The following is a 109,764-nucleotide window of genomic DNA, read 5'->3' as shown; positions in this document are numbered from 1 at the left end:
GATATATTCGCCACTCCTGACTCTTTATCTACATTTCAGAAACATATCCCTCTTGAGTGGATTTCTAATGTGCTCGAGCAGACCGATAAAGCAAGTATTCGCAAACGTAAGTTACCTGCTGAGCTTGTCGTCTGGCTTATCATTGCAATGGGTCTTTTTCGCGACCGCTCTATTAGTGACGTTGTTGAGAAGTTAGATTTAACACTCACTGATACCCTGGGCGATACGGTTGCTCCAAGTGCTATTCCTCAAGCGAGACAGCGCCTGAGTAGCGACCCCCTCCAAGCCTTATTTCACCTATGTGCAGCCCGTTGGACACAAGAAGAAGATGCTGATGATACGTGGTATGGACTCCGGTTATTTTCTGTTGATGGAACGCAATTTCGTGCACCTGATACACCTGCTCTTGCTGAGCACTTTCACTATATTAAGCACAGTAAAAACCGTCATACAGAATATCCTATTGTACGCCTATGCGCCTTAAGCTCCTTGCGTAGCCGGTTGATACACCACGTTGCCTTCGGGCCCAGTTATCAAGGTGAGGTGAACTACGCAAAGCAGTTATTTGGTCATGTAAGTGATAACAGTCTAACTATTTTTGACCGATGTTATCTCAGCGCTGAGCTACTGATTAATTGGCGTAAGCAACACCCACAGTCGCACTGGATGGTCCCGATTAAAAGCAACACGCAATACACCGTCATTGAATCTTACTCTGAGCATGACTTCAAAGTAGAGATGAGTGTATCTGCGCATGCCAGAAAACAAGACCCTTCGCTTCCTGAGTGCTGGCAGGCCAGACTGGTTCTTTATCCTGAGCCAATGGGGCCTGGAAAAATAAAAGGTCTGCTGTGCTCTTTGGATGATAAACAGGCTTTTGGTGCACAGGCCATTCTTGATGTCTATTTCGAGCGCTGGGAAATTGAAAATAGCTATGGAGAAATAAAACACCAGATGCTTGAGGATAGTATTCTTTTGCGTAGTCAGACTGTGGATGGAGTCAATCAAGAGCTATGGGGTATATTGCTAGCCTACAATTTAATTCGAGTAGAGATAAGTCGAATAGCCAAAGAGGCTAAAGTCTCCCCGCTGAGAATTAGTTTTGTCATGGCTTTGCGGGATATACAGGATGAAATACTCTGGTGTGCCATCGCTTCGCCAGGTTCAATTCCAAAGAAATTAAGGGCAATGCGAGAACGAGTGAAACGTTATATTCTTCCAGAAAAAAGAAAACGGCCCAAAAGTAGGACCGTTCGAATTTCAAAAACTCGGTACACCATTAAGTCAAAGCATGCTTAACTGAATGGTGTTAGCTAATAGCGGCTTTATTTTTGTGGCTTAGTTTTAGCTGCTTAGTTTTTATAAAAATTATTGAATTTTTTGTATGTGTTAAGGTCTATCAGCATGCAAATATACCTATACAGTGGAATAACCATGCAAAACATGCCATCAATTAAACGTTGTACTCGAGAAGAGTTAGCGCCAGAGCAAGATTTGGGGCGTTTAGTCTCTTTTTTACGTTCGAGATTAGCCATTCATGTTGATGCCAAGTTACTTCCTATGGACTTAACTTCTGCGCAATATATTGTGGTTGTACTACTTGCGAGAGAGTCGGTTAATACGCTTGCAGGACTTTGCGAGTATATGGTTTATGATCGTGGCGCTATGAGCCGCTTACTAAACCGACTTGAAGAAAAAGGACTCATTATTAAAACGCAATGTGAGCTTGATAAGCGCTCAACTATTTTGTGTTTAAGTGAAAAAGGTAAAGCTCTTTGTCCTGAAATTATGCCTGTAGTGAACGAAGTCTATGCGCAAGCATTAAGTGGTTTTTCAGAGCCAGAAAAAAACCAAATAATCGACTTACTATTCAAAGCTATAAATAATCTTGATTCACTGCCAGACTCGCCCCAAAAGTAGATTATCAATAAAATAGCGATACTGTTTCAATAGAAAGTTAGCGTGCTAATTAGTTGATCTGATTGTGCGCAGAATCTAACTTTGATAATATAGTTGCCTAGGCAATTAAAGTTATCATCTTGTTAGGTTTGTTATGATTGAAAATAATTTGTTAGTACAATTACAGCAGCAATATCCAGAACATACTTTTATGCAACATCACTTAAGTGTTGTCCATAAGGGACGTTTTGCTAACGCGATTGTGTATCGATATAAAGATAATGAATTTGATTTAATTGTTAAAGATTTTAGCCAAAGCCCGTGGTTTATCCGCAAAACATTTGCACGAATGTCGGTAAATCAAGAGTACAAGGGGTTGAGCCGTTTAGCTGAGCTTGATGCAGTTGCTAACCGCTTTTGTAGATTGTCGCCGATAGCGGTTGCTTATAACTATATTGAAGGCACGCCACTGCGCGCTTTAATTCATGAAGACAAAACACTACCTGTTAACTTTTTTAGTGAGCTTGAGCGTCAAGTAGCAAAAATGCATCGCAAAGGCATCGTGCATTTAGACTTGCGTAATATGGGTAATATTTTATGCGGCGCAGACGGTAAACCTTATTTTATTGATTTTCAGTCCACTATTAGCTTTTCTCGTTTTCCACGTTGGTTGCAACGCTTTATGCGAGGATCTGACATGTCAGGCGTATATAAAGCATGGAATAAATTGGGTGAGCAACCTCTGCCACAAAAAAACAAGACTATTTAGAGCGCTTTAATCACGTGCGTAAACGCTGGATTTTTAAAGGTTACCCAATACAGCGAGGCTATGCGTGGGGCGCTGCACTTATTACTCAATTTGTAGATTCTGACTTAGTACGAAATATTACTGATAGACTTTAATTTAAAGCATAAACCGTAATTTAAAAACACCTAATTCATTGTGTGATTTTGCCCATATTAGCCTAGCTAATATGGGATTTTTTTTATTATAAGTAATCCCTTTGGTTTGCTTACTTGTTGTTTAATCCCTCAAAAACAATTCCTTTTACTGTTTTTTTAATTTTTTAAAATAAATATTAGTACTGCATTTAGTTTGCCCATACAATGCGCAAAAATAGCTTGCGCATGCTTAATAAGTTCACGTTTTTTCTGCAATTTTTTATTGTTCAAGTAGACTATAAATAATGTGCGCTTTTAAATTTTAAGGTTTTAAGATGATTGAGTATCCGGTAGACCAACTTCCACAGCTCATAAATGATTTATTGCAATGCGATACAACAGAACGCAAAAATAAATTATTAGCAGATGCGCAGTTAACGCTTTCAACAGAGCACCTGTCATTACTTTTTGAGGCGATACCAAAAGAACAACGACTTGAAATTTGGCAGTTGCTTGATGAAGACACGCAACACGAAATTTTTGTTAATTTAAGTGAAGATAGTTGTTTGTGGTTGCTGCAAACGCTAGAAGACACTGAGGCTTTTAAACTTCTTGATGAAGTTAATGTAGAAGAGCTACTGGAACTTGAAGAAGTTATACCAGAGCGATTTGTTGAGTATGCAAAAAAGCAACTCGATGAAGCGCAAACCAAACAATATGATTTAGCGCAGCAATACCCGCCAGAACAATTAGGTCACTGGTTAGGTTTTGACTTTTTAAAAGTATCGGAGAAGCTAACAGCCGGTGGTGCTAAAAAATTGCTACACAAAGGTTTACCGCAATACAGTGAAGTTATTTATTTAGTAAGCCGCAAGGGTAGTTTAATAGGTGAGGTTGCGGTAAATGATTTAATAAAAGCCAGCGACACCGATAACTTAATGACATTGGCAAATCATGACTTTTCATTGCTCCATGCTGATGATGATTTATATGAAGCGGCAGAGGTGGTGATCCACAGTGAAAAAATGGCACTGCCAGTGGTTAATGCTGATAACAAATTACTTGGGCGATTAACCATTGCCTCTGCTTATGAATTACGACAAGAAATTGCTGATGAAGCAGCCGCTAAAGCCGGTGGTTTACGTGAAGACGAAGACCTGTTCGCAAGTGTGCGAAAAAGTGCTAAAAACCGTGGTATATGGTTAGGTATTAACTTAGCTACTGCCTTTTTAGCGTCCTGGTTCATCGGTTTATTTGGCGCAACTATAGAACAGGTTGTAGCACTCGCTGTATTAATGCCAGTGGTTGCTTCTATGGGCGGGATCGCAGGTAGTCAAACATTAACCGTTATTGTGCGAGGTTTAGCGCTTGGACAGGTTACAGATTCAAACCGTAATGCGTTGCTTAAAAAAGAGCTGCGTGTTGGCGCTGTAAATGGCTTGGTATGGGCGTTTGTAATCGGCCTGCTTACCTTTTTATGGTTTAACGACTTAATGCTTAGTATTACGATTACGGTAGCCATATTATTGAATTTAGTGGCCGCGTCACTAGCTGGTGTTGTTATTCCGTCTATTTTAGACAAAATGAAAATTGATCCTGCGTTATCTGGCTCGGTAATTTTAACTACCGTTACCGATATTGTTGGGTTTGTTACCTTTTTAGGTTTAGGCAGTTTATTGCTTTTATAAGCCTTATACCAATTCGCTTAATTAAGTGAATTGGTATTACTAACAGGAAAATACAATGACCTTTGAAGTCATGATTTGGTGTGCAATTGCTTTGTGTATTTCACAATCGGCAATATTTTCGGGCTTAAACTTAGCGTTTTTTTCACTAAGTAGGCTTCAGCTCGAAATGGAAAGTGCAAAAGGGAACGAGGCGGCCATAAAAGTGATGGCCCTTCGAAACGACTCTAACTTTTTATTATCGACTATTTTGTGGGGCAACGTAGGTATTAACGTACTACTTACACTACTTTCTGATTCGGTATTAATGGGTGCAAGTTCGTTTTTATTCTCAACTATCGCAATTACTATTATTGGTGAAATAACACCGCAGGCTTATTTTTCGCGTAATGCGCTAAAAATGGCGAGCCTACTTTCGCCGCTAATTAAGTTTTATCAGATTCTGTTTTATGTAGTTGCTAAGCCAACGGCTTTAATTCTCGATGCATGGTTAGGTAAAGAGGGGATTACGTACTTTGCTGAAAGTGAGCTCAGAGGTATTATTCGCAAACACATAGAAGCAGAAGAGGCTGATGTTCAGCACGTTGAGGGAATAGGCGCGCTTAACTTTTTTAGCTTAGATGAAATAAGCGTAACCAAAGAGGGTGAGGTAATTGATCCAGACTCTATTATTGCTTTGCCTACTAAGCTTGATTTGCCTATTTTCCCAGACCTTACATTAACGACTAATAATGAGTTTTTACGAAAATTACATAAGTCAGGTTATAACTGGGTGATCATTACCAATGAAGACGGTTGGCCTTTATTAGTGGTAGATGCTGACGGCTTTTTACGTTCGGCCTTGTTTGAACCAGAGACGTTCGACCCTTATCATTATTGTCACAGACCTATTATTGTTGCTGATGAAGCGATGCGCCTGAGTGAAGTTATTTTAAAAATACGGGCTAGTCATTCTTTAGATAAATCGTTTGATGGGGCCATTGATCACGACGTGGTGTTAGTGTGGAGTGATGTGAAGCGCATTATTACCGGCGCTGATATATTTGGTCGGTTACTCAAAGGTATGAGTGCACCAAAACTCGAACTGCATGAAAATACAGAGAATAAAAAGCCGCTATAAAGCGGCTTTTTGTATTCTATAGAAAGGAAGGTTATGCCCAACCTTCATAGCGCTTACGACGCGACAACACTATCGTTAATATAATACCTAAAAACAGGCCTAAAAACGCAATAGCACCACCGTAAGTAAGTAGCTGACGTTTCTCTTTTGAGCTAGCAGCTTCTTTTTGGGTGCGCTCTTGCTCTAGCGTTGTTTTAAGCTTAGTAATTTGGGCCGATAACTGCAGGTTTTGATCAGTTAAAGTTTGGTTTTGCTCTTGTAGCTGCGGAAGTTCTATTTGAGCTTGGCGCAGGTTTTCTTGCATAGTACTCATTTCGCTACTTAGTGTTTTGTACTGTTGGTGTAAGCCTGCCGTTTTGGTAACAAACTTAGTTTCTATCCAACCTTCGCGGTCTTTATCATCTTTAATTTTTATAAAGCCGTTTTCTTCAGCAGATAACAAGGTTAACTTTGTTCCAGCATCTACAGAGCCGAGTAGTCGATAATTCTTACTCGCACCAGAGCGCATAAAAGTATATAAATTATCGATAATATAAGCGGTGTTTGCATTAGTTGAATTTGCAGGTTTTGCTTCTTCTGCATAACTCATAAATGTGGTGGCTGTTAAAAGTAGCCCTAATAAACAATGTTTTAGCATTTATCTACCTTGTTGATCTAACTGCGTCCGTTATGAACGTGATTTTCATTTCACATAAGTAGTTAGATAGTATGGATTAAATAGCTCAATAGCAAGACTGATATTGTAACCCAGTAGCAGTTACCTAGCCCACTAGGTTACAAATCTCGCCCCGCGATTAAATTGCCTCTAGATAGAACGAATTTTAATCCACAAAGGTCAACAGGCACTAAAATAAGGCTAAAAAATTTGCATTGTTAGTGTGCTTTGTTTATTTTGAGCACTTATTTATTTTAAAGGTAATCCGCAAACCGAATGGATACTGAGATAGAACTGAAATTTTTGGTATCAGATGCCGTTATTCCACTGATCCCCTCGTTAATTACTCAATTTGCAAAAACGGTGAAGAATAAACCGTCACGCAGCTTACAAAATGCATACTACGACACGCCAAGCCGAGAGCTTAGAGCGCTTGACATAGGCTTTAGAACTCGCTGTTCTGACAGCGAATGCGAGCAAACTATAAAGCTTGCAGGTGAAGTTGTAGGTGGTTTACACCAACGTCCAGAGTACAATTTACCAATTGAATCAAGTCGCCCTAATTTAATGGCGTTTGATGCTGATATTTGGCCTCATGGCATGCAAATAAGCGCAATCTCAAAAAACTTGTATCCAATATTTAGCACTAACTTTATTCGTCGTACTTGGTTAATTGAAACCGAAAGTGGCGCTAAAATTGAAGTTGTACTCGATAAAGGTGAAATTGCGGCTTCGGGTAAAATTGAAATTATTAGCGAGCTTGAAATTGAGCTTGTTGAGGGCAGTCGTAATGAGTTGTTTGCGTTTGCAGATGTACTGGTTAGCCAGAACTGTATCCGTTTAGGATTATACTCTAAGGCCGCGCGTGGTTATCGCCTTGCAGATGAAAAACCTTTAACACCAAGCAAATCTATTGGTTTTGTTCAATTACCAAAGTCGACTACCCAAGAGCGTGCTTTAGTTGAAGCCATGAACTTTGGCATTCGCTTTGTGCAAAAGCATGAGCAATGCTATTTCGATAAGCCAAGTTTAAAAACGCTTAAACGCGTAACTGACGGCATTAGCTTAATACGCCATACTTTTTGGCTGTACGACGATATAGTATCCAAAGAAAGTACAGAACATTTACGTACAGAGCTTAAATGGTTATTAAGCGAATTAGCGTGGGTAGAAAACGCGATTCAATTAAAAACGTACACGTCTAAACGCCATGCTTTTTATAAAAAAATTAATGCTGCTCCAGCACTTACTCAAGTCATTGGTGATTTAAAAGAGTTACAGCCAAGCATTGACGATATAAATGCACTGTTTCATAGCGCGCGTTATAATCGTTTATTACTGTCGTTAACTACGTGGTTAATTGATAAACAGTGGCGTAAAGATTGGGGGCAAATAGAGCTTCAAGCGGCTGAGCAAAACGTGTCGTCCATTGCGAGTAGGCTTTTTAATAAAGACTGGAAAAATCTGCACGAATTACTCCCTAAAGAACAAACACTCGATGTCGCTTCGTATTTAAACCTGCGCACTCAACTTGAAAATAGCCTACTGAGCGGTAACTGTTTAGGATCGTTATTTGATAAAGAAGAACGCCTAGAGTTTAGATTGCCTTGGCTTGATATTTCTCATGGTATTTATGAATTAAGTACGCTTGAGTATTTAAAGCAATTATGTGCAGGGCAAGAAGACGAACAGCTTGCTAAAATCCAGTCATGGCTTGAACAAAAGTCTGAATATTTGGTCAGTGCCATGGAGCAAAGTCGCCTTGCTTCACTTGACATAGAACCTTACTGGCAAAAATAAATGATGCGCTTTTGTAATAAAATTCAATTGCAAAAGTGTTTATTCGTTATTTTTTTATTAGTTAGTTTTAACACTTACGCTGAGCCCATGTGGCATTTGTATAAAAACAAAAATGGCGTAAGTGTGTATTATCAAAGCCACAGTGATAATACCTTTGAAGTAAAAGCGCAGATGAGCGTGACAGGCGTATCCACCAATGAGTTTTTAGAATTACTTAGTGATACCGATGCCGCACCCCAATGGCTCGAAAATATATCTCAGGTAAAGGTTATTAAGCACATAAGCCCATCAGAAAATTTAGTGTACAGTTATTTTAATTCTCCTTGGCCTGTTAGAGATAGAGATAGCATTACTTATTCTTGTTATTCACAGTTAACTGCAAATAAAAGCCAATTGCTTATTAATGCTCGCCCTAATAAGCTGCCCAGAAATAATGGCGTTATAAGAATTACTACTTTAAATGCACGCTGGCTACTGAGTGAGGACAAAGGCCGCCTTGATATTGAGTACCAAGTATATGCTTTGCCTGATGGGGCAATACCTACTTGGCTAAGCAATAAGGTCGGATTGAAAAGTACTTACACCACATTTATGAACTTGCATCATATGCTCACAGATAAAAAATACACTCCAAAACTACCTGTAATCAAAGCAGGTCAATGCTAAATATCGAATATATAATAATTTAATGGTGTGTTGAGTAGTCTTTAACTACGCTTAAGCAATAATGACACGCTATTATTTGGAGAATTGATGAAGTATTTAGTGGCTATATTATGTTTGATACACAGCTCATTCTTATTAGCTCAAGAATATACCTTTGGTGTAGTGCCGCAATACGAGCCGCAAAAGCTAAATACTATTTGGCAACCTTTGTTAAAGCAAGTAAGTAAGCAAACGGGAGTAACAATAAAGCTAATTACAGTTGAGTCTATTCCTGTATTTGAAAAAGCCTTTGCTAATGGCGAGTACGACTTTGCATACATGAACCCATGGCATAGTGTTGTAGCATACGAAAAACAGGGATATTTACCATTAATAAAAGATGCAGGGCGAAAGCTGCAAGGTATTTTGCTCGTAAACAAAGACAGTGATATTGATAATTTAAGTCAACTAGAGGGCGCCGAAATAGCATTCCCTGCACCTAACGCATTAGGTGCGTCATTATTAATGAGAGCTGATTTAGCATTGTTATACGGGCTAACAATAAAGCCTGTATATGTCCAAACTCATCCATCGGTATATTTAAATGTTGCACTGCACTCAACAATGGCGGGCGGTGGTGTAATGGGCACATTTAAACAACAACCAGAAAGCTTACAAAATAAACTCAAAATTCTTTATAAAACGCGTGAAATTAGTCGCCACCCAATTGTCGCCCACCCAAGGGTTGATGCTGCAATACAGTTAAAAGTGCAACAAGCTATTTTAGATATAGGGCAAAGCCCAGAGCATAAACATTTGCTTGCAGGTATCCCAATTATTAAACCTAATATTGCAACTTTAGCTGAGTATCAGCAGTTAACTCAGTGGGGCTTACGCTCTTTTTATGTTGAAAATTAGAGGGTTTCGTAGCCTAAGGGCGCAAAGCTTTATTGTGGTATTGCTTTGTGGCTTGCTTATGGCCTGTCTTTTTATGTTTTACGCCTTACCTGAGCAAGCGCGTTGGGTAAACGATGGCCTTTCAAAGGCTGCTCAGCGTTCTTTAGCGCAGTTGTCGACTTCTATAACGACTCCGTTGTTAACTAGGCAATATGCAGAGCTATATGAAGAAATAGACAGTCAACTTCAAACTCGCCCTAATTGGAAAAGTATTAAAATTGTTGATGTTGATTCAAAAAACCAATTGTATCCGCTTGAGAATTGGGTTGGAGCAAATGAAAACGGCGACATGCTGTTATCTCAACAGGTGGAGTTTTTAGACAAACCGCTGGCTAATATTAGCTTGGTTGTTAATTTTACGAATGAAATTAACGAATCTTCAAAACTTCATTACACCTTAATATATATACAATTTATTATTTTAGTTATCGTTTTTATAGGTTTAGCTTGGCTGGTGGATTACAGGGTTACATCGCCTTTGAGGACGCTAAAACTTGGGTTTTCACGTTTAGCCAAAGGCGACTTTGATTGCCATATAGACAAACAACAACAAAATGAAGTGGGCAGTGTAATAAATGCATTTAATAATATGGTTGATGAGGTTGCGAATAACCATCAAAAATTAAATGCATTACGAATTCAAGCTGAGTCTGCAAGTAAAGCAAAGTCAGATTTTATGGCCAGTATGAGCCACGAATTAAGAACTCCATTAAATGCAATTTTAGGCTTAGCCCAGCTGTATGGATATGATGAGAATGCTAATAAAGTACAAAAAGAAAACGCGAAAAGCATTTATCAAGCTGGAGAGCATTTACTATTACTCATAGACGATGTGCTTGATTTAACGGCTATTGAGTCGGGTAATATGCAGTTTAGTTTTTCTTATGTGCCTATTAAAAGCATATTAGAAGAGTCAGTAGAGCTTGTCACTGAGCTTATTAAAGGGCAATCAATAACACTGCAAACTCACGGTTTTGAGTCCTTAGAAGGATTGAGTATTTATATTGATCAGCGCCGCTTTAAACAAGTGATGCTTAACTTGCTTTCAAATGCGATTAAATACAACAAACCAAATGGCAGCATTAATATTAATTGTCGGGTGTTAAGTAATAAACAATGCGAAATAGATGTAATAGATACCGGATGTGGATTTTCTCCAGATGACATTTCTCGCCTATTTAAACCTTTTGACCGCTTAGGCGCTGAAACCAGTAAAGTAAATGGAACCGGTATTGGTTTAGTGATAACTAAGCAGCTGGTAGAGCGTATGCAAGGGTCTTTGAGCGCACAAAGCGAGCAGCACAAAGGTTCTTGTTTTACGCTAAACTTTAACAGTTTTGATCAAACTGACTTGCCAGCACAAGTGCAAGCCCCTCAAATAACACAGCAAAGCTTAAATGCGGTAACGCTTCCTACGCTTGAGGTTTTAGTGGCAGAAGATCAAGTTACAAATCAGCAAGTGTTAAAACAGCAATTAACTATGCTTGGAGTGTGCTCTACTTTTGTAAGTAACGGTGAGCAAGCTTGGGAGGCCATACAAAATAAACGCTTTGATTTTTTACTAACCGACATTCAAATGCCCTTACTCGATGGGTTAGGGTTAGCCAAAAAAATACGCGAAAACACTCATTTTGATGAACTGATTATAATTGCAATTACGGCCAACATTACCAAAAACAACATAGATAATTGTTATGCTTGTGGAATGAATGGCTTTTTAACAAAGCCCATTGAGCTTGTTAAATTAAAGTCGTTATTGATGGAGCATTCTCAAACTATGGTCAATACACGTTCAGAAAAATCAGATGGTGAAAATATAGCTTCAGATAGTTTTGATCAATTAGATATTACGCTACTAAAAGCAATGCTTGGTGATGATCCTAGCGTACATTGCATGGTATTTAATGCGTTTTTACAAACAGCAGGGGAGCAAATTAAATTAGCTAACGCGTATGCTAAGAGTAAAAACTATGTTGATTTAGCTTTTCAGGCTCATGCATTAAAGTCGTCTTCAAAGTCTGTGGGGGCTATTGAGTTGGCAAATATATGCCAGCAGATAGAAACACAGGCAGAAAACGAAACAGTCAAAAATGAATATATACAGCAGCTGGAAGAGCGCTTTAACGATGTAGTCACACAACTTAAAAGCTATTGTTTACGATATGAAAAACGCACATAAAAAATGGCTCTTAAAGAGCCATTTTTTGTTTTAGGTATATTAGTATTTAGCCGCTTGCCCTTTTTTGGGTAAAGCGTGCTGTATAAAGTCACGTAAATCGTTATTAGAGCTTTCTAAATCAGCGTGGCGAAGGTACATCATGTGTCCGCTTCTGTAGCCTTTAAAGCTCAAACGGTCTTTCATTTTACCGCTTGGGTCTAATTGCCATAACGTATATTTAGCGTCAAAGTAATTGGTTGCGCCATCAAAGTATCCTGATTGGATCATCACGTTTAAGTAAGGGTTTTGCGCCATTGCTAAACGTAGATTTTCGCCTGTATTATTACCGGTTCTATCCCATGGATGGACATTACCAAATAAGTTATATTTTACATCAGTTTTATAGTTTAACTCTTCACGTAAGTAGTGATTAATTGCAGGAGTGAAAGAGTGTAACCAAGAGGTAAGTTCAGCCCAGTAGTCTGGGGACTCACCTGCGTCGCGTTTATCCATTCCTAAATAACGAGAATCTAAGCGACCTATAGTTTGACCACGTTCACGTAGTAGCTCTTTCCAGAAAAACTGAGTTGGAATATCTAAGTTATTTTGTTCAACAAATTTTTCTGATAAGCCAGCGTAGTGCGCCATTTTTGTAATTATGCGTCGCTTTTCATCAGCATTAATAAAGCCACCTTTAGCAAGCGCAGGGATTAACTCATTTACAGTAAACTCTTCAACTTCAGGTAATAACTCATCAAGATCTTTAGCTTGTAAATCGGCGTTAAGTGCTTTGTGATACCAAGCAGTCGCTGCAAAGTAAGGTAGGCGGTTAGCGGCTTTAATCGGGCCGTCGCGCTTAATACCAATATCAGTAGGTGATACGAGAACAACACCGTTTATGTACATCCATTGACTATTTTGAAGCTCATGAGCAAGACCTGATACACGTGTTGTACCGTAGCTTTCACCAATTAAAAATTTAGGCGATCGCCAGCGCTCAGCTCTATTTACAAAAGTATTTAACCACTCAGCAAGGTATTTAATATCGGCATTAACACCAAAAAATATCTCTTTTTGTTTTGCTTTAGAAGGAAGTTCGCCTTTTTCGTTTTCAAGTACGCGAGAGTAGCCTGTATTTACAGGGTTTACGTAAACAATATCGGCAATATCAAGTACAGAATATGGGTTGTCTTTTACGCCATAAGGTTGAATTGGATAGCCTTCGTCATCAATTTTTAATACGCGAGGGCCAGTATAAGCAAGGTGCATCCATACAGAAGCCGAACCTGGCCCGCCATTAAATGAAATAAGTAATGGGCGAGTTGTCCTGTCGTCAACTTTGTCGCGTGTATAGTAGGTGTATTGCAATGTCGCAACCGCGTCGCCTTTATCATCCCATACAGGTTGTGTGCCTGTGGCAACGGTGTAATTAAAGCGTTGACCGTTGATTTTAGCTTTATGTTGAGTAACAACTTTGCTGTCTACATCAATACGACGTTGGTTATCGGCAAGCGTGCTTGTACTGATTATTAATGCAATAACAGTTATCGGTAAACTGATAATACGACTAAGCTTCATTAGGTGTCCTTATTATTGTTGATACACCATTAAAGACATTAATGAGTTAAATAACAAAAGTATTGAGACTAGTGGCCGATAATACTAGTTAAGTAAGGTATTAATGCGCTTAGAGACGCACGCTAACCACTTTTATAGTTATTTGGGATTTGGTTTCTTTATTTAGTTAATCACAGAATTCAGGTATATTGCGGGCCTACTTGTATTGATTTTATATACAGGCTATCACCAAAAAAATCTAATGGATTACGCTTTCAAGCACATAAGTGCACTCTACACCGGATGTTTATGACTAATGCTATTGCAGTAATAGCGTTGTATTTGTCGTTTTGTTACAAAATTAATTAAAGGTAAAGAGAAGCTTTATGCAAAGAGTATTAGTGGTTGAAGACAGTAAAGTAGTGCAGCAGGTGCTTCGCCACTTAACTGCACAATACCTTGATGTAGCAATTGATTTTGCTTGGTCTTTAGCAGAATGCGCTACGTTCGTAGAAAAGCACGATTATACGCTTGCGTTAGTTGATTTAACTTTGCCAGATGCTCCGCACGGTGAAGTTGCAAAATATACGTTATCTAAAAAAATTCCTACGGTTGTTTTAACCTCAAAAATAGATGAGTACAAGCGCCAACAAATGCTTGAATTGGGCGTAGTTGATTATGTTATTAAAGATAATCGCGATTCTTACCATTATGCCGTTAAGCTCGTTGCGCAATTACTCAGAAATCAAGGCTGTAAAGCACTAATAGCAGATGACTCATTACTTAGCCGCTCGTTAATGAAGCAAATGCTAGAAAAGCAATTGTTTGATGTAACAGATGCCCATGATGGACAACAAGCACTCGAAATATTAAAAGCTAACCCTGATATAAAGCTACTTATGACCGATTATGCTATGCCCTCTATGGATGGCTTTGAACTAGTCAAAGCGGTACGTAATTTTAGAGGACGAGACGACTTAGCAATTATTGGCTTGTCGGGCGCGGGAAAGCATGGCCTATCAGCACGATTTATTAAATATGGCGCCAATGACTTTTTAACAAAGCCATTTATGAATGAAGAGTTTCATTGTCGAGTACTTCAAACAATGGAGCAACTGTCGTTAATTTCAGATATTAAAGAAAGCGCACATAGGGATCACTTAACAGGGCTTCATAACCGACGCTACTTTTATCAATATGCAGAAAAGCTCCTTAAAAGTAAAAACCAGAAAAATACTTTGGCATTGCTTGATATCGATTTTTTCAAAAACATTAACGATACATTAGGCCATGAAGGCGGCGATCAGGCTTTAAAGCAGGTTGGTTCATTAATACGATCTACGTTTTCAAAGTTTACGGTTGCACGGGTTGGCGGGGAAGAGTTTGCCATAATATTACCTGAAATAGAGCTAGAACGCGGTCGTGAATACTTTGAAGCATTTAGGAAAAAGATGGCTAGTTACGATTTTTCTATTAGCGATAAATCAATTAAAATTACCACCAGTATAGGCTTGGCTGACTTTCAAGACACTAGTCTAACGCAGGCTATGCGTGTTGCTGACAAAGCATTATACGAAGCTAAAAACCAAGGCAGAAACTGCGTGGTATAACCCTTCTTAAACAAAACTAGGTACGTGATAAATATATAGAGATATAGCACGCACCAATGTAGCTGACTTGTTAAATTAACGCACCTAATTGGTGCGTTTTTTTTGATCTTGAGTTTGTATTTTTTACTAAGTGGCTGTTTTTAATTGATATAAAATAGTGGCACAAAGGTTGGATTGTTTAACCCAATAGGATAACAATAAAGAGTCCGAGGGGGCCGCTATGAAAATGATTAGTGCAATCATAAAACCATTTAAATTAGACGACGTGCGTGAAGCACTCGCTGATTTAGGAATTGAGGGGATGACAGTAGTTGATGTTAAAGGTTTTGGACGTCAACGAGGTCATACTGAGTTATATCGTGGTGCAGAATACCAAGTAGATTTTATTCCTAAGATCAAACTTGAAATTGCAACTCGTACTGAAAATTGTCAACGCGTTGTTGAAGCAATCACTAAAATTGCATCAACAGGTAAAATTGGTGACGGTAAAATTTTCGTGTACGACTTGGATCAAATTGTTCGTATCCGTACTGGCGAACTAGACGAAGAAGCAATTTAAGGGGGTCTCATGGAAAATACAATAATAGAACTAAAGTTTTCACTCGATACCTTCTATTTTTTAATATCAGGTATATTAGTAATGTGGATGGCAGCAGGTTTTGCCATGTTAGAGGCGGGCTTAGTTCGCTCTAAAAACACAGCTGAAATTTTAACTAAAAATGTCGCGCTATATTCAATTGCATGTACGATGTTTTTATTAGTTGGCTACAACATTATGTATGTAGACAATGCCGAAGGTGGTTTTATTCCTTCAATAGGCGCTTTAATTGGTACACAAGCTGCCGATGCTGACCATTCTTTAGAATCTGACTTTTTCTTCCAAGTAGTATTTGTTGCAACCGCTATGTCGATTGTATCGGGTGCTGTTGCTGAGCGTATGAAACTGTGGGCTTTCCTAGGTTTTGCTGTAGTACTAACTGGTTTTATTTACCCTATTGAAGGTTACTGGACATGGGGTGGTGGTTTCTTATCTGAAATGGGCTTTGTTGATTTTGCAGGTTCTGCAATTGTGCATGGCGCAGGTGCAGCGGCTGCACTAGCTGGTGTATTAATCTTAGGTGCTCGTAAAGGTAAATATGGTAAGAACGGTGAAATATACCCAATTCCAGGTTCAAACTTACCACTTGCTACACTAGGTACATTTATTTTATGGATGGGTTGGTTTGGCTTTAACGGTGGTTCTCAATTACTACTTTCGGATAAAGAAAACGCAACTGCAGTAGGCCAAATATTACTTAACACCAATGCAGCAGCTGCAATGGGTGCTATTGCAGCACTGTTTGTATGTAAAGTACTTTGGGGTAAATCAGATTTAACCATGGTTTTAAATGGTGCATTAGCTGGCTTAGTTGTTATAACAGCAGACCCTCTATCTCCATCACCATTAATGGCATGTCTACTTGGTCTACTTGGTGGTGCACTTGTTATATTTAGTATCATAGCACTTGATAAAGTTAAGATTGACGATCCAGTGGGTGCTATCTCTGTTCATGGTACGTGTGGCGCATTAGGTATTATGTTAGTACCGCTAACCAATGGTGACGCAAGCTTTGTTAATCAGTTAACGGGTCTAGTATGTATTCTTGCCTTTGTATTTGTAGCATCATTTATTGTTTGGACTGTGCTTAACAAAACAATGGGTATACGAGTAACCGAAGAAGAAGAACTAAACGGTATGGATCAACACGATTGTGGTATTGAAGCCTACCCAGAGTTTGTTTCTGTTCGAAATAGCTAATAGTTTATTTAAATAATAGTGTGTTTACACAAAGCCCTACTTCGGTAGGGCTTTTTTTGTTTCAGGGGGGGTTAACTTTTCGGATGTTACGATATACCCAATATGCTAAGCTCACACTCGTGAATAACCCTTGGAATAAATTACACTTAAATGGCCGACAATAAAAAAACACCTACCAGTAAACCTGCAGTTAAACGTGCAAGTAAATCGTCAAGCAAGACAAAAAAAAGCACCTCAAAGGGCAGTAAAAAAACAGTGCAAACCACTGTTAAACGCTCTTTTATGAGAAAAACATGGTCAGTGTTTTGGAAACTAAGCTTGGCTGTTTTTATTGCAATGGCAATGTATTTCATTTATTTAGATTCAAAAACAACGCGTATATTTGAAGGTAATAAATGGCAACTTCCAGCGCAAGTGTATGCTCGTTCTATGGAGTTTTATCCGGGGCAATTTTTATCAAGCCAGGAAGTAGTGTTTGAGCTAGAGCGTTTAAATTATTCATCGGTTAATAGATTAAGCCGCACAGGACAGTTTGTTAAAACAGCAGATAGCATCAAGATTTATCGTCGTGATTTTGAATTTTATGATGGCCTTGAAGAATCACATATTATTGAACTTCGCTTTGCAGGGCAAAAAGTTGCGACCATTAAAGATAAGTTTGGTAGGCGTTTAAATTCTGCTCGTCTAGAGCCTGTGCAAATAGCGCGTATTGGTAATGACTCTAAACAAGATAGAGAATTTGTACCACTAGATAAGTTTCCAGCAATGCTAAAAGATACGCTATTGGTGGTTGAAGACCGTGATTTTTACGAACATCATGGTGTATCAGTGTTTTCTATTTTACGCGCGCTTTATTCTAATATTAAAGCAGGGCGCACCGTTCAAGGTGGTAGTACGCTTACTCAGCAATTAGCTAAAAATATTTACCTAACGCGTGAGCGCTCTTTAGTACGAAAAATAAATGAGGCATTTATTGCCCTTATTTTAGATTATCGTTATTCAAAAGATCAGATATTAGAAGCTTACTTAAATGAAGTATACCTAGGGCAGTCATACAACCAAGGTGTGCACGGTATGGGGCTTGCTGCTGACTTTTACTTTTCAAAGCCGGTAGATGAGCTTGAGTACGATCAAATTGCTTTGCTGGTGGCAATGGTTAAAGGTCCATCTTATTACAACCCACGTCGCTATAAAGAGCGCACAATGGAGCGCCGAGACTTAGTGCTTCGCCTTATGGTTGAAAACAAGCTACTTAGCACAAAAGAGTACCGTGCATCGCTTAATCGCCCAATTGATATTGCGCCAATGAAAGCGAGTTTACAAAAATCATATCCAGGTTATTTAGAGTTAGTAAACAGAGAACTAAATGAATTATTGCCAGATCAGCAAACACTTGATGCAGGCGTAAGAGTATTTACTTATTTTGACTTACAAAAGCAAACAGCAATGGAAGAGTCTATTGAAAAGAGCTTACCGTACCTGGAGAATCGTCCTAGAACCGAAAAACTAGAAGCAGCCATGATCTCTGTTAATGTAGAAAAGGGCGGTGTATCTGCACTTGTTGCAGGGCGCGATGTTCGTTATTCAGGGTTTAACCGTGTTTTAGATACAAAACGTAATATTGGCTCGCTGGTAAAACCTGCTGTGTATTTAACCGCATTGCAATTACCACATTATAATTTAGCTACTTTGCTTGATGACTCGCCAGTACAGGTTACAAATGAGCAGGGAAAAGTGTGGCAACCAGAAAATTTTGATCATCAATACCGTGGTGCAATACCTCTTTATAAAGCATTTAGTAACAGTATTAATATTCCAGCGGTTAATTTAGGCCTCGATGTAGGTGTTGATAAAGTCGCGAATACACTAAAAGGATTAGGCGCTAAAGGGGCGATAAACGAATACCCATCGTTGCTTTTAGGGGCTGTTGAAATGTCGAGTTTTGAAGTTGCTCAGCTTTATACGACAATTGCTGCAGATGGCGAATATAAAAAGCTTACTGCAATTTCGGCATTAACTGACTCGGTTGGTAAAGTACTTTATAAGCATAAAGTAAATGCAGAGCCTCGTTTTGATAAATCTGCAATGTATATGACTAAATACGCGATGAAACGCGTAACGAAAGACGGCACTGCTAAACGCTTAAATTTACACTTCCCATCAATCCAACTAGCAGGTAAAACAGGGACTAGTAACGATTTACGTGATAGTTGGTTTGCAGGCTTTGATCAAAATACAGTGACTGTTGCGTGGCTTGGTCGAGACGACAACAAAAGCACGGGTTTAACGGGCAGCGTAGGTGCATTAGAAGCATATATTCGCTACTTAAAGCCACTTAATCCACAAGCAATAGCCGATACGCGTCCGCCATCAATACGCTGGGCATTTGTAAATGAGAAAACGGGTAAGCAGGCACCACCAGGATGTGGCAAGGTGATTCAGCTACCACTTAGAGCGAGTGAGTTTGAGCCAAGACCACAATGTATTCGTTAATCTAAGACTACTTTAAACAACGAAGCCGCTTATTTAGCGGCTTTTTTGTGAGTTGTAGTTAACGCTTAAGATTTAAAAAACTGCATTGATTTGGTTAAATCATTAGATAAGCGACTTAGCTGCTGTGCATCTTGCAGCGTTGATTGAGCTGATGTTAGCGTTTGATCTGCTAAATTACTCACCTCTTGCGAATCATTCAATGCTTGTGTTGTCGCATTTGACTGCTGTTTAACACGCTCTGCAATAACTTCACCTTGATGTTTAATGTCGCCCATACTTTGCTCTGCGCTTTGCAATACTTCATTGGTTTGATTGGCTGCTTTTACCGATTGCTCCATTTTTTCAACACTTGAACGCATTTTTTGCTGAGTGTCGTCAGATGCTTGTTGTAAGGAGCTAATAATTTGGTGAATTTCTTGTGTTTGTGTTTGTGTACGCTGAGCAAGAGTTCTTACTTCATCAGCTACAACGGCAAAGCCTCGACCATGCTCGCCAGCTCGTGCAGCTTCAATAGCGGCATTTAGTGCAAGCAAGTTTGTTTGATCGGCTATCTCACTAATACCTTTACTTACTTTGCTAATTTCTTGGCTATCTTGTGCTAGCTTATCGAGCGCTTGTTGGCTCTCTGCAAATTCAATTTGTAGATCTTGCATATATTTAGCAAGCTCCATTGTATTGTCTGAACCTTGTTTTACATGCGCAGCAGCATCTTGCGCGGTAAGCGTTGCTTGATGCGCTGACTCTTCAACTGCAAGTGCGTTTTGAGCCATTTCGCTGAGTGCATTATAAATGGCATTTACTCGGATTTGCTGTTTTGAAACATCATTGCTTGTTTGGCTACTCGCATGTGATAGCGATTTAGTTGCGCCGCATAGCTCTTCTGTACTTGCTTTAACATCAATTAATAAATGTGAAAATGCATTAAGTAATGCGTTGTAGCGCGATGCAATAATTCCCATTTCATCATTAGTGCTCGAATCGATAGTTGCATTTAAGTCGCCATTCGCGGCTCTATTCGCTGCATCAGCAAAGCGATTAATGGTATCAACAACTGCAAAATAAAAACCAATCATCAAATAAAATGCAAATAACAAACTAATTAATGAAGCAGCTAAAACAAGATTTCGAGTCCACTGTTGAGTTTGCAGTTTTGCTTCAATAAGGCTCTCAAGCGTTGGAATACTCTTACTAACAAGTTGATTAATACTGCTGTGAACATTGTTTGTTAGTTTAGTAAATTCTGATTGAGTTAATAAAATATCGTCTGGCTCAAGTAGTTTTTCATCTATCGCTTTTTTAAATGCACCAACAGCACTGTGTAAATTATCTAACGAGGGCATGAGCGCTTTATTTACTGATTTATCTGCATTGGTGGCTACATTGAGTATTTTATCGAGTTGTTTTTCGTATAAAGGAAGTGACTTACTAAAATTTGAAAGTGCTATAAACGTATCTGGCGTAAAACGATTACTTGCCAAAACAGTGTTTGCGCTTTGCGCTGTCGAGTTTATTTGCATTATAAGTGCAGGAATTGGCGTGACTAAAGAGCGGTTTACATAAGCACTAGCTAACTGGCTATCTAATGCTAAGTTAGACTGAATAGAAACAAGTTCAAGTACATCATTTGCTTGATCGTCTTTTATATCAAAACCGAGTGAGCGAGCTATTTTTATATTTTTATTTGCTTCCCCCTGCATTTGATTTGAGAGTATTGACCTGTAGCCTTTTAAACCTTGTTGCTGCATTTTTGAAACAGCGATACTTTCACTTAATAATGAGACTAAAAAAAACAAACTAAGTGCAAGAGGAACGAGTAAAATTCCAAACATTAAGCTGATTTTAGTTTTGTATTTTAAATTTGCCATTAGCTGGATAGCGGGAAAAGAAAATTGGCGTAATCCTGACATAAGGCTCTCTTGTATTTTTGTAATTAGGGTAAAGGTGAATAGACCTTGTTATGCTTAATTATCATTCATTTATAGTACTTTACAAATAAAAAAAGCCCTTTCGGGCTTTTTTCAATCTTTAGTCTTAATTACACACTGTAAAAACAAGCGCTTATAAAATATAAAAAGTAATTTTAACTTAAAGTTTAGCAAACGAGCGTTCTGCTGCCGCTATTGTTTCTTTTACTTCTTGCTCAGTATGCGCAGCACATACAAAACCAGCTTCAAATGCTGATGGAGCAAGGTACACACCTTCTTCAAGCATAAGGTGGAAAAAACGTTTGAAGCGCTCTAGGTCGCATTCAGTAGCTTGTTTGTATGTCGTTACTTTTTCAGCATCAGTAAAAAAGAATCCATACATGCCGCCAGCATAATTAGTTGTTAATGCAATGCCTGCTTTTTTAGCGCCAGCTTCAAAGCCTTCACAAATTGCTTTAGACGTTGCTTCTAACTTATCGTGTAGACCTGGCTCACATAATAGCTCAAGTGATTTTAAACCTGCAGCCATCGCAATAGGGTTACCAGAAAGAGTACCCGCTTGGTAAACAGGGCCCACAGGCGCAATGTAATCCATTATTTCGGTTTTACCACCAAACGCGCCAACGGGCATGCCGCCGCCAATGACTTTACCTAAACACGTAAGGTCTGGTTTAATGTTGTAATAAGCTTGAGCGCCGCCAAGTGCAACACGAAAACCCGTCATTACTTCATCAAAAATAAGTACTGATTTATATTCGTCACACACATCACGCAAACCTTCTAAAAAGCCTGGCACTGGTGGAATGCAGTTCATGTTACCGGCTACTGGCTCTACAATAATACAGGCAATTTCGTCAGCGTATTTTGCAAAAATAGCTTTTACTTCATCTAGGTTATTAAACGATACAGTAAGTGTATGCTTAGCAAAGTCCTCAGGAATACCAGGAGAATTAGGTACGCCCATTGTTAGTGCACCAGAGCCTGCCTTAACTAATAACGAGTCAGCATGGCCGTGGTAACAACCTTCAAATTTTAATATTTTATCGCGGCCGGTAAAGCCACGTGCTAAACGAATTGCACTCATCGTTGCTTCAGTGCCTGAGCTAACCATGCGTACTTTTTCGATTGATGGTACCAGCTCTTTTACTTTTTCAGCCATTAATATTTCGGCTTCAGTTGGCGCGCCATAGCTAAGGCCATTTTCTACGGCTTCGTGCACGGCTTGTTTAATTGCAGGGTGGTTATGGCCCATGATCATAGGCCCCCAAGAGCCAACATAATCAATATAACGGTTACCGTCGGCATCAAATGTAAACGCGCCTTCTGCTTTTGTAATAAATAGCGGCGTACCGCCTACACCATTAAAAGCACGAACAGGCGAGTTTACGCCACCTGGAATAGAGGCTTGAGCGCGTTCAAATAAGTCTTGGCTAATTGTCATGAAAAATCCTATAAATTGTCACTTAAAGAGGGTTTAGCTGTCGCGTTTGCGGCTAAACCAAGGTACGTCCACTTCATACTTATCGACTTTATTTTCTACGCCGAGTGTTAAAGCAAACAGTGCCATACGAATTAATACGCCATTTTGTACCTGGCGGAATATTGCTAAATTATCGTTACTGTTTAAGTCGTTATCAAGCTCGTTGGCTTCTAAGCGACTATCACGTGGTAACGGATGCATTAACACAGAGTTAGGTTTGCAATGAGCGCTGTAAATAGATTGGCTAATTCTAAAACCGCCACGGTATTTATTTGCTTCTTCTTGTGAAGGAAAACGCTCTTCTTGAATACGTGTTTGGTAAACAATATCGGCTGCTAAATTACCTTCCATCTTGTTTACTAGCTCAATTTTGTGTCCTGCATTTTCTACGGCATCTAAAATGCTCGTTGGCATTTGTAGGCCATCAGGCGCGACCATCGAAAACTTTACGTTTTTATAATGGCACAATAGCTTTGATAGAGAATGCACTGTGCGACCATATTTTAAATCACCCACAAGCGCTATATGCATGCCATCAATATTTTGATCAAAACGGTGTAATTCACGCTCAATGGTTAATAAGTCAAGTAATGCTTGAGTCGGGTGCTCATTTGGACCGTCGCCGCCATTAATAACCGGCACAGTACAGCCATCAGCAAATTCACTTACTGAGCCTGCGTCAGGGTGGCGCATAGCAACAGCATCGGCGTAAGCTGAAATAACGCGCGCGGTATCGTAAAGTGATTCACCTTTTGCAAGCGCTGAGCTTTGCATACCTGTAGTTTCACGTACACCACCGCCTAGTAAGTTAAAGGCTGTACCAAAGCTAACTCGCGTGCGAGTACTTGGTTCAAAAAACAAATTAGCTAAAATAGCGCCTTTAAGCACCGTTGTTTGCTTTTGTTTTTTAGCATAAGGCTCCATTTTTTTAGCTACTGCAAAAATACGTTCAATGCAGTCTCTGTCTAGCTGATTTACAGACAGTATATGTTCGCCTTGGAAACTTAACATGGGGTAATTCCTAATCAATCAAATGGGCGCGATAATCCATAAATGGAGCACGCAATCGCGCGTGTTATAGCAAGTATTGTAAATTGCAGCGCAGTTTAACATGCGCTACAAAGCTTGTACCAACCGGCATAAATATTTGAGCAATTTAACGCACTAAATTTCACTATAACGTCGTTAAAAATTTTTAATTTAGAACAACTAGATACAAAAGTTTTTGCCTAGTTCTAGCGTAATTTTCTTAGCGTTAAATAGACCCCATATATAAGCCGATTGGTATTATAAATTAGGTTTTATTACCGCAAGTGCCACTATGATGAGCAGCGCAATAACAGGGAGCTCATTAAAAATACGGTAAAAGCGGTCTGTTTTAGTGTTTCGGTCATGTTTAAAGTCACTTAATAACTTAAAACAGTAGCCGTGGTATAGGTATAAAATAATTACCAGTACAAGTTTGTAATGTAGCCACATACTGTATTTAAACCAATCACGACCATATTCAACAATGGTTAACACACCAAATACAGCCGTTAAAACAGCAAATGGGGTTACGAAATAAAGTAGCCTGCGCTCCATAACTTTAAGCATAGAGTTACATGATCTTTCTTCGCTCATTGCGTGATATACAAATAATCGAGGCAAGTAAAAAATACCGGCAAACCACGCAATCATAAAAAATATGTGGAGTGTTTTATAAATCAATAATGCGCTCATAATAGTCCTTATTGCTTAAAGTAAGCTGTTACGAATGGTTAAAATATGATGAATTTGATCCCAGCGTAATAGCCCCATAATTTGTTGATTATCTAAAAGGTTATAAACGTAAAGCGCGCCACTTCTTTTATCTTTTAGTATATCGAATGCATCGGCTAGGGTGGCTTGGCTGCTGATGCCCTGCAAGCTAATGTAATTTATATTTATTGCTTCATCAGACATTAGCGTTAAATCGTATTCAGCGAGGCGATAGCCATTTTCTTCGTCAAAAACAATCAAGGGTGTTTGGCTATCCATGGTATCAAGCGTATTTTTTATTTGCTCTTTATCGTCTGAGTAAAGCAATTTAAAGTCTTCATCCATATCATCCATTATTCCCACTTTTTGTAATGCTTCGGTAGCGGGAGATACATGGTACGGCAATCCCTGAAAATCTAATTGCTGCAAAAATATGGAGCGATTTCCAAAAAATTGTAATGCAGTTACATATGCAGTGGTTATAACTATCATCGCAGGAACGATTATTTCAGGTGATGATGTAAGCTCCATTACTGTTGTTAATGCAGCAAGTGGTGCATGCAGTGTAGCCGCTAATAATCCAGCCATACCTAAAACCCCATACGTACCCGCAATATGAGTACCCGGGCTAATATATTGAGCAAAAAAGGCCATTAATGTACCAATTAATACGCCAAGTCCAATTACCGGACCAATTAAACCGCCCGGAATACCCAAACCAATAGCAAACAATGTGGCAAGTAGTTTAGCTATTAAAATGGTAGTAAGCAGCTTTACGTTATCAGGCGATTCAACCGCGATAGTAATCGCACTCATACCAGAACCCATAGCATGAGGCACCGCGTAAGCTATCAAGCTGGCAATACAGCCTGCGATTAGTAAACGAGGAAACATACTTAAAGGTTTAAATGTTTTAATAATTAGCATTAAGTTTTGATTAAAGCTAAATGCTATAGCGCCCAGCGCCATACCGCATAATATTAAATAAGGGTAATGCCAACCACTTAATGGCGCTATTGTAATGAGTGCAAGTTCAGAGCCTTCACCAAAAACAAACTGCGTAGCGAGTGCACCAGTAACAGCAGCAAGCATGATTGGCACAAATATGTGTACTTTGTATTCTCGAAGTACCACTTCCATTACAAAAATAACGGCTGCAAGTGGGGTATTAAACGAAGCGGCTATACCTGCTGCAACGCCGCAACCACTTAAAGTACGCATGGCGTTATGCGGTAAATGTAGTTTATCCGCTAAAATACTCGCACCTGTTGCGCCCATATGTACGGAAGGCCCTTCTCGGCCAACCGAAAAACCGCTAATGAGTGCAAGTGCGCCACCAACAAATTGATTAACCGTATTGTATAAAGGCATTTGCCCGTAATGGCGTTTAATACGATGAATAACAAAAGGAATGCCTAAACGGTAATGTTTAAAGCCAGTAAATGCAGCAAAGCACGCAATTAAAAATGCGGCTATTAATGGCATTAAAACGCGTTCAAGAGTGGGTAGGGTAGTAAAGTCGTCAGGTGTTTCCAAAAATAAGCTTTGAAAAAACAAAATAGTTAAGCGAAATAAAATAATAAAAAATGCAGCAATTAATCCGGCAACTACGCCTAATAAGCATAATTGTACAGATGTTTTAGGTTTTGCCAGTCGACGCCTGAGTTGCTCAAGCCACATGCATTATTTCCTCGCCGCATTTTTCAGCAGCATTTTAGCAAAAGAGTTTAGTTAAGTCCTTGTGATTTTGAATTTTTCGTAACTTATATTAACAATTTGCAGTAAAGATTAAGACCTATTTTTTATAACTAAAATTTTTAATGAATTTATAGTTTACAAGGGTCGCTTTTAGTTTGCTTAAGTATTATTTTAGTGAGCTAATGTTTAGCCACTTTTTTACTAATTTATAGGTATAACTTAGAGTAAAGAGTTGTTTTACTATACTTGATTAAAACACTCGGGTATTAGATAATCACGCCATTGCGATATTGAGGGTTTTAAAATGTCTGAAGAATTACCAATTAAGTTCAGCGATGCAGCTGCTGTTCGCGTTAAACAGTTAATCGACGAAGAAGAAAATCCAGATTTAAAACTGCGTGTTTATGTAACAGGTGGTGGTTGTTCTGGTTTTCAATATGGTTTTACTTTTGATGAAAAAGCGAATCCTGGCGATTTAGAAATTGTAAAAAATGGTGTAACACTCGTTATCGATCCAATGAGCATTCAATATTTGGTTGACGGTGAAGTTGATTACACTGAGGGATTAGAAGGCGCACGCTTTTTTGTATCTAATCCTAATGCAACAACAACCTGTGGTTGTGGTGCAAGCTTTAGCGTTTAACAGCCAAACGCTAAATAGAATGAAGCCGCTTTTGCGGCTTTTTTAATGCCTACAAATCGGTTGGGGCATATTCGGTTATTTGCATTATCAATACAAAAAAGCCAAGTACAAAAGCAGAAAACGCTAAAATGTATATGAAGCCTTTTTTGCCTTGCTTAATTGGTACGCCGTTGTGGCGCAAAAAAAAGTACCAACCCAAGCACAACACAATCGGTAATAAAAAAAGAAGTCTGAACATTATTCGGCCTTTTTGGTGCTAATTATTGCTTAATCATAAACATGTGACGATAAATTGGAACAAAATTGTTATAAAAATTCATTTAAATATTTTATAACTAGAAATTAATTTATTAATACTTTTTGAGTACTTAGGTCAATATTCAGCGTTTATAAATATTCACTCGTGTTCATATTTGTACCGAGTATGTAATTAGTTATTTAACCAAAGTGTTAATAGTATATAATGTATCCAAGAATGAGACGGGCAAAATTTCATTCTCAATAAAAACAAATCTTTACCACATTATTAGCGTAGTTTTTTAGCTATATTGGTGGAGTGAGTAGCAACACATGCTTTGTTAAGCAATAGCTTGCTATTGAAAATATGGTATGACTGCTTACTTGCCTACAGCTATTGATAGAGACTACTGCTTTAATAGGTACGTCAAATCATCTAGTAGGAGATGTAAAATGATGGGCAAAACAGTTTCTTCTGAAGAAAATGCAAAGCTAACAAAGTGGCTTAAAAGTAAGCGCCACGAAAAGGGTCATACAATGCGAAGCCTAGCACAAGTGCTGGGAACGCCTCATTCGTTTATCGGCAAGATTGAAAATCAAGAACGCCGTTTAGATGTGATTGAGTTTGTTCGTTATTGTACAGCTCTAGAAGTTGATCCACATGAAGCACTTAGCTTGCTAAAAGTAGATTAACTCAAACATTGCTTAGTACACTTTAAGGGGCACTTGATAGTGCTAAGCAATATGTTAATGCAGGGATGCATTAAATATTTTTATGATAATTTTTCTCAAGCTCATATAGTTTATGCCTAATCAGGTATAAAAATATCAGCGAAGGTATAACCATCAAGGCTGTTAAAACAAAGAACAGCGACCAATTTCCCATTAACCAATCATCAATTACTACACCACTGTAGCTCGAAAGTAACGTTCGTCCTAAATTCCCTAATGACGCCAGTAATGCATAGTGTGTTGCACTAAATGCTCTATCGCATAACATCGATATAAAAGCGACCATAGCCACTAACGACCATGCTTGCGTAAACCCATCAATAACAATAGCAAAGGCATATAGCCTTAAATCAGGGCCAACTAAAGCGATCCACGAAAAGGCTAAGTTTGAAGCAGCCATTGCAATGCCACTTATAAATAAACCTCTAACAATGCCATATTTTTGATTAAATAAACTACCAACAAAGGTAAATATGATTGTAAGTACCGCCGTACCTACCTTTGAGAATGTTGCTATGTCGCTATTACTAAAACCAATTTCTTTATAAAACACAATCGACATACGCCCTAAAAACGCTTCGCCTATCTTAAATAAGAAAATAAACGCAAGTAATGCCAATGCTGTTTTAACGCCGTTTTTAGTAAAAAAAGCTCTAAAGGGGTCAATAACGGTTACTGCAAGCCAGGCAACCGTTTTGGTAAGTGGCGTTTGTTTTGCTGATGAGAGCTTTTCAAGGTACACACGTTCAAGTTCGGCATGTACTGCTTCGCGGTTAGATTCAGGCTCTTTTGCAAACAGTGCTCCACTCATTAGCAGCAGCATTACAGCAGCTAAAAAGTAATAAATTTGTGGCCAGTCGAGCGAGGGGATATCAGCCATATAAAATGGAATTGCACCTAAAAGCGCATAACCTGTCCACCAACCAGACGTTGCCATAGCGGCTGCCGCTGTTGCTTTGTGAGATTCGTTTGCTTTAAGTGTGTCTATTCTGAATGCATCAATAGCAATGTCTTGCGTTGCAGAAGCAATGGCAATTAACAAACAAATTGCAGCAACAATTGCTAAATTAGCTTTTAAATCAAGCCCTGCTAATAATAAGGTGCCAATAAAAATAAAGCTTTGGCAAAATAGTATCCAACTGCGGCGTTGGCCTAGCCATTTATATAAAACAGGGAGTTTTGTACGGTCAATGAGTGGCGACCATAAAAAGTTGATACTGTAGGCGCCAAATACAATGCCAAATAGGCCAATCATACTGCGGCTTAGCCCTTCATCCTTTAGCCAAGCCGACATAACAGAGCCAATTAGTACCCACGGAAAACCGCTACTCATACCAAATATAAAAATATGGATTAAGCGTTTGTCTTTAAAGTAAGAAAAATATTCGCTAATAGAGAGTGATTTGCTCATAGGGCCTTCATTGGCTTAGATGCAGAGCAGCTAAGCTGCTCTTAAAAAATTACAGTGGGACTTGCTCAAGCATTTTTATGTTTAAAATAACCACTGGTTTTACAGGTACAAAATCGTAACCAATCTTTTCATTAAAGCCCGTTTCTACAGCCATAATTTTGTCTAGTGTTTCGTAGCCTTCCATCACATTACCAAAAACAGCAAAACCCCAATCTTTACCTGGGTTTAAGTGATCGTTATTATCCATATTAAAAAAGAACTGACGAGTACCAGAGTGAGGCTCACGGTCCTGATACGCCATAGCAATGCTATACATATCGTTTTTCATACCGTTACCGCTTTCATTAAAAATAGGGTCATTTTCGTGTAGGCCGTCGTAATCTTTATCGTAGCCACCACCTTGAATAACAAAGTCGCGGTCGTTTTCTACATCGCGCTCAATACGATGAAAAACACTGCCTTGATAGCTTTTATCTGACACGTAAGTTAAAAAGTTATTGACCGTAATAGGTGCTCTTGAACGGTCCAGTTCAACAACAATACTGCCCATTGTCGTTACGATTTCGACGCGTGGAAAAATATTATCCTTTTGCACAAAGCGGCCTTCTTGGGCTGCTAAGCTACTTACACTAAAGAATAGGCCTAAGCAGATTAAAAAAAGTCGTTTCATAGTTAACCTTCTAAAAATTCTATTAATTCAGGGTCAGATACAATGCGGGTAATAATTTGCTCAGTCAACTTATTGAGCTGACCTTCTATTTTTGCTCGCTCGTGACTAAACGGACCTTCTAAATTAGCACTACCTCTATACACTTTACTAAAGTTACTTGAGGCGCGAATAACTCGCACGCCAAGTTCTATATGGGCTTCACTGGTATGGCTCACTAATTTTTCGGTTACTACCGCTTGTAGTGCATGAATATCTACTTCAAAGCGTACACTTGCCAAGTTAGAAATGCTGGCACCATTGCGGCTAAGGGCGCTGTCTAAAACACTTTTAACTGATTCAGTAAGACCTTGGCTTGCAAAGGTTTTAGTTTTGTCTGATTCAATAAGTTTAAGTGTTGATGAGTCGCCACGTAAATCAATTACACTGGTGCTTAAGCTACTATTTATAGTGCTTATTTGACCACTTTTATAAACAGGATTGAGTATTACTTGGCTAGGCTGATTCGCACAGCCACCAAGTATTAGTAATACACAACACCCAATTATAATGTTTGTTAATTTCATTTATAGCATTCCACTATTTTTAGTTGCACTTAGAACGACAAACTTTTTGTTTGAGCCTAACAACTTACAGTTTCCGAACATACGGTTTAATTTATCGTGATAATCTAAATGACGATTACCAATAATACGCAGCTCGCCGCCTTCTTTTAAAGTATCTTTTGCTTGTTTAAACATTTGCCAAGCAATGTGATCGGTAACAGCTTGAGCTTGGTGAAATGGAGGATTACATAGCACCATATCCACACTGTCTCTTTCAAAGCCTGTTAAACAATCGTTTTCGATGAACTCACAGTTATCAAACTTATCGCCTAGGTTAATTTCTACATTTAACCGGGCTGACTCTACTGCCATGTAAGACTCATCAACAAAGGTAATTGATGCATTAGGGCAACGAGCAAGCGTCATTAATCCAACAACGCCGTTACCACAGCCTAAATCAATAATGCTTTTAGCTTTAGGTGTTTCTGGTAAGTAGTTAAAAAAGAAGCGCGCACCAATATCTAACGAATCACGCGAAAACACATTTGCATGATTTGTTATATTAAACTCAGTACCTTCAAGCTCCCATGTTATAGGGAAGTCTGCTGCTTTATATCCGCCTTTAGCTGTGCTTAATATAAGGCGAGACTTTTTAACTGCTAGGCTTGTTGTTGTTTCACCAATAAATTGCTCAAATGATTTTATTGTTGAATTATGAATTTCTTTTGTTTTACCTGCGGCAATTACTGGTGTACCAGGTGCAAGTACTTCACTAAGTTCACTTAATTGGAACTGTAAAAAACCTACATTACGAGGGATTTTAATAAGTACTAAATCTACATCCTCTGGTAATGCCGACAAACTATCTACTTGCGTAAACTCTGCTGTAGGCAGCTTGTTTTCTTGTAAGTTATAAGCCGCAGCTTGGTGGCTAATATAAGAATCATTAACTGAACAAACCGTTAACTTATTAAAATAACAAGCAAGTGCACCAAAGCTATCGTTTAAAATAAGCAATGATCGACAATCTGGGTGATGTTCGTTAACATAATTGATAAGGTACTCATCTGCCGAATCCCACGCTTGTAAGCTGCGGTTTTTTTGATCCAATGGAAAGCGTTCAAGAGTAAAGGTTTTATCGCCTAGCTGGGCTTGCGTCGTCATAATGGTTCGTTGATCAGTAATCTAATGTAGGTAAATTCTAACATGCAACGGCAAAACGCCAACCCCCAACAGTTACCAAATGGCTTTTCTTATCAAAGTAGGGCACTTAGTGCACAAAAAAGCCTCGATCTATTTTATTATTTGCAAAAAAACCTACGTTGGCAGCAACCCGATGTAACCGTTTATGGCAAAACGGGGCCTATTCCACGACTGCAATGTTTCATGAGTGATTTAAATATTGAATACGGCTATTCAAGTAGTAAGCAAATAGTAGAACCATGGGATGAATTGTTACTTAATATGCGAAAGCGTTTAGAAGCACATTTAAACCAGCCTCTAAACTCATTGCTCGTTAATTATTACCGAGATGGTAATGATACGATGGGATGGCACAGTGATGATGAAATAGAGCTTGGTGATAAACCAACAATTGTGTGTGTCTCTCTAGGAGCTGATCGGGTTTTAAAGTTAAAGCACAAGGCGAGCAATAAAGTAACCGACTTAAAATTACAAAGTGGCAGCTGTTTAATAATGAATGGACATAGCCAACGAGATTATCAACATGCAATACCTAAGCAAACCACGCTTGCGCATCCGCGAATAAGTTTAACTTACCGATTTATAAAGCACATTAAGCAAAAGCAATTTAGTTAGCCAATCGCTGCGTTAAATTGTTATAGTAAGTGTATAAATTAGCTAATTAAAACGGTCTTTTTATGTCAATGCAGCAACAGATCCAAGAAAAAATAAGCAACGCCATTGCGTGTAAACATTTAAACGTGATTAACGAAAGCCATATGCACAGTGCGGGCACTGAATCACACTTTAAAGTAGTAGTGGTTAGCGAAGATTTTGCGGGTAAGCGTTTATTACAACGTCATCGCGAAATTAATGAAATTTTGAAAGATGAGTTAGCAAATCATATTCATGCACTCGCTATTCATACATATACACCCGATGAGTATGCAGAGCAGGGCGGCGAAGCGCCTGATTCACCTAATTGTATGGGTGGCTCTAAAATTAGCTAAGTAATGTTTTAGAGTATTTGATGAGTGTTTAACTGATCAGATCAGTGTTTTTAGTATTAGCCTTTAAACTAGCGCTAATTTTTATTGTAAAAGATATAGGATGATCAATGGTCATTAAGCCTAAAATTCGTGGATTTATCTGCACAAACGCACACCCAGCTGGTTGTGCAGAGCATGTTCAAGAACAAATTAACTATGTAAAACAACAAGGCGCATTAAAAAGTGCACCAAAAAATGTATTAGTTATTGGCGCATCAACAGGCTACGGCTTGGCATCGCGCATTACTGCTGCGTTTGGTGGTGGTGCTAAAACATTAGGTATTTTCTTTGAAAAAGAAGGTACAGATCGTAAAACAGGTTCTGCTGGTTGGTACAATACCGCTGCTTTTCAAGAAGCTGTAGACGAAGCTGGCCTTTGGTCTAAAAATATTAATGGCGATGCGTTTTCTAACGAAATCAAGCAAAAAGCAATCGACACCATTAAAGCAGATTTGGGTAAAGTAGATTGTATTATTTACAGCCTAGCGTCTCCTCGTCGTACTGATCCAAATACAGGCGAAGTGTTCTCATCTACACTTAAGCCAATAGGTCATGCAGTAACCACTAAAAATTTAAATACATCAAAGCGTGAAATTGATGAAATTACTGTTGAAGCTGCAAATCAAGACGATATCGACAACACTATTAAAGTAATGGGTGGTGAAGATTGGGAAATGTGGATTGACGCATTAAAAGAAGCGGATGTATTAGCCGATAACTTTAAAACTACAGCGTATACTTATATTGGTAAAGAGCTAACATGGCCAATATACGGACACGCTACTATTGGTAAAGCTAAAGAAGATTTAGACCGTGCAACGGCTGCTATTAAAGAATCGACAAAAGATTTAAATGGTGAGGCGTATGTTTCATCACTTAATGCAGTAGTGACACAAGCAAGTTCTGCTATTCCTATTATGCCGTTATATATTTCTGCTTTATTTAAAGTTATGAAAGCAGATGGCACGTATGAAGGCACCATTGAGCAAATTCACGCATTATTTAGTGAAAACCTATATGGTGAATCGCCTCGCTTTGACGACGGTGGGCATTTATTCCAAAACTATAAAGAGCTAGAAGATGATGTGCAAGCACGCGTTCAAGCTGTATGGGATAGTGTTGATACAAGCAGCATTGATGAGCTAACAGACTATGTTGGTTACCATAATGAGTTTTTACGCTTATTTGGTTTTGGTATAGACGGTGTTGACTACGATCAAGACATAGATTCAGTTAAGCCAATTGCTAATATGATTGACTAACAGAATTTAGTTATAAAAAGCCGCAATAGCGGCTTTTTTTGTATTATGCGATTTGTTTAATTTGCGATGAAATCAGGAACGATAATTGCTTAGGCTACCACTTTGGTCTACCTTGATTTTTATTTAAATCACTTAACAAAACTAAATAAGTGTTTCTGTCGTATAATTTTCATAAATACACTCGCATAGTCATCTAAAATGATGTTAAAATCTCGACAATATGTGATGAGTTTTACTACGTTGCTTGTTTGATATTTCTAGCAAGCTGCTCTTTTGTACCTTGATATAACTTGGAATAACTCAAATGGCGACGTGGTTGATACGATTTTTCAGTTTCTTTCCTTTAATGTAATGCAAGTGCGTATGATCAATATAAAAAAAGGTCTGGATTTACCCTTAGAGGGCGCGCCACAGCAAGTTATACATGACGGTTCTGCTGTCAAACGTGTAGCTGTGCTTGGCGAAGAGTTTATCGGTATGCGTCCAACCATGCATGTTCGTGTGGATGACCAAGTCAAAAAAGGCCAGGTACTTTTTGAAGATAAAAAGAACCCAGGCGTCCTATTTACTGCTCCAGCTTCTGGCACAGTAAAAGAAATAAATCGTGGTGCTAAACGTGTGCTGCAATCTGTTGTTATTGAAGTAGCAGGCAGTGAGCAAATCACCTTTGACTCTTTCAAAGCAGACGAGCTTGCGAGCTTAGAGCGTGAAAAAGCCAAAGAAGTACTTATCCAGTCTGGTCAATGGACAGCACTACGTGCTCGCCCATTCAGTAAAGTAGCGGCTGTGGATGCAAATCCTAGTTCTATTTTCGTGACCGCAACTGACACAAACCCATTAGCTGCAGATCCTGCAGTAATAATTGCAGAAAATGCGCAAGCATTTGAAGCGGGTCTTGCTGTTATTTCGCGTTTGACCGATGGCAAAGTATTTGTGTGTAAAAAAGCAGGTAGCCAAGTTCCTAGCTCATCTATAGCTCAAGTAGAAGTACATGAGTTTGGTGGTGTGCATCCGGCTGGCCTCGTTGGCACTCATATCCATCATCTTGATGCAGTTTCTGTTAGCAAACAAGTTTGGCATATTGGTTACCAAGACGTTATTGCGTATGGTCACTTATTCCTTACTGGTGAAATTTACACAAATCGTGTTATCTCGCTTGCAGGTCCTCGCGTTAAAAATCCACGTTTAGTGAAAACACAATTAGGTGCTTCATTGGATGATTTAGTGGCTGGTGAACTAGAAGACGGAGATAACCGCGTTATTTCTGGTTCTGTTCTATCAGGTTCTATTTCAAACGGTGTTCATGCATTCTTAGGTCGTTACCACGTTCAAGTATCTGTTTTACTTGAAGGTCGCGAAAAAGAATTGTTTGGCTGGATTGCACCAGGTAGTGATAAATTCTCTGTAACGCGTACATTCCTTTCTCACCTTGCGCCGAGTCGTTTATTTAAAATGACAACGTCAACAGGTGGTTCAAAACGTGCCATGGTACCAATTGGTAGCTACGAGCGCGTAATGCCGCTAGATATTTTGCCTACTCTATTGTTACGTGACTTAATTGCACGCGATTTAGACAGTGCAATTTCATTGGGCGCGCTTGAACTTGATGAAGAAGATTTAGCGTTATGTACCTTCGTTTGTCCAGGCAAATACGAGTATGGTTCTATCCTACGCGATTGCTTAACTACGATCGAGAAGGAAGGCTAGAGAGATGGGTTTAAAAAAATATCTAGAAGATATCGAGCCGAATTTTGAAGCCGGTGGTAAATATGAGAAGTTTTATGCACTGTATGAAGCAGCTGCAACTATTTTTTATACACCAGGCTACGTAAATAAAGGCGCGACACACGTACGCGATAATATCGACCTAAAACGCATGATGATTTTAGTGTGGATGGCGACGTTCCCAGCTATGTTTTTTGGTATGTTCAATATCGGTCATCAGGCCGCAGGTGCTTTAGCACAAGGTTTTGAACTAGCAAACACGTGGCAAGTTGGTTTGTTCCAGTTATTCGGTGGTGAATTAACCGCTGATGCAGGCTGGGGCGCTAAGATGTTCTATGGAGCATGTTTCTTCCTACCTATCTACGCGGTAACATTTGCAGTAGGTGGCTTTTGGGAAGTAATATTTGCTTCTGTGCGTAAGCATGAAATTAACGAAGGTTTCTTCGTTACTTCAGTATTATTCGCACTTATTTTGCCTGCAACGATTCCTTTATGGCAAGTTGCGTTAGGTATTACGTTTGGTGTAGTAATCGCTAAAGAAATCTTTGGTGGTACTGGCCGTAACTTCTTAAACCCTGCTTTAGCCGGTCGTGCGTTCTTATTTTTCGCATACCCAGCTCAAATCTCGGGTGACACAGTATGGACAGCAGTAGATTCTTTCTCTGGTGCAACTATGCTAGGCCAAGCTTTCATCGGGCAACTAGACTTTGCAAACATGGAGTTATGGTGGAATGCGTTTTACGGTTTCATTCAAGGTTCTGTAGGTGAAACATCTACACTTGCATTGTTAGTAGGTGGTTTGTTCTTAATTTACGTTCGTATCGCTTCTTGGCGCATCGTACTAGGTGTATTCCTAGGTATGGTAGCAACTGCATTTTTACTAAATGCTGTTGGCTCAGAAACTAACCCTGTATTTGCAATGCCTTGGTATTGGCATTTAGTACTAGGTGGCTTTGCGTTTGGTATGTTCTTTATGGCTACTGACCCTGTATCAGCTGCATTTACTGACAAAGGTAAATTGGCATATGGTCTATTAATTGGCTTTATGGTGGTTATGATACGTGTTGTGAATCCTGCTTTCCCAGAAGGTATGATGCTAGCAATCTTATTTGCTAACTTATTCGCTCCACTGTTCGATCACTTTGTAGTGCAGGCTAATATTAAGCGGAGGTTGGCACGTAATGTCTAGTAATAACGAATCAATCGGTAAAACGTTATCAGTTGTTGTAGCACTATGTTTAGTGTGTGCAATCATTGTATCGTTTGCTTCTGTACAGCTTCGTCCTTTACAGCAAGCTAATAAAAACAAAGATATTCAAAGCAATATCTTGGCTGCTGCGGGTATCGATAAAGTTGAAAATGTTTTAGAAACATTTGATGCAAAAATCGAAGCGCGCGTTGTAAACATGACTACAGGTGAGTTTGTAGATACAGACCCAACAATTTTTGATTTTGAAAAAAGCAAATATGATGCAGCGCTAAGTGTTTCTCTTCAAGAGAAAGGCGTTAAAGATATTGCTGGTATTCAACGTGTGACTAAAGAGTCGCCGGTGTATATCTCTAAAAAAGAAGATGGCTCAGTTGATGCAATTATTCTTCCTATCCAAGGCTACGGCTTATGGGGCTTAATGTACGGTTTTATCTCGCTTGAAAGCGACGCTGAAACAGTTAAGAGCATTATCTTTTACAAGCATAATGAAACCCCAGGTCTAGGTGGCGAAATCCAAAATCCACAGTGGACTGCTACATGGGAAGGTAAAGAACTTCCAATTCAAATTGTTAAAGGTACTGCGGGCAATGATGAGCATAAGATCGATGGTCTTTCAGGTGCTACATTAACGTCTAACGGTGTTGATCATGCAGTTGACTTTTGGACTGGCGAAAATGGCTTTGGCCCTTTCCTTGCGAAAGTACGTAAAGGAGCATTGAAATAATGGCTGATACTAAAGAAATGAAGGCGGTCCTATTTGGTCCGGTTTTAGCTAACAACCCAATCGCACTACAAGTACTTGGTATTTGTTCTGCGCTAGCGGTAACGTCTAGCTTAAAAAATGCGTTAATCATGTCAATCGCATTGACATTAGTAACTGCATTTTCGAGCTTCTTTATCTCGCTTATTCGTAACCAGATCCCATCATCTGTTCGTATCATCGTACAAATGACAATTATTGCATCGTTGGTAATCGTTGTTGACCAAGTATTACAGGCATTCTCTTACGCTACGGCAAAAGAGCTTTCTGTATTCGTTGGTCTAATTATTACTAACTGTATTGTAATGGGTCGTGCTGAAGCATATGCGATGAAGTCGCCACCAATTATGTCTTTCCTTGACGGTATTGGTAATGGCTTAGGTTACTCTGTAGTACTACTTACTGTTGGTTTCATTCGTGAGCTATTCGGTAAGGGTTCACTATTCGGTGTTGATATTATCCCATTAGTACAAGATGGCGGTTGGTATCAGCCTATGGGTCTATTGATCTTACCACCGAGTGCATTCTTCATCATTGGTTTATTCATATGGGTACTTCGTACTTATAAGAAAGACCAAGTAGAAGCTAAAGCGTAAGGGGCAAATAGTGGAACATTATATTAGTTTATTTGTAAAAGCCGTTTTTATTGAGAACTTAGCGTTGTCATTCTTCTTAGGCATGTGTACTTTTTTAGCAGTATCTAAAAAAGTAACTACATCAATTGGCCTAGGTATAGCGGTTATAGTTGTATTGGGTATTTCTGTACCTGTTAACAACTTGGTTTACCATGCGGTACTTGCACCAGGTTCACTTACTTGGTTAGGTTATCCAGATGCGGATCTTAGCTTTTTACGTTTCTTAACTTTCATTGGTGTTATTGCAGCACTTGTGCAAATTCTTGAAATGGCATTGGATAAGTTTTTCCCTGCACTATACAACGCATTAGGTATCTTCTTGCCACTTATCACAGTTAACTGTGCAATATTTGGTGCGGTATCTTTCATGGTTGAGCGTAACTATGACTTCGGCGAGTCTGTTGTCTATGGTATAGGCGCTGGTGTTGGTTGGGCGCTTGCAATTACATTACTTGCAGGTATCCGTGAGAAACTGAAATATTCAGACGTACCAGATGGCTTACGTGGTTTAGGTATTACCTTCATCACTGTTGGTTTAATGGGACTTGGCTTTATGTCATTCTCTGGTATTTCACTGTAAAGGGTAGCGAGGATAAATCATGGATTATCAGATTTTCTTAGGCGTTGGTGTTTTTATCGCTATCGTTGTACTACTAGTTTTAGTGATCATTGGTGCTAAATCTCAGTTAGTTGCAAGCGGTGACATCATCATCGGTATTAATGGCGATAAAGACAAAGCCATTACTACATCAGCAGGTAATAAGCTTTTAAGTGCATTATCTGAGTCAGGTATATTTGTATCATCTGCTTGTGGTGGCGGTGGCTCTTGTGGTCAATGTCGTGTACACATTAAAGAAGGTGGTGGTGATATCCTGCCAACTGAGCTTGATCACATTTCTAAAGGTGAAGCCCGTGAAGGCTGTCGTTTAGCGTGTCAGGTAAATGTTAAAAACGACATGGAAATTGAGCTTGAAGAGTCAATTTTCGGTGTTAAAAAATGGGACTGTGAAGTTATCTCTAACGATAACAAAGCAACCTTCATTAAAGAACTTAAACTGCAAATCCCTGGTGATGAGTCAGTGCCTTTCCGTGCGGGTGGTTACATCCAAATCGAAGCGCCACCTCACCATGTTAAATATGCAGATTTCGATGTTCCTGAAGAATATCGCGGCGACTGGAATCATTTTGGTTTCTTCGACCTGGAGTCAAAAGTAGACGAAGAAACAATTCGTGCATACTCAATGGCTAACTACCCAGAAGAAGAAGGCATCATTATGCTTAACGTGCGTATTGCTGCTCCGCCTCCAAGAAACCTAAGCTTGCCATGTGGTAAAATGTCTTCGTACATTTGGTCACTTACAAAAGGCGACAAGGTAACTATTTCAGGTCCATTTGGTGAGTTCTTTGCTAAAGACACAGATGCAGAAATGATCTTTGTTGGCGGTGGTGCTGGTATGGCGCCAATGCGTTCACATATCTTTGACCAACTTAAACGTTTGAACTCTAAACGTAAGATGAGCTTTTGGTATGGTGCACGTTCTGAACGTGAAATGTTCTACGTAGAAGATTTTGACGGCTTAGCCGCTGAAAATCCTAATTTCGTATGGCATACAGCACTTTCAGATCCACAACCTGAAGATAACTGGGAAGGCTACACTGGCTTTATCCATAACGTGTTATTTGAGAACTATCTTAAAGATCACGAAGCGCCGGAAGATTGTGAGTACTACATGTGTGGTCCTCCAATGATGAACGCGGCAGTTATTACTATGCTTAAAGATTTAGGTGTTGAAGACGAAAATATCTTACTAGATGACTTCGGTGGCTAACACTAATACCAAAACAGTTTAGTTTTGGTTAAAATACCAGCCTCGTAGCACTTGTGTTACGAGGCTTTTTTTATTCTTTAATTTTATCAATCTATTAAGTAGAGCTGTTATGAATCGAGTAAGTACTTCACAAGGCATAATGGCCTTTTTACTAATCACACTGACCTTATTACTGTCTGGGTGTGGCGAAAAACCAGAGTCGAGGGAAACCTTTTTAGAAGGTAAGACTATGGGCACCACTTATCATATTAAATATTACGATGAGCAGGGCCAGCTATCAGCTTCACAATTACAGCTGCAAATAGACGCTGTTTTAAAAGATGTGAATCAGTCTATGTCTACTTACATAGAAGACTCTGAAATAAATATATTTAACAGATTACCAGCAAATCAAGTTATGCCAATTAGCGAAGATTTTAGGGCTGTTATCAGCGAGTCTATTCGCTTAGGCGAATCAACTAAAACACTCGATGTCACTATGGGGCCTTTAATTGATTTATGGGGCTTTGGTCCTGATAAAAAACCAACCAATCGCCCAAGTGATGAAGAGCTTGCAACTATGGTCGAAAAAATAGGTATTGATAAACTTATTTTAGATGAGCAAGGACTGTCTAAAACAGTTAATGGGTTAGAGCTTTCGTTTTCGGCAACGGCTAAAGGCTATGGTATTGATAAAGTAGCGCAGTTATTAGAAAGCCACAGTATTACCAATTACATGGTTGAGATTGGTGGAGAGCTGCGTATAGCAGGTGAAAAGCCAAATAATCAGGATTGGAAAATTGCGATTGAGCAACCAGATGCAGCGCCAGGTGAGCGTAAAGTACATCGTGTTTTATCGCCAGGTACAAATGGTATTGCTACGTCGGGTGATTACCGTATTTTTTATAAAATGGATGGCGAGATCTATACTCATTTAATTGATCCCGTGACCGGCATGCCTATTAAGCACGACTTAGTGTCGGTAACTGTGCTTCATCCAAGCGCTATGACGGCAGATGGTTTAGCGACTGCACTTACTGTGATGGGTATGGAAAAAGCGCAAGCATACGCTCAGCAGCACGATTTACCGGTATACTTAATAGGTAAATCAAATAAGGGTTTAGTTACTTATTCAAGCCCTGCATTTAAACCTTATTTGTAGTATGGTGCTGGCTTGTTTATTTTCGCGTTATTTGGGTATATAATAGCAGTCGCTCAAAAATTTTTGAGTTTAATTAATTGCTGATCAATAGGGGCTAAGCAATGTCACTTTTTCTTCTTACTTTTGGCTTACTAATTTTGATAGTTTCGGCTATGGCCGTTGGTATGATCGTGCAAAAAAAATCTATGGCGAGTAGCTGTGGTGGTTTAGGTTCGGTTGGTATTGATAAAGCCTGTGATTGCGATGATCCATGTGATAAACGCAAAAACCGTTTAGCAAAAGAGCAAGCCTGGAAAGAAAACCAAATTATTTAAGCCCGCCTTAAATATTAAAAAGCGCTTTATAGCGCTTTTTTTGTGTCTGTAAAACTGCTTAACTCGATAGCTTCTAAAGTAATCCAATCTTAATGTATTAGACAAACGTCTATAGTTTAGTTTTTTTCACCTATTAGGTTTATTTTTCTCGTTTGTCAAATTGGAGCTAACACTCTAAAGTTTAACCATAGACACAGAGCAAGGCTCTCGTCATAAGCTTGAGGCAAGTTAGCCTCGCTTAAAAGAATCTTTATATTGTGTGTGAAGATGTTGTCAGTGTGAAAGGCGGCTCAATTTCGGTGGTGACTGAATTTGAGCTGTTTTTATTTCCTTGCAATTGCCACGCAGTGTAAACCAAGAATCTTTATATTGTGTGTGAAGATGTTGTCAGTGTAAAAGGCAACTCAAATTCGGTGGATTCACTTCTACAGAAAAGAGTTTGAGTTGTTTTTATTTCCTTTCAATGCCACGTAATGTAAACCAAGAATCTTTATATTGTGTGTGAAGATGTTGTCAGTGTGAAAGGCGGCTCAATTTCGGTGGTGACTGAATTTGAGCTGTTTTTATTTGTGCCACACAATTATTATTCCTTCCAAAAAACCTATAGTTTTATTAAATATTCTGCTTTAAATCATTTTTAATTCAAGCCAACTCATTGTTATTTAAGTTGTTATTTTTTATTAACAAAATAGCTTCGAAAGCTTAACTCAAATTAATTGATTTTTAGTTGAACAGAAAATTCTCTTTGTTATACTCACGTTCGAACTTTCAGTAAGTTTTGAAAGTTTGATTGATACGGATCAATTTTCGCTAGGTAAATATGTGCTAGCTGGATTTGATTGTATTTAGCACCTGGTTTTAGGGCTTACAACAGCAATGTTTTTTAAATTTTTCCATTGCAAACTGTATTCCTCTAATTTTGTTATAGTCATTTTAGTAGGTTAATGTTTTTGAACACACTTTCTTTGCATCATACAAATACGGATCTTGCCTCTGGCGAGCCGCAGACGTGTGAGCGCTTGAATAAAGCAGGCAAGGGCGTGTGTGTAGCTATAACTTTATTAGTGTTTAATACTGTAATGTTGCTAAGTGGTGCACTAGAGGATGCCTTCAAGCTTGAAGCGCTATTAAGTGATGGGTTTATTGTAGAGCCGCTGTTACTTACTATTGTGCAATTTTTAGCTCATCCGATCATATCAAGTCAGTTACTTATTGGCCTTTGCTGGCTATTGTTCCATATTTTTCCAGCGCGTCGTGCTGGAATTATCCTCCGTAAAGCAGCCTTTGCTTTTAGCGAGGCTAAAGTTCTTCAGCCAGTGCAAGTTGCACACGGTTGTCGTGCTCCACCTAGCTTTACAGGTTGTCTGTAAGGCTGCATTTTGTTGCTGGTTTTAATTATTTGTTCTTGCTGTAAATAATTAAGGTTAGCTAAAACAAAGTAGCTCAGTGTTTTTTAAACACATTTCAGCCAACCACCACTCACCCAAGTTAACTTTTATTACGTTATATAAATGCGTTTAGAAAGCTGGGTTTGTTGCTAGGTCATTATTGGCATGAGCTTTAGGTTTTGAATAGCCCCCTTATTTTTTATAATTTAATTCCAGTTAACTTGGGTTTTTACCGAAAAATCGTTGCTTTGTTTTTTATTTAAAGCAGCAAATTAGAACTTTTAGGTTTGTAGGATACTCCCTTGTTAATTCGTAACCTTTGTAATATTGCTTTAGCTAGTACAGTGCTGGCGTTGTCAGGCTGTAAAGGCGGGATACTCGATCCAAAAGGGCAGATAGGCATAGATGAGAAAAATTTAATCATCATCGCAACCGTGCTTATGTTGCTTGTAGTCGTTCCCGTTATTGTGATGACTTTGTATTTCGCATGGAAATATAGAAACACGCAAACTCATGAAATTTACGCTCCAAAATGGGCTCATTCAAATAAAATTGAAGCCGCAGTTTGGGCTGTCCCTATTGTTATTGTGATTATTTTAGGTGTTATTACCTGGGTGTCTACCCAAGAGCTAGACCCTTACAAACCAATTGAAGGTAAAGGTAAGCATCTTACTGTTGAAGTGGTTTCATTAAACTGGAAGTGGCTATTTATTTATCCTGAGCAAGGTATTGCTACGGTTAATGAATTAGTGTTTCCGGCTAATGTACCTGTTGAATATAAAATCACTTCAGAGAGCACAATGAATTCATTTTTTATTCCGCAATTGGGTAGTCAAATATACTCAATGGCCGGTATGGAAACCAAGCTTCACTTAATTGCTAATGAGCCAGGTACATTTAAAGGCTTTTCGGCAAATTACAGTGGTGCAGGCTTTACTGGTATGAAGTTTAATGCCATTGCTACACCTACTCAAGCTGGTTTTGATAAGTGGGTGAGTGATGTAAAAGCGAATTCAAGCGCTAATAATCTTACTCATGCAAATTATGTTGAACTTGCAAAAGCAAGCGAAAATAACCCAGTTGCTTATTACGGTAAAGTTGATGACGGCTTATTTCATACCATCGTTATGAAATACATGCAGGCACATGGCGATATGAACAAAAAGCAACATGCAATGGGCGAACATGGGCAAATGAGTAAGAAGCATCAAGCAATGGATGAACACTCAATGCCATCATCTCACAGCCAGGGCGAGGAATAATAATGTCGTTATTAGGTAAACTAACAATAGACGCAATTCCGTTTCATGAGCCAATTCTTGTGTTCACGATGTCGGTTATTGCGATAGCTGGGCTTATTATTGCCGGGCTTATTACAAAGTATAAAAAATGGGGCGTGCTTTGGCGCGACTGGATCACGTCTGTTGATCATAAACGCTTAGGCGTAATGTATATTCTTTTAGCACTAATAATGCTGTTCCGTGGTTTTTCTGATGCCATTATGATGCGTGCTCAGTTAGCGCTTGCTACCAGTGGTGCGCCCGGTTATTTACCACCTGAACACTACGACCAAATATTTACTGCCCACGGCGTAATTATGATCATATTTATGGCTATGCCATTTATGATTGGTTTAATGAACATTGTTTTACCACTGCAAATTGGTGCTCGCGATGTTGCATTCCCATTTTTAAATAACTTAAGCTTTTGGTTTACAGCCAGCGGTGCCATTTTAATTAATATGTCGCTAGTGTTTGGTGAGTTTGCTAAAACAGGTTGGGTGGCCTATCCACCGCTTTCGGAGTTGACCTTTAGCCCTGGGGTGGGGGTAGATTATTATATTTGGGCCTTGCAAATATCCGGGCTCGGTACACTTCTAACAGCAGTAAACTTTTTAGCAACCGTGTTTAAAATGCGTGCACCAGGTATGACCCTAATGAAAATGCCAATTTTCACATGGACATGTACGTGGGCAAACATTTTAATTGCAGCATCATTCCCAATTTTAACTGCTGTACTTGCAATGCTAACGCTTGACCGTTATCTCGATTTCCACTTCTTTACCAATGAATTGGGCGGTAACGCCATGATGTACATCAACCTGTTTTGGGCATGGGGTCATCCTGAGGTATACATATTAGTATTACCAGCGTTTGGTATTTTCTCTGAAATTATTTCTACCTTTGCCGGTAAACGTTTATTTGGTTACAAATCGATGGTTTACGCCAGCGGTGCAATCTCAATTTTAGGCTTTATTGTTTGGTTACATCACTTCTTTACGATGGGGTCGAGTGCTAACGTTAACGCGTTCTTTGGGGTAATGACCATGGTTATTGCTGTACCAACTGGGGTTAAGTTGTTTAACTGGTTATTTACCATTTACCGAGGTCGCTTACGTATTAGCGTACCGGTACTTTGGACACTTGGCTTTATGGTTACCTTTACCGTAGGCGGTATGACCGGTGTATTACTTGCTATTCCTGGTGCCGATTACGTACTGCATAACAGCTTATTCTTAATTGCACATTTTCATAACACCATTATTGGTGGTGCTGTATTTGGCTACCTTGCTGGTTTTGTATTTTGGTTCCCTAAAGCAATGGGCTTTAAACTTAACGAAAAATGGGGCAAAGCATCATTCTGGTGTTGGATTATCGGTTTCTTCGTTGCATTTATGCCGTTGTACGTACTTGGTTTCTTAGGTATGACACGTCGTTTAAACCACACTAACAACCCAGATTGGAACATTTGGTTATACATTGCCGCAGGCGGTGCTGTAATTATTATGTTTGGTATTGTTAGCCAAGTAATTCAATTATATGTGAGCTTTAGAGACCGTGAAGCGCTTGACGATACAACAGGCGATCCATGGAACGGCCATACACTTGAGTGGGCTACAAGTTCACCTCCGCAAATTTATAACTTTGCAACAATTCCACACATCGATGATATTGATGCATGGACCGACATGAAAGAAAAAGGCCAAGCATACCAAGATAAAGCAAACTATAGCCCTATTCATATGCCTAAAAACACATCAGCTGGCGTGTTAATGGCAGCAAGCTTAACAGTATTCTGTTTTGCAATGATTTGGCATATTTGGTGGTTAGCTGTTGTTGGGCTAGTCGGCGCAATTGCCATCTTTATCAAACGTTGTTACACCAGCGATGTTGATTACTATATTCAACCTGATGAAATTGCACGCACTGAAGCTGCGTATAATTCAAGTGGCATTAAGGAGCTAAAAGCGTGAGTACACTTTCTGCAAATTTAGAATCAGTATCGCACGATGATCATGCCCACGTGCATGATCATCACGATACATCGGGTGACACCATATTCGGTTTTTGGTTATACCTAATGACCGATTGCCTATTGTTTGCCTCGTTTTTTGCCACTTACGCTGTGCTCTTTATGAACACAGCCGGTGGTGTATCGGGTAAAGATATTTTTGAACTCGACTTTGTAGCAGTAGAAACTGCTGCACTACTTATTAGTAGTATTACCTTTGGCTTTGCCATGATTGCCGCTCAAGGGCAAAAAAAGGCACTAACACTTACTTGGTTATTTGTTACGTTTTGTTTAGGTGCTGTGTTTATTGGTATGGAAGTATACGAATTTCATCACCTAATTGTGCACGGTAATGGCCCACAACAAAGTGCCTTTTTAACATCGTTTTTCTCATTAGTTGGCTTACATGGATTACATGTAACGGCTGGACTAATTTGGATGACCATAATGATGATTGAAGTTGCTAAACGTGGTCTAGGCAAAGCAACCGTAACGCGTTTAAGCTGCTTAAGCCTATTTTGGCACTTCTTAGACATTGTTTGGATTTGTGTATTTACCGTTGTTTATTTGATGGGAGCAATGTAATGAGCCACAGCGAAACGCATGCGTTAAAACAAGCGCAAAGTGATCATCATGATGAATCTCATGGAAGTGTTAAAACTTACTTAATTGGCTTTGTGCTATCGGTAATTTTAACTGCTATACCGTTTTATATGGTTATGGAAGGTGACTTCTCAAAAGCAACAACGCTTTGGAGCATTGTTACTTTTGCAATCGTACAAATTTGGGTGCATTTAAAGTACTTTTTACACCTTAATTTTACCACCGAAAATGGCCGTGCAAGTACTTTCTCATTCCTATTCAGTGCTCTGATCATCGTAATGGTTGTTGGGTTATCTGTTTGGATCATTTATGAATCTAACGCAATGATGATGTACTAGGAGTTGAAGATGTTTCGTCGTTATTTATCAGTGACAAAGCCGGGTATTATTATGGGCAATTTGATCAGCGTAGCGGGTGGGTTTTTACTTGCCTCGCGCGGTGATATAGATCCATGGTTAATGATTGCCACATTAATTGGTTTGTCGCTAGTGGTTGCATCAGGTTGTGCTATCAACAATGTTATAGATAGAGACATAGACGTAGCCATGGCACGTACTCGTACGCGGGTAACAGTAACAGGCGAAATGTCGGCCTTTGCTGCACTTAGCCACGGTGTTTTATTGGGCGTTATTGGCTTTGGTTTACTTATCGCCTATACCACTCAAGCCGCGGTATTTTTTGCAGCCTTTGGCTACGTAATTTATGTAGGGGTTTATAGCCTCTACATGAAACGTAACTCAGTATATGGCACTTTTGTTGGCAGCCTTTCTGGCGCTGTACCGCCAGTAGTAGGTTACTGCGCCGTAACAGGGCAGTTCGATATGGGCGCGTTAATACTGCTAGTTATGTTTAGCTTGTGGCAAATGCCGCACTCTTATGCTATCGCTATTTTTCGCTTTAAAGACTACCAAGCTGCAGGTATTCCAGTATTACCTGTAGCGCAAGGTATCGACAAAGCAAAACGCCACATTGTACTTTACATCGCTGTATACGCATTAGTGGTGATGTTACTGCCAATTACTGGCTACACAGGTGCTGCTTTTATGGCTGTTGCTTGTATTACCAGCTTTTGGTGGTTGCTAATGGCGCTGCGTGGTTATCGTCGTAATATTGATATGAGCAGTTGGGCACGTAAAGTGTTCGCATTTTCAATTATTAATATTACAGCGTTAAGTATTGCTATGGCTGTTGATTATCATAGCGTTGCTCCACAGCTATTAACGCTGACCTAATTTAAAATTTTTGACTATTCCAAAGTTAATCCAAAGGCTCGAAAGAGCCTTTTTTTATGCCTAAAATAGTTTTGCAATAGAGCGCTTATTGGCAAGTTTTAGGCTTTGTTTTATGCGTGCTCTTACCTCAGGTGATTTATTTTGGCTTAGCTTAAAGTTTCCACTCCAATGAGTGGGAGTAAATTCTATAAAGCTTAATTGTAGATACATTGCTTGGCGATTGCTTTTGGGCACGTCAGTAATCTTCCACATTGGCGTAAAGCCTTGCTCAAAATGGCTCGTTAATTGCCGCATTATTTTGTCTTTCTCATTATCGCTTTCAATAATATTCACATTTGCAGTTACTTGTACTGATGAATAAAGCCAGCTCGGCAGTGTTTTATTATTACTATACGAGGGAGATAGATAACAGTTATCGCCACTAAATAGTAATTTTACTGACTGTTTATCACATTGCGCTAGCGGGTTATGTTTTGCTACGTGAGCCATAAATACATTACGTGAGGACTCATATAATACAGGTACTTGGCATATATTATTTAAGTCACTTTGCGAACAGGGCATTAAAATACTCGCTAGAGGGAATTGCTCAACTAATGTCTGCAAACGTTCAATATTATGTTCTTGAAAATGTATTGGTGGGTACATTAAAGCTTCTCCTCTAACTGTAATTTAATACTCTGCCAATGCTCGTCAATAATGCTAAATTTTGCAGTGCTTCTGTAACTCCCATCACTAAGGAGCCTGTCTTTATAAGCTATACCTTCAAATAGGGCTCCTAGTCGAGTAATTGCATTTCGAGATTTTTGATTTTGTTCGTGAGTATTAAATGTTATTCGCACTAAATTCAACGCGTCAAAAGCATAGCTAAGCAGTAAATATTTAGTGTGAGTATTAATATAAGTTTGCTGCCAGTGATTGCTTATAAATGTATGACCAATTTCAGCACTTAAGTTATGTGCATCTAATCTAAATAGTCGTGTAGTGCCTGCAACCTCTTTGCTGGCTATGTCTATTATGGCAAATACAATTTGTTCTTTTTTATTAAATTGTGCACTTGTAGTAAACCATTCCTTTAACTGTTCGGGTGTTTTTGTATAGTTGCTTAATACCCATTCCCATATTTTTGGATGTTGCCCAGCTTTATATAAGCCTTTTAAATGCTCATAATTTAATGGCTCTAATATGACCTTATTTGTTTTATGTATCTGTTGAGTAAACATGTTGCCTCTAAGCTTTGCTATTTACGAGCAACAAATGTACGCTTATTTGGTTTGGTAAAAACAACCAGAATTGGCTTTTTAGCTATACCAGTTTTAAAGGAATAACATGCAACCGCTTAATATTGAATTTAATAACTCAAACAAAGCTAAGTACTTACAAGTTGCAGATGCTCTGCGCGGTTCTATCGTAAAGGGAGATATTGCACCTGGTACAAAACTAAGTTCTGCTCGAGTTATGGCGCAAACGTATCAGTTAAACCGTCATACAATAATGAACGCATTGCAGTTATTAGTAGCCGAAGGATGGCTAGAGTCCCATGAACGCTCTGGGTATAGCGTCACTCAAACACTTCCAATTCAAAGCAGTGTTAACTGTGAGCACACGCCAGTTTTAACACCAAAACCTTATAAATTTGCTACAGAGTTAGCCGTGCCTGCTCTGGCAATGAATTTAAAAGACTACGTATATAATTTCGCAGGTGGACTTCCTGATTTAAATAGCTTTCCCTATAAAGAATTTAAACGCTCTGTAAGTCATATATTTAATCATTTAGATACCAGTAAACTTCATTATGGCGATATAGCTGGAGTGAGTGAGCTAAAAACTCAGATAAGTGATTACTTACATAAAACTAGAAGTTTAAAAGTATCAGACTTACTTGTATGTAATGGCTCACAAGAAGCTTTATTTTTAATTTCAAAGGCATTTATAAGTAAAGATGACTTCGTAGCCGTTGAAACTTTAGGCTATCCGCCAGCACGTAAAGCGTTTGCTGCTTGTGGCGCGCAATTAATAGATATAAAACAAGATGAATATGGTTTATGTGTTGATGATTTAAAAGCGCAACTTAAACGATATCCAATAAAAATGCTCTACTTAACCCCGCTACATCAATACCCAACTACCGTTACGCTTTCGCCTACACGGCGCATGCAAATTTATCAATTATGTTATGAGTATGGCGTAATGATTGTAGAGGATGATTACGATCACGAGTTTCATTATCGCTGTCAGCCATTACAGCCTATGGCTGGGGACGATCCCGCTGGGATTATTATTTACTTATCTACATTTTCTAAAATCATGTTCTCAGGCGCTAGAATTGGCTACATTTGTGCAGCTCCTGAAGTATTAGCACAGTTAACCGCATGGAAGCAGTTAATGAATCATAAAAATGATGTGGTTATGCAGCTAGCCGTTGCGCACTTTATGCAAGAAGGTGGATTTGAGCGACACTTAAAGCGCATGACTAAACACTATAAACAACGTTATGAAGCAATGGACAACACGTTGGCGTTGCTGCAATCACAGGGGTTACCAATAGAGTATAAAAAGCCAGATGGCGGCATGGCAATGTGGGTTAACTTAAATAAAAATACGAGTAATATAAAACAAGCAATGCAAAGTAAAAGCGTATATTTACAAGCAGAATATGAGTTTTACTTTGCTGATTCAGTGAGAAGTTTAATGCCTAAGCAATATAGTTATGTTCGCTTAGGCTTTGCAGGACAATCAGTTGAGGCAATGAAGCAAGGGCTCAAACTAATAACTGAATATAAATGACTATTTCATAAAATCATCAGCATTGTAATAAAGTGGTTTAAGGGTGCCGCAATTAATAAATTTATAAGTAAGCTCATTTTCAGCTGGGACACGTTTTGAGGTACGAAGCTTTTGCATACACGCATTAACTAAATCGACAAAAATAAGATGGTTATAGCTCGGTGCTTTTTGAATTTTATGAATATAAATACGCTCAGTGCCGCTTAGTGTAATCATGTCGTAGTCTTGCCATTGCGATGATTCACTTAAATCTTTTAGTTCTCTGGCATACAGCTGCTTACTCAAGACCAACTCTTTTTTTGAATAAATTAAACTACCACCTTGTTGATAATCACCCTCGTAAATATCGGCAATAATCGTAATTTCTTCACCACGCATTAAATGCTGAATATTAAACGCTTGTGGCTTTACGGTGATTAACTCGGCATTTCTAACAAAGCCTAAAAATGGAACATCGGGGTTTCCTATTTTATAAACAACTTGCACATCATTGGGTAAATTATAGGTGGGTAAATTCATTGCAATAATAGACGAGCCTTGATTAACCAAAGCCATAGGATGCTCAGCATTGTAAGCGGGGTCTACCGGTGGAAGTTCTGCTTTTTCTTCTTTAGCTGCGGCAAAGCCACTTAAAGTGATTAGTAATAAAGTAAGTAGTAGGCGCATTATAATCTCAATTAATTTATGAGCTTAAATTGTAGTATAAAGTTTATATTACTTATATTTTTAAACTAAATTTAGACCTATATTATTACTCAGATATGGAGTGCAACAATGTTCGTGCCTTTAAATGTAGGTTTGCGTCCTCTGGGTTTGACGTATTAGTCAGCCAAATTACATTGCCTTCTTATTTACAAACAATGTAGTAGGTGTGCCTCGTATACCTAATTGCTGTGCTATTGCATCGGCTTTTACGGCTGTTTTAAAAGTATAACCTCTATCGCTAAGCGCTTTAGCGGGAGTAGCATCGTCATCTTCTTTAAAGCTCACGGCAATAACTTTTAAGCCCATATCATCAATTTTTTGAAGTGCTGGCTGCAGCTTTTTACAGTACGGACACCACGTTGCCCAAAAGTGTAAAACGTAAGGTTGACCTAATAAATCTTGAGTATTGAGTGCAGACCCATCAGCCATTTGTAAATTTAATGTAGGTAGCTTAGGGTATGTTTCTTGCGTACTTTCTTCTTGCGAATGGCTTGTAAAGCTTATAAAAATTAGTGCGATGGCAATAAATAGTTGTTTCATAATATGTTCGTTCTTATTTTACATATTAAATAAGAACGAGAATTTAACATTTTTATTTCAAACTAAAAGCGAGCGGCTTGCTCAACAACAATAGCATGGCGTTTAGCGAGGCGAAGATGGTCTTTATCATAGCCACCACCTATTACTGTAGCAACGGGTGTGTTGTGTTCAAGGCAGCGTTTTAGCACTAAATGGTCGCGCTTAACTATGCCATCCCAGCTTATATCTAATTTACCCAAGCCATCGCCTTGCCAAATATCAACGCCAGCATCGTAAAGTACCAAGCTTGGGTTTAGCTCTTTAAGTAAATAACTCAAGGTGTCGTCAACTACGGCAAGGTATTCGTCGTCTTTCATATTATCGGCTAAGCCAATATCTAAATCGCTAGCGGACTTTCTAAAGGGGAAGTTTTTTTCACAATGGATAGAACAAGTATAAGCGTATGCTTGATGCTCTAACATTGCGGCTGTGCCATCACCTTGGTGCACGTCTAAATCAAAAATAAGTACGTTAGTTACTTCACCCGATTCAATTAAAGTTTGCGTGGTAAAGGCTAAATCATTAACCATGCAGTAGCCTGAGCCAAAATCAGTATGCGCATGGTGTGTACCACCGGCTAAGTGGCACGCTATACCATGTTTAAGTGCTAAACGAGCTGTTTGCAAAGTACCTTGAGGAGCTGTAAAGGTACGTGCCATAAGCTCTTTTGACCAAGGTAGGCCAATGCGACGCATTGCTTTTTCATCTAAGCGGTTATTCCACAAATCGTGTATGTAATTTTCGCAGTGTATTAGCTCAAGTGGCTCTGGCGTGCCTAATATTGGCTCAACCAGGTTATCGCCAATCAAACCAAGCTCTGCAACATGCTGATATAAATGTGCAAACTTACTCATTGCAAAACGATGCTTTGGATCGAAATTAAACGAGTAGTTAGGGTGATACACCAAAGGTAAATGTGGATTTAAAGTCATGTTTGCACAAGTTAAAAAGTTTGCACTATGGTAATCAACTAATCCAAATGAGTCTATTCTTGCGTGTCGTGAATCAACATAGCGAGTTCGCGATGTAATAGTTCGTCATCAGCTAAGTTTAGCTCTATTAAACGCTTTAAATAAGTAATGCTGTCTATATCAATATGGTGGCATTTTAAACCAATATGATCTGCTTCTATATGGCACACCACAACCTCCATTTTTATTTCTATTTCGCTTTGAGGCAGCGAAAAACGCAGAACAGCTTGGCTATTTTGGTTGCCAATAAAAGCATCACATTTAGTGATTAATGCGCCATGCAAAGATACATCAAGTAATTTACATGGGTATTGGTGATCATTAAAAATCACTTGTGCATCGGTTGAAAATAAAACACGAGAAAACTGACGACGATTTTGCATAACCTAATTTAGCCTTACTGTTTTTATAATAAATTAAGCATAGCGGGTAATTCTCTACATGCTAGCAGGATATGCTCCTGTAATGCTGGTGGCATAAAAAAGCCCCGCATAAATGCAGGGCTTAGTATTACTGTAATAAATTAGCTACAGTAAATATTAACCAATTTTTTTGTACTTAATACGTTTAGGTTCAGTTGCTGCTGCACCTAGTGTCTTTTTAAGCCACTCTTCGTATTCAGTATAGTTACCATCAAAGAAGTTAATTTGACCTTCGTCGCGGTAATCTAAAATGTGCGTAGCAATACGGTCAAGGAACCAACGGTCATGCGAGATACACATTACACAACCAGGAAACTCTAAAATAGCGTTCTCTAGTGCACGTAGTGTTTCAACGTCCAAGTCATTGGTTGGCTCATCGAGTAGTAACACATTGCCGCCAGCTTTTAATAACTTAGCAAGGTGTAAACGGTTACGCTCACCACCTGATAGGTCTTTAACAAACTTTTGCTGATCGTTACCTTTAAAGTTAAAGCGACTTACATACGCACGGCTTTGGAACTCAAAGTTACCAATTTTTAGTACGTCTTGGCCGTCTGATATTTCTTGGAAAACAGTTTTGCTTTCGTCCATACCGTCGCGGAACTGATCAACAGTAGCAAGGTGTACGCTTTCGCCAACGGTAATGCTACCGCTGTCTTGCTTTTGCTCACCACTGATCATTTTAAACAGCGTTGATTTACCCGCGCCATTAGCACCAATAATGCCCACAATGGCACCTTTTGGCATACTAAAGCTTAAATCGTCAATTAAAACGCGATCGCCAAAACTCTTACGAAGATTTGTTACTTCAAGTACTTGGTCGCCTAAACGCGGGCCAGGTGGAATAAACATCTCGTTAGTTTCGTTACGTTTTTGGTAATCAGACTGCTGCATTTCAGTAAACTGAGCCATACGTGCTTTTGACTTAGCTTGACGACCTTTAGGATTTGAACGAACCCATTCAAGTTCTTGTGCAATTGATTTTTGACGTGCTTTTTCAGATTTTTGTTCTTGCTGTAAGCGCGCATCTTTTTGTTCAAGCCAAGAAGAGTAGTTACCTTCCCATGGAATACCTTCACCACGGTCAAGCTCCAATATCCAACCCGCTACATTATCAAGGAAGTAACGGTCATGCGTTACCGCCACAACAGTGCCTTCGTAATCGTGTAAGAAGCGCTCTAACCATGCAACCGACTCAGCATCCAAGTGGTTAGTTGGTTCATCGAGAATAAGCATGTCTGGTTTTTCAAGCAATAATCGACATATAGCAACACGACGACGCTCACCACCTGAAAGGTGCTCAATTTTAGCATCCCACTCTGGCAGGCGAAGTGCATCAGCTGCGCGTTCTAAAACGTTGTCGATGTTATGACCATCGTGCGCCTGAATAACAGCTTCAAGCTCGCCTTGTTCTTTTGCAAGTGCATCAAAGTCAGCGTCTTCCATGGCGTATTCGTTATACACTTCGTCAAGACGTTTAAGTGCGTGTTTAACTTCGCCAACAGCTTCTTCAACAATTTCACGAACTGTTTTGCTTTCGTCTAAAACAGGCTCTTGCGGTAAATAACCAATTTTTGTACCAGGCTGAGGATGTGCATCACCTTCAAAATCTTGGTCAACACCGGCCATAATACGTAGTAACGTAGATTTACCAGAACCGTTTAAACCAAGCACACCAATTTTAGCGCCAGGAAAAAAGTGTAACGAAATATCTTTTAAGATAGTGCGCTTAGGTGGCACAACCTTAGATACTCGACTCATCGAGAATATAAATTTATCAGGTAAAACCATGGAGGAAAGCCTTCAAATAATAATAAAAATTTCAATGTTGTATTGTAGTGGCTGACGGGTGAAACAGTCAACGAATGCTGTATAGAACAATACGCTTACCTAAGCGGTACTTTGTTTTGATTGCTCGTTTAAAACACTACTATTACAGGATTTCTATTATGTAAAATTCTGTAATCTATTGTTTTATATTGTTCAAATACATTCCATTTTTAACAAAAGTGGTACAGTATATTTACAAGCTGTAAAGTATAAGCAAGTTATATAGGCAGGCCACACTTAGTTTGTTGTTAGACATCATATTATTAAATATTACAAAGATTTAAAGGAATGAACATGAAAATAGTTACAAAGTTAGGGGCATTACTTTTAGGTTTATACTCATTTTCGAGCCAAGCAGACATACTCCATGTAAATGGTTATTACCAAGGAATAGGGATAGGGTCTACGCAAATTGATGTATACGAGAGTGATAGCATACAGTTTACAACGCTTTACGGCCGGTTTGGATATCAGTTTTCGCGATACTTTGCATTAGAAGGGCGTATAGGTTTTGGGTTAAATGATGAGTCAACTCCTTTAAACGGAATTGTTTACACTCAGAACCCACAGGACGGTTCGCTTAGCTCAGAATTCATTAAGAGCGAAATCGATTCAAGCCTTGATTTGCAAACAAGTATATTTGTAAAAGCTAATTATCCAATTTCATCTCGATCTGATGTGTTTTTATTTGGTGGCTATGGTAGAAATAAATTAAGTTACAATGAAGGCGACTTAAAAAACCTTGCAGAATCAATAACTGGTACAGATACAAATTCTACGTTAATAACTGAGCAAAACTACGACGAAGGCGGCGTAACGTACGGAACTGGCGTTGACTTTAGGTTAACTCAACGCTGGCAATTAAGCGCTGAATACCAATATTTTGATACAGATGAAGGCGATATTTACGCACTTAATTTATCTGTGGTTTACCGTTTTTAACTGTATATGTGCTACTCGTTTTTAGTAGCGCTACTTCAAAATATTAAAGCAGGTTATTTTATAATAGAGGCGTTTTTCCTCATACATACCACCTCGGTAAATCCTAATTTAATAGAATGAATAAATTTCATTTAGACATCTATACATCTAGAGGTTGATATTTTTTACTTTCAGTTCATAATTAACTTTCGGTTTTTATGAGCAGGAGTAAAGTATGCCAATTACAGTAAAAGACGAGTTGCCGGCAATTGCACGTTTACGTCAAGAAAACGTATTTGTAATGCCAAAAACACGTGCAAAAACGCAAGAAATACGCCCAATGCGTTTGGCTATTTTAAATTTAATGCCTAATAAAGTAGAAACCGAAGTTCAGTTTATTCGTTTGCTTGCCAACTCGCCTTTGCAAGTAAACGTAGAGCTACTGCGCCTAGACACTCACCGCAGTAGCAGTAATTCAGAAGAGCACCTTGATACCTTTTACCGTTATTTTTCTGAGGTTAAAGACAACAATTACGATGCATTAATAGTAACTGGCGCGCCACTTGCGCATTTAGAATACGACGATGTAGCGTATTGGGATGAGCTAAAGGTTATTATTGATTGGGCTGAGCAACATGTTACCTCTACGTTATTTTCGTGCTGGGCAGCACATGCAGCGCTATATCACCGTTACAATTTAAAGCGCGATTTAAAAGACGACAAACTGTGTGGCGTATTTACCCACCAATGTTACTTTGATCACGGCGCACTGACTCGCGGATTCGACGACACCTTTTTGGTACCGCACTCACGCTACGGCCACATTGATATAAATAAAATAAACGCCTGTGATGAGCTAGTTGTACTGGCAGGTTCTGAGCGAGTAGGGGCTTACTTACTTAAAAATAAATCGGGTAGCCAAGTGTTTATAACCGGCCACCCAGAGTACGACGCCGACTCGCTAAAAGCAGAATACGAGCGCGATTGTAAAAAAAGCCCTAATGCACCAAAGCCCGAAAATTACTTTCCGGATGACGATGCAACTAAACAACCTTCAAAAACGTGGCAAAGCCATGCTTTTTTACTTTTTTCGAACTGGTTAAATTACTACGTGTACCAAACCACACCGTATGATATTAATTTAGTTAGCCAAGACGTGAGGACTAACAACTATGCCGAATAACGCTCCTACAAATAATAAGCAAGCCGAAATAAGCGCCGCATTAAAAGAACGCATTTTAATTTTAGATGGCGCTATGGGCACCATGATCCAAGATCATAAGCTAGAAGAAGAAGACTATCGCGGAGAGCGTTTTAAAGACTGGCATGTATTAATTAAAGGCAATAACGATTTATTAAGCCTAACCAAGCCCGATTTAATCACTGATATTCATCGTGGTTTTTTATCAGCGGGCGCCGATATTATCGAAACCAATACGTTTAACTCGACCACTATTTCGATGGAAGATTACGACATGGCAAACCTAAGTCGTGAAATAAATCTAGAGTCGGCTAAATTAGCACGCGCCATTTGTGATGAATTTACGGCTAAAACGCCAGAAAAACCGCGCTATGTAGCCGGTGTTTTAGGGCCGACAGCTAAAACGTGTTCAATTTCGCCAGACGTAAACGATCCGGGTTACCGAAATGTCACCTTTGATAAGCTGGTTGCTGCGTATATTGAATCAACACTTGCATTAATGGAGGGCGGCGCCGATTTAATACTAATCGAAACTATATTCGACACCCTTAACGCAAAAGCGGCCTCGTTTGGCGTAGAAGAAGCCTTTGAGCAAGCAGGGCGCACATTACCAGTTATGATCTCGGGGACTATTACCGACGCCTCTGGTCGTACGCTTTCGGGACAAACAACTGAAGCATTTTATAACTCTATTCGCCATATTAAGCCTATTTCGATTGGTTTAAACTGCGCGCTTGGTCCTGATTTACTGCGCCAATATGTAGAAGAGTTGTCGCGCGTGTGCGAAACCTTTACATCGGTACACCCTAATGCGGGCTTACCCAATGAGTTTGGTGAATACGACTTAGAAGCGGGCGATATGGCAACCGAAATTATCGATTGGGGTAAATCGGGCTTTATTAATATAGTAGGCGGATGCTGTGGCACCACGCCTGCGCATATTCGCGCTTTTGCAAAAGGTTTAGCGGGCGTTAAACCACGCCAACTACCAGAGCTTGAAGTACGCATGCGTTTATCAGGCCTTGAAGCCTGTAACTTAAATTAAGGAGCCAGCATGACCCAACAAATAGCAGTATTTACTAATGTCGGCGAACGTACCAATGTAACGGGTTCTGCCATGTTTAAACGTTTAATCATGGAAGAAGACTTTGAAGCCGCGCTAACAGTGGCACGCGAACAAGTAGAAAATGGCGCACAGGTTATTGATATAAACATGGACGAAGCCATGTTGGACTCAAAAGCCGCCATGGTTAAGTTTTTAAACTTAATAGCCTCAGAGCCTGATATTTCTCGCGTACCAATTATGGTCGACTCCTCAAAATGGGAAGTAATAGAAGCAGGCTTAAAGTGTATTCAAGGCAAGGCAATTGTTAACTCAATATCGCTAAAAGAGGGTGAAGAGCCGTTTATTCGCCAAGCTAAAATAATAAAACGCTTTGGTGCAGCCGCTGTTGTAATGGCGTTTGATACCGACGGGCAAGCCGACACGGCAGACCGTAAGTTCGCAATATGTGCGCGCAGTTATAAAATATTGGTAGAAGACATTGGCTTTGCGCCAGAAGATATTATATTCGACCCTAATATATTTGCCGTAGCCACCGGTATAGAAGAGCACGATAACTACGCCGTAGAATTTATTGAAGGCACTCGCCGTATTAAGCAAAATTTGCCGCACTGTAAAGTGTCGGGCGGTGTATCAAATGTATCGTTTTCGTTTAGGGGTAATAACCCCGTACGTGAAGCCATTCACTCGGTGTTTTTATATCACGCTATTCAAGCTGGTATGGACATGGGTATTGTAAATGCGGGGCAACTAGCCGTTTACGATGATATACCAGAAGAACTACGTAAAGCCGTTACAGACGTAATACTTAACACCGACTCAGGCGCAGGCGAGCGTTTAGTAGAGCTTGCACCAAAATACTCGGGTATGGCGCAAGCCGAGCGAGTAGAAGATTTAGAGTGGCGCACATGGCCTGTTGCAAAACGCCTTGAGCACGCGCTTGTTAAAGGTATTACTACCTTTATAGATGAAGATACCGAAGAATGCCGCGCCGCAGCAGCTAAACCTATTCACGTAATTGAAGGGCCGTTAATGGACGGCATGAACGTAGTAGGCGACTTATTTGGCGCAGGTAAAATGTTTTTACCACAAGTTGTTAAATCGGCGCGCGTAATGAAGCGAGCCGTAGCCTACCTAGACCCATACATTGAGCTTGAAAAAGAAGAAGGCTCAACTAACGGTAAAATAGTGATGGCGACCGTAAAAGGCGACGTACACGACATAGGTAAAAATATTGTAGGCGTGGTACTACAGTGTAATAACTACGAAGTTATTGATTTAGGCGTAATGGTACCTGCCGATAAAATACTCCAAACCGCCATCGACGAAAAAGCCGATATTATTGGGTTGTCGGGCTTAATTACCCCATCGCTTGACGAAATGGTACACGTAGCAAAAGAAATGAAACGCCGTGGTTTTGAACTGCCGCTGTTAATTGGTGGTGCTACTACTTCTAAAGCGCACACCGCAGTAAAAATTGAGCCGCAATATGACAAAGGCGTAGTGTATGTAAGTAATGCCAGCCGTGCGGTAGGTGTAGTATCTAATTTATTATCAAAAGAGCATAAGCCTGGTTTTTTAGAAAAAACCCAAGCTGAATATGTAAAAGTACGCGAGCAACAAGCGCGTAAAAAACCTCGCTCTAAGCCTGTTACAATCCAGCGCTCACGCGATAACGCAGCACAACTTGATTGGGATAACTACACGCCACCGGTGCCTAAAAAGCTCGGCGTGATCGAGTTTAAAAACGTATCAATTGCCACTTTACGTAAATACATAGATTGGACGCCATACTTTATGACGTGGTCAATCGCCGGTAAATACCCGCGCATAATGACCGACGAAGTAGTAGGCGAGCAAGCGCAAAGCTTATTTAAAGACGCTAACGACATGTTAGACGACCTTGAAAAAGCAGGCAGTTTGCAACCACTTGGCGTAATAGGTTTATTCCCTGCTAACCGCGTTGGGGACGACATAGAAATATATACTGACGAAACACGCAAAGAGCTGTTAACTACCTCGTGCCATTTACGTCAGCAAACCGAAAAAACCGACTTTGCTAATTACTGCCTAGCCGACTATATAGCACCCAAAGGTACACCAGACTATTTTGGCGCGTTTGCAGTAACGGGCGGTTTAGAAGAAGACGACTTAGCGAATGCGTTTGATGTACAGCAAGACGACTACAACAAAATAATGATTAAAGCGGTTGCCGACAGGCTCGCCGAAGCGTTTGCAGAATACTTACACGAAAAAGTACGTAAAGAGTATTGGGGTTTTGCACCAGACGAAAACCTAGCAAACGATGAGCTAATACGCGAAAACTACCAAGGTATTCGCCCAGCGCCAGGTTACCCAGCGTGCCCAGAGCACACCGAGAAAAAGAAAATTTGGCAGTTGCTCGACACCGAAAAACGCATTGGCATGCAGCTAACCAGCTCGTACGCCATGTGGCCAGGTGCTGCTGTTTCAGGTTGGTACTTCTCACACCCCGAAGCAAAATACTACGCAGTAGCGGCGGTACAACGCGATCAGGTAGAAGACTACGCTAAACGAACCAATATGACGCTTGAAGAAGCTGAAAGATGGCTGTCACCTAACTTGGGGTATGATCCGGAGTAAAGCGAAACGGTTAGTTTCTAGCTATCAGTAAAATAAAAACGAGCCAAGATAGGCTCGTTTTTTATATAATTGAAAAGATGTAAAAATTGGTTCATATGTATTCAGTGTTTATTTAGTATAAGTAGTAATAAAAAGCTGAGCAACGTGATTTTTATTCAGGAAAATATTCTTTTCTAAAAATAATAGGATTATAGATTAAATGAAGCTTTATCATTACATGGATGAGGTATTTGGCTTAAAAAATTTATCAAATAGGAGGATTAAGGCCTCAACTTTCGATAATTTGAATGACCCTTTTGAGTTATTAGGTATTGAAACTAGTACACCTAATATACGTGCAAGCTTAAATAAGATGAAACTAGATGTTTCAAGAAAATTTGGAATATTGTGCTTTAGTAAAATTTGGTCAAACCCTGTTCAGTGGGCTCATTATGCTAATAATCACAAGGGCATATGTGTGGAACTTGAGCTATCTAACAAAGAGGGTGCTCAAGAAGTAAAATATTATTCTGAAAGGTTTAAAAGTAATTTAATAGATGATCGAAACTTCCCACTAAAGTTATTACTTTCTAAATTCAAACATTGGGGATATGAAAAAGAATATAGAACAATTCGGGACCTTAATAATTTTGAAAAAGAAAATGATCTTTATTTTCAGCCATTCAATGAGGATATGAAACTATCTAAAATAATTATTGGATGCCAGTCAAAATTAACTCGAAGCGAGCTAGAAAAGTCCCTCTGCATTCAGGATAGAGGTGTTGAAATTATATATGCTAGAGCTGCTTTCAAGTCATTTAAGATTGTTAAGCATCAGAATAAATAAAGGACTATAAATGAAGCGTCTAAACCACATCCTACTGTGCCTATCTCTACTTTTCACATCTAGCACATTTGCTCTTGAGAAAAAATATCACGAGTTCATTTCACCTGTTATTGCTGCCTTTGAAGGTAACGATAAAGCAGCTATTGCTTCGCTTGTTTATTACCCACTAAAACGACAGTACCCCATACCTGACATTAAAAATGAAGCTGAGTTTATTAACCGCTTTGATGAAGTGTTTGACGATGAACTCGCCAAAGTTATTGCCAGTTCAAACATTGATATCGATTGGGATAAAGTTGGTTGGCGCGGCATTATGCTAAATAACGGCGTTATGTGGGTAGATACTGACGGTAAAATTATTGCTGTAAATACACAAAATACTAAAGAGCAGGCACTTGCTAAAAGCTTAATCGAGCAAGGTAAGCAATCCTTGCACGCAAGTATTAATACTTTTGAAAAGCCAGTACTCGATTGGAAAACGTCTAGCTACCATATTCGAGTTGATGATTTAGGCGATCATAATTATCGGTATGCAGTGTGGGGTATTAATAAAAAACCAAGCGACAAGCCTGATATGGTTTTATTAAATGGCGATATTACATTTGAAGGTAGCGGTGGGAATCATCATTATACCTTTAAAAATGGTCGCTATAGTTATGTGCTACAAGTAACTATTATTGGCTGTGATACATCGCCGCCAGGTTGGCTTGAAGTTTATAAAGACGATGAGAGGTTGTTGTCTGAAGATGTTATAAGCACTCAATAATCGCTTTTTATTAGTAAGTATGCGGCTAAAATTTCTATAAAAGTAGCTTTAGCTGCAAGTTAAATGTTATTACTTTATTTCTTCTATCTCTTTGTAAAACTTTGTTAATCGCCTCTTTATTTCCGGTTGCTACTCTATATAATGCCGTGTTAATGGAACGTTGCAGTTGTAGTGACGTGATTAAATAAAGAAATACAAAGGATTATGGAATTGATTAAACTATCTTGCCTTACGTTGCTCATGATGAGCGCGTATTCAGTGAATGCCAATACTCACGCTCAGCCTATAAAAAACACTCAAGAAAATACTTACGGTGATGCTGTTTTAATTAACGATCAAAAAATAAATTTTGATAAAGCTCATTTTGAAAGTTTATCTAAAAAACCTCTACTCGCGCCAATTATAAAAAATAATAGCTTTACTCAAGCTGCCTTAGACGAGGAAAGCATAGAGCTTAGCAGCGTATTTCGTGAATTTTCGTTAGGCAACTCAACAGGTCGAAAAGGCTTGTACGTGGCACCTTTGTCGGGTGTGGGTAGTAAGCACATTATATCCGCCCAAGAGAGCAATTTTAATATTATAGAATATGTGAAAGGTGCGTATGAAGTAACTGCTCGCTACGACTTTGATGACTATATTGAAGATACCACGCTAATTAAAGATACAGTGGCAGATACATACTACTTATATGTTTTAGAAAATAACGCAGTACATAAAGTTAATTTAGTCACTCAAGAGATAGAGCTGAGTAAAGAGTTTTATTACCCAAGAGCAGCAGATAAGTTTGATATAAACAACGATGGGCAAGATGAGCTTTTTGTTTACCAAAGTAGTAAGCTTTTTGTACTTAACTCGCTCGATTTATCTGAAATTGCGGTGCTTGAAAACGTACCACAAAATTTTGTGACAGGCTCGTTTACAGAGGCTAATGCAAAAGAAGTTTTATTTAGTGATGGTGCGGTTTATAGATTCGAAAATTCAGAATTTGTACTGCATAAACAACTTAGTGTAAGTATTAATGGCGAGCATTTAATTGCTGTTGATATTAATAACGACGGCTTAGATGAAGTGATTAATGGGCAAAGTTGGTACAGCATAGAAATGCTAAGCCCAAGCACTGAAAGCATTTTATGGACAGCCCAAAGCGACTTAGATATTGATAAAGTAATAGTTGCAGACATTGATAATGATGGTACCGACGATTTAGTTTACGGCGATGGTCAGTGGGGGAGTTTATACGCGCTTTCACTCACAACAGGTGTTGAGTTTTGGAGTATTAATAATCCAGAGCATGGTGTGTCGGGCATTGTTGTAGATGACCTTAACGGTGATGGTAAGCAAAATATTGCTTGGGGCTCAGGTTATTCTTCGTCAGGTGAAGATGGTTTTTATATTCACAACACGGATGACAAAACTCAACAGTGGGCTAAAGGCATTAAGTACTACTCAAATAAAGCGTTAGCACTTGCCGATATTAATAATAACGGAAGCTTAGATATACTTTATTCCGAGCGTGACAGTAACGCTTTGCATATAGTAGATACACAAACTAATGAAAAAATCCTTACAAACATAAGCGTTAATAACGATTGGGATAATAATAATTTAGTCACTACTGCTCAGCTGTTTGATGATGGTAAGAATTATATTATTGCTGGCAGCTCTGCTATATACGATGCGAATGTACAGGTGTTTTCACCTGAAACGGGTGAAGAGCTATTTCAAACATATCTTGGCGGCGGAGACTACATTAGTACCTTAACAACGTTAGATATTAATAATGATGGCAAGCTAGAAATAATAGTAGGTAATGGTGCTGAGCATACAGGAAGTGAAGGTACCTTTTTTAAAGTATTAAATGGGCAAACTGGAGAGTTATTAAAAACATCGCCTCGCTTAGGATTTTATTGGGGCGGTATGAGTTCAATAGTAACTGGAAGCTTTCTTAATAACGAAAATATAGATGTGGTTAGTCTTGTTAGTGACTACCTCATTAGTTATGACTACTCTGAAAACACTATCTCTAAAGTTGCTTTAGAACAAAGTTTTAACGGCTTGGTTAATACTGTAATTAATGGAGAAGAAACTTTAGTTGCATCTACCTATAATGGCTCACTTTATAAAGTGGCTTTAAATGGGCAGACAACATTAATTAGTGAAGTGTGCCAAAACTCTTTAAATAACATTGTGTCTGTAAGAGCTGGGTTTGTGCAGTATTCGTGTTCAGATCAGTTTGGTGAATATAACCTAGATAGCAATGTGGTTTCATACACTGTTGAGCGTAATAATAATGACAGTTGGTTAGCAACGTCTACGTATAATAATGTTGATTATACCTTGTTGGCGGGTCGGTCATTGGAGGTGTTTTCTAATCAAGTTACTGAGCCTTTAGCTAAGCCTGAAGCTGTAAGCTACTCTGATCATGTTTTAAAAAGCATACAAATAGATTTACCTGTATCAGATGATATTGATTATGTAGTTTTAAATAAGAGACCAACTCTGGGTAGGGTCGAGTTTACCGACAGACAGGCGGGTCTACTAACTTATATACCTTCGGGGACTGTAGGCATTGACGAGCTTAGTTACTACACAGTAAAAGATCGTTCACGTTCAGCGTTATCAAGCTTAACGTTAGAGCTCACAAATACAGCACCTACAGCAAATAATATGACACTGCAAACTCATTGGAATACACCGCTTAACTTTAATCTAGAAGGTGTGGATGAAGACGCTGAGCAATTAGTATTTCAAATTAAAAATTCGCCTGCTCATGGGCAAATTCAGTTAATGGATTCTGCTTTAGGTAGCGTGACCTTCTCACCAAGTGGTGACTCGGTTGAGCCAGTATCAGTTAGCTTTACAGTGAAAGATTCTTTAGTTGAATCTGAGCTTCATAATGTTGTTATTGAACTAACAAATACAGCCCCACAAGCTCAAAATGTAACATATAACACCTCTTATAAGAGTGAAGTGAATGGTCGCTTTTCAGCATTAGATAGCGACAACGATACACTTGAATTTGAAGTGGTAACTGAGCCAAATTCAGGAACTTTAACATTTGAGCCTGATACTGGATTGTTTAAACTAACTCCTACGAGCGAATCTGATCATGTAGTAACGTTTAGTTATGTAGCTAAAGATAAATTTGATAGTTCAGCAGTTCAAACCGTGACTATAAACGTTGAAGGTAAGCAAGCTGCTGCGGTAGCGACTCCTTCATCTGATTCAGGCTCTAGCTCTGGTGGCAGTATTTATTACTTACTTACGCTGCTATCAGTGGTTTTATTTGGTAGACGCCGTTTTAATTAGTAGTTAAAAGCTTATTTACACTATCTAAAACCGCCAAATGGCGGTTTTTTATTTATTAATAATCTTTTTAAACTCAACGATTTATTGCTTACTTTTGTCATAGGTGTTCGTATAACCCTACACTTTGCTAATAACGATGTGGTTACTTAATACGATTTTTGCTTAAATATATTGTAAGTTTTAACTTGGATGTTTTTAGGCTTTTATTTAGGGCTGTTTATCTTTCGAGGTTTAACATGCACTGCCCCGAGGATTCTGCATAGGGGCAATTTACGCTTTGTTGTTTACAAACCTCCCGCCGCGATTAAATCTCCCCTAGATTGAGTGAACTTCAATCTAAAAAGGTCTGCAGTCCCTAGTCTAATACTAATAATCAGACGTTAATAATTTCAATGTGGTTTAAACGTTCTAATAATTAGTATTTTTATAAAACAGATCTAAGTGGTAGGCTAAAAGTAGTAAGTATAAAATAGTAAGTAATTAAAAATAGTTCTCGCGCAACAAGGAACCCTCCTGTAAAGCGCTTTGCCAAGGAGTTTAGTATGATCACGCTTACCATTAATGGTAATAAACATGAGTTTTCTGGCGATCCGTCAACGCCAGTATTATGGTATCTCCGAGACGAATTGAATTTAACTGGGCCTAAATTTGGCTGTGGTATGGCTCAGTGCGGTGCGTGTACCGTGCATATTGATGGGGTAGCTCAGCGCTCGTGTGTATTGCCTGTAGCGGCAGTAGCGGGTCTTTCAATTACAACAATTGAAGGGTTAAGCGAGCAGGGCGATCACCCAGTGCAACAAGCATGGGTTGAGCATAAAGTACCGCAGTGTGGTTTTTGCCAGTGCGGCCAAATGATGCAAGCTGCAAGCTTATTAGCTGCAAACCCAACCCCAACCGACGATGAAATAGTAAGTAATATGTCGGGAAATATTTGCCGTTGTGGTACATACCCGCGTATTCATAAAGCAATTAAATCAGCTGCTAAAACAATGGCGAGTGTTCAGTATTTTGACCCAAATGAACAAGGGGAAGAAGTATGAACCAAGATAACAAATACTTTGATTTAAACCGTCGTAAGTTTTTAAAAACCAGTGCGATAGGTGCGTTAGTACTCGGTACTTATTTTGTAGGCAGTGCGCCAAGAGCATTTGCGGGTGTGTTAGAGCAGCCATCTGAGCTGGCAAAACGCGCAAACTTATTTATTGCACTGCGCCCAGACGGCATGGTTGAAATAACGTGCCATCGCTCTGAAATGGGTCAGCAAATTCGCACCGCGATTGCACAAATAGTTGCCGATGAAATGGAAGCCGCGTGGGATAAGGTTATTGTTATTCAGGGTAAGGGCGATCCTAAATACGGCGATCAAAATACCGATGGCTCGCGCAGTATTCGCTACAACATGCAGCGCCTGCGTGAAATGGGCGCAAGTGTGCGTTACATGATGCAGCTTGCTGCCGCTAAGCATTGGGGTGTAAAACCAGAAACATGTACCGCAGTACAGCACGTTGTTACTCACAGCTCAGGTAAATCACTTACTTATAAAGATTTAATCGACTTAGCATTTACAATAACGCCACCAGAAGCTGACAAACTAACACTTAAAACACGCAAAGAATGGCGCTACATTAATACCGGTATGGCGCACATAGATTTAGCCGATTTAGTAACAGGCAAAGCTATATTTGCAGCCGATGTACGCGAACCACAAGCGCTGGTGGCTATAATTGAACGCCCGCCGGTAGTAGGCGGTGTTGTTAAGTCGTTTGATGCTAGTGCTACAAAAGCGATAAACGGCGTTATAGATGTTATTGAAATTCCTGCACCAAAAGGCGCGCCGCAGTTTCAGCCAAAAGGCGGAATTGCGATTATAGCTAAAAACACATGGGCTGCATGGCAAGGGCGTAAAGCATTAAAAGTAGTGTGGGATGATGGCAAAAATGGCGATTACAATTCAAAAGAATTTAAAAAGTCATTACTAAAAACAGTACAAACTCCACAGGCAAACATACGTGATAAAGGCGATGCCATGGGCGTGTTGGCTAAATCGAGCAATAAACTCGTAGCTGATTATTACGCACCGCACCTTGCTCAAGCACCAATGGAGCCGCCTTGTGCAACAGCTATGTACAACAAAGATAGTGTTGATATATGGGCTGCTACGCAAAATCCACAAGCCGATATGAAAACAGTGGCTGCAATGCTTGGCATGGACGAGAGCAAAATTAACGTTAACGTTACCATGTTAGGAGGCGGCTTTGGGCGTAAGTCAAAACCTGACTTTTCAGCAGAGGCAGCTTACCTTTCAATGAAAGTAGGCAAGCCTATTCGTGTGCAATGGACGCGTGAAGACGACATACAACATGGTTTTTACCATGCAGTTTCGGCTCAGCACATTGAAGCATCACTAGATAAAAATGGCGCAATAGAATCGTATTTACATCGCACCGCGTTTTCACCTATTACCTCTACCTTTTCAGAAGGGGCGACTACGCCAGGGAGCTTTGAACTGCGCTTAGGATTTACCGATAACCCTATTAACACACCTAACATGAAGTTAGAAAACGGTGATGCGCAAGCCAAAGCACGAATTGGTTGGATGCGTTCTGTATCAAATATTTTTCATGCCTTTGCTATTCAGTCATTTATTGGCGAAGCAGCGCACAAAGCCGGTCGCGACCAAAAAGACTATTTACTAGACACGATAGGTCCGAGTCGTATTGTTGATGTAACCGAGCAAAATGCCACATACGATAATTACGGTGGCGATAAAGCGGTTTATCCTTTAGATATTGGCAGACTGCGCCATGTTATTGAAAAAGTAGCTGACATGAGTAAATGGGGGCGAGAGCTTCCTAAAGGTCGAGGTTTAGGCATAGCAGCACACAGAAGCTTTTTAACTTACGTAGCTACGGTAGTTGAGGTAGAAGTGTCGGATGCTGGCGATTTAAAAGTGATTAAATCGTGGGTTGCCATTGACGCGGGTACTGTTGTAAACACCGACACCGTGAAAAACCAAACCCAAGGTGGCTCTATTTATGGGATTACAACTGCAATCAGCGATGGTATTACCTTTGATAAAGGGCGCGTACAGCAAAGTAATTTTCATGATTATCGCGTACCGCGTATGAGCGACGCACCTCTTGAGATTGACGTTGAAATTGTACAAAGTGATGCACCACCAGCAGGAGTAGGCGAGCCGTCTACACCAGTTTATGCGCCAGCATTATGTAATGCTATTTTTGCAGCGTGCGGAAAGCGTATTAGGCAGTTACCGATTGGTAACCAATTAAAAGCGTAGCTAAATAACCTACAGCTTAAACAAAAAAAACCGCCAAATGGCGGTTTTTTTAAAAGCGGTTAACGCGGTTTAACGACCTTTTTCAAACTCATCAACTTCACGCTCTGCTTCTTCTTTAGATTTACCGTATTGCTGCTGGATTTTACCAACTAGCTCTGTACGGCTACCTTCAATTTTATCTAAATCGTCGTTGGTAAGATCGCCCCATTTTTGTTGAGCCTTACCTTTAAGTTCTTTCCAATTACCTTCGATACGATCGCTGTTCATAAGTTTATCCTTACTTTAGGTTAGTGAATTAACTGTCAGTTATAAAGTAGCAAGCCTTGTACCAATGAATAATAATGGTTTTATTGCTTTTATTATCAGTTGGTTATATTTTTATGTTGAGCGATTTTGTTTTTAATATTGCGCTTTTTATTAAAAAATATACATAGCAGCCTGTAATTATTGCTGACATAAGATACGCCGCTTTGATGTAACTCATTCTTAAATTTTTGTTTTAAGCTAATATGCAGGTATTAAATAAAGTAGTTAACCTGAGTGAGTTATGAATACAAAAACGTGTGAATACGGAGTGGGTGACTGCTCATACAAAATGGCAGGTGAGTTAGCAGGTATTACACAATTGGTGAATGCGTTTTACGATAATATGGACGCTTTAAAAGAGGCTGAACATATAAGGAGTATGCATTCAAAAGACTTATTGGCATCGCGTAAAAAACTTGCTTACTTTTTGTCGGGCTGGTTAGGTGGTCCTAAATTATACGCTGAACATTTTGGCAGTATTAACATTCCTCAAGCGCACAAACATCTACATGTAGGAATTGAGCAAAGTGACGCATGGCTTTTGTGCATGCAAAAAGCGGTTGATGAGCAACCTTACGAAGCACCATTTAAAATTTACTTAATGCAGCAATTACGAGTGCCTGCAGATCGAATTAGAATGGTATCGGGTAGTTAATAGCAATTATTAATAAACATCAACCGCAGCTAGGCTTTGGTTTTTTGTTACAATGCCTGCAAAGTAATTTAGAGTAAATAGCTGTGCTGCCGGTTCAAGACATATATCAACAACTCGTTACTACATTACAAAGTAATCCTATTACGTTATTACAAGCGCCACCTGGTGCGGGTAAATCTACGTGGTTGCCGCTGCAACTAATGCGCGATGGGCATTTTAAACGTATTGTAATGCTAGAGCCACGCCGAATAGCTGCACGTAATATTGCCAGTTACTTAGCAAAGTGCCAAAACGAAAGTGTTGGGCAAAGTGTAGGTTTGCGGATTAGGGGCGAGAGTAAAGTAAGCGCGAATACGCGCCTCGAGATAGTTACCGAAGGCATGCTAACGCGCATGCTGCAAAACGACCCCGAATTAAGCGATATAGATTTACTTATATTTGATGAATTTCATGAACGTTCAATTGCAGCCGACACCTCACTTGCCTTTGCGCTCGAGACCCAAAGTGCGCTGCGTGAAGATTTAACCATTATGCTTATGTCGGCAACGCTTGATACTGAGCGTTATACAGCGTTTTTTGATTGCCCTGTAATTCAATCAAGCGGTCGCAGCTACCCAATAGACGAAGTATACATACCCATAAAAGATGAAAGCCGCTGGCTTGATGCAATTCCTAGCATAATAAAACAAGCACTTAATGAACAAACAGGTAGCGCATTGGTATTTTTACCTGGGCAATTTGAGATACTACGTGTACAACAAGCACTCACCGATCTACCGAGTAACTGTATAGTAGTAACGCTATTTGGCGAGCAAGATAAAGCCAATCAGCAAGCTGCTATTGCTCCCGCGCCAAATGGCATACGCAAAGTAGTGCTTACCACCAATGTAGCCGAAACCAGTTTAACTATTGAAGGCATACGCATTGTAATTGACAGCGGCAAGCGCCGTGCAGCGACCTTTAATTTAAAAACAGGGGTTACTGAGCTCACAACACAAAGTATATCGCGCTCATCTGCTGTGCAGCGTGCAGGGCGTGCAGGGCGAATAGAGCCGGGCATTGTTTATCGAATTGGCTCAAAGCAAACTTTTGAACGACGTAATAGCCACGACAATCCCGAAATACTCACATCAGACATAAGCCAACTTATGCTTGAGGCAAAGCAATGGGGAGCCAGTATTGATGAGCTAACCTTGCTCGATAAGCCCACTGAGCAACAATGCGAGCAGGCAAGTAACCTGCTTAACATGCTAGAAGCTATTGATAGCAAAGGTAAGCTCACACCGCTTGGCAGTAAAATGTTAGGTTTTGGTGCTGATATTCGTTTGGCGCATATGCTACTAAAAGCCCAAATACTTGATGACCAACTCCCTGGTACTTATCGCCTTGCTATTTATTTAGTGGCATTACTTGAGAGCCGAGTAAATAGTCCAAACGAGTTGAGTTTAGCGCTGCATAGCCAACAGCAACGTCCGCATCCGGTATTTAAACAACAGTTAAAATATTGGCAAAGCCGCTTAAAAGTAAAAGACGAAAACAGCGAATTAAATACGCATTATATTAGTTTGCTAGTGGCATTGGCATACCCAGATCGTATTGCTAAAAAACGCGGTAATGGTTACCTACTTGCCAACGGTGCAGGTGCTGAGTTAAATGCCGATTACTGGCACAACGACGATTACTTAGCTATAGCAACCATGGGCGGGCACAAAGGAGGGCGTATATTTGCTGCCACCGCGCTTAACCCATTTGAGTTACAAGAATTTTTACCGCATTTATTTAGTGAACTTACTCGCTGTGAGTTTGACGAAAAATCAGCACGTTTTATTCATCAAGATGAAGTAAAGCTTGGTGCTATAACGCTCACCAGCCAGCCTAGTAAACAAAAATTAGATAAGGGCGAGCGTGCTAAAGCGTGGCTTAGCTTATTTGCTAAACATGGCTTTGCATTATTTAACGAGCAACCTGATGCGCAGCAATTGCTGATACGTATGAGCTTAGCAAGTAATTTAATGCCTGATAAATTCCCACAAATAAATGAGCAACAACTTATTCAAAATGCAGCGCAGTGGCTAGGCGTGTTTTTAGAAGATATTAAAACCCTCACACAGCTTAAAAAGTTTAACTACCTTGAGGCATTACAAAACTGTTTTGATTGGCAACACCAAACAGCTTTAAAAGCACTGTTACCACTGCGCTTAACAGTGCCCAGTGGCTCAAATATAAAAATAGAATACCAACTTGACGGCCCCGCAAAGCTAAGCGTGCGTATGCAAGAAGTTTACGGCTTGACCAGTACGCCTATGCTTGCCAACGGTAAATTGCCACTGCTTATGGAGTTGCTATCGCCGGGTAAACGCTCACTGCAACTTACTCAAGATTTAGCGCACTTTTGGGCTAGCAGTTACCGCGACGTGCAAAAGGAAATGAAAGGCCGCTACCCTAAACATTTTTGGCCAGACGATCCTGCCAACAGCGTTGCAACCAACAGAGTAAAGAGCAAAATGTAGGTGATAATTCACTTAAAACTGATTTTGTTTGATTATTGAACTTACTAATGTAATGTACCTATAAAATATTTTTAGCTACAGGGAATAGTCAATGAGGTTACTTTTAACGTTAGGCTTGGCTCTAGTAACTGCTTTTTCGGCGTATGCTGAAAAGCCACTCGACTTAAACGCGTTTGCGCAGCAGTACCATAAAACAATGACCGCCACACAAGCACCTAACGCAGGTATTAAAGAGCTTGAGGCTTATCTTGCATTGTTAACCGATGATATTGGTAATCAGCATATTCCGTATCAACCGGATGACTTACGTACTCCTGATGGCAAAGAGCAGATGCGCAAAGGTATGAGTTTTTACTTAGGTGCGCACACGTTGTTTGAAAGCACACTGCTTAATACATTTGTGTTTAATGATACAGGCTTTGCTATTCGTTATAAGAGTCATGCAAAGGGCATTCACCCGCAAAGTAAGCAGCCAATAGAATACACCTCCACAATGATGGAAGTGATTGAAATTGAAAACGGCAAAGTGGCGATGATCCGCAAGTATCACGAATAAACGAATAAACGAATAAACGAATAACTAATAAAACAAATAAGGATATATATGAAACATTTACTTATCGCACTATCAATATTAATGCTTAGTGCATGCGCTAGTACAAAAAGTGATTTTAGATTTGATGGCTCTACACCTGAGTCAACTCAGGCGGGAGTTAATAAAGTTTTAAAGACATTAAAATCTCAAGATTTAATGCGCTTTATAGGCGCCTTAATTACAATTCAATTTTCTGAGGTGCAAAGCGCAGAAGATGTTTTGGGCGACCCGACCATGATGAACGAAATGAATTACTTTATTATTGGCAAAAAAATAGATGGTTTAAATTATTACGAAGTACTGGAGCTTGCGAGTTCGTCTCCATCAAAAGTTGAATTTTCTGTAGTGGAATAATTTCAGCTTTTTGTACTACTTTAAATGTGTAATACCAATCCGCAATAATACTTAATCATTTTGCGGGGCTAAACGTGTCGCTACCTGCGTTAAAAAATTCTCATTTAGAACAACTAAATAGCGAATTTTTTGCCTAGCTATCAACACGTTTTTCCGCCCTCAAAATAGACCACTTAATTAAGCGAATTGGTATGATTTTATGTCTATATTAAATATGTTATTGAAAGGGCTAAAGTTTTAACGCTATAAAATTTAATAGTAAACTTTGTTTATTCCTGCTCATGAATTTATACTACGCTTTAGTAAGAAGCTAATTATTTATTATTTAGGTACAGGGAGTCTAAAATATAAAAATGTAAGCTGCTTTGACTTAATTTCACACGATTAGATAGAGACTATGACATTAAGATTTTTTGTAATAATAGGTACTTTGATTTTAATGTGCTTTGTAACAAGTTTATTAGTTGGGTACCGCTATTTCTTTAGCCTGCCGACCATAAACACTAGTATTGAAGATTATCAAAATCGTGAATTATTAAGTCTTAAAATTGCGCTTGATAGAGAGTTTATATTTTTAGAAACACTCAATTATGACTACGCCGTATGGGACGATACCTATAATTACATGGCTGATTTTGACGTAGAATATGTAGATTCAAACTTTGTAGGTGACACCTTCTACTCTCTCAAAATTGATGGTGTGTTTATTTACGATATAAACTTTAATATGGTTTACGGGCAAGCGTATGATTATATTAAACATACTGAGTTTGATGCGCCTGATTTAGATTTACAGGTTAATAAATTAAACCGCTCAATTATTCCTAATTCAAAAGCCTCTGAAGACGACAACAGTTTAAGCCATTCTGGTTTTTTGCAAACAGCGGACGGCCCTGTCATGTTTGCATCGCATGTAATAAAGCGAACAGATAAAACAGGTGAGCCTGTTGGTAGTATTGTTTTTATAAAAAAAGTAAGACCGTCGTTGATCAAGTCCTTAGCTGAGATTGCACAAGTGGAGCTTAGCTACTCACAAATAGAACAGGCTAGTTCTTTAAACGATATTGCGACGCTTAAAGGGAGCCTCCAAGGAGAGGACATTGCCACTCAAAGGAAAAGGGTGATTCTAGATATAAACGGTAATCCACTTCTTGCTTTGAACATTAAGCACCACCATCAAACACTGCCAGTTTTATTTGATCACTATTTAAAACTTATTTTGTTAATGTTTTTTGTAATGTCACTTTTGAGTTTCTATATTGTAAATCGTTACTTTATTGAACCACTTATTAACGGTGCGTCCGCTATTAATTCAATGTTGGTTAAAAACGATTTGCAGCCTTTGAGGTTCACTAATCAATTTTTAGAAATGCGCGTTTTAATTAGCGGGTTTAATGCGTTAATTAAACAAGTAAAAGAGCAAAACTCTAAGCTTGAAAAAATAAGTAAAATTGATGGATTAACCCAAATTTATAATAGGCGTGCCTTTGATGAAATTATTGCAATGCAATGGACACAGGCTCAACAAGACCAAGGCTCTTTTGGGGTGATGTTAGTTGATGTAGATCACTTCAAAAATTATAACGACTTTTATGGTCATCAAGAGGGAGATGCCGTTTTACAAGCTCTTGCCCAAAAGCTAAAGCAAGTAGCAAAGCAAAACACAGGTACAGTGGCGCGCTATGGCGGCGAAGAGTTCATATTATTCTTTAAACAGCTTTCTTATGAAGAGTTTGTAGATATATCTCAGCAATTGCTTTTGACGGTTAGGGAATTAAATCTATCTCATGAAGCGTCGCCTGTACGTAAATATTTAACAATTAGTGCTGGGTGTGTATTTGCTACAAAAGAAACCTTAAGTGGTAATAATGTGTCTATGCAATCACTAATTAAAGAAGCTGACATAATGCTCTACGAAGCGAAAAACTCAGGTAGAGATAAAACATCAATCAAATCTATATAATTCAAGTGAATTATTAAAGGTGCATCAGCTGTTTTTTATTATAAAACGCTTAAACCTCTTTCCCGCCATGGCTCTGTGCTAGGTCGTCAAGTTCGGCGCAAGTGTAATCAAAACCACTTTCGTCGTATTCGTATGTCACTTTTACACTATCGCCGCCATTAAAAAGTCGTGTTTTTACATCGTTAACCGGCCAGTCTTTCAGCTCGTGTAAAAACCGGTTAGCAACTTGTGAAGATTCAAAACAATAGCGAATTTCTGTTTTCATAAATAATAAAGCTCTGGCTGTTTACCCCTGCAGCTAATGCATTATTAATGGGGCGTTCATGATTCGGTTACAAAAAATAAAGAGTTAAATTGTAAATTTTGTGTTTCAATAAATGCATCAAACTCGGTACACACTAGCGTACTTTAATTAACAAATGATGACGACTTTACATGCATTATAAATTTGCTCTGATCGCAAGCTCGGTTTTTATACTAAGCGCTTGCGGTGGTTCAGGCTCCGATAATACGCCAACCGTTAACGGAAATAAAATCCCCATTTTGTCAGTCGCTGATATTCCTAGTGAATTAAGTAAGGGCCAAACAATTGAGCTAACAGCAACAGCCAGTGATAAAGACGGCACTATTACATCGGTTGTGTGGCAACAAACGCAAGGGCCTGAACTAATTAGCGGGCCTTTAGAGGCAGTAACCACCTCAGTAACACTGCTAAATGCGCAAAGTTATAAGCCTGTTGATTATGCTTTTTCGGTCACAGCAACCGATAATGAAGGGGCAAGCAGTGTAAAAACAGTAAGCTTTACAGCACGTAATAATATGGATGAGATTAGCGCCGCACGGTTGCTACACCAAGCAACAATGGGACCTAAGCTCAGTGAAATACAAAACGCACAAGGTTTAAGCGAGCAGCAATGGCTTGATAAGCAAATAGCGCTACCGATTAATTATCACCGTGATTATTTAGTAAAGTTAAATGACGATGATGACTTTAAATACATAAGCCGCATAGACGCATGGTGGAAGGCAGTAATGCAAAGTGACGATCAACTTCGTCAACGTGTTGCGTTTGCGTTAAGTGAAATATTAGTAGTGTCAGATGAAAACAGTGCCTTAAGAGGCCAACCTGAGGGCATGATCACTTATTACGATTTATTACTAAAGCATGCCTTTGGTAATTATCGTGACTTACTCGAAGATGTGACGCTTTCGCCTATTATGGGGACTTATTTAAGCCATTTGGGTAACGAAAAAGCAGACGATACACTTAATATTCGCCCAGACGAAAATTACGCACGTGAAGTAATGCAGTTATTTACTATTGGCCTTGAAGAGCTAAACCTAGATGGCAGCGCCAAGCTTGATGCACAAGGTAATACCATTGCCACTTACGGACAGTCAGAAATAGAGGGTTTTGCACGCGTATTTACAGGTTGGACGTTTGCCGATAGTGAAACATTTAAGCGCAAAAGTCGTGATTATATTAAGCCAATGGAAGCATTTGACGAGTACCATTCTAGTAAACAAAAAACCTTACTAAACGGTGAGGTTATACCACAAGGTTATGTAGCAGAAGAGTCATTGCAAATAGCGCTTGATAACTTATTTAACCATCAAAATGTTGCGCCGTTTATTAGCAAGCAGCTTATTCAGCGATTAATTACCTCAAACCCAACACCCCAATACGTTGAGCGAGCAGCTAATGTATTTATTGATAACGGCGCTGGTGTACGCGGCGATTTAGCGGCTGTAGTAAAGGCTATATATTTAGATGATGAAGCGCGGCATTTTGGCTCAGTGCTTAATTACCAAGGTAAAATTAAAGAGCCTATTTTAAAAACTGTACAGTTTTGGCGAAATCTAGATGCTAAATCGCCAGCGGGTTATTATAAAACATGGAATTTAATAAATAACTACGGGCAAGGGCCCATGCAGTCGGCTTCGGTATTTAACTTTTTTAGGCCTGATTATCAAACCGCAGCTTTGCGAAATGAAGGTATTGTTGCGCCAGAATTACAAATAGCAAACGATGCAACACTGATTGGCACCATGAACGCGCTTTACGCAAGTTTAGTGTGGAGTACCGCTGAAGCGCACAGTGATTTAAATTCAAATGGTATTTATGTTTATATTCAAGACGACATGAATGTTTTAGAGAAACACGGTGTTAGCGCGCTATTAACTCAGTACAACACGCTATATTTTGCAGGCGCAATGAGCAGTGACACACGCCAAGCATTACTTGATTTAGATGCCTATTTTAATGAAGAGCAATACCGTGAACGGGTTTCGTATTTATTATATATGATTGCTATTTCACCTGAATTTAACGTGCAGTATTAGGATCGCATAATGAGCATTAATAGAAGAGAGTTTTTGTCGTTATGTGTAAAAGGAAGCGTATCGGCTGCCGCGTTAACGAGCCTGCAATTACAAGCATTAACTGGAGCGACTAATGCTGTTGAGCTAGGTGATTACAAAGCATTAGTGTGTGTGTATTTATACGGGGGGAATGATTCGTTAAATATGCTCGTTCCGCTTGAAGGCGAGCAACGTAGTGTTTACGAGCAAAGTAGGCAGAACCTAGCGGTAGAGAGCCCACTTGAGTTAAGTATTAAAAGCCAGTTTGCCGGTGGAGTCGGTATTCATCCCTCACTTGAACCTATACAAAATGTGTTTGAATCTCAAAATTTAGCATTTATAGGTGGGGTAGGTACTTTACTCGCTCCCACAACATTGAGTGACTATAAAAATAAAACAATAGGTTTGCCTAAGCATTTGTTTTCGCATAACGATCAGCAAGCTGCGTGGATGTATGGTCGAGAAAAACAATCACTTAATAGCGGGTGGGGCGCACGACTTTTAGAACGTTTAGAGCTACAAGATGAGTTTGCAGCTAATGTATCACTCGACGGTACTAATTTATGGCAAACGGGAAGTGCTAGCAATGCATTTGCGCTTAACAAAAGTGGCATTAGTAGTATTAACGCGTTTGGTGGGTATCAACCTCGTAGCGAGCACGTAACTTCTATTATGAACCGCTTACTAGGTAATACGAGCCATCCGTTAAGTACAGCTTATGCCAATGGCTTAACAAGTGCGATAAATAACACTCAAGCAATGAACAGCGCGTTAGAAAGCGCGCCTGCACTTATTACCCCATTTAGCGATAATAGCCTTAGTGAGCAATTTGCAGCAGTCGCTAAAACAATTAGCGTACAGGCAAAATTGAGCACTCAGCGCCAAGTGTTTTTTGTTTCTATGGGGGGGTATGATACGCACGATAACCAATTAACAACGCACCCTGCTTTATTAAATACGTTAGCTCAAGGGTTAAGTGAATTTGATAGCGCGATGAAAGAGCTTGATATGGCAGATAAAGTGACTGCGTTTACTATGTCTGATTTTGGTCGCACGTTGACCTCAAATGGCGATGGCACTGACCATGGTTGGGCAGGAAACCAAATAGTAATGGGCGGCGCAGTAAAAGGCGGCAATATATATGGCGAGCTACTAACTCAACATTTGGATGGCCCACAAGATACCGGTGGCGGGCGTTTAATTCCAAGTGTTGCTAATGAGCAGTACTTTGCCACATTGGCTCAGTGGTTTGGTGTGCCAAGCTCTGAGCTTGTTGATATTTTTCCAAACTTGAGTAACTTTGATCACACAACATTGGACTTTTTTGTGTAATTAGTCGCTAATAGTAATCTAAAAGCACTTGTTAGTAGTATAAGCTACTGGTTAATAGTGCTTATCTGTTTTAATAATAAAAATCACACACAATATAGGAATCATAAAATGAAAATTTTAGTGAGCTTAGTTAGTTTAATCGCTTTTTTACTCGTCATACTGCCAGGGCCTTTGTATAAATTTGGTATTGTAGAATTAGGCGTTGCGTTTGCGGGCTTTAAATATGGCGTTTATGCTGGTGGCGCTGCATTGGTGCTACTTATAGTACAAGCGTTATTTATGCGTAAAACGTTAACGCTAAGCAGTGGAGTTATTGCACTTGTATTTTCGGTTGTGGCTATTGCTATGCCACTTAATATGATGAACAAGGCTGAAGGCGTACCGGCAATTCATGACATTTCAACTGATTTAGTTAATCCACCAAAATTTGTAGCAATCGCACCACTACGTGCAAATGCATCTAACCCAGTAGAATACGCGGGTGAAGAAACGGCAGTACAGCAACGCAAAGCATACCCTGAGCTGGTAACTTTAAGCTTTGCACAATCTAAAGCCGATTTAATGACAGCAAGCGAACAAGCAGTTAAAAATCTTGGCTTTGCAGTGGTAAGTGCAAATACGGCTACAGGTATTGTGGAAGCTACCGATACAACAACGTGGTTTGGTTTTAAAGACGATGTGGTAATTCGTATTAAAGATGAAGGCAGCCAACGTTTTGTTGATATTCGTAGTAAGTCGCGAGTAGGGCGTAGTGATTTAGGAAAAAATGCAGAGCGCATTCATTCAATTATTAATGAATTAAACAGCTTACTTGCAAAATAATTAAATTTAGCTCCCTAGCCCTAACGATTAAGCCCAAACACTGTTTGGGCTTTTTTTGTGCCTATTTTATATTGTCAGGTTCTATTCACAGGCTATGCACTATGCTGTTGATGATTTAAATTTTTAACCACTATGGAGTTATTATGAAAACAGTAGGATATGCAGCAAAAAGCCAAGGTTCTGAATTGACAGAATTTTCTTTTGAGCGCCGCGATTTACGAAATAACGATGTAGAAATTGAAATTTTATACTGTGGTGTGTGCCATTCAGATTTACACGCCGTGCGAAACGATTGGGGTGGCAGTGACTATCCATTAGTGCCTGGGCACGAAATTGTTGGTAAAGTTATGTCGGTAGGTAGCGACGTTAAAAAGTATAAGCAAGGCGACACGGTTGCTGTTGGTTGTATGGTTGATTCGTGCCAAAGCTGCGACCAATGTGATAACGACGAAGAGCAATTTTGCCGCGAAGGCATGATTGGTACTTACGCAGGTAAAGACCGCATTAGTGGTGAAATGACCCAAGGTGGGTATTCTAAACATGTTGTTGTACGCGAAGAATTCGTACTTTCCGTGCCAGAAAATTTAGACCTTTCTCGCGTAGCACCGCTACTTTGTGCAGGTATTACTACTTACTCGCCACTTCATAAATGGGGCGTAAAAAAAGGTAGCCGTGTTGGTGTTGTTGGTCTAGGCGGACTTGGCCACATGGCTGTTAAAAATGCAGTTGCAATGGGCGCAAGCGTTACGGTAATTGGCCGTAGTGAGTCTAAAAAAGATGATGCGGTTAAATTGGGTGCTCAGCACTACTTAGTGTCATCTAATGATGACGAAATGAAAGACTCGCAATCTGCCTTTGACGTCATTATAGATACGGTACCTGTAAAACATGATTTATCTATTTACACACCGCTACTTGATGTAGATGGTACTTTAGTTATTGTAGGCCAAGTTGGTCCTGTAGATGAGCTAAGCACGGTGCCATTATTAATGGGTCGTCGTCGTATTGCAGGCTCACTTATTGGTGGTATTGCACAGACGCAACAAATGCTCGATTTTTGTGGTGAAAATAACGTGCTACCTGAGTGCGAAATGATCAACATAGACGAAATTAACACTGCATACGAGCGTATGGAAAAGTCTGACGTACGATACCGCTTTGTTATTGATATGGCATCGTTAAACGCTTAATTTACTAGGTAAATTAAAAATAAAAGAGCCGCTAATTAGCGGCTCTTTTTGTATTTTAAATTAATCTGAACTCAAGTTAATTAGTGGCTTGCGCTGTTGGTTGCTGTTTATTTAGTTGTAAGTAACTTAGTAGCCACATACCCAAACCACCTAAAAATAATGCAGCTGCTACGTAACCTGTTTGATTAGGTGCAGCACCCTGTGCTATTGCAATTCCACCGACCCAAGGGCCTATAGCATTGGCAGTATTAAATGCGCACTGTACTAAGGCACCAATCATAGCGTGGCCTTCGGGTGCAACGTCCATTAAAAGCGTTTGAATCAGCGTAGCCAAGCCCACACTGCATCCAATAAAGAAAATTACTGCATAAAGAGCCCAAATATTATGGCTTGCCGTTACATAAGCAAAGGCAAATACAATGGTACATACAAGCGCAATGCCAGTCGTTTTAATTGCTGATTTATCGGCTGCTTTACCCAGTACATAGTTACCGAGCGTACAACCAATACCAAACATTACCATTGCGATAGAAATAGTATACGGAGCTGTTTTTGTTACCACTAAGATGGTGTCGGCAATGTAAGTATAAATACAAAACACCCCGCCAAAGCCAATAATTACAATACCCAAAATAGACCAAACCAGTTTATTTTTAAGTACGCCAAACTCGTTTAGTAAGTTAGAAGGCTTAGCGTTATCTATGTTTGGAACTACTTTGTAAACAAAAATAAAAGCAATAAATGCAAGCACTGCAGCGCCGGCTAAACAATACCGCCAACTAAGGTTTTGACCCACAAGTGTTACAACAGGCACACCAACAATAGTAGCCACAGTTAAACCCATAAACACCTTAGACATAAAGCTAGCACGCTTACCTTTTGGGGCAATATCCGATGCTAATAAAATAGCCGCGCCAAAATATGCACCATGAGGTAAACCACTTAAAAATCTAAATATTACAAGCTGCTCAAGCGACGTTGCCATCGCGCTTAATCCGTTTGAGACAAACATTAAGCTTATAAATATGAGCAATGCTTTGCGCTTTCTCATATTAGCAGTGGTAAGCATTAAAATAGGCGCACCCACTACAACACCAATGGCGTAAGCACTAATTGCGTAACCACTTTGTGAGGGCGTTGAGCCAAATGTTTCGCTAATTAGTGGCAGCATAGGCATCATCGAAAACTCAGATAATCCTAAAATAAATGTGCCAAGCGCTAATACGAGTAAAATAGCAGTTCTGTTTAGTTGACTAGATGCCGACGTTACATCTGATGTCATAGATGATCCCTTAGGTTTAATTTAAAAATGAAATTGCACAATGAATCCTGAATAGGAAATATCATGTGTATGCTTAAATTTGGTGTGAGAGGGTAGTCAGTGAGAACGTTATTTTAATTTAAAAAAAGTACAGAGTCATGCATAAATTAGTGTTTTTGTTAGGTTTTTAAAATGTTAATTAGAAGAAAATACTACTTAACATTCATAAAATAAAAAAACTATTTATAAAGCAGGCGTCTACAGGGTATTAAATATTAGCCGAAAGGTTATTTAAAGCTTATATTTACAGTACAGCTACATATTGATATCACATTAATTTGCTAATTTTTGTACTAATTTACTCCTTAAGGTTTTTATATGTTTGGTATTTCTAAAAGAAACGCAAAAATTGAAGAAATGGAGCTTCAATTAATTCAAAAGCAATCTATTTTATCGGCAATTAATAAGCACGTTGCTTATATAGAGTTTACACCTGATGGAATAATATTAGACGCAAACCAGTTGTTTTTAAAAACGATTGGGTATAGCAAAGAGAAAATAATTGGTAAGCATCATCGTATGTTTTGCGAACCTGAATATGCAAAGTCAAACGAATATAGTCAATTTTGGCAAGCATTAAAAACAGGGAATTCTAAAGCAGGCTCGTTTTTAAGGTACAAAGCTAATGGCGATAAGCTTTGGCTTGAGGCAACTTACTTTCCTGTAGAAGAGCGCGGCGTAGTCACCAAAGTTATTAAAATAGCCTCTGATATTACGACCAGTTACATACAAAGAAAAGCGCAAGAAGCTATTGCAAATGCACTCGACAAAGCCTTGGCTACAATAGAGTTTACCCCAGAGGGTAATATTTTAAAGGCGAACCAAAACTTTTTAGCAACAATAGGTTATAGCTTAAAAGACATTGTAGGCAAGCATCATAAAATGTTTTGTACTAAAGTGTTTTATGAGAAAAACCCACGCTTTTGGAGTGAATTAGCGCTGGGGCAGTTTAAGTCAGGAAAATTTAAACGTATTGCCGCCGACGGTTCAGAAATTTGGTTAGAAGCAACTTATAACCCAATTTTAGATAGCAAAGGTAATGTAATTAAAATAATTAAGTTTGCATCAAATATTACCGATCGAATTAATAATAACAGTGCAGTGACAGAAGCCGCTGCAATAGCACATGAATCGGCGGTAGCTACTGCTACAACCGCTAAAAAAGGCTCTGAAATACTACAAAGCTCTATAGCGAACTCCGACGCCATTGTAAGCCAAGTACTTAAATCGGTAGATTTAATAAAAAATCTTAATGAACAGTCTGCGGTCATAGGTTCCATTGTTTCGACAATTAGCAGCATTGCGGATCAAACTAATTTACTGGCACTTAATGCCGCAATAGAAGCAGCGCGTGCTGGTGATTATGGTCGAGGTTTTGCTGTAGTAGCTGATGAAGTAAGGCAGCTTGCAGCCAGTACGAGTCGATCTACTAATGAAATAGCAAGTGTTGTTAAAAATAACCAAGAGCTCACTAATGATATATCAAAGCAAATAACGTCAGTTTCAGACTCATCAAAACAAGGAAGAGAGCTTATTGCTAATGTGTCTGAGGTTATTAAAGAGATTGAACGTGGAGCCGATATTGTTTCTCAAACGGTAGCTAAGTTAAATACTTAGTTAATTGCATGTTCCTATGTTTAAAGCTGCCTTCTTATGTGCTCAAGCACACCTAACAACATTTTAAATTGATAAAGTGCGACAATATGTCGCGCTTTTGCTTTTGCAACTCACACTATAATTAAGCCAATTTTTACAGTGGCATAAATTAACAATGGTTTATAAAAGCAAAACTCAAAAAACATATTTACTAACTCCTGTCGCACTTTTTATTAGCGGTGTGCTATCTCCTTTTGCATTTGCCGACGATACGCCTTTAGAAGTGATTGAAGTACACGGAAATGCTCAAAATAAGCATTTAGCACTTGGTTCGTCAGAATCGTTATTAAGTGATTTAGGTGTCGACTTTTCAGCAGCGGGCGGCGTATCTAACTTACCTATTTTAAATGGTTTAATGGGCGACAGAGTTAAAGTGTTAGTTGATGGTGCAGATGTAACCGCTGCATGCGCTAATCATATGAACCCGCCACTTTCGTATATCTCGGCTAATCAAATTACGTCTTACAATGTGGTTGCAGGCGTGTCGCCAGTAAGCGCGGGCGGCGATAATATTGCCGGTGTAATAAGCGTTAATTCTATTTCACCACAGTATAGCGATAGCAATGAATTAGGTTGGCACTCAGGTTATGTGTCAGCAAAGTACAGTAGCGTTGATAACGGACGTAAACTTGGCGTTGGTGCACGTTTAGCAAGTGACACGTTTAGCCTTAATTATCAGGGTTCGTTTAGTGACGCAGATAGTTATGAGGACGGTAACAGCGATGTAGTATTAGATACATTGTATCGAGCACAAAATCATAGTTTAACCGCAGCTATGCGCGATGATAAACAGCAATTAGTTATAAAGCTAACGCATCAAAAAATCCCGTATCAGGGATTTGCAAATCAGTATATGGATATGACCGATAACACCAGTTACGGTGCAATAGCTCAATACAAACGCTCCTTTGAAAACAGCGAGCTTGAAGGGCAAATTAACTGGCATAGCGTAAAGCACGAAATGGGTTTTTTCAGTGAAGAAAAAATAGGCATGATGCGAATGAAAACCGATGCACAAGATATAAGTACGCAGCTTAAATGGCGTATTGCGCTTGATAAAAACAGCAGTATTTTACTCGGTCAAGAATATTATAATTACAGCATTGATGATTGGTGGCCAGGTATTGAAGGCTCAACCATGATGGGACCAGACGATTACGTAAATATAAATAACGGTAAACGAGAGCGAATAGCGGCATTTGCAGAATTTGAGAGCCAAATAAATACAAAATTATGGTTAAACGCAGGCGTACGTATTGAAAGTATTAATACCCATGTTGGAGAGGTTCAATCTTACAACGATGACATGAGTATGACGGATATGGACGATATGAGTAGTATAGAAAGTATGACCATGAGCGATACGTCTACAGATAATACCATCGCTGCTGAGAATTTTAATGCTGGCGACAGAGATAAAACCGACACTATAGTTGATGCTAACTTATTAATTAACTACCAAATAACAAATTATGATGAGCTGCAATTTGGTCTTGCCCGTAAAAACCGAGCGCCTAATTTATACGAGCGATACAGTTGGGGTGTAAGCACCATGGCAACCACCATGATTGGTTGGTATGGCGATGGTAATGGTTATATTGGTAACCCTGATTTAGACGTTGAAACAGCGCATACAATAAGTGCTACTTATATTAAATCGGCTAAAGATGACCGTTGGCGGTTAAGCACCAATGTTTGGTATACAGATGTGAGTGACTATATTGATGCTGATATTGTAAGAAGCTTCAATAGTTATGATTTAGACAATACAGCGCGTAACATTTTTCAGTTTACTAATGTAGATGCTATTTTGTATGGTGCAAAAATAGATTTAACAGCCAACATTTATGAATCTAAGCAATTAGGTAACTGGCAGTTACACGCTAATGTTACTAATACGAGAGGCAAGCGCGACGATACTAACCAGCCGCTTTATCAAATTAAACCACTGCAAACCCAGCTAGGTATTAGCCAGCAAATAGGTCGATTTGAAAACGCATTATCTTGGCAATGGGTAGATACTAAAAGCCGAGTAGATAATAATCGTTTTGAAAACCAAACAGACAGCTACAGCCTGGTTAATTTAAGCTCTAAAGCAACATGGGATTCATTAACGCTAAGCGCAGAAGTGAGTAATGTGTTTGATGAATACTACCAACTCCCGCTAGGAGGTGTAAGTATTGCGGCACTTAAACAAGATAGCAGCAACGGGTTTGAACAACTTGCTGGGCAGGGTCGTTCATTTAATGTAAGCGTTAGTTACGCGTTTTAATTAACCTCATATTCAAATTTAAAATAAAGCAAAAGCCATAACCACGTTATGGCTTTTTTTGCGCTTTAATAATTAAGCCGTAAACTTATTTTAATGAAATGTTTGTATGCAAAAAGCGTTCTATTAAGCACGCTTGTATTAATTTTACAGCGTTATTTTAAGGCAATGCAGTAAAAAGCAGTAACTTGTTCATCACCCAATGATTAGGAAATACAGTGTTTAAGCAATTTAAAAATAAAGTGATGGGTGCGCCAACAGCTATGGCCGGTTTAGCTTTGGGTATTGCTAGTATGGGATGGACATGGGAAAACGTTTTTAATTTAAACTCCCAAGGGCAATTTTTGGGAGCGGTACTAGCTGGCGTATTAGTTTTACTTTTGGCTGCTAAGTTTTTACTACACCCTCATTTATTAAAAGCCGATTTAGCACACCCAGTTGCAGGAAGTGTGATCCCTACATTTGCAATGGCTAATCTTGTTATTTCAAACTCAGTTGGGCAATTTAATTCATTAGCTGGCGACATTATGTGGGTTTTAGCTTTTGTGTTGCATCTCACATTTTTGGTGAGTTTTTTATACCAGCGAGCAAAAAAGTTTAACTTTGAGGACATGGCGCCCAGCTGGTTTGTGCCGCCAGTGGGGATAATTATTGCAGATGTTACTTTTTCGGGAAATCCGACATTAGCGTGGTTAGCTTATAGCGCACTGGTGATTGGTATATCAACGTACAGTATTATTCTGCCAATTATGTTTTATCGCTTTTTATTAGCATTAAAAAGTGACTACGAAATACAGCCAACACTTGCCATTTTAGCTGCGCCTGCCAGTTTAACATTAGCTGGGTATTTTCATATTGTAGCTAATCCATCACTCTTTATAGTGGGGGCATTATTTATATTAGCGATAATAAAAACACTGATTGTTTATGTGTTATTTATAAAGTTATTACGCAGGCCTTTTACGCCGAGCTACGCTGCTTTTACATTTCCAATGGTTATTGGGGCAACTGCATTATTTAAAATGAAAGACTGGATGCAAAGTATAAACCTCGCAATACCATATGTAGATGCAGTTAGTTACTTAGCTACGTTTGAACTTATAGTTGCCACGGCAGTGGTATGTTTTGTAAGTGGTCGGTACTTTTGCCACTTTAAACTATCAAAGGAACAGGTAACGTAGAGTTACTCTTGGATTACCTCTGGCTCATTACTTTCTTGTTCAGCTAGCTTTTCGCGCTCAGCTTTTGACACATAACCAGGTTTGTTGCTTTTATGTAGTTTAGCGTTAGTGCGTTTATCTTTCTTTTGAAATTTAGTGACGATTTTTTTACGACGGTTCACAATTAAATACCCTGTTAATTTTAAGTCGCGCATTATACAGCCATACTCATAAAAGCTGCTATATAAATATTTAACATGAACTCTGGGTAAGAGATTTACCAGCGTATTGAACTATAGTGATATTTAAATTTATTTTCTCTAGCCAGAGATTTTCAGTGAAAACAAGGCGAACTTACGCGTCAATAGCTGGCCTATTGCAAGTAAATTCAACGCAGTTAGCGCTGAAAATAACTGCTTGAGATAGATTTATTATCCAGAGTTCAGGTTATTTACCTTAAGTTACCTGTGTGTTTAGCGTGAAGAGCTATAAGTAAGCGCTTCATAGCGTTATAATTACCGCTCTTAGTTATTAATTAAATGGGAATTGTTTTGAAAAAGTTAGCTTTAGCCAGTATTGCTTTATTTGCGTTTGGTGCTCATGCGCAGTTAAATAAAAATATTGATAGCGTTGCCGATTACGCAGTAAATACCTACCAAAATGCTCAAATACACACACTAACTAACTTAGTGGCTTTTCCGACCGTTAATAAAAGCGACATTACAGCCCCTCAAAATCCCGATTTTATTGGCTTTAAAGCACTGTTAAAAATGAAAGCCGCAGAGCTTGGTTTTGACTACCAAGATTTAGGTTACACCGTTTTAATTGGAATGGGCGAGCAAAGCGAAAAAGTAACGGTAGTAACCCACGGCGACGTGCAACCTGCTAATGCTAGCAAATGGAAACAAAGTCCTTTTATTATTGATACATCTGAACCGGGTAAATTAGTTGGTCGTGGTACGGAAGACGATAAAGGTGCAATAGCGACAGCGCTTTACGCCATGAAGGCAATTAAAGATAAAGGCATAACGCTTAATAACCGTATTGAGCTTATGATTTACCTTGCTGAGGAGTCTGATTGGGGTCCGCTTACTCAATTTATGAAAACGTATGAACAACCAAAATATGCAGTAACGATTGATGCATCATACCCTGTAGTGGTTGCCGAGAAAGGCTGGAGCTTAATTGCTCCTACCTTTAATGCAACATCACCACAAACGGGTTTATATGTAAAGGATGTAACTGGCGGTGCGTTTAGAAGCCAAATTCCAGAAGACGCCAGCTTAGTACTTCACAATGCAGACGCTGCACTTATTAATACATTAAAAGCAAAAGCCAAAACATTAAATAAAGTTGAGTTTAACTTTAGTGAAAAAAGTAATGGTTTAGCAATAAGCGTTAAAGGTATGTCGGCGCATTCATCTGAGCCGGAGTCGGGTATAAATGCGATTGCGTATTTAGCTGAGTTATTTAAAGGCGTGGAGCTTGAAAATAACAGTGACGGCGAGCTAATCGACTTTGTGAATCAGTTAATTGGTTTAGACATTCACGGTAAACAGTTTGGCGAAATAGCTTACAAACACGACTTTATGGGTCCGATGACAGTGGCACCAACCGTTATTGAGCGCGATGGTAATGCGCTAACACTTGCTGTAAATGCACGTCGCCCTATGGGTAAAGACGAAGCTGTATTACAAAAGCAAATTGATGATGCGCTAGCTAATTGGCAAGCCACTAACAATGTAACGCTTGCCAACATAGAAACAATTATTGGCACACCTATGCTGCTTGATAGCGCGCCGCATGCGCAAAAGCTGCTTGATATTTTTAAGCATTTTACGGGCGACGAAAAAGCTGACTTTGTATCAATAGGTGGTGGCACTAACGCCAAGCTGTTTGATAACGCGGTATCGTTTGGTCCTTCAATGCCAGGTAAACGCTACACAGGTCATTCAGAGCATGAATTTATGACCATTGAGCAACTTGAGCTTAATTTGCGTATGTACACAGCGATGATGATAGAGCTAGGTAATATGTAACCTAAAGTTGTTTAGAAAAAGCCGCCTTGTTTAACTGAACTGACCCAGCAAGGCGGCTTTTTTTTGTTTATTAAAATTGGGCTACAAAGCTAAGATTATATACATCATAGTTATCATTATCAGTGTAATTAGCTGTGAAGTAGTAGCTATCATTAATAAAGTACTTACCTTCAATAACTAAATCAGAGTCGTTTGAGCCAATACCGACTGCAACATGTTTATTAAAGTAATAGTTTGCGAGCACATTAAAAACTGAGTCGTCGCCAACATCTAGGTAGTCAACATTTATAGCAAAATAGCTGTCATCGTAAAGATGGGCAAAGTAACGTGATGATAGATCCCATGACTCTGTTTCATCATCTGTTTCAACAGTAAAACCAATGTAGTCGGTGTCATTAATTTCATGATTATATTGAGCTTTAAATAAATAAACTGTATCGCTATATTCATAATCTAACATACGAACAGATACTTTTAGTGAATCAGCAAATAAGTAACCTAAACCAAGTGAATAGTTGTCGGCATCACCAATATTAGGTAGTTCAAAAGTTGCAAAAGCATTGCCGTAAAAGCCTTCTCCAAAAATACCTTTTCCACTATAACCATCTGAATTAAAGTAATTTAAGCCTATATTACTATCTGTATCCAAGTAGCCATAATCATCCCACACACCTGAGTTTTGCTGTTCCTCAAAGTAATAGTGAGTTGATAACCCGTACACATCATCACTGTAATAATCAGAATCAATTTTTGCGTAGTTTATAGAGTTAAACCATTGTTTTGATTTTGACTGCTCGACGTTTGCAGACGCTGTACAGCTAAGTGCGAGTAAAGTGAGTGGCATTAAAAAGCGCATAAGTATCCCTTCTTATAATTAAGTAAATTTGTTACTAGAATGGGTATTATATTTATGAGGTTTTATAAGGCAATTAAATGATTGTAATAAAGTGTTTGGGTATTGTAGATTTTCCTAATTAAAAACGTAGGTTACCTCAGGCAAGTTTTCAAAGCTTGGTTTGGCAAATAAATACCCTTGCATAAGCTCAACACCTGCGTTTTTAAGCCATGTATATTCTTCTACTGTTTCAATCCCTTCAGCCAGTGCGATAATATTTAAATCGCGAAACATATTTAAGCAATGAGTTACTATTAATTGGCGTTTTTTGTCGTTGCTTATATCGCGTATTAGCGCCATATCCAGCTTGATAATATCTGTTTGAAAGTCAGCCAGTAGATTTAAACCAGAATAACCTGCACCAAAGTCATCAGTGGCGGTTTTAAATCCGAGAGACTGATAGTAATCAACAACGCGTTTAATGTGTGCGGTGTCTTCTATTTTTTCTACTTCAGTAAATTCAAACATAATATTTTGAATTGGGAAGTTATACTTTTTTGCAGCTTCTAGTGTGGTGCGTATACATCGCTCTGGTTTATAAATAGCATTAGGTAAAAAGTTAATGCTTAGCATTGATGTTATGCCCAGCTTTGAGGCAAGTTTAATGGCTTTAATACGACAAAGTTGATCAAATGTATAACGGTTGTCTTCATTCACCTTTGAAATAATAGAATAAGCAGACTCTTCATTTAAACCTCTAACCAGTGCCTCATAGCCATAAATAAGGTTAGTTTTACAGTTTATAATCGGTTGAAAAGCCATTGAAAAATCAAATTCGAGTTCGTTTGCGTCAGCACAGTTGTTACATGTCACTTTTTCGCAATTTTTTGATTTTTCGCTCATTTAGGTCATCCTTTTATGTTTATTTGTTTAGGTTAGTTGAGATTAGATTCTAACACAAATAGATTAAAGTATTGTTTTTTATGTTTTTATACATAATAAATAACTATGTAATTAAATGAAAAGTGATGACTAATGTCAGATCACTTAGTGACATTTAGCAGGTGTGTACGTTGCTTATTAAAACAATAATAGCGACATACATTACTTGGAGAATATAAATGAGCAATACAGTGACATTAGGCAAAAAAATTAAAGGATATTTACTTATTTTAACTTTGCTAAGCGTTATAAATTTGCTAACTTCGCCTAGCTATATATGGGTAGTATGGCCAGCAATTGGGATGGGAATAGGGCTTGTAGTAAGTACTTTGAGTTGGAATAAACCTAGGGCGTGTTGATTTTTGTGGATTGAAATTTGTTCAATCTAGGGGCGATTTAATCGCGGCGTGAGGTTTGTAACCTAGTGGGCTCGATAACTGCTCCTGCGTTATTCTACTGGCTTACATCCATGTAAGAATAAGTAAAAACCGAGCAACAAAGAGTCAATCGTCCCTAGAAAGAACCCAAAGGGCAGCGCATGTTTGGCATCTATGCTGCGTTATCGCCTATTAATGGGGAATAACCACACAACATAGGCTCTGCCTTGCCTAAATACCAAACACACTGCTGCAAATTCAACCACCAAATAACAACACGCCCTAGAGATATTTCTTTATAATAAGCAAGCCAAGTAATTACTTACTTGGCTTTTTTAGTAAGGAACTGTCTAAATAGTTAAGTCTAAATAGTTAAGTCTAAATATTTAAAATGCTGATTGAAGTGTCGCATCTAGTGATATTTCGGTATTTAAGAGTTTTGAAATAGGGCAGCTCTTTTTGGTTTGCTCACATAAGGCTTGAAACTGCTCGTTTTGAATATCATCAATACGCGCTTTTACCTCAAGGGCAATATGCGTTACCGAAAAGCCATCATCTACTTCATCAAGGCTTACGGTGGCTTTAGTATCAATTTTATCTGCTGTAAAACCTGCATCACCTAATGCAAGCGAAAGCGCCATACTAAAACATGCACTGTGCGCCGCACCTACTAATTCTTCAGGATTTGAGCCTGCCTCATCTTCAAAGCGAGTATTAAAGCCATAAGGTTGTTTATTAAGCGCACCACTTTGAGTTGAAATGCTACCTTTGCCTGTTTTAATATCGCCAGACCATGTTGAGCTTGCCGTCTTTTTAATCGTCGTCATCATCTTCTCCTTGCTTGATTGTAAGCTTTTCAGGTTAGCTAAGCGTTATTTACAAAATAAGCTTACATAAAGCCTTAAAAGCAATAATTACTGATGATGTTGCAAAATAGACGCCAGTTAATTGTTATCTCTGTTTATTTCGCTTACAGCGCTCTGAACAGTAAATAACGTTATCCCAGTCGCGTTGCCATTTTTTACGCCAAGTAAAAGGTTTATTGCAAGTGGGGCATATTTTTTGAGGTAAGTTTAGTTTTTTGTGCGCCATACTTACTTAGTCTCACAATTACTTTTAGTATCCGTTTTATTTTTTGCTTGGCTTGTTTTTGGTGTAATTGCTACGTGCCTTCTAAGAATCCTCCCTATGGCGCTTTTAACATCGGCTCGCTCACGATATTGCCATAAGCGCTCGCGTGCTTCTTTTGAGGCCGCTGTTAAATCAAGTATGGGTTCGGGATAATCCTCCCCTAACTTAAAGTCGTTAAAGAGTGCTTCCATCGCAGTTTGCTCCCAAGGTTGATGTAAATATTCAATAGGGAGTTTTTCAAGCTCGGGGCACCACTTTTTAATAAACGAACCTGTTGGGTCTTGATCTTCTGATTGTTTAATTGGATTGTAGTGCCTAATGGTATTAATGCCTGTTACCGAGGCTTGCATTTGAATTTGCGGGTAGTGAATCCCTGGTTCAAAATCTAAAAAGTAATTAGCGAGCGGAAAGCTTGCTTGCTGCCAGCTTATATTTAAATGATGCGTTACAAAACTTACAAGCATGGCGCGCATTCTAAAGTTTATGTAACCGGTGGCTTTTAAGCAGCGCATGCAAGCGTCAATAATGGGAATACCTGTTTGACCTTGCGCCCAGCGTTCAATATCGTTTTTAACATGTTCATCATCGCGATACGGAAATACGTGATAACCCGGATTAAGGGCTAAAAACTCCATAGAACATTCGCTCTCAAACTTTTGCATAAAGTGGCAGTGCCAATGCAAGCGCGATACAAACGCAGCAAGCGGGCGCTTCCAGCCTCTTTTATCAGGGTGTTTTGAATGATATTCATCAATGGCCATTTGATACACTTGCCTAAGGCTAATGTTCCCCCATGCTAGGTACGGCGAAAGTCGGGAGCAATGTGTTTGGCTTAAACTTGGGCTCGATATTCCTTTTTGATAACCTTTACCGCGCTCGGCAAAAAAGCTCTGCATTACAGTTCGCGCATGCAGCGGGCCACCTTGTTGAAAGCTGTCGTGATCTTGCGTGTAAGCGCTTGGTAGCTCAGGTGTTTGGTAGTTATTGAGGGTAATTGTTTTTATACTCTTCCAATTAGGAACAGCAATAGGTGCTTGCATTGTTTGCTGCCAGCGTTCGTTCCAATTATTACGATTTTTTTTGCCGCGAATAACCGCGCCTGTTTGCGACTCTTGCCAGTTAATGTGGTTATGCTGGCACCAGATTTTAATAGCTTTATCGCGCTCAAAGGTATTGTTTAAACCTATTTCTTGATGGCTAAAAATATTAACTATTTCAAACTGTGCCTTTAACGATTCAAGTAAATCGTTCATATTTAAATTAAAGATATAAACACAGGCGTTAAAACGCGCTAGCTGATTATTTAACTCAACTATTGATTGATACACAAAGCGCCAGTGCCGCTCATTGTAGTGTGCATCTTCGAGCAATAATGGCTCAAAGTTATAAAGTAATAGGGTAGGTAAGCCATTACTGAATGCATTTTTTAATGGTTGATGATCGCTAAGACGCAAATCACGTTTAAACCACACGATGTTTATTTTCATATAATTTGTTTATTGCTTTAAATAGAGATAAAAATTAGCTTGTTATTTAACTGAGTGAGCCAAACCTATACGTAACTAACTTGAATTAAGATTTAGTTTTAATGTATTAAAAGGAAAAGTATGTTTTTAGATTTAACTGTAAATAAAGAGCTTAATGTTTATTCGTATTTAGTTGGCGGGATCAGCCCTCGTCCAATTGCATGGATAAGTACATTAAGTAGCGACGGTGTGGCTAATATTGCTCCTTACTCATTTTTTACAGTAGCGAGTTGTAACCCACCAGTATTGAGTGTGACGCAAGTAAATCCACGTGATAAGCCAAGTAAAGATACATTAATTAACTTATTAGCGACTAAAGAATGTGTGATTAATATTGTGAGTCATGAGCAGGTTGAAAAAATGAATCAAAGCTGTGCTAATTACCCTAGTGATGTTAGTGAGTTTGATGCTGCAAATATAACTAAAATTGATAGCCAAATGGTCGCAGTGCCGAGTGTTGCTGATTCAAAAGTACGCTATGAGTGTAAGCTACGTGAAGTTATTACTATTTCAAGCGAGCCTGGCGGCGGACAAATGATGTTGTTAGACATAGTGGGTATTTGTGTTGACGATGAGATGTTTGTTGACGGTTATATTGACCCAACACTTTTAGATGCGGTAGGTAGAATGGGTGGGGATTACTATGCAACCACTAAAGACAAATTTGTACTTAAACGACCACAAATCTAGTTTTATGTTTATTCTTCCTTAGTTTGTGCACATTGTTTGCACTTTTACTTGTTAACTTTGTTTTATTAAACGTTAAAGTAAAGGTTCAAGCATTGAAAACACTTCTTAAAACAAAAGCCTCTAATGTAACTAAGTTATTTGCGTTAAGTGCGCTTTGTATCGCTTTAAGCGCATGTAACAGCGATTCTACAAGTACTACAACAGACGGCGAAACGGTCAGTAATAGTGCTCCAACGGTTGACGCCGGTATTGACCAAACTGTTAATGCAGGCGATACCGTTTATTTAATTTCAACAGTTGAAGATGATGGCGAAGTATCTGTTAGCTGGTCACAAACATCAGGCACTTCAGTTAGCTTATCTTCAAGTACTGCAACTTCTACTGAGTTTGTTGCCCCTGAAGTATTAACCGATGAAGCACTTGTATTTGAAATCAGTGCAGATGACGGCACAAACGATGTCGTTGTAGATACAGTTATAGTTAATGTTATTGCTTCATCAGGCTCGGGCTCAGATACTGGTACAGTTGATAATAGTGCAAAACTTACCAGCTGGTTAATTAATAACGATACAACCTCTACCTACATACAAAATAATGGTGCAGTGGTTGAAGACGTGCAATCGGTTGAGGTTGTTACTGTTGCACAAGACGATGCTGACGTTGAATACATGTACGTGCAAACTACTGACATTCCTAAATATGATGTAACGCTTACACAAGACCAAGTAGACGCGTTAAATAACCGCCCGCGTGCAGCTACCGATTTTTATAACGGTGTAACCTCAGCAGCAGTAGGGCAAACCATTTCGTTTGGTGAAGATATTGGCTATAACAGTAGCACTGAAAACTGTGATGACACAGGCGGTGCAGGCTATTGGCCTCCAGGACCAGGTTGCCCGACAGAACAAACAGTTGAGGCGTATTTTCCGATAACACCTACCGATTTATCTGACACTGAAACTTGTGAAACAGGTTTAGGTACAGTTGGCTTAATGGTTAATGGCACCAGTATATTTAACTGGGGCGATGGTATGAGCTACGGTAATAATATTTGGTATACATTAGCGCCCATTGCTGAACAATATGATGTTGATGTGTGTGGCGGACATGCTGCTAACGGTGAATATCATCACCATTTTTATACTAGTTGCTTAGCTGATTTACTTGAAGATGATGGCGATGCGCATTCACCTATTTATGGGTTTGCAGCTGATGGTTATCCGCTTTATGGTCCTTATGAAAGTAACGGTCAACTTGCATTAAGCGGCTGGGAAATGCGTGATTATGGCGCATCAGAAAGTGAAGGTGGTTGTGGTACTGAAGGTGAGCGAAGCTGTACTTTAGTCGATCAATACGATGTTAGCCAAGGTACACAAACAAGTGATGCAGGTCCTGCTATTGGCGCAGAAGTAACGACGCTCTCTGGTAATACATTAAATGCCGACGATGGTTATTATTTTGAAGATTTCTACTACGCACAAAAAACAGTAACCGGTGCTCAATTAGATGAGCATAACGGCCACGATACTAACGATGGCAAGGGTTATCACTACCATATAACACTAACGTTAGACAGCGATGGTAAATTACAGCCTTCTTTCCCTTATCAAATAGGGCCTCGTTTTAAAGGTCAATTAGCCGATAATTCAATTGGTCGCTGTGATACGGGCGAAACAATGGGTCCACCACCGGGAATGTAAGGAGTAACTATGCGTTATTTTAAATACGCATTGATCCTAACTACTGCTGCGCTATTGAGCTTTAAGCTCTTTGCGCAGCAGGAAATGATGGATCATAGCCATATGCCTATAGCAGTGCCAAGTGATACGCCAATCCCGGCATTGAGCCTTAAGTTATTAAAAGATAGTATGTCGGGTTATAACTTAATTTTAGATACGCAGCGCTATGATTTATCTGTACCCCCTGAGGGCGCAATGAACATGCAGCAAATGATGAGCGTTACTACAAACGATGACACGGGCTTTTTACAAGGTCATGCTCATTTATATATAAATGGGGTTAAAATACAGCGAATTTACGGACATGCATTGCATTTACCTGCTAACTTATTTAAAAGTGGTATAAATACCGTATCGGTTACTTTAAATAATCATGGTCATATGTATTGGACCGCTCAAGGCAAAAAAATAGTTGCTACATTGTATGTTAACGATCAAACCAAAGAGTTTATAACATACCGTTTTGAAAGCTTTCCTAGCAAGGTTGAAAACACGCATTAATGAAAATTCATAATAAACTTTTTTTAATACTATTTAGTTTTACTTTTAGTGTTATTGCAGGGCTGGTGGTACTTATACAATGGAGTATAGGCCAAGGCGTAATTGATTTTGTTAATGCAAAAGAGGTAAAAGCGCTAGAACCACTTGTTGTGCAACTTGCAAAGCAATACGAAAAAACCCCATCATGGGAACGTGTTGTCGGCAATGGCGAAAATTTTAGAAAACTTGTTGAATCGCAGTTAGAAAACAGCCAGTTTTTACCTAGGCCACCAGAAGGTCCAGGCCACAGAGGAGGAATGATGCGACGCCCGCCACCCGATCATATTCGTTTAGGGGGAGAGCGCCGCCTACCACCTGAAAATATTGCTCACTACGCTTTGCTTGACGAAAATAAGCAGCGAGTAGTGGGTAGATACCTCAGCGATTTAAAATATATAACAACCCCAATTACAGTGGGCGATAAAACAGTGGGTTACTTAGCTGTTTCCAAAAGAGATAGCTTGGTCGATGGTTATGAGCTTGATTTTTTACAGCAGCAAACTAACTATTTATGGTTTATTGCTTTAGCTGCGGTATTGCTTACATTGCTAGTTACCTTTTTATTGTCTCGCCACTTAGTTAGCCCAGTAAAGCAAATTGCTAACGGTATGCATCGCTTAACGCAAGGCAATTACGAGACCAAACTTACGCTTGAGCGAAAAGACGAATTAGGCCAGTTAAGTGAAGATTTTAATATCCTTGCATTTACACTCGCTAAAGATGAGCAAGTACGTAAACGTTGGCTAGCTAATATTTCTCATGAGCTTAGGACGCCAATGAGCATTTTACTCGGTGAGCTTGAAGCTATGTTACTTGGCATACGCGAGCCTAATGCAAAAAATATTAATTCGGCTAACGATGAGGCTTTGCATTTAAAACGCTTGATTGATGATTTACATATGCTTAATAGCGCAGAGTTAGGGGGTATGCATTACACTATGCAACCTACTGATATGGCTTTATTATTAAATACTATTGAGCAAAAATATCAGGTTATACTTGAGCAGCACAATATAAAAATTTACTTACTAAATAGCGCTAAACACATAACTGTACAAGCAGATAAAACACGCCTTTTGCAGCTGCTCGATAATATTTTAATGAACGCGGTGCATTATGCACAATGCACAACTATTTCATTAACGGCTAATAATATAAGCATTAAAGGGCAAACCTACTTAGAGCTTATAATTGAAGATAATGGCGTAGGTGTAGAGCAGTCGCATTTATCGCATTTGTTTGAGTATTTATACCGAGTAGATAGTTCGCGTAATCGTCAAGAGGGCGGTTCGGGCTTGGGCTTATCTATTTGCCAGCATATAGTTAAAGGCCATAATGGTGAAATAGCTGCTGAAAAAGCCACTTTAGGCGGTCTTGCTATTATTATTAGATTGCCAACTATTTAGTTTATAAAAATAAAGTTGAGGTTACTTACAGAGATGCCTATGAGTGAACAAATACTGATTGTGGAAGATGAAGTAAAGCTGGCTAACTTAATGAGTGACTTTTTAAGTAGCCATCATTTTGTTACTCATCAAATACATCACGGAAATGAAGTATTACCTTGGCTTGAAATTAACAGGCCGAGCGTAATTTTGCTCGACATAATGCTACCAGATCAAAGTGGTATTGAACTATGTAAAGCAATCAGGCGCTTTTCAAATGTGCCTATTATTATGGTATCGGCAAAAGTAGAAGAAATAGATAGGCTGCTTGGACTTGAGTTAGGTGCAGATGATTATATTTGTAAGCCGTTTAGTTATGCTGAGCTGGTGGCGCGAGTTAAAGCTATATTAAGGCGATTAAGTAGCGCAAGTGATGTTACAGAGTCAACAATGAAGCTTGACGAGAGCACCTACAGCGTAAAATACAAATCAAGCAGCATAGAGCTAACGAACTTTGAATTTCAGCTATTTAAACCTTTGTTTAACAACCCAAATCGTATTTATTCGCGCGATAGTTTAATGGACACTATGTACGCCGATCAGCGTATTGTGAGCCATCGTACTATTGATAGCCATATTAAAAAGTTGCGTAAAAAACTAGATGAAGTGACACAAACTGAAAGTGTTATTCAGTCTGTTTATGGGGTTGGCTACCGATTTGTGCACCCGCAGTAAGAGGTATTAGTGAGCTATGACGATGAGTTACTCATCATCGTCAGCATTTTTAATTCGCTCTAAACGGTCAAACTCTTCGTATTCGGCAGCTTGAATTTCATCAAGAATAGAATCTACATCAGCAAGTTCATCGCTGTCTTCAAATTCACCTGTAAGCGTTGAATTAGGCGTTAAATTGGCCTCTTCAAATAATGCCCACATTTCTTTAGCGTATTGAGTTTTTAGTATGCTTGGCGCAAATTCACCATAATAGCGGCGTATGTTATTTACATCGCGTGCAAACATAGCTTGTGCACTGTTATTTGCTGAAGCGTTAACTGCTTGCGGTAAATCTATAATTACAGGGCCGTTATTATCTACAAGTACATTAAATTCAGATAAATCGCCGTGTATTATACCTGCGCAAAGCATAAGCTTAATGTAATGCATCATGAGTTTATGCTGCTCAATCGCTTGCTCTTCACTAAAAACGACATGTCCAAGTTGAGGGGCTACGTTACCGTCCTCGTCCGACACGAGTTCCATAAGCAGCACGCCATCAATACAAAAATAAGTATCAGGAACACGTACACCCACGCCAGCTAAACGAGATAACGCATCAACTTCGGCATTTTGCCAAATCTCTTCTTCTAATTGACGGCCATAGCTAGAACGTTTACCCATAGCACGCGCTTGGCGTCCACCACGTACTTTTCGGCCTTCTTGGTATTGTGCCGCTTTTTTAAAGCTACGTTTAACCGCGTCTTTATACACTTTCGCACAGCGAATATGCTCACCACAGCGGACAATAAATACATCGGCTTCTTTACCGCTCATTAGTCGGCTTATAACTTCGTCAATAAGGCCATCATCAACAAGGGGTTGTAGGCGTTTAGGTATTTTCACAGATTGCCTGCTAAGTAGGGTTGGTTATTAATCATTATTTATGAAAGTGCTCTGTATTTGTTTGTTTAATTGGCTCAAGCAGTATATCAGCTTTGAGAATTAAGGGCAGTAACACTACTGCCTGAGAGTAATTAATCGTATTATTTTATTAGCTTATATATTGATTGCAAAGCAATCAACCAGAACTTTTTAAATAAGTATTTAGATTACTATTTTTTATCCAAATAATTTATTACTTCCTTATTATTTGCACATTGTTTGCGTTTTTAAAGCGTAAGCTTAGTTTAATTCTTAAATACGAGGTTATTACTATGAAGCATTTTTCAACTCTTGCCACTGTGGCAATATTATCTATTGCTTTTTCAGCTAATGTAGCTGCTCGAGGCGGTGACAATCCTCCTGAAAAACCTGATTTTTCAACTATTGATACTGATGGTGATGGCGTAATTAGCTTTGAAGAGTTTAGTGCTAAAAAACCGCCACACGGCGATGCACAAACAATTTTTGATTCTATAGATGCCGATGGTAATGGCGAAATTAGTGAACAAGAACTTAGCGATCATAAACCACCTCGTCGTGAACGCTGAAAGGATACTAAAATGATTAATAGTATTAACAGTAGTTCTGCGAGTTTTATGCCGCAACAAAGTAGTCAGGCTGCAAAGCTAACAACAGAGCAAAGCGATTTTGTTAAAGAAACGCTTGCAGAGTTTGACGCTGAAAACTTAACCGAAGAAAACGCGCAAAGTATTCAAGCGGCATTTAAAGAACAAGGTATTGAACCAACAAAAGAGCTTGCTGATTTAATGAGCGAACTTGAGTTTGATGCTAAAAGCATTGGTGATGCAGGACGAGTGGAAGGTCAAAGACCGCCACCGCCACCGCCGCCACAGAACTCATTAGAATCAGTAGATACAGACGAAGTAGTCAGCTACTTAGATGAGCTATTAACTGAGTATTCAAGCCAGTTGTCTGATGAAGATAAAGAATCAATCCTTGCATCAGTGCAAGAGAAGTTTGGTTTAAGTGAAGGCGATTCACTGCTAAATGTAACTGCTTAGGTGTTATAACTTAGAGTAAAGCTGACTGTTACTCGAAAGTCTTAAGTCCAAAGCCCAACGGTTAACTCTGTTGGGCTTTTTTATTGGCTTAATTTAAGCGTGTTTCTATTTTGCTGGTGCCATCTTCTTCGGTAAATTTAAATACAAAATCTTTTTTACCGTCTTGGTTTATATCTACTAGAAGAATATCTTTATTATTTTTAGGCAGCGTTAGTTTTAATTTTGTACGCTTATCATTTAGCAGTGAGTCTTGCTCTCCGTAATAAATATACAGCGTTTTTTTACTGTATTTGTATACTGCGTCAATATAGCTGTCGCCGTTAATATCACCTAAATATAGGGCTGGCTCGGAATCATCGCCGTTCATTCCCACTTCCATTTCTAAATCAAGTTCTATACTCGATTTATTGGCAAATGAGCCGTCGGGTTGCTGCTTATAAAGGTTCATTTCTACATCTACATCAGTACTGCCACCGCCCAATGCCATAGACGCGATAGTACCTAAGCCAATATCTAAATCCATTTTTTGTAAATCAATTAAGCCATCATTATTAAAATCAGTTTTGAGCAATAACTCACTAGGGCCCTGTGTTTCAAATAAGGTAATGGGCGTATTAGTAAAGCCTTTAGCACTTCCTAGGTACAAAGTATGTGCTATTTTTATATCTAGCGAGTCCATACCTTGCGTAGGCTTAAACTGTCTGGTTGTAAAATCTAGAAATCCGTCGTTATTAATATCAATAATTTGCTTTATTTTGCGAGTTTCGCCATTGCTTAGCTCGCCTAATTCGATGTTAAAATCAATTGAGGTGAGCTTTTGCTCAAAGCCTTCTGAATTAGCAAGTAGTACATCCGCTCCAAAGTCATTTGAAAAAACCAAGTCGTTCAACCCGTCGTGGTTAAAATCAATAACAACGGGTTTATTGTTAATATTAACTTCCAGAGAAAGTCCTTTTCCTGAAAAGCTACCTTCATACATAGGTGTTTGTTTAAATTTGTTAGGCTTAAAGCTGCCATCTTTATTTTGAATATATAAAGTACTGCTTGCTAACCCAGGGATGAAAATATCGCTTAGACCGTCATTGTTTGCATCGAAAACGAAGTCTACTTTTTCAAATTTATCTATTTTTAATTGATTTAGAACCGACTCATAATTAAACAATAGTGTTGGTTTACCAGCTTGGGCTTTGTATACGCCATCACTTGTTAGTACGAGTGCTTGTTTATCGGTAATGTTAACAAGTGTAGCCACATCAAACCCGATGGCATTTTTTGGTAAAGCAAGTTCACTACTTAGTGATGTGAGTAAATTAATGGCTTCTAATTGTTTTGATTCTTTATTATATGCAAATAAAATCTCTGAATCGGTTGATACTAATTCATCCGTTGTTTTTATTGCCATTGTTTGAGCTATAGCGCTAATGGGGGTAAGTAAAGTGATGAGTGAATAGCAAAGTGGTTTTATCATGCAAATTCCTTTTTTATATTTAGTTGTATAGTTACATTTATATCATTCACTTATATAAGCAGCGTCAGCGCGTAACTTTACGTATTATCCAGCGCTGGCGGTTTGCTAATTAGCGTAAATTTAAACGTAATATACATATGTAAGTTGGATTATATTTAGCCTACGCTAATTACTATGTACAGGGTGTAAGTAATTGTAAGATTATGTTTTAAGGAGGGCTTGTTGACCTTTAAGGATTGAAATTTGTTCAACCCAAGGAAGATTTAATCGCGGCGCGAGGTTTGTAACCTAGTAACAAAGAGTCAATCTCCCCTAGGCAGAACCCTTCGGGCAGCGAATGTTTGGTATTTATGCTGCGTTATCGCCTATTTATGGGGAATAACCACACTACATAGGCTCTGCATTGCCTAAATACCAAACAGTATGCTGCAAATTTAACCTCGAAAGATAAACAAGCCCTAATAAGAAAGGTAGTGCAAAACTCATATGGCAGTTAAGCGCTTTTAGCGGGTTTTGGTTATCAAAGGCACAGCTTATTTTGCTCATTTAAATAAGCATCTACAAAATCTACTTCTATCGGTTTTGAAAAGTAATAACCTTGCAGGTGAGATACACCAATATTAGTAAGCGTGTTTGCTTGTTCAATAGTTTCAACGCCTTCGGCAACAACAGTAAAATCTAAAGATGAGGCCATTTGTACAATTGCATGAATAATACTTAACCCTCTTTTATCCATATTTTGAATAAAACTTCTGTCTATTTTTACTATATCTACACCAATATCAAGCATGCTTGATAGTGATGAGTAGCCAGTTCCAAAATCATCAATTGAAATACAAAAGCCTTGTTTTTGTAGTGCTTTAACGGCTGTCAAAAACGTGAGTTTATCTTCGGCAAATACTGATTCGGTAATTTCTATATGCAGATCTTTAGGCTCTACTTGATGATTTTTTACTATTTTTAATACCTTAGTTACAAAATCTGGATCTTGTAATTGGATTACCGATACATTCACGCTTACTGCAATTTTCTCCGGTAAATGATTGAATTTTTTTGCTTGTATACATGCTTGATTTATCACCCAGAGGCCCATTTGGGTTATTAACCCGTATTGCTCGGCAATAATTATAAACTCATCAGGGAAAATATTTTCACCGTCTAATTGCCAACGTAATAATGATTCGAAAGAGGTTACTTTTGATGTTTTGCTATCTATAATTGGCTGAAATACTAGCCTTAAACTGTTTTCTTCTATAGCACTGGCTAACCGTCGACTCAACAGGTACTCTCTTTCTTGTTTTAATTTGAGTGAATCGTTATAAATATTGATGTTACCTTTAGCTATGCGTTTTTGGTGATACATCGCAGTATCAGCAGAGCGAATTAAGGTATTTAAGTCGTTCCCGTGCTCAGGGTACATGGCAATTCCAATAGTTGCTGATACCCATTTTTGATATTTATATGTTTCATGCTCGGCACCAATGCTTTGAAGCACTTTATTAGCAAACTCGATAAGCTCAGCTTGATTTTGATAGGTTGCTAAAATTAAAAACTCATCTCCGCCCCAACGGCATTTATAGAGTTGTTGGTTGCATACATTACTAATTCTCAGTGCTATTTCTTTTAATACTTTATCGCCTACTTTATGACCCAACGAATCGTTGATTTGCTTAAAACCATCTAAATCTACAAATAATAAAGCAAAGGGTTCTTTAGGATTATCTGCTAGTTGTTTGTTTGCATTTTTTAAAAATGCGGTACGGTTTAATAGATTTGTGAGTGGATCGGTATTCGATAAGCGGTAAATTTCTTCAGTGCGTTGCTCGACCTTGTTTTCCATTTCATTAAGCAGCTCTCTGTTTTGGTTTTTTAGCTTGATTGCACTGTGTGTAAATGTGGCTGATTTGTACGAAGAGGCAATCATAATTGTGGCAAAAGTTAAACCTAATAGCCCCAATATGTGATGGTAGTGATCGTTTGAAAGCGTTAGCAAAAAAGAGTAGGGGGCCAATAAAGTAAAGCTATATAAAACAGCTGTAAAACGACTACCAGACAGCAAATTTGCAGAGCCACCGGCAAGCGCTGATAAAATAGCAATGGTCGTAGTAACTTCCACCGTAGATGAAGTGCTATGAAACCAAAGAGCATAGCCACACCAAGACACGGCTGTTGATATACAGCCAATAGCAAAGCGATTTAGATAAAAATGTGTGTTGTAAGGTTGGCGAGAATTTTGAGCTTTCAAAAAAAGCCCTACATCAATAATGCGTAAAGTAAGCACGCACATCATTATGCCTAACCAGACTACTTTATCGTGGTTGGTTTTCTCATTAGTTATATCAAAAGCAAATACCAAAGCAACGCTGACTAGTACAGAGACTGCAATTCCGGAAATAGCATTCGAGTATAAAATTTTGAGCGCTTCTTTTCGCTCATTATTACTTAAATTGTTATATGGCACTAATTAAAACCTTTTTCAAAAACAACCCCTAGGAAATTAAGTAAACCATTTAGCAAATTACACTAATGCAATACTGGTAATACAAAGAGCTTAATAAGCCTTTACGCAGCTAAATAAAACTTTAATGTAAAAGTAAATATAGTTTACGGGAGGGATAAAAAAAGTTTAAAAAGTAAAAAGGCCCAAAATAAATATTTATTTTGAGCCTTAAAATTATCAAGCAGGTTAAAGTGTTAACGACTTTACTTGCTGTTCTATAGATTTAACCTTCGAAATCGCTATCGTTATGGCGCTCTGCCATTTGCTCTTCTTCAGGACCCCATGTGCGATTTACGCGACGACCACGCTTTACAGCAGGGCGCTCTGATACTTGCGTAGCCCAGCGTACAACATGGGTGTATGAGGCAACATCTAAAAACTCTGCTGCATCATATAAAGCTCCAAGCACTAACGATCCGTACCACGGCCAAATTGCAATATCGGCAATTGAGTATTCATCACCTGCCATGTATTCATTTTCGCTTAAATGGCGATTTAACACGTCAAGCTGGCGTTTAGTTTCCATGGTAAAACGGTCAATAGGGTATTGCATTTTACTTGGTGCGTAGCTATAAAAATGCCCAAACCCACCACCTAAGTAAGGTGCTGAGCCCATTTGCCAAAATAGCCAGTTACGACACTCTGTTTTAGCTTTTAGATCTTTAGGTATAAGTACATCAAATTTTTCAGCTAAATACTGTAAAATAGAACCAGATTCAAAGATGCGAGTAGGCGGCGTGGTTGAATGATCCATTAGCGCTGGGATTTTTGAGTTTGGATTAATATCAACAAAGTCAGATCCAAACTGATCGCCATCACCTATGTTTATTAAATATGCGTCATAGTCTGCATCGGTGCAACCAAGCTGTAAAAGCTCTTCAAACATGATTGTAGCTTTTTGGCCATTAGGTGTCGCAAGAGAATAAAGCTGAAATGCGTGCTCACCAATAGGTAGAGTTTTGTCATGAGTCGCGCCTGCGATTGGGCGGTTAATGCTGGCAAACTTACCGCCACTTTCACTTTCCCACGTCCATACTTTTGGTGGCGTGTATTCGTTTTTATCACTCATAAATAACCTCTGTTAGATGAAATACATATATGGTAAATGTGGCCATAAAAAATTAATTAAAGGCCCTAATACTTAATTTACCGACCTTTTAATTTATCGGCTTTTGCTAATCTATAACCTAAAAACAACCCGCTTAGCGCTCCAAATAAATGGCTTTCAAACGATACATGATAGCGCTGAGGTAAAACACCCCATATAAAACCGCTATAAAGTATAGCCACTACAACTGCAATTATAATTGATTTTAATGAGCGTCTTACTAAGCCGTAGCATAGAATAAAGCCCCATAAACCATATATAACACCGCTTAAACCAACATGTATGTTACTGCGCCCAAATGCCCAAACTAACAGTCCACCAACTAGAGCGGTAAAAATAAATACGTTATAAAAACGTTTTACGCTGTACTGGCAAATTAGCCAGCTTAATACTACAAATGGGATCATATTACTGGCAAAGTGCCACCAGCTACCATGTAAAAAAGGTGCGCATAGTATGCCAATTAATCCTTGGATACTGCGTGGATATATGCCTAAACCATTAAGATTTATGCCAGGTAGACTATTGATCACTTGTAGTACGAAGCAAATAACAACAATACTAAATATTGCGAAACGGGTACTCGTTAGTAATGACAGTGTGGTTGGCTTGGTTGCCATATAATCGCCCTAATTGACTTTAAGAGTTGCCAGTATAGGAATTGTATTTGCTAATGAAAAGCAATTAAAAAAGCACAGCATAAAATGCTGTGCTTAATTTTAATTATTACTCACTATTAACCTAATTTAGTTAATAGTTTTTTTGCAGCTAGTTCAGAGCTTGCTGGGTTTTGGCCGGTAATTACTAAACCGTCTTCTAGTGCTAATACACCCCAGTCGTCAGTTTTTTGATAATCGCCACCTTTTTTAATTAGCTCGTCTTCAACTAAAAATGGCACGATATCGGTAAGTTGCACTGCAGCTTCTTCAGAGTTAGTAAAACCAGTTACTTTTTTACCCGCTACTAATGCATTGCCATCGGCATCTTTAACATTTAAAAATGCAGCACTTGCATGACATACCGCAGCAACAGGCTTTTGCTCTTTTACAAAGCTTTCGATAAGTGAGATTGAGTCAGTGTTATCAACTAAGTCCCATAATGGACCGTGACCGCCTGGGTAAAATACAGCGTCAAAATCGCTAGATTTTACTTCACTCAACACTTTAGTGTTTGCCATAAGTGTTTGTGCTGCGCTATCTGCGTCATAACGTTTTGTTGCATCTGTTTGAAAATCGACAAGCGTACTTGTCGGATCAATGGGTGGTTGACCGCCAGCTGGAGACGCTAATGTTACTTCAACGCCTGCATCAACAAATGCATAATAAGGGGCTGCAAATTCTTCTACCCAAAAACCTGTTTTTTCGCCAGTGTTACCAAGTTCTGCGTGAGATGTAAGAACCATAAGTATTTTTTTAGACATTGAATATATTCCTTCTGATGATTTGAATTAGTTTATCTTGCTTACCAATTACTATATGCACTAAAAGAGCTTTAAACAACGATGATAAATTTAACTTTATTGGTTTAATAATTGATACAATAGAGGGGTTGAATTTAAAACACGCTACGGAGCACATATGAAGGTGTCGTTTGAGCAGTTAAAGAGCATGGTCGTATTTGCGCAAATTGTAGAGCAGGGCAGCTTAACCGCTGCGGCTAAACAGTTAGGGCTTACGCGAGCCGTAGCAAGTTATCATTTAAAAAAGTTAGAAACCCAGCTTGAAGTCACTTTATTAAATCGCTCAACTCGTACCATGGCGCTGACTGAGGCGGGCATTGCTTATTATGAGCGTTGTAGAATAATTACCGAACAAGCTAATGCAGCTAATCAGCAAATAGAAAATATAAAGAGTGAGCCACAAGGTTTACTTAAAATTAGCTGCCCTGTGAATGTGGGAATGCAGCTAATTGTGCCCGCAATAAATACGTTTAAGCGCCAATACCCTAAAATTAAAATAGACTTACAGCTTACTGACGATGTGGTTGATATTATTAAAAATGGGTTCGATTTTGCAATTAGGGGTGTGGCACTGAGTGACTCCAACTTGCAAGCAACCAAGCTTACTACAATGAGCACTTGTATTTGTGGCGCGCCGGATTACTTTACACATTTTGGTAAACCTAAAACGCCTTTAGAATTGGCAGATCATCAATGGGTGGTTTATCAGCTAGGAAGTAAAACGTTAACACTTTCAAAAGATGGCAAAAAACACGACATTGCAATGCAAGGCGCCTTAAGTACTAATAACGCAGCTGCACGTACTGCCTTTGTAGAAGCGGGGCATGGCATTGGGCGTATTCCGCTTTACGATGCGTGGCCTAAAGTACAAGCTGGGCTACTTGAAATAATATTAGATGATTATAAAAGCAAAGATATTGAACTGTACGGGGTATTTCCGCCAGGAGCTGCGGGATCTAAAAAACTACGATTATTTATTGATTACTTAAAAGCGTATTTTGTAAAACAGCATACCGCCTTAGGTATGCTGAAAAGTGTTTAATTATTTTCGCCTAGATTCAAATTGTAAGTGCATAACTTGTTTTGGCTAGATTAAGTGGTCAGTTGCTCATAAGCTAACTGCTTTTTCTCCGGCAAGAGATTTTACAATGAGACATTACAAACAACTGACCTATGCGCAAAGATGCCAGATCGCCGTTCTAAAGAAAAGTGGTTTTACGCAACAAAGTATTGCTGAGCTAACTGATTTATCGCAATCTACGATTTCAAGAGAGCTTTCTAGAAATACAGGTAAGCGAGGTTACAGACATAAACAAGCTCATGAGCGGGCTTTGTTTCGCCGAAGAAGTGTAAGAAAACCGCTTAAGATGACACCTGAAATGATGGCTTTAATTACCCAGAAGCTTAATGAGAAGTGGAGTCCTGAACAAATAACGGGGTGGTTGCGTAAAAAAAGTGAACGGTCTGTCAGCCATGAATGCATTTATCTGTATATCTGGGAAGATAAAAAAGCAGGTGGTGAGTTATACCTACATCTGCGCCGACACGGTAAGAAATATCACAAGCGCAGTCATGGTAAAACAAACCGAGGG

98 protein-coding genes and 1 pseudogene are annotated in these 109,764 nt (G+C 39.1%); 65 read left to right on the top strand and 34 right to left on the bottom strand.

Annotation, left to right across the window (positions count from 1 at the left end):
- The first annotated feature begins 3 nt into the window (after positions 1 to 3).
- The 5 genes from L659_RS0101120 (at position 4) to L659_RS0101095 (ending at position 5,586) form a co-directional block, all read left to right on the top strand.
- A complete protein-coding gene (locus L659_RS0101120) occupies positions 4 to 1,299 on the top strand; it encodes an IS4 family transposase (protein ID WP_032826755.1) in 1,296 nt (431 codons plus the stop codon).
- Positions 1,300 to 1,404: 105 nt separating this feature from the next.
- On the top strand, positions 1,405 to 1,920 hold the full coding sequence (locus tag L659_RS0101115) for a MarR family winged helix-turn-helix transcriptional regulator (protein ID WP_231388420.1): 516 nt from the start codon (positions 1,405 to 1,407) through the stop codon (positions 1,918 to 1,920).
- A 133-nt stretch (positions 1,921 to 2,053) separates the two neighbouring features.
- Entirely contained in the window at positions 2,054 to 2,668 is a 615-nt protein-coding gene (locus L659_RS01000000122835) for an RIO1 family regulatory kinase/ATPase domain-containing protein (RefSeq protein WP_231388419.1), read from the top strand.
- Positions 2,669 to 3,116: 448 nt separating this feature from the next.
- Positions 3,117 to 4,469, top strand: coding sequence for a magnesium transporter (locus L659_RS0101100; protein ID WP_024589298.1), 1,353 nt, complete (start codon positions 3,117 to 3,119; stop codon positions 4,467 to 4,469).
- Between the two features lie 55 nt (positions 4,470 to 4,524).
- Positions 4,525 to 5,586: a DUF21 domain-containing protein gene (locus L659_RS0101095; protein WP_024589297.1), complete on the top strand. Its 1,062-nt coding sequence runs from the start codon at positions 4,525 to 4,527 to the stop codon at positions 5,584 to 5,586.
- A 31-nt stretch (positions 5,587 to 5,617) separates the two neighbouring features.
- Here the strand turns inward: L659_RS0101095 and L659_RS0101090 are convergent, their stop codons facing one another.
- Positions 5,618 to 6,223, bottom strand: coding sequence for a TIGR04211 family SH3 domain-containing protein (locus tag L659_RS0101090; protein ID WP_007584830.1), 606 nt, complete (start codon positions 6,221 to 6,223; stop codon positions 5,618 to 5,620).
- A gap of 294 nt (positions 6,224 to 6,517) precedes the next feature.
- Here L659_RS0101090 and L659_RS0101085 point away from each other — a divergent pair, with 294 nt between their 5' ends.
- The 4 genes from L659_RS0101085 (at position 6,518) to L659_RS0101070 (ending at position 11,822) form a co-directional block, all read left to right on the top strand.
- The gene (locus L659_RS0101085; protein WP_024589296.1) at positions 6,518 to 8,041 is read left to right on the top strand and encodes a CYTH and CHAD domain-containing protein; all 1,524 of its coding nucleotides are present in this window, start codon (positions 6,518 to 6,520) and stop codon (positions 8,039 to 8,041) included.
- Complete coding sequence (locus L659_RS0101080; protein ID WP_024589295.1) at positions 8,042 to 8,707, top strand: START domain-containing protein; 666 nt, start codon at positions 8,042 to 8,044, stop codon at positions 8,705 to 8,707.
- Positions 8,708 to 8,794: 87 nt separating this feature from the next.
- Entirely contained in the window at positions 8,795 to 9,604 is an 810-nt protein-coding gene (locus L659_RS0101075; RefSeq protein ID WP_024589294.1) for a phosphate/phosphite/phosphonate ABC transporter substrate-binding protein, read from the top strand.
- The gene (locus L659_RS0101070; RefSeq protein WP_024589293.1) at positions 9,591 to 11,822 is read left to right on the top strand and encodes an ATP-binding protein; all 2,232 of its coding nucleotides are present in this window, start codon (positions 9,591 to 9,593) and stop codon (positions 11,820 to 11,822) included. The genes L659_RS0101075 and L659_RS0101070 overlap by 14 nt, the downstream gene beginning before the upstream one ends.
- 39 nt (positions 11,823 to 11,861) lie before the next feature.
- On the opposite strand, the gene L659_RS0101065 is transcribed toward L659_RS0101070, so the two are convergent.
- Positions 11,862 to 13,379, bottom strand: a complete 1,518-nt coding sequence (locus L659_RS0101065) for a S10 family peptidase (protein ID WP_024589292.1) — start codon at positions 13,377 to 13,379, stop codon at positions 11,862 to 11,864.
- A 365-nt stretch (positions 13,380 to 13,744) separates the two neighbouring features.
- On the opposite strand from L659_RS0101065, the gene L659_RS0101060 reads away from it, so the two are divergent.
- The 4 genes from L659_RS0101060 (at position 13,745) to mrcB (ending at position 19,259) form a co-directional block, all read left to right on the top strand.
- A complete protein-coding gene (locus L659_RS0101060) occupies positions 13,745 to 14,968 on the top strand; it encodes a response regulator (RefSeq protein WP_024589291.1) in 1,224 nt (407 codons plus the stop codon).
- 220 nt (positions 14,969 to 15,188) lie between these two features.
- A complete protein-coding gene (locus L659_RS0101055) occupies positions 15,189 to 15,527 on the top strand; it encodes a P-II family nitrogen regulator (RefSeq protein ID WP_004587162.1) in 339 nt (112 codons plus the stop codon).
- Between the two features lie 9 nt (positions 15,528 to 15,536).
- Positions 15,537 to 16,766 carry an ammonium transporter gene (locus L659_RS0101050; protein ID WP_010555509.1) on the top strand — a complete coding sequence of 410 codons (1,230 nt, stop codon included), beginning with the start codon at positions 15,537 to 15,539 and terminating at the stop codon, positions 16,764 to 16,766.
- Between the two features lie 150 nt (positions 16,767 to 16,916).
- Positions 16,917 to 19,259: a penicillin-binding protein 1B gene (gene mrcB, locus L659_RS0101045; protein ID WP_024589290.1), complete on the top strand. Its 2,343-nt coding sequence runs from the start codon at positions 16,917 to 16,919 to the stop codon at positions 19,257 to 19,259.
- Positions 19,260 to 19,324: 65 nt separating this feature from the next.
- Here mrcB and L659_RS0101040 read toward each other — a convergent pair whose 3' ends face one another.
- The 5 genes from L659_RS0101040 to L659_RS0101020 form a co-directional block, all read right to left on the bottom strand.
- On the bottom strand, positions 19,325 to 21,166 hold the full coding sequence (locus L659_RS0101040) for a methyl-accepting chemotaxis protein (RefSeq protein WP_024589289.1): 1,842 nt from the start codon (positions 21,164 to 21,166) through the stop codon (positions 19,325 to 19,327).
- Between the two features lie 178 nt (positions 21,167 to 21,344).
- Complete coding sequence (gene hemL, locus L659_RS0101035) at positions 21,345 to 22,625, bottom strand: glutamate-1-semialdehyde 2,1-aminomutase (protein WP_024589288.1); 1,281 nt, start codon at positions 22,623 to 22,625, stop codon at positions 21,345 to 21,347.
- 33 nt (positions 22,626 to 22,658) lie between these two features.
- A complete protein-coding gene (locus tag L659_RS0101030; RefSeq protein ID WP_007584862.1) occupies positions 22,659 to 23,675 on the bottom strand; it encodes an aspartate carbamoyltransferase in 1,017 nt (338 codons plus the stop codon).
- 276 nt (positions 23,676 to 23,951) lie between these two features.
- On the bottom strand, positions 23,952 to 24,386 hold the full coding sequence (locus L659_RS0101025) for a CopD family protein (protein ID WP_007584864.1): 435 nt from the start codon (positions 24,384 to 24,386) through the stop codon (positions 23,952 to 23,954).
- A gap of 15 nt (positions 24,387 to 24,401) precedes the next feature.
- Entirely contained in the window at positions 24,402 to 26,084 is a 1,683-nt protein-coding gene (locus L659_RS0101020; protein ID WP_024589287.1) for a chloride channel protein, read from the bottom strand.
- 322 nt (positions 26,085 to 26,406) lie between these two features.
- Between L659_RS0101020 and erpA the strand changes: the two genes are divergently transcribed.
- Complete coding sequence (gene erpA, locus L659_RS0101015) at positions 26,407 to 26,745, top strand: iron-sulfur cluster insertion protein ErpA (RefSeq protein ID WP_002958911.1); 339 nt, start codon at positions 26,407 to 26,409, stop codon at positions 26,743 to 26,745.
- Between the two features lie 49 nt (positions 26,746 to 26,794).
- On the opposite strand, the gene L659_RS0101010 is transcribed toward erpA, so the two are convergent.
- Entirely contained in the window at positions 26,795 to 26,983 is a 189-nt protein-coding gene (locus L659_RS0101010) for a hypothetical protein (RefSeq protein WP_010555198.1), read from the bottom strand.
- Positions 26,984 to 27,435: 452 nt separating this feature from the next.
- On the opposite strand from L659_RS0101010, the gene L659_RS0101005 reads away from it, so the two are divergent.
- The gene (locus L659_RS0101005) at positions 27,436 to 27,675 is read left to right on the top strand and encodes a helix-turn-helix domain-containing protein (RefSeq protein ID WP_007584874.1); all 240 of its coding nucleotides are present in this window, start codon (positions 27,436 to 27,438) and stop codon (positions 27,673 to 27,675) included.
- Positions 27,676 to 27,745: 70 nt separating this feature from the next.
- Here L659_RS0101005 and L659_RS0101000 read toward each other — a convergent pair whose 3' ends face one another.
- The 4 genes from L659_RS0101000 to L659_RS0100985 are packed head-to-tail and all read right to left on the bottom strand — an operon-like array spanning position 27,746 to position 31,501.
- Positions 27,746 to 29,125 carry an AmpG family muropeptide MFS transporter gene (locus L659_RS0101000; RefSeq protein WP_024589286.1) on the bottom strand — a complete coding sequence of 460 codons (1,380 nt, stop codon included), beginning with the start codon at positions 29,123 to 29,125 and terminating at the stop codon, positions 27,746 to 27,748.
- A 49-nt stretch (positions 29,126 to 29,174) separates the two neighbouring features.
- Positions 29,175 to 29,795: a peptidylprolyl isomerase gene (locus L659_RS0100995; protein WP_024589285.1), complete on the bottom strand. Its 621-nt coding sequence runs from the start codon at positions 29,793 to 29,795 to the stop codon at positions 29,175 to 29,177.
- A gap of 2 nt (positions 29,796 to 29,797) precedes the next feature.
- Positions 29,798 to 30,358, bottom strand: a complete 561-nt coding sequence (locus L659_RS0100990; RefSeq protein WP_024589284.1) for a YajG family lipoprotein — start codon at positions 30,356 to 30,358, stop codon at positions 29,798 to 29,800.
- Positions 30,359 to 31,501: a methyltransferase gene (locus L659_RS0100985; protein ID WP_010555194.1), complete on the bottom strand. Its 1,143-nt coding sequence runs from the start codon at positions 31,499 to 31,501 to the stop codon at positions 30,359 to 30,361.
- A gap of 42 nt (positions 31,502 to 31,543) precedes the next feature.
- Between L659_RS0100985 and L659_RS0100980 the strand changes: the two genes are divergently transcribed.
- The 17 genes from L659_RS0100980 to cyoE all read left to right on the top strand — a co-directional run bounded on the left by L659_RS0100980 (position 31,544) and on the right by cyoE (position 47,958).
- The gene (locus tag L659_RS0100980; RefSeq protein WP_024589283.1) at positions 31,544 to 32,155 is read left to right on the top strand and encodes an alpha-ketoglutarate-dependent dioxygenase AlkB family protein; all 612 of its coding nucleotides are present in this window, start codon (positions 31,544 to 31,546) and stop codon (positions 32,153 to 32,155) included.
- A 62-nt stretch (positions 32,156 to 32,217) separates the two neighbouring features.
- The gene (locus L659_RS0100975; protein ID WP_024589282.1) at positions 32,218 to 32,529 is read left to right on the top strand and encodes a BolA family protein; all 312 of its coding nucleotides are present in this window, start codon (positions 32,218 to 32,220) and stop codon (positions 32,527 to 32,529) included.
- A gap of 107 nt (positions 32,530 to 32,636) precedes the next feature.
- A complete protein-coding gene (gene fabV, locus L659_RS0100970; protein WP_024589281.1) occupies positions 32,637 to 33,830 on the top strand; it encodes an enoyl-ACP reductase FabV in 1,194 nt (397 codons plus the stop codon).
- Positions 33,831 to 34,193: 363 nt separating this feature from the next.
- Positions 34,194 to 35,537, top strand: a complete 1,344-nt coding sequence (locus L659_RS0100965; protein ID WP_024589280.1) for a Na(+)-translocating NADH-quinone reductase subunit A — start codon at positions 34,194 to 34,196, stop codon at positions 35,535 to 35,537.
- 4 nt (positions 35,538 to 35,541) lie between these two features.
- On the top strand, positions 35,542 to 36,744 hold the full coding sequence (locus L659_RS0100960) for an NADH:ubiquinone reductase (Na(+)-transporting) subunit B (protein ID WP_007584889.1): 1,203 nt from the start codon (positions 35,542 to 35,544) through the stop codon (positions 36,742 to 36,744).
- Complete coding sequence (locus tag L659_RS0100955) at positions 36,737 to 37,489, top strand: Na(+)-translocating NADH-quinone reductase subunit C (RefSeq protein WP_007584890.1); 753 nt, start codon at positions 36,737 to 36,739, stop codon at positions 37,487 to 37,489. The genes L659_RS0100960 and L659_RS0100955 overlap by 8 nt, the downstream gene beginning before the upstream one ends.
- On the top strand, positions 37,489 to 38,121 hold the full coding sequence (locus L659_RS0100950; RefSeq protein WP_007584891.1) for an NADH:ubiquinone reductase (Na(+)-transporting) subunit D: 633 nt from the start codon (positions 37,489 to 37,491) through the stop codon (positions 38,119 to 38,121). The genes L659_RS0100955 and L659_RS0100950 overlap by 1 nt, the downstream gene beginning before the upstream one ends.
- A 10-nt stretch (positions 38,122 to 38,131) precedes the next feature.
- Entirely contained in the window at positions 38,132 to 38,740 is a 609-nt protein-coding gene (gene nqrE, locus L659_RS0100945) for an NADH:ubiquinone reductase (Na(+)-transporting) subunit E (protein ID WP_007584892.1), read from the top strand.
- A gap of 19 nt (positions 38,741 to 38,759) precedes the next feature.
- Complete coding sequence (gene nqrF / locus L659_RS0100940) at positions 38,760 to 39,989, top strand: NADH:ubiquinone reductase (Na(+)-transporting) subunit F (protein WP_007584893.1); 1,230 nt, start codon at positions 38,760 to 38,762, stop codon at positions 39,987 to 39,989.
- Positions 39,990 to 40,098: 109 nt separating this feature from the next.
- The gene (locus tag L659_RS0100935) at positions 40,099 to 41,130 is read left to right on the top strand and encodes an FAD:protein FMN transferase (protein ID WP_024589279.1); all 1,032 of its coding nucleotides are present in this window, start codon (positions 40,099 to 40,101) and stop codon (positions 41,128 to 41,130) included.
- Between the two features lie 101 nt (positions 41,131 to 41,231).
- A complete protein-coding gene (nqrM, locus tag L659_RS0100930) occupies positions 41,232 to 41,444 on the top strand; it encodes a (Na+)-NQR maturation NqrM (RefSeq protein ID WP_007376137.1) in 213 nt (70 codons plus the stop codon).
- A gap of 950 nt (positions 41,445 to 42,394) precedes the next feature.
- On the top strand, positions 42,395 to 42,814 hold the full coding sequence (locus L659_RS0100925; RefSeq protein WP_007581161.1) for a hypothetical protein: 420 nt from the start codon (positions 42,395 to 42,397) through the stop codon (positions 42,812 to 42,814).
- A gap of 320 nt (positions 42,815 to 43,134) precedes the next feature.
- A complete protein-coding gene (cyoA, locus tag L659_RS0100920) occupies positions 43,135 to 44,094 on the top strand; it encodes a ubiquinol oxidase subunit II (protein ID WP_024589278.1) in 960 nt (319 codons plus the stop codon).
- Between the two features lie 2 nt (positions 44,095 to 44,096).
- Positions 44,097 to 46,085: a cytochrome o ubiquinol oxidase subunit I gene (cyoB, locus tag L659_RS0100915; protein ID WP_007581166.1), complete on the top strand. Its 1,989-nt coding sequence runs from the start codon at positions 44,097 to 44,099 to the stop codon at positions 46,083 to 46,085.
- Positions 46,082 to 46,708 (top strand): cytochrome o ubiquinol oxidase subunit III, encoded by a 627-nt coding sequence (gene cyoC, locus L659_RS0100910; protein WP_024589277.1) that lies wholly within the window; start codon positions 46,082 to 46,084, stop codon positions 46,706 to 46,708. The genes cyoB and cyoC overlap by 4 nt, the downstream gene beginning before the upstream one ends.
- The gene (gene cyoD, locus L659_RS0100905) at positions 46,708 to 47,064 is read left to right on the top strand and encodes a cytochrome o ubiquinol oxidase subunit IV (RefSeq protein WP_024589276.1); all 357 of its coding nucleotides are present in this window, start codon (positions 46,708 to 46,710) and stop codon (positions 47,062 to 47,064) included. The genes cyoC and cyoD overlap by 1 nt, the downstream gene beginning before the upstream one ends.
- Before the next feature lie 9 nt (positions 47,065 to 47,073).
- Positions 47,074 to 47,958 (top strand): heme o synthase, encoded by an 885-nt coding sequence (cyoE, locus tag L659_RS0100900; protein WP_007581172.1) that lies wholly within the window; start codon positions 47,074 to 47,076, stop codon positions 47,956 to 47,958.
- A gap of 60 nt (positions 47,959 to 48,018) precedes the next feature.
- On the opposite strand, the gene L659_RS0100895 is transcribed toward cyoE, so the two are convergent.
- Together L659_RS0100895 and L659_RS0100890 are read right to left on the bottom strand one after the other, a co-directional pair.
- Positions 48,019 to 48,606, bottom strand: coding sequence for an FMN-binding negative transcriptional regulator (locus L659_RS0100895; protein ID WP_024589275.1), 588 nt, complete (start codon positions 48,604 to 48,606; stop codon positions 48,019 to 48,021).
- Complete coding sequence (locus L659_RS0100890) at positions 48,606 to 49,181, bottom strand: GNAT family N-acetyltransferase (protein WP_024589274.1); 576 nt, start codon at positions 49,179 to 49,181, stop codon at positions 48,606 to 48,608. The genes L659_RS0100895 and L659_RS0100890 overlap by 1 nt, the downstream gene beginning before the upstream one ends.
- A 106-nt stretch (positions 49,182 to 49,287) precedes the next feature.
- Between L659_RS0100890 and pdxR the strand changes: the two genes are divergently transcribed.
- Complete coding sequence (pdxR, locus tag L659_RS0100885; protein WP_024589273.1) at positions 49,288 to 50,745, top strand: MocR-like pyridoxine biosynthesis transcription factor PdxR; 1,458 nt, start codon at positions 49,288 to 49,290, stop codon at positions 50,743 to 50,745.
- Here pdxR and L659_RS0100880 read toward each other — a convergent pair whose 3' ends face one another.
- The 5 genes and pseudogenes from L659_RS0100880 to ettA all read right to left on the bottom strand — a co-directional run bounded on the left by L659_RS0100880 (position 50,746) and on the right by ettA (position 55,213).
- Complete coding sequence (locus tag L659_RS0100880) at positions 50,746 to 51,411, bottom strand: hypothetical protein (protein ID WP_024589272.1); 666 nt, start codon at positions 51,409 to 51,411, stop codon at positions 50,746 to 50,748.
- 85 nt (positions 51,412 to 51,496) lie between these two features.
- Positions 51,497 to 51,990: pseudogene (locus tag L659_RS01000000122830) on the bottom strand (TlpA family protein disulfide reductase).
- Positions 51,991 to 52,052: 62 nt separating this feature from the next.
- A complete protein-coding gene (locus L659_RS0100870; RefSeq protein WP_024589271.1) occupies positions 52,053 to 52,961 on the bottom strand; it encodes a histone deacetylase family protein in 909 nt (302 codons plus the stop codon).
- Positions 52,962 to 53,014: 53 nt separating this feature from the next.
- Positions 53,015 to 53,383: a PilZ domain-containing protein gene (locus L659_RS0100865; RefSeq protein ID WP_007581201.1), complete on the bottom strand. Its 369-nt coding sequence runs from the start codon at positions 53,381 to 53,383 to the stop codon at positions 53,015 to 53,017.
- Between the two features lie 156 nt (positions 53,384 to 53,539).
- Positions 53,540 to 55,213 (bottom strand): energy-dependent translational throttle protein EttA, encoded by a 1,674-nt coding sequence (ettA, locus tag L659_RS0100860; protein ID WP_007581203.1) that lies wholly within the window; start codon positions 55,211 to 55,213, stop codon positions 53,540 to 53,542.
- 333 nt (positions 55,214 to 55,546) lie between these two features.
- On the opposite strand from ettA, the gene L659_RS0100855 reads away from it, so the two are divergent.
- The 9 genes from L659_RS0100855 (at position 55,547) to L659_RS0100815 (ending at position 69,258) form a co-directional block, all read left to right on the top strand.
- Entirely contained in the window at positions 55,547 to 56,194 is a 648-nt protein-coding gene (locus tag L659_RS0100855) for a porin family protein (RefSeq protein WP_024589270.1), read from the top strand.
- Positions 56,195 to 56,408: 214 nt separating this feature from the next.
- Positions 56,409 to 57,356 carry a homoserine O-succinyltransferase gene (locus tag L659_RS0100850; protein WP_007376156.1) on the top strand — a complete coding sequence of 316 codons (948 nt, stop codon included), beginning with the start codon at positions 56,409 to 56,411 and terminating at the stop codon, positions 57,354 to 57,356.
- Complete coding sequence (locus L659_RS0100845) at positions 57,346 to 58,419, top strand: homocysteine S-methyltransferase family protein (protein ID WP_024589269.1); 1,074 nt, start codon at positions 57,346 to 57,348, stop codon at positions 58,417 to 58,419. The genes L659_RS0100850 and L659_RS0100845 overlap by 11 nt, the downstream gene beginning before the upstream one ends.
- Positions 58,420 to 58,428: 9 nt before the next feature.
- Entirely contained in the window at positions 58,429 to 61,059 is a 2,631-nt protein-coding gene (gene metH / locus L659_RS0100840) for a methionine synthase (RefSeq protein WP_024589268.1), read from the top strand.
- 199 nt (positions 61,060 to 61,258) lie between these two features.
- The gene (locus tag L659_RS0100835) at positions 61,259 to 61,885 is read left to right on the top strand and encodes a DUF2971 domain-containing protein (protein WP_024589267.1); all 627 of its coding nucleotides are present in this window, start codon (positions 61,259 to 61,261) and stop codon (positions 61,883 to 61,885) included.
- A 10-nt stretch (positions 61,886 to 61,895) separates the two neighbouring features.
- Positions 61,896 to 62,651, top strand: coding sequence for a hypothetical protein (locus L659_RS0100830; RefSeq protein WP_024589266.1), 756 nt, complete (start codon positions 61,896 to 61,898; stop codon positions 62,649 to 62,651).
- A 210-nt stretch (positions 62,652 to 62,861) separates the two neighbouring features.
- Positions 62,862 to 65,960, top strand: coding sequence for an Ig-like domain-containing protein (locus tag L659_RS0100825; protein ID WP_155945817.1), 3,099 nt, complete (start codon positions 62,862 to 62,864; stop codon positions 65,958 to 65,960).
- A 542-nt stretch (positions 65,961 to 66,502) separates the two neighbouring features.
- On the top strand, positions 66,503 to 67,000 hold the full coding sequence (locus tag L659_RS0100820; RefSeq protein ID WP_002958127.1) for a (2Fe-2S)-binding protein: 498 nt from the start codon (positions 66,503 to 66,505) through the stop codon (positions 66,998 to 67,000).
- Positions 66,997 to 69,258: a xanthine dehydrogenase family protein molybdopterin-binding subunit gene (locus L659_RS0100815; protein WP_024589264.1), complete on the top strand. Its 2,262-nt coding sequence runs from the start codon at positions 66,997 to 66,999 to the stop codon at positions 69,256 to 69,258. Before L659_RS0100820 ends, L659_RS0100815 begins: the two co-directional genes overlap by 4 nt.
- A 69-nt stretch (positions 69,259 to 69,327) precedes the next feature.
- Here L659_RS0100815 and L659_RS0100810 read toward each other — a convergent pair whose 3' ends face one another.
- A complete protein-coding gene (locus L659_RS0100810) occupies positions 69,328 to 69,525 on the bottom strand; it encodes a CsbD family protein (protein ID WP_007581220.1) in 198 nt (65 codons plus the stop codon).
- A gap of 280 nt (positions 69,526 to 69,805) precedes the next feature.
- Here L659_RS0100810 and L659_RS0100800 point away from each other — a divergent pair, with 280 nt between their 5' ends.
- The 5 genes from L659_RS0100800 to L659_RS0100780 all read left to right on the top strand — a co-directional run bounded on the left by L659_RS0100800 (position 69,806) and on the right by L659_RS0100780 (position 75,641).
- Complete coding sequence (locus L659_RS0100800) at positions 69,806 to 70,219, top strand: group II truncated hemoglobin (protein ID WP_024589263.1); 414 nt, start codon at positions 69,806 to 69,808, stop codon at positions 70,217 to 70,219.
- Between the two features lie 83 nt (positions 70,220 to 70,302).
- Complete coding sequence (hrpB, locus tag L659_RS0100795) at positions 70,303 to 72,729, top strand: ATP-dependent helicase HrpB (RefSeq protein WP_024589262.1); 2,427 nt, start codon at positions 70,303 to 70,305, stop codon at positions 72,727 to 72,729.
- 91 nt (positions 72,730 to 72,820) lie between these two features.
- A complete protein-coding gene (locus tag L659_RS0100790; RefSeq protein ID WP_024589261.1) occupies positions 72,821 to 73,285 on the top strand; it encodes a nuclear transport factor 2 family protein in 465 nt (154 codons plus the stop codon).
- A gap of 48 nt (positions 73,286 to 73,333) precedes the next feature.
- On the top strand, positions 73,334 to 73,678 hold the full coding sequence (locus L659_RS0100785; protein ID WP_024589260.1) for a hypothetical protein: 345 nt from the start codon (positions 73,334 to 73,336) through the stop codon (positions 73,676 to 73,678).
- 397 nt (positions 73,679 to 74,075) lie between these two features.
- Positions 74,076 to 75,641, top strand: coding sequence for a diguanylate cyclase domain-containing protein (locus L659_RS0100780; protein WP_231388418.1), 1,566 nt, complete (start codon positions 74,076 to 74,078; stop codon positions 75,639 to 75,641).
- 49 nt (positions 75,642 to 75,690) lie between these two features.
- Here the strand turns inward: L659_RS0100780 and L659_RS0100775 are convergent, their stop codons facing one another.
- Positions 75,691 to 75,906 (bottom strand): hypothetical protein, encoded by a 216-nt coding sequence (locus L659_RS0100775; protein WP_002958138.1) that lies wholly within the window; start codon positions 75,904 to 75,906, stop codon positions 75,691 to 75,693.
- 170 nt (positions 75,907 to 76,076) lie between these two features.
- On the opposite strand from L659_RS0100775, the gene L659_RS0100770 reads away from it, so the two are divergent.
- The 4 genes from L659_RS0100770 (at position 76,077) to L659_RS0100755 (ending at position 81,346) form a co-directional block, all read left to right on the top strand.
- Positions 76,077 to 77,984 (top strand): DUF1800 domain-containing protein, encoded by a 1,908-nt coding sequence (locus tag L659_RS0100770; RefSeq protein WP_024589258.1) that lies wholly within the window; start codon positions 76,077 to 76,079, stop codon positions 77,982 to 77,984.
- A gap of 9 nt (positions 77,985 to 77,993) precedes the next feature.
- Positions 77,994 to 79,334, top strand: coding sequence for a DUF1501 domain-containing protein (locus tag L659_RS0100765; protein ID WP_010555167.1), 1,341 nt, complete (start codon positions 77,994 to 77,996; stop codon positions 79,332 to 79,334).
- A 108-nt stretch (positions 79,335 to 79,442) separates the two neighbouring features.
- Positions 79,443 to 80,156, top strand: a complete 714-nt coding sequence (locus L659_RS0100760; protein WP_024589257.1) for a DUF1499 domain-containing protein — start codon at positions 79,443 to 79,445, stop codon at positions 80,154 to 80,156.
- A 143-nt stretch (positions 80,157 to 80,299) separates the two neighbouring features.
- Positions 80,300 to 81,346 carry an NAD(P)-dependent alcohol dehydrogenase gene (locus L659_RS0100755; RefSeq protein ID WP_007581239.1) on the top strand — a complete coding sequence of 349 codons (1,047 nt, stop codon included), beginning with the start codon at positions 80,300 to 80,302 and terminating at the stop codon, positions 81,344 to 81,346.
- 76 nt (positions 81,347 to 81,422) lie between these two features.
- On the opposite strand, the gene L659_RS0100750 is transcribed toward L659_RS0100755, so the two are convergent.
- A complete protein-coding gene (locus L659_RS0100750) occupies positions 81,423 to 82,628 on the bottom strand; it encodes an MFS transporter (protein ID WP_024589256.1) in 1,206 nt (401 codons plus the stop codon).
- A gap of 357 nt (positions 82,629 to 82,985) precedes the next feature.
- On the opposite strand from L659_RS0100750, the gene L659_RS0100745 reads away from it, so the two are divergent.
- From L659_RS0100745 to L659_RS0100735, 3 genes are all read left to right on the top strand, one after another.
- On the top strand, positions 82,986 to 84,284 hold the full coding sequence (locus L659_RS0100745) for a methyl-accepting chemotaxis protein (RefSeq protein WP_024589255.1): 1,299 nt from the start codon (positions 82,986 to 82,988) through the stop codon (positions 84,282 to 84,284).
- Between the two features lie 154 nt (positions 84,285 to 84,438).
- Positions 84,439 to 86,595 carry a TonB-dependent receptor gene (locus L659_RS0100740; protein WP_024589254.1) on the top strand — a complete coding sequence of 719 codons (2,157 nt, stop codon included), beginning with the start codon at positions 84,439 to 84,441 and terminating at the stop codon, positions 86,593 to 86,595.
- A gap of 215 nt (positions 86,596 to 86,810) precedes the next feature.
- On the top strand, positions 86,811 to 87,773 hold the full coding sequence (locus L659_RS0100735) for a TDT family transporter (protein ID WP_024589253.1): 963 nt from the start codon (positions 86,811 to 86,813) through the stop codon (positions 87,771 to 87,773).
- 2 nt (positions 87,774 to 87,775) lie between these two features.
- Here the strand turns inward: L659_RS0100735 and L659_RS0100730 are convergent, their stop codons facing one another.
- Entirely contained in the window at positions 87,776 to 87,967 is a 192-nt protein-coding gene (locus tag L659_RS0100730) for a DUF2986 domain-containing protein (protein ID WP_008169531.1), read from the bottom strand.
- A 336-nt stretch (positions 87,968 to 88,303) separates the two neighbouring features.
- On the opposite strand from L659_RS0100730, the gene L659_RS0100725 reads away from it, so the two are divergent.
- The gene (locus L659_RS0100725; RefSeq protein ID WP_024589252.1) at positions 88,304 to 89,791 is read left to right on the top strand and encodes a dipeptidase; all 1,488 of its coding nucleotides are present in this window, start codon (positions 88,304 to 88,306) and stop codon (positions 89,789 to 89,791) included.
- A 70-nt stretch (positions 89,792 to 89,861) separates the two neighbouring features.
- On the opposite strand, the gene L659_RS0100720 is transcribed toward L659_RS0100725, so the two are convergent.
- Entirely contained in the window at positions 89,862 to 90,647 is a 786-nt protein-coding gene (locus L659_RS0100720) for a putative porin (RefSeq protein ID WP_024589251.1), read from the bottom strand.
- Between the two features lie 114 nt (positions 90,648 to 90,761).
- The gene (locus L659_RS0100715) at positions 90,762 to 91,529 is read right to left on the bottom strand and encodes an EAL domain-containing protein (RefSeq protein ID WP_024589250.1); all 768 of its coding nucleotides are present in this window, start codon (positions 91,527 to 91,529) and stop codon (positions 90,762 to 90,764) included.
- Positions 91,530 to 91,747: 218 nt separating this feature from the next.
- Here L659_RS0100715 and L659_RS1000000123310 point away from each other — a divergent pair, with 218 nt between their 5' ends.
- On the top strand, positions 91,748 to 91,927 hold the full coding sequence (locus L659_RS1000000123310; protein ID WP_081709133.1) for a 2TM domain-containing protein: 180 nt from the start codon (positions 91,748 to 91,750) through the stop codon (positions 91,925 to 91,927).
- 404 nt (positions 91,928 to 92,331) lie between these two features.
- On the opposite strand, the gene L659_RS0100710 is transcribed toward L659_RS1000000123310, so the two are convergent.
- The 3 genes from L659_RS0100710 to L659_RS0100705 form a co-directional block, all read right to left on the bottom strand.
- Positions 92,332 to 92,772, bottom strand: coding sequence for an OsmC family protein (locus L659_RS0100710; protein ID WP_024589249.1), 441 nt, complete (start codon positions 92,770 to 92,772; stop codon positions 92,332 to 92,334).
- A gap of 124 nt (positions 92,773 to 92,896) precedes the next feature.
- A complete protein-coding gene (locus L659_RS1000000123305; RefSeq protein ID WP_081709132.1) occupies positions 92,897 to 93,037 on the bottom strand; it encodes a DUF2256 domain-containing protein in 141 nt (46 codons plus the stop codon).
- Positions 93,038 to 93,039: 2 nt separating this feature from the next.
- Positions 93,040 to 94,563, bottom strand: coding sequence for a cryptochrome/deoxyribodipyrimidine photo-lyase family protein (locus tag L659_RS0100705; RefSeq protein WP_024589248.1), 1,524 nt, complete (start codon positions 94,561 to 94,563; stop codon positions 93,040 to 93,042).
- Between the two features lie 120 nt (positions 94,564 to 94,683).
- Here L659_RS0100705 and L659_RS0100700 point away from each other — a divergent pair, with 120 nt between their 5' ends.
- From L659_RS0100700 to L659_RS0100680, 5 genes are read left to right on the top strand one after another with little or no spacing between them, the layout of a single operon-like run.
- Entirely contained in the window at positions 94,684 to 95,292 is a 609-nt protein-coding gene (locus L659_RS0100700) for a flavin reductase family protein (RefSeq protein WP_024589247.1), read from the top strand.
- A 32-nt stretch (positions 95,293 to 95,324) separates the two neighbouring features.
- On the top strand, positions 95,325 to 96,992 hold the full coding sequence (locus L659_RS0100695) for a YHYH protein (RefSeq protein WP_024589246.1): 1,668 nt from the start codon (positions 95,325 to 95,327) through the stop codon (positions 96,990 to 96,992).
- Positions 96,993 to 97,001: 9 nt separating this feature from the next.
- A complete protein-coding gene (locus L659_RS0100690) occupies positions 97,002 to 97,532 on the top strand; it encodes a hypothetical protein (protein ID WP_024589245.1) in 531 nt (176 codons plus the stop codon).
- A complete protein-coding gene (locus L659_RS0100685; protein ID WP_024589244.1) occupies positions 97,532 to 98,977 on the top strand; it encodes an ATP-binding protein in 1,446 nt (481 codons plus the stop codon). The genes L659_RS0100690 and L659_RS0100685 overlap by 1 nt, the downstream gene beginning before the upstream one ends.
- Positions 98,978 to 99,016: 39 nt before the next feature.
- Positions 99,017 to 99,691, top strand: coding sequence for a response regulator (locus tag L659_RS0100680; protein ID WP_024589243.1), 675 nt, complete (start codon positions 99,017 to 99,019; stop codon positions 99,689 to 99,691).
- Positions 99,692 to 99,718: 27 nt separating this feature from the next.
- Here the strand turns inward: L659_RS0100680 and L659_RS0100675 are convergent, their stop codons facing one another.
- On the bottom strand, positions 99,719 to 100,576 hold the full coding sequence (locus tag L659_RS0100675; RefSeq protein ID WP_007376869.1) for a PA4780 family RIO1-like protein kinase: 858 nt from the start codon (positions 100,574 to 100,576) through the stop codon (positions 99,719 to 99,721).
- 311 nt (positions 100,577 to 100,887) lie between these two features.
- Between L659_RS0100675 and L659_RS0100670 the strand changes: the two genes are divergently transcribed.
- Together L659_RS0100670 and L659_RS0100665 are read left to right on the top strand one after the other, a co-directional pair.
- Positions 100,888 to 101,163 (top strand): EF-hand domain-containing protein, encoded by a 276-nt coding sequence (locus L659_RS0100670; protein ID WP_007581281.1) that lies wholly within the window; start codon positions 100,888 to 100,890, stop codon positions 101,161 to 101,163.
- 12 nt (positions 101,164 to 101,175) lie between these two features.
- Positions 101,176 to 101,637, top strand: a complete 462-nt coding sequence (locus L659_RS0100665; RefSeq protein WP_024589242.1) for a hypothetical protein — start codon at positions 101,176 to 101,178, stop codon at positions 101,635 to 101,637.
- Between the two features lie 88 nt (positions 101,638 to 101,725).
- Here the strand turns inward: L659_RS0100665 and L659_RS0100660 are convergent, their stop codons facing one another.
- The 5 genes from L659_RS0100660 to L659_RS0100635 all read right to left on the bottom strand — a co-directional run bounded on the left by L659_RS0100660 (position 101,726) and on the right by L659_RS0100635 (position 108,133).
- Complete coding sequence (locus L659_RS0100660; protein ID WP_024589241.1) at positions 101,726 to 103,105, bottom strand: FG-GAP repeat domain-containing protein; 1,380 nt, start codon at positions 103,103 to 103,105, stop codon at positions 101,726 to 101,728.
- Between the two features lie 520 nt (positions 103,106 to 103,625).
- The gene (locus tag L659_RS0100650; protein WP_024589240.1) at positions 103,626 to 105,566 is read right to left on the bottom strand and encodes a putative bifunctional diguanylate cyclase/phosphodiesterase; all 1,941 of its coding nucleotides are present in this window, start codon (positions 105,564 to 105,566) and stop codon (positions 103,626 to 103,628) included.
- A 262-nt stretch (positions 105,567 to 105,828) separates the two neighbouring features.
- Positions 105,829 to 106,674, bottom strand: a complete 846-nt coding sequence (yghU, locus tag L659_RS0100645) for a glutathione-dependent disulfide-bond oxidoreductase (protein WP_024589239.1) — start codon at positions 106,672 to 106,674, stop codon at positions 105,829 to 105,831.
- A gap of 77 nt (positions 106,675 to 106,751) precedes the next feature.
- Positions 106,752 to 107,333, bottom strand: a complete 582-nt coding sequence (locus L659_RS0100640) for a rhomboid family intramembrane serine protease (RefSeq protein ID WP_010555361.1) — start codon at positions 107,331 to 107,333, stop codon at positions 106,752 to 106,754.
- A gap of 116 nt (positions 107,334 to 107,449) precedes the next feature.
- Entirely contained in the window at positions 107,450 to 108,133 is a 684-nt protein-coding gene (locus L659_RS0100635) for a type 1 glutamine amidotransferase domain-containing protein (protein WP_024589238.1), read from the bottom strand.
- Between the two features lie 157 nt (positions 108,134 to 108,290).
- On the opposite strand from L659_RS0100635, the gene L659_RS0100630 reads away from it, so the two are divergent.
- Positions 108,291 to 109,214, top strand: a complete 924-nt coding sequence (locus L659_RS0100630; RefSeq protein ID WP_010555363.1) for a LysR family transcriptional regulator — start codon at positions 108,291 to 108,293, stop codon at positions 109,212 to 109,214.
- A gap of 106 nt (positions 109,215 to 109,320) precedes the next feature.
- On the top strand, positions 109,321 to 109,764 hold a 444-nt coding region (locus L659_RS0100625), incomplete at its 3' end, for an IS30 family transposase (protein WP_024589237.1).

Origin of the sequence: Pseudoalteromonas sp. S8-8 (assembly GCF_000497875.1) — a bacterium.
GTDB lineage: Bacteria > Pseudomonadota > Gammaproteobacteria > Enterobacterales > Alteromonadaceae > Pseudoalteromonas > Pseudoalteromonas arctica.
Note: the sequence above shows the minus strand (reverse complement) of the source record. Positions and strands in the feature narration are given on the sequence as shown.

What these genes read in the sequence shown, in the direction of transcription:
- L659_RS0100705 (WP_024589248.1), bottom strand. Translation starts at nt 94,563, where the DNA reads ATGAAAATAAACATCGTGTGGTTTAAACGTGATTTGCGTCTTAGCGAT.
- L659_RS0100880 (WP_024589272.1), bottom strand. Translation starts at nt 51,411, where the DNA reads ATGCGCCTACTACTTACTTTATTACTAATCACTTTAAGTGGCTTTGCC.
- L659_RS0100835 (WP_024589267.1), top strand. Translation starts at nt 61,259, where the DNA reads ATGAAGCTTTATCATTACATGGATGAGGTATTTGGCTTAAAAAATTTA.
- L659_RS0101055 (WP_004587162.1), top strand. Translation starts at nt 15,189, where the DNA reads ATGAAAATGATTAGTGCAATCATAAAACCATTTAAATTAGACGACGTG.
- metH (WP_024589268.1), top strand. Translation starts at nt 58,429, where the DNA reads ATGACCCAACAAATAGCAGTATTTACTAATGTCGGCGAACGTACCAAT.
- L659_RS0100730 (WP_008169531.1), bottom strand. Translation starts at nt 87,967, where the DNA reads ATGCGCGACTTAAAATTAACAGGGTATTTAATTGTGAACCGTCGTAAA.
- hemL (WP_024589288.1), bottom strand. Translation starts at nt 22,625, where the DNA reads ATGACAATTAGCCAAGACTTATTTGAACGCGCTCAAGCCTCTATTCCA.
- L659_RS0101115 (WP_231388420.1), top strand. Translation starts at nt 1,405, where the DNA reads ATGCAAATATACCTATACAGTGGAATAACCATGCAAAACATGCCATCA.
- L659_RS0100635 (WP_024589238.1), bottom strand. Translation starts at nt 108,133, where the DNA reads ATGTCTAAAAAAATACTTATGGTTCTTACATCTCACGCAGAACTTGGT.
- L659_RS0100995 (WP_024589285.1), bottom strand. Translation starts at nt 29,795, where the DNA reads ATGAAACGACTTTTTTTAATCTGCTTAGGCCTATTCTTTAGTGTAAGT.
- L659_RS0100810 (WP_007581220.1), bottom strand. Translation starts at nt 69,525, where the DNA reads ATGAACAGCGATCGTATCGAAGGTAATTGGAAAGAACTTAAAGGTAAG.
- L659_RS0100710 (WP_024589249.1), bottom strand. Translation starts at nt 92,772, where the DNA reads ATGACGACGATTAAAAAGACGGCAAGCTCAACATGGTCTGGCGATATT.
- L659_RS0100950 (WP_007584891.1), top strand. Translation starts at nt 37,489, where the DNA reads ATGGCTGATACTAAAGAAATGAAGGCGGTCCTATTTGGTCCGGTTTTA.
- ettA (WP_007581203.1), bottom strand. Translation starts at nt 55,213, where the DNA reads ATGGTTTTACCTGATAAATTTATATTCTCGATGAGTCGAGTATCTAAG.
- L659_RS0100700 (WP_024589247.1), top strand. Translation starts at nt 94,684, where the DNA reads ATGTTTTTAGATTTAACTGTAAATAAAGAGCTTAATGTTTATTCGTAT.
- L659_RS0100770 (WP_024589258.1), top strand. Translation starts at nt 76,077, where the DNA reads ATGCATTATAAATTTGCTCTGATCGCAAGCTCGGTTTTTATACTAAGC.
- L659_RS0101025 (WP_007584864.1), bottom strand. Translation starts at nt 24,386, where the DNA reads ATGAGCGCATTATTGATTTATAAAACACTCCACATATTTTTTATGATT.
- L659_RS0101030 (WP_007584862.1), bottom strand. Translation starts at nt 23,675, where the DNA reads ATGTTAAGTTTCCAAGGCGAACATATACTGTCTGTAAATCAGCTAGAC.
- L659_RS0100935 (WP_024589279.1), top strand. Translation starts at nt 40,099, where the DNA reads ATGAATCGAGTAAGTACTTCACAAGGCATAATGGCCTTTTTACTAATC.
- L659_RS0101040 (WP_024589289.1), bottom strand. Translation starts at nt 21,166, where the DNA reads ATGTCAGGATTACGCCAATTTTCTTTTCCCGCTATCCAGCTAATGGCA.
- pdxR (WP_024589273.1), top strand. Translation starts at nt 49,288, where the DNA reads ATGCAACCGCTTAATATTGAATTTAATAACTCAAACAAAGCTAAGTAC.
- L659_RS0101100 (WP_024589298.1), top strand. Translation starts at nt 3,117, where the DNA reads ATGATTGAGTATCCGGTAGACCAACTTCCACAGCTCATAAATGATTTA.
- yghU (WP_024589239.1), bottom strand. Translation starts at nt 106,674, where the DNA reads ATGAGTGATAAAAACGAATACACGCCACCAAAAGTATGGACGTGGGAA.
- L659_RS0101095 (WP_024589297.1), top strand. Translation starts at nt 4,525, where the DNA reads ATGACCTTTGAAGTCATGATTTGGTGTGCAATTGCTTTGTGTATTTCA.
- L659_RS0101090 (WP_007584830.1), bottom strand. Translation starts at nt 6,223, where the DNA reads ATGCTAAAACATTGTTTATTAGGGCTACTTTTAACAGCCACCACATTT.
- L659_RS0101080 (WP_024589295.1), top strand. Translation starts at nt 8,042, where the DNA reads ATGATGCGCTTTTGTAATAAAATTCAATTGCAAAAGTGTTTATTCGTT.
- L659_RS0100865 (WP_007581201.1), bottom strand. Translation starts at nt 53,383, where the DNA reads ATGCAAAATCGTCGTCAGTTTTCTCGTGTTTTATTTTCAACCGATGCA.
- L659_RS0100680 (WP_024589243.1), top strand. Translation starts at nt 99,017, where the DNA reads ATGAGTGAACAAATACTGATTGTGGAAGATGAAGTAAAGCTGGCTAAC.
- L659_RS0100690 (WP_024589245.1), top strand. Translation starts at nt 97,002, where the DNA reads ATGCGTTATTTTAAATACGCATTGATCCTAACTACTGCTGCGCTATTG.
- L659_RS0100815 (WP_024589264.1), top strand. Translation starts at nt 66,997, where the DNA reads ATGAACCAAGATAACAAATACTTTGATTTAAACCGTCGTAAGTTTTTA.
- L659_RS0100890 (WP_024589274.1), bottom strand. Translation starts at nt 49,181, where the DNA reads ATGTTTACTCAACAGATACATAAAACAAATAAGGTCATATTAGAGCCA.
- L659_RS0100750 (WP_024589256.1), bottom strand. Translation starts at nt 82,628, where the DNA reads ATGACATCAGATGTAACGTCGGCATCTAGTCAACTAAACAGAACTGCT.
- L659_RS0101020 (WP_024589287.1), bottom strand. Translation starts at nt 26,084, where the DNA reads ATGTGGCTTGAGCAACTCAGGCGTCGACTGGCAAAACCTAAAACATCT.
- L659_RS0100760 (WP_024589257.1), top strand. Translation starts at nt 79,443, where the DNA reads ATGAAAATTTTAGTGAGCTTAGTTAGTTTAATCGCTTTTTTACTCGTC.
- L659_RS0100830 (WP_024589266.1), top strand. Translation starts at nt 61,896, where the DNA reads ATGAAGCGTCTAAACCACATCCTACTGTGCCTATCTCTACTTTTCACA.
- L659_RS0100775 (WP_002958138.1), bottom strand. Translation starts at nt 75,906, where the DNA reads ATGAAAACAGAAATTCGCTATTGTTTTGAATCTTCACAAGTTGCTAAC.
- L659_RS0100845 (WP_024589269.1), top strand. Translation starts at nt 57,346, where the DNA reads ATGCCGAATAACGCTCCTACAAATAATAAGCAAGCCGAAATAAGCGCC.
- L659_RS0100660 (WP_024589241.1), bottom strand. Translation starts at nt 103,105, where the DNA reads ATGATAAAACCACTTTGCTATTCACTCATCACTTTACTTACCCCCATT.
- L659_RS0100720 (WP_024589251.1), bottom strand. Translation starts at nt 90,647, where the DNA reads ATGCGCTTTTTAATGCCACTCACTTTACTCGCACTTAGCTGTACAGCG.
- cyoE (WP_007581172.1), top strand. Translation starts at nt 47,074, where the DNA reads ATGTTTCGTCGTTATTTATCAGTGACAAAGCCGGGTATTATTATGGGC.
- L659_RS0100965 (WP_024589280.1), top strand. Translation starts at nt 34,194, where the DNA reads ATGATCAATATAAAAAAAGGTCTGGATTTACCCTTAGAGGGCGCGCCA.
- L659_RS0100850 (WP_007376156.1), top strand. Translation starts at nt 56,409, where the DNA reads ATGCCAATTACAGTAAAAGACGAGTTGCCGGCAATTGCACGTTTACGT.
- L659_RS0100785 (WP_024589260.1), top strand. Translation starts at nt 73,334, where the DNA reads ATGAAACATTTACTTATCGCACTATCAATATTAATGCTTAGTGCATGC.
- L659_RS01000000122835 (WP_231388419.1), top strand. Translation starts at nt 2,054, where the DNA reads ATGATTGAAAATAATTTGTTAGTACAATTACAGCAGCAATATCCAGAA.
- L659_RS0101060 (WP_024589291.1), top strand. Translation starts at nt 13,745, where the DNA reads ATGCAAAGAGTATTAGTGGTTGAAGACAGTAAAGTAGTGCAGCAGGTG.
- L659_RS0101010 (WP_010555198.1), bottom strand. Translation starts at nt 26,983, where the DNA reads ATGTTCAGACTTCTTTTTTTATTACCGATTGTGTTGTGCTTGGGTTGG.
- L659_RS0100665 (WP_024589242.1), top strand. Translation starts at nt 101,176, where the DNA reads ATGATTAATAGTATTAACAGTAGTTCTGCGAGTTTTATGCCGCAACAA.
- L659_RS0100990 (WP_024589284.1), bottom strand. Translation starts at nt 30,358, where the DNA reads ATGAAATTAACAAACATTATAATTGGGTGTTGTGTATTACTAATACTT.
- L659_RS0100870 (WP_024589271.1), bottom strand. Translation starts at nt 52,961, where the DNA reads ATGACTTTAAATCCACATTTACCTTTGGTGTATCACCCTAACTACTCG.
- L659_RS0100985 (WP_010555194.1), bottom strand. Translation starts at nt 31,501, where the DNA reads ATGACGACGCAAGCCCAGCTAGGCGATAAAACCTTTACTCTTGAACGC.
- mrcB (WP_024589290.1), top strand. Translation starts at nt 16,917, where the DNA reads ATGGCCGACAATAAAAAAACACCTACCAGTAAACCTGCAGTTAAACGT.
- L659_RS0100745 (WP_024589255.1), top strand. Translation starts at nt 82,986, where the DNA reads ATGTTTGGTATTTCTAAAAGAAACGCAAAAATTGAAGAAATGGAGCTT.
- L659_RS0100755 (WP_007581239.1), top strand. Translation starts at nt 80,300, where the DNA reads ATGAAAACAGTAGGATATGCAGCAAAAAGCCAAGGTTCTGAATTGACA.
- L659_RS1000000123310 (WP_081709133.1), top strand. Translation starts at nt 91,748, where the DNA reads ATGAGCAATACAGTGACATTAGGCAAAAAAATTAAAGGATATTTACTT.
- L659_RS0101075 (WP_024589294.1), top strand. Translation starts at nt 8,795, where the DNA reads ATGAAGTATTTAGTGGCTATATTATGTTTGATACACAGCTCATTCTTA.
- L659_RS0100975 (WP_024589282.1), top strand. Translation starts at nt 32,218, where the DNA reads ATGTCAATGCAGCAACAGATCCAAGAAAAAATAAGCAACGCCATTGCG.
- nqrF (WP_007584893.1), top strand. Translation starts at nt 38,760, where the DNA reads ATGGATTATCAGATTTTCTTAGGCGTTGGTGTTTTTATCGCTATCGTT.
- fabV (WP_024589281.1), top strand. Translation starts at nt 32,637, where the DNA reads ATGGTCATTAAGCCTAAAATTCGTGGATTTATCTGCACAAACGCACAC.
- L659_RS0101085 (WP_024589296.1), top strand. Translation starts at nt 6,518, where the DNA reads ATGGATACTGAGATAGAACTGAAATTTTTGGTATCAGATGCCGTTATT.
- L659_RS0100955 (WP_007584890.1), top strand. Translation starts at nt 36,737, where the DNA reads ATGTCTAGTAATAACGAATCAATCGGTAAAACGTTATCAGTTGTTGTA.
- L659_RS0100715 (WP_024589250.1), bottom strand. Translation starts at nt 91,529, where the DNA reads ATGAGCGAAAAATCAAAAAATTGCGAAAAAGTGACATGTAACAACTGT.
- L659_RS0100895 (WP_024589275.1), bottom strand. Translation starts at nt 48,606, where the DNA reads ATGTACCCACCAATACATTTTCAAGAACATAATATTGAACGTTTGCAG.
- L659_RS0100740 (WP_024589254.1), top strand. Translation starts at nt 84,439, where the DNA reads ATGGTTTATAAAAGCAAAACTCAAAAAACATATTTACTAACTCCTGTC.
- L659_RS0101065 (WP_024589292.1), bottom strand. Translation starts at nt 13,379, where the DNA reads ATGAAGCTTAGTCGTATTATCAGTTTACCGATAACTGTTATTGCATTA.
- L659_RS0100780 (WP_231388418.1), top strand. Translation starts at nt 74,076, where the DNA reads ATGACATTAAGATTTTTTGTAATAATAGGTACTTTGATTTTAATGTGC.
- L659_RS0100685 (WP_024589244.1), top strand. Translation starts at nt 97,532, where the DNA reads ATGAAAATTCATAATAAACTTTTTTTAATACTATTTAGTTTTACTTTT.
- L659_RS0101000 (WP_024589286.1), bottom strand. Translation starts at nt 29,125, where the DNA reads ATGAGCAAATCACTCTCTATTAGCGAATATTTTTCTTACTTTAAAGAC.
- L659_RS0101005 (WP_007584874.1), top strand. Translation starts at nt 27,436, where the DNA reads ATGATGGGCAAAACAGTTTCTTCTGAAGAAAATGCAAAGCTAACAAAG.
- cyoD (WP_024589276.1), top strand. Translation starts at nt 46,708, where the DNA reads ATGAGCCACAGCGAAACGCATGCGTTAAAACAAGCGCAAAGTGATCAT.
- L659_RS0100640 (WP_010555361.1), bottom strand. Translation starts at nt 107,333, where the DNA reads ATGGCAACCAAGCCAACCACACTGTCATTACTAACGAGTACCCGTTTC.
- L659_RS0100790 (WP_024589261.1), top strand. Translation starts at nt 72,821, where the DNA reads ATGAGGTTACTTTTAACGTTAGGCTTGGCTCTAGTAACTGCTTTTTCG.
- L659_RS0101050 (WP_010555509.1), top strand. Translation starts at nt 15,537, where the DNA reads ATGGAAAATACAATAATAGAACTAAAGTTTTCACTCGATACCTTCTAT.
- erpA (WP_002958911.1), top strand. Translation starts at nt 26,407, where the DNA reads ATGTCTGAAGAATTACCAATTAAGTTCAGCGATGCAGCTGCTGTTCGC.
- cyoB (WP_007581166.1), top strand. Translation starts at nt 44,097, where the DNA reads ATGTCGTTATTAGGTAAACTAACAATAGACGCAATTCCGTTTCATGAG.
- L659_RS0101070 (WP_024589293.1), top strand. Translation starts at nt 9,591, where the DNA reads ATGTTGAAAATTAGAGGGTTTCGTAGCCTAAGGGCGCAAAGCTTTATT.
- L659_RS0100980 (WP_024589283.1), top strand. Translation starts at nt 31,544, where the DNA reads ATGCAACGGCAAAACGCCAACCCCCAACAGTTACCAAATGGCTTTTCT.
- L659_RS1000000123305 (WP_081709132.1), bottom strand. Translation starts at nt 93,037, where the DNA reads ATGGCGCACAAAAAACTAAACTTACCTCAAAAAATATGCCCCACTTGC.
- L659_RS0100820 (WP_002958127.1), top strand. Translation starts at nt 66,503, where the DNA reads ATGATCACGCTTACCATTAATGGTAATAAACATGAGTTTTCTGGCGAT.
- L659_RS0100765 (WP_010555167.1), top strand. Translation starts at nt 77,994, where the DNA reads ATGAGCATTAATAGAAGAGAGTTTTTGTCGTTATGTGTAAAAGGAAGC.
- L659_RS0100670 (WP_007581281.1), top strand. Translation starts at nt 100,888, where the DNA reads ATGAAGCATTTTTCAACTCTTGCCACTGTGGCAATATTATCTATTGCT.
- L659_RS0100855 (WP_024589270.1), top strand. Translation starts at nt 55,547, where the DNA reads ATGAAAATAGTTACAAAGTTAGGGGCATTACTTTTAGGTTTATACTCA.
- nqrM (WP_007376137.1), top strand. Translation starts at nt 41,232, where the DNA reads ATGTCACTTTTTCTTCTTACTTTTGGCTTACTAATTTTGATAGTTTCG.
- L659_RS0100630 (WP_010555363.1), top strand. Translation starts at nt 108,291, where the DNA reads ATGAAGGTGTCGTTTGAGCAGTTAAAGAGCATGGTCGTATTTGCGCAA.
- L659_RS0100800 (WP_024589263.1), top strand. Translation starts at nt 69,806, where the DNA reads ATGAATACAAAAACGTGTGAATACGGAGTGGGTGACTGCTCATACAAA.
- L659_RS0100960 (WP_007584889.1), top strand. Translation starts at nt 35,542, where the DNA reads ATGGGTTTAAAAAAATATCTAGAAGATATCGAGCCGAATTTTGAAGCC.